Source organism: Pseudanabaena sp. CCNP1317 (assembly GCF_034931345.1).
Taxonomy (GTDB): Bacteria; Cyanobacteriota; Cyanobacteriia; order Pseudanabaenales; family Pseudanabaenaceae; genus Pseudanabaena; species Pseudanabaena galeata.
In genome coordinates, this window is record NZ_JAYGIF010000059.1 from 1 (window position 1) to 92,019 (window position 92,019).

Consider the following 92,019-nt stretch of genomic DNA (forward strand, 5'->3'; position numbering starts at 1 on the left):
TGGCTTTGTTCTCTGATTTCGCAATCCGATTCTCTAACCGCGTCATGGTTGACTGACTTGCCAGTAGTTCCTCTTCTTCATCTATTGGCAACCGATTGCAGGCAATTTTTAAAATTGGGTCTTTTCTCAGCTGATTGCTATCGATGGCATCTTCATAGCCACCGGCTATTTGCAATACCCTTTGCTGGATTAACTGTTCCATGCTGTGTCTGATTTTATTCTGGTCTCGCTTATCCTCGATTCTCTCTGCCATCTCTTCGATAATTTTAACTTTCTCTTCTGCTTGTCTCACCAGCAGTATTCCACCTTCACTACTCAATTGTTCGCCACTAAACTTTACTTCTAGTCGCTTTTTTTTATAAAATTCGATCTTTGCTTCTTGATTACACTCTGTCATGAGAAAATACATCTATTATTATTCTGAAGAGCCTAATTCTAATAGCTTTTAGGCTCTTTTTCTTGTTCTCGTTCCCCTTGTCATGCATAATTCAGGTTAAATACTGCATCTCGACCATAGAACCAACGCCATTCTCCATTTACATGTCTGATCCGATATTCAAATTCGAGAATTTCATCATCTTGAGCCGCATAGATTTGGGTATGGTAAGAAGCCAATTTCTTTAAATCATCAGGATGAATTAAATTAGTAAACAAATTGGAACCCATCGATTGAATTTCATCGGGGGTGTACCCAAGAATAATCCCAATCTCACGATTAACGTAAATATTACGCTGTTCTTGGAGGTCGTACAAATAGAGAATATTCGGTGATGCATCGGCAATTTGTTGGATAAAACGCTGGCTTTCTTGCAATGCTGCTGTGCGTTCTTTCACCCTAGTTTCCAGTTCTTGATTCAAATTCTCCAGTGCATTCATGGCTCGTTCGCGCTCCAACTCAGCCGCCGCACGGGATGCAAATATCCGCAGTAGGCTTTCAGCCCACAGGGGATCTTGAATTGGCTGCTTATCAAGGATACATAAAGTCCCGATCGCTCGATTATGGCTATCCCGTAAAGCAATACCCAAATAGCTATCTACCCCCATACCCACAAGATCGCGATCCTCTGGGAACTGCTGCTGAAGAAAGCGATCGCAAAAAAACATCCCATCCTGTAAAGTACGTTGGCAGGGAGACTTTGCAAAATCGTATAAAAAATCGGTTTGCAATGTATCAGTTGTCCAAATAGCAAGGGTATGCAGCCGATCGCCTTCTACTTCTGTAACAACTGCATAGGAAACATTGAGCGCTTTAGCTATGTGACTAACTAAAGCTGGGAAAAAATCTTCACCTGTAACCGCAGAAGTACTCTCAATCAGATTTTGGAGAGCAGTTTCCATTTTCTTGCGTTGGGAAATATTGGTGCTAGTTCCCACAATGCGACAAATACGCCCTAAGGCATCGTAGATAGGATTTAGAGTGGTAATCCACCAAGTTGGTTGCCCCTTAAAAACTAGGCATTCCTCATAGGTAATCGAAGTTCCTGCTTGGACACAAGCTATATAGTTTTGAAGGACTTCCTTGGTGGGTGATTTCCCAGATATTTCTGCTGTCGAACGCCCCGTTAATCTTTCGGCGGCTGGATTAAAAGCAACAAGCCGAAAATCTCCATCCTCTAATACATCAACTGTAAAAATAGCCTGTTCCACACCTTCGTAGATTGTGCGTAAAAACTGTTCTCTATTTTGTAAGGATTCTTTTACTTGCTTAAGTGTGGTCAAATCATGGAGGCTCGTAACACCTGCGGTAATGGTGCTGTCGATTTTTTCGCTAATATCTCGGCTATCTTCGATATGGTCAAGTATAGATAAATCCTGATCCTCAAATCCTCCCTGCAAAACATTCTGGGTCAACAGATCGATTAAAGCATCTTGAGATAACACCCCAACAAGGCGATCGCCATCTAGTACAGGTAAATGATGAATTCGATATTGTTGATATATTTTGAGGACAGATGGAAAATCGATTAGGGCTGATTCTTGAATGGTAACAACCGAATCATGCATTACCGACTGTATCGATAAATTATCTAAAAGAACATGCTGAGCAATGGACTGAAAAATATCATGTTTGGTCACAATACCAACTAAACTAATTGCCTCAGACTCATGGTTGTTCCTAACTACCAAAACACAACTTGAGCCTGTTTTCTCCATAGAGGCGATCGCCGTTATGACTCCTGTGTCTACAGCAACTATCAACGGATCAAGGGCGATCGCCGATAGTAATTGTTTACGGAGGAGGAGACTTTTAGCGTTCATCGCTTTCACTTAATTCTAGGGATATTTAATCACTCACCTTACGCAGTTATAGCGATCTTAAATGGGTTGTGAGAGTGCGGGCGCACTCTCACAACCCATTTAAGATCGGGGTTTGTATGGGGGCGCAGCCCCTACAGAACAAGAATTAGATAGTCGCGATTTCCCCGTGGTTACCCTGATTGGCTAGCTGTAAGAGATTCCGCGTCTGCATTCTGCGTAACATCAATTAATTAGTAATTAATTACTAATTAATTACTAAATTAATCAGCCAAAAACGTTTGCATCACTGCGTTGATATAATTCTTTTTCTAAGTTTGACAGATTATAGGAGAAGATTTATTTTCTTTAGTAATTTTGGTAATCAAAACACCAATCTGCATTACAAAAATTATTTTTGATGAAAGATATCGATAAGCCCTAAAAAGACTAAAAAAAGGAAGGTACTGTTTATCAGTACCTTCCTTTTTTTAGTCTTTTAGAACGGGTTCGACGGGGCTCGAACCCGCAACTTCCGCCGTGACAGGGCGGTGCTCTAACCAATTGAACTACGAACCCAAATTTTTATGCTTAAACTTATTTCTAGAATTGCTTTTTACTAGCTGGGTTGCAGCTCGTTTTTTGCGTTTCTTTATTTAAGCGCTCCTTATTATGTAGATTTAAAAGGCGTTTGTCAATACTCTCAGCATATTTTTTAAAAACTTCTTCATAACCACCCAAAGAGCTTCGCAGAGTAAAGCTTTTTGGGGTTGCGATTTTGCCATTCCATCACCAGCGATCGCTATAAAACCTCAAAACATCGTAAAAAGACTGAAAAAGTCATTGCATTTACGCCCGTCCGTGATATCCTTTCACCCATTATTTGCCAGCTAAATTTGTCTATATAGCAGTTTTCATTTTGCCGTAGGCAAAATGAAAACTGCTAAACCTTAATGTAGTTGCCTTTTTGATTTGTAAAACAAATTTGCAAATCAATATGCCCTCATTTGCAAAACGCAATCGGATTTAATTGGTGTAGAGGTTTCCCATGAATTGCTTTAAGAGCGCAAACATTAAAGGTGTAAATATCGCGATCGCAACCACACTTTTGATGCAGATCACCAGTATGGCTCTACCAACAACATGGCGTTCAGTCGTGCCATCAGCGATCGCCTTACCTGGACAAACGCCCGATCAGGTCATCGACTGGATTAGAACACATCCAGTATTACGTCCATCGGCTGGCGAGCGGCTACTCGTGCGAAAAAGTGACACCCCATCAAGACGATTTCAATTTCAAGCTAGTGTAGTGCTACCGGGGATTGCCGCTATCCAAAAGGGCGACGCAAATTTGATTAGAAGTGAGCGGATTAGCTTTTTTGACATCATTAATGGGGTCACGCGATCGCGTCTAGAAGAAGCCCTGCGTTCTATTTATGGACCAGAGATTATGCGTGATTATGCAACGGCTAAACGGGTTTATGCATATCCAACGACCGCTATGGTGCTGCGATCACAAGCAAAAAATGCTTCTCCAATTCTCAGGGCTTTACAAGGAGAATTACGTCAAGGCAAAAAATACGGCTACTGGATCGAGCTATTGCAAAATGGTAGAGGTAGCGCCAATTCTGGGCAAATCACCGTATTTGAGTTAGATAGTCTTCCTAAACTTGAAGAAGAGTTAAGTAAACGTTAAATCCTCAAAAGAAAAGCCTCGCTTAGCGAGGCTTTTCTTTTGAGATTAAAGGAACCATCCGTAACTGTGTAAACCCTTACCGAGTAAATTTACGCCTAGATAGCAAGTCCAGACTACTAAAAGCCCTACACTAGCCAAAATCGCAGGCTTACGACCCTGCCATCCTTTAGTAATACGTGTGTGTAAATAAGCTGCAAAGACCAACCATGTGATCAAAGACCATGTTTCCTTCGGGTCCCAACTCCAATAAGAACCCCATGCTTCGTTTGCCCATACTCCGCCTGCAATAATACCAATCGTTAGCAGGGGAAATCCTAGCCCGATCGCTCGATAACTGAGATTGTCTAAAGTTTCACCAATGGTGAGACGACGCAATGATAGGGGCTTAGTTTTAGGAGCGATCGCCTCGGCAGTGATTGTGCCAGTATTGGCAGTTTGGAGATTACCTGAATTTAAAATACTGCCCATACTCTCAACCGCAAACGCGGCAAATGTTTCAGGGTTAGGATTATTCGTATTATTGCCATCGGCAACACTGCGAAGATTAGTACCAAATGAACTACCCTGTAGCACCACCTCTTGACCACGAGTGACGATCAAAAAGGCGATCGCCAAAATGCTACCCGTCATTAAGGCGGCATAACTCAAGAGCATGACGCTAACATGCATCATCAACCAGTTAGACTTCAGCGCAGGTACAAGGGGTTCTGACATCTGCATTCCAGAAGGCAAAGCAAGAGCAGCAAAAGCGGTGATTCCCATCGCCATCGGTGAAGTGAAGGCTCCGACTAGACGCTTAGCATTGTCATTGGCGCTTTTGTTGCCGATCCGATTAACGACAATATGCATGGTGGTAATGCCCCATGCTAAGAAAAATAGCGATTCATAAAGATTGCTCAGTGGGAAATAGCCTGCATCAATCCAACGCGCTCCCAGTAATGTAGCAATACAGAGATTAGCGATCGCCATGCCTGCATTACCAAGCGATCGTAAATATGGCAAATTGGGAAATGCGACATGCACCCAGAAAACGAGCATGGTCGCAAAGAGGACGGCAAATGATGAGTTGTCCAGTAAGTTCTGAAGCGCGACGAGTTGCATTCAGGCAATTCTCCAGCAATTTTGAAAAGTTTATATGTTTTGTTTTTTAAAACTGCATTTAGCGTTTATCAGTCTAGTGAAGTACGGGTTTGTTTCCCCGCCGAAGGCGGGGAAACAAACCTTTGTACCTCGCTTGCTCGACAAACGCCATATTCTATGCAATTTCATTGTATAGCAATCCAAAACCCAAAAAGATAAAGGCGGCGCATCGCGCCGCCTTTATCTTTTTGGATGGCGACAGTTATAATTTTGTTCATGACCTTAAATTACCGATCTCTTCCCTCACAACTACCTAATCCCAATGCATTTGGTGTGATAGTCGCACTCCACGGCTGGGGCGCAAACTGTGATGATCTGATCTCCCTTGCGCCTATGGTTGGACTCCGCAATTATCAATGGATTTGTCCTGAGGCTCCCTTTAACCATCCGATGCCCAATGGCAAAATGTGGTACGACCTCCAAAGCCTTGATGCTGAAGGTTTAGCCAAAAGCTGCGAACTGCTCAGCCAGTTTCTCGAAGATTTACCAGCGATGACAGGGATACCTCTAGAGAAAACATTTTTACTAGGTTTTTCTCAAGGTGGAGCCATGACCTTAGATGTGGGCTTAGTATTTCCCTTAGCAGGATTAATTGCTCTAAGCGGTTACTTGCATATCACAGAAGAAGAATTACAAGAACTTACAGATGTATCATTTCCGCCTATTTTGATCGCTCATGGTACGCAAGATACAGTTGTCCCTATCAGTGTGGCTCGTAATACAAAAGAGGTCTTTGATCGTCTGGGTGTAACCGTAGAGTATGAAGAATACGAGATGTCCCACGAAATTCGTCCTGAAACCTGCGATCGCATTCAGCAATTTATCCTAGAGCACCAAGCCAACTAAAGCGATCCTAAATGAGTTGGAAGATTTGGAGTGTTGTGAGAGTGCGCCCCTTTGGGGCGCACTCTCACAACACATTTAGGGTTGCTATAGCAGCTAAGCAAGATAGGGCATGTCCTTTTTTGTTGCTATTTGTTTTTATTTGTTTTAACGTCTAGTCAATTTTTGATATGACAGTGTATTGTTAAGATCGAAATAAGAACTATATAAGGAGATATTGTATGAATCTTTCAGATGCTCAAGTTTTTACAGCATTGGTAGTTGCACTGTTCCCCGCAGTATTGGCAGCTCTATTGGGTTCTGCGCTTTCTAACTCGTAGTCCAATTCCCAGTCCTCATAATATCTCTCATAATATCTATTTTTACAGCCTAGAGGTTGCGAATGGTTGCCAAACGAGACTTATCTCCACATTTTTCAACACCTAAACAAGCCCCGCGATCGCAGGGTAAGTACAGGCGAAATGATGTTGTGAATATGTATTCACGCAGCAACCATTCTGCCTCTAGCAATCTTGCATCTTTTAATGGCGCTAGTGACTACAGTGAAGCAGTTGCTCAGAATGTCCAACGTAAAAGAGAAAAATATTGCCGAACTAAAGCAACTGAGTCAATCATTGTCATTGCCGTGAACTTAGCTTTGTCTCTTGCGGCGATCGCGGCGATTACTAAATTACTTCCCTATCAGTCCTCACAAAAAGATCGTCTCGACGAGATTACAACAGAGGTAAACTCGACCGAGCAAAGGGTTAAGGGTCTACGAGAAAAATTACCCCAAACTTTAAATTCTGGGAAGAATCAGGAAATGTTACTGAGAAAACAGGGTTGGATCAAAAATAATCAAGTGACGATTAAGCTACTCGATCCATCTGAAGTTGCCTCACCAAATAGTGATGGCGTAATGCCTAGTACTACCACAGCTCAAAAATACAACAACCGTCAAAAGCCATAAATAAAGAGCCGTGCAAAGCGCGGCTTTTTATTTATGGCTTTCTAACTCAATTAAACGAATTGCCAATAAAATTTCAGCTAACGTTCTTTGCCAAGCATAATACCAACCTGCCCAACCATCCAAAATTCCACCCTTGAGAATTAAGCAGTAAAACAAAATTACAATTGGCGCAATCACCTTTTGCTTGCGAAGGCGATCGCCAAAACTTAATTTGCTACTTGGTGTTGTTAATAATTTCTGAGCTTCAATTGATAAATACCGATCTTGAGACTGTAACCAGCGACTTAATGGCTTGCGATCGTCATGGCTTATATATCCAGCTAAATACCCAGATTCTCCAACAATTTGAACTCGATGAGCATGTCCATCTTCTATATAAATAGCTTTGTCTTTGCGGTATAAAACTTTGCGGGGAGGTAGTAGAGTTCCACGTAAAGGTTGACCAAACACACAATATTTAAATTTAGCAAAGTACGCATCTTTAGTTAGGCGATCAGTTAATAAACATAACTCTTCAATCAATTCAGCACTAAGAAGATAATCTGCATCTAATGAAAGTATCCATTCAGTCCTAACTTGTGATATTCCATAATTACATTGCTCTGCAAAATGATCAAATTGACGCTGAAAAACTTCCACTTGTGGATAATTATTCACAATCTCCAGAGTTTTATCATCACTAAAGCTATCGATTATAACTATTCTTTCTGCCCATGTTAATCGCTCTAATGTTCTGCCAATATTTAAAGATTCATTGTAAGTAAGAATTAATGGCGTGATTTGTTCTAGCATTTTAACGTTGCGATTTAATAGTTCTTGTGGCGTAGCGAAGCTATATCACAAAAATCTAACTCTCCATTTTTAACCAGCTAAATATAACTTCAACTGTTAGCTCTAAAGGAATTATTTCTAAACTTGGTAAGCGATCGCTATTTGCCATTAGTATAGGCTGTTGATTTGGCTGAAACACAAGAATACTGCGATCGCTAGGATCAAGAAACCATCCTAATTTGCTGCCATGCTGAAGACTATGCAAAATCTTACCGATAACTTTGTTAGCATTCTGATCAGGCGAGAGAATTTCAATGATCCAGTCTGGTGCAAGATTAAAGTTATCAGGAATTTCACCATCTGCAAGAAATGGAATATTCCGCCATTCAAAAACTGCGATATCTGGCACAATTGAACTACCATCAAAGGTACATCTTAGCTCTGGGAAAGCATAGGCAAGTTTTGGCAATTCAGAAACTTGATTAATTTCTTGGCAAAGTTTACCTTGTAATCTACTGTGCCGACCTTTTGGCATAATTTTTTGAGTAACCTTATTATTAATATATTCGCTAGCAGGTTTAGTCTCTGGCAATTGCAGAAACAGATCTAGAGTAAGAGTTTTAACAGGTGTTGCAATCATAGTTTAATCATAGTAATAAAATTCTAAAAGGATGCCAAAACTAACATAGACTTCCATAAATAGGGGAATCTACCAGCAAACTCAAATTGATAATTGTTAAATCCTTCTGTAATTAGCAACTTTGTTAGAGTCTTTACAGAAAAGAACTTGATATGTCCACCATCCCATAGCACAGTAAAATGATTATCCATTTTACCAGTTAGAGCAAGAGCTAGATTCTTAAAGTATCCATGATAAGGCGTTGTTAAAATCAATAATCCATTAGACTTTAAACATTTCTTAGCAGATTTAATTAGCTCTCTTGGATATGCTAAATGTTCAATGACTTCAGCAGAGATAACAATATCAAAATCTCCTCCTAAATCAGAGTATGGAATATCATATAAATTGGCATGAATAAATTTGCATTCTGGAAAGCTATTAATTGCAGTAGTAAATCCTGACAGGGATTCTTCAATTCCCACAACTTCATAGCCTTCTTTAGCAATTAAGTTACTTAAGCTTCCATTCCCACAACCTATATCTAATACTCGTAGCTGTCTATGCTCATTTGTCTTGATTTTACTCAATAGTTTTTTTAGAGCAGGAAAAATATAATGATGATGATGACCAGATTCAGCAGTTTTATAGAAGTATTCGCAAGTTGAGTTTGTATTCATCATTTGACATAGTTGATATATAGCGTTTATCAGTCTGGTGAAGTACGGGTTTGTTTCCCCGCCTTCGGCGGGGAAACAAACCTTTGTACCTCGCTTGCTTGAAAAATGCTATATGTGGTGATTAGCTTTTGAGCTATTTTATCCCAAGCATAATGATCAGCAATATATTGCTGGGCGCGATCGCCTTTTTGTTTAGCAATGTGGGGATGCTCGAAAAAATCTTGAATTGTAGAAGCGATCACATTAATCTCTAATTTAGTAACATAACCGATCGCCTGTTCTTGTACCATCGTCGCGATCGCGACTCCATCGGTAATCAACACAGGTGTACCAGATGCAAGAGACTCGATCGCCGCAATACCGAAATTCTCAGAATGAGAAGTAAGTGCAAATAAATCTGCACCTTGGAGATATAAATTTTTGGTTTCACCTTCCACAAAACCGACTAAATGCGTTCGCTCTCTTAGACCATGAGTTACTAACAAATCTTGAATCTGTTGTACATAGATAGGTTCGCCACTTCCTGCGATCACTAAGGCAAAATTGTATTCTTTTAATTTACTAAGTGCCGCAATCAAGTATTCCAATCCTTTTTTAGGATGGATGCGAGACATAAAGAGAAGAATAGGAAAGCGATCGGGGATTTGCAGAAGTTTGCGGACTCTCTCTTGAGCATCAGAAATTAGATCTGGAACCTTTACTCCATGAGGCAAGACAAAACTAGGAATATTGAGCTTCAATAGATTGAATTCTTCTAGTTCCTGTTGAGCCGTGAAATGGAGTGCTTGACTATGCAATAAATTAGAACGTTCAATCAACTTCAAATATATTTGTTTGCGTACCTTACTTTGCTGCATCGACCATGTACAGAGTTGTCCTAAAGGACGATTGATGTAAGGAACTTTTTTAATACGGGCGATCGCCATGACAATTGTCGAAGCATAGGAAAAAATTGCATGGACATGAACTAGATCATATTCAGTAATGTGTTGCCATAGCCAAGTTGTCAGCGATCGCGAAAAGGCAAACTCTCGCACCGCATGTATATTTGGCGAAAACCGAGGAAAGAAACGAATCGGTACATGCCCATACTCAGCTAACTGATTGGTAAGTTCATATAGAGGTACATCTAGTAAATCTTTGCCATTGTCATTAGTAGTTGCTATTTCCGCATCTACTCCTTGCGATCGCAAAGCGCTCACCATTTCAATCACCGCTTGGCTAGGACCACCGCGTACTGTTGCTACAGAGGGAATGATATGGAGAACTTTCAATTTATGCACTCGGTTGAATTGTAATTAGCCCGCGCATCCCTGCTTCCGAATGACCAGCGATCGCGCAATGTAACTCATAGGTCCCAGATTTGATGGGGATAAAAGTCCATGCAGCAGTGGTATTTGGGCGTAGTTCGAGTTCGCGAATATTGCCTTTAACTTCCACGTTACCCGCGACGACATTTTGTGTCCAGATCGCATCAGCAAAATCTTTGCTCGTGAAGTAATGTTTCAAGCCGCTAGAATTGTTCAGTAACAACTTGTAGCGTTTGCCCGACTCAAAGGTGAAGCGATCGGGAATAAATTTCAGTTCATTAGCAGTGTTACTCAGACTGACTTTCACCTCGATCGCCGTTTGTTTGGTGAAATCCACTGATGCAATTTTGATTGGTGTATTGGTTGGTGCTGCGATCGCCAAATTGGGACTAATAACCAAAAAGCTAATCACAAATATCCAAATACTCAAAACTTGGCTAAAAATTTTGAAACTGTGGCGCATATGGCTCTCTCTCAAAAAACTAACAGAATTTAGGACTCAGCAATTTAATTTTTGTATCGCGGCTTTGCCGCGATACAAAAATTAAGCCATGACCATGCCGCCATCGACATTAAAGACTTGTCCAGTAATATAAGCCGCCGCAGGGTCAGCCGCTAGGAATCTCACCATTCCTGCAATTTCTTCAGGTTGACCATAGCGACCAAGGGGAATAAATTTGAGAATATCGTCGATATTCTTGAGATCTGCGGTCATATCTGTAGCAATGAATCCGGGGGCTACTGCATTCACAGTAATGCCACGGCTTGCCATTTCCTTAGCAACGGTTTTAGTAAAGCCAATTACTCCAGCCTTAGCGGCACTGTAGTTTCCTTGTCCGGGGTTACCCATTTGCCCAGCGACGGAGGCAATATTAATAATGCGACCTGATTTTTGCTTGAGCATCACTTTGGAGACAGCACGGGTAGCAAGAAATACGCCTGTCAGGTTGAGGTCGATTACGGCTTGCCAGTCTTCTAGCTTCATCCGCAGCAAAAGGGTATCGCGAGTAATGCCAGCATTATTCACCAAAACATCTATGCGTCCCCATGCATCGATCGCGGATTTGAGTAAGCTCTCCACTTGTGCTTCGTGGGACACATCGGCATGAAAGGCGATCGCCTCACCACCTTTGCTCTTAATTTCGGCTACAACTTCTTCGGCGGCGCTAGCAGAACTGGCATAGTTAACCACGACTTTTGCACCTTCAGCCGCAAGTGCAACGGCGATCGCACGTCCAATGCCCCTAGATGCACCTGTAACGATCGCCACCTGACCTTCTAAAAATCCCATGCTTATATTAAAAACTCCATAATTAATTTTTGATGGTATGTACTGCGATTGGCTAGGTACATATCAAAACTTATGTAAGCTTATAACAATCTAAAGCCCTGTTCGTCACAGTCGCGCAGGGTACTTTTGTGGACACATCTATGAACTTTTAATGCTGGTGCGATTGCTATTCCCAGAAATCAACATTCAGCATCGTGTCAATGTCGTTTCCAAACTGCCATTGATCAGGAAATTGATACCCCTTTTTTGAATATTCCTTTTGTACATTTCGCAATGCAGCACGAAAAGCAACGTCAAAAGTATCATCCCACAAGGTTTTTAAACTCGGTGAGTCAGCAAGGACAAACTCGATCTCAGTTCTTTGCTCAGTGATAGTATTTTCCCAACCATTGAAACAGTCAGGCATATCGACATATATACGTTTGAGCAAATGTGCAAGCAAGGTTGTTAAGCGGCTTCTTATCTCCTTTTTCTCCGACTTACCCAAACTCTCAATCTCCTCTATTAAATTTTCTAAGTCCACATGAGCAAAGTCCCTAGTCTTTAGCTTCGCTACGGTGTCGTGAGTCCAGAGTAAATAGTCAGACTCATATAGAGATTTAGCAACGATTGTTAGTGTCATCTATTTTGCTCCCTTCTGCACAATCATTGAGTGCGATCACTTAATTGGCAATGTGTTCTATTTTATAGCAACGTCAAGTTTTGCTTAGTGCAAGAAGTGATAAGTGGCGCAAAGCGCCACTTATCACTTCTTGTGCACTAGCTATGCACTTTAGGTAATCCCTTGCAATGCTTGGATTGCTTGTTGTGTCCGCTTGATCCATTCGGCATCACGATTTTCTTCGTATAGCTTTAAAGCCTCTTGGTAAGAGCGAATTGCATTACTTACCTCACCCTTAAGCGTATACAAAGCGCCTAGCCCGAAATGTGCCTTCGCAAAGGTAGGATTTAAAGATAGAGCCTTGAAATAGGCAGCTTGAGCTTCGCCAAGGCGACCGCGATCAGCATAAGCTAACCCTAAACTGGTGTAGTCCACCCATAAATCTTCTTTACCAATCGCAATGGTTTTCTGAAAAGCATCAATCGCTTCGTCACTATTGCCCTGAGAGCGCAATAAATTGCCAAGATTGCTATAAGCCACAGCATTCTTTGTATCAATGGCGATCGCTTGACGAAATGCAGCAACTGCCTCAGAAGTACGATTTTGATCAGACAAAACCCGTCCAAGATTATTGTAAGCGGCTGCATATCTAGGGTTAATCGTGATCGATTTCTCATAGGCGGCGATCGCCCCTTCGAGATCGCCTTGACGACGTAGAGCCAGCCCTAGCCCGTTGAAGGTACTAGCAACTCTCGGATTTAGTTCAGTACTGCGTCTAAAGGCTTCGGCTGCTTCAGGAATATTTTCCTCACGCAATAGAGCGCTACCTAGAGCCGCATAAATATCGGCATTACGGGGATCTTGTTGGGCAGCTTTGCGGAATGTGGCGATCGCATTGGGGCGATCATTTGACTGGTTATAAGCCAAGCCAAGATTGTAATGAACATTCGGGAAATTCGGATCAAGCGTAGTTACCCGCTTATAAGCATCAATTGCGCCTGTATAGTCACGATCTTCATACAGCGAGATCCCTAGGGCAAAATGGGCAACCGCATACTGGGGCGCAAGCTCGATTGCCTTACGATAAGCAGCGATCGCCTCTTGGCGATTACCTTGCCGACGTAGTACTGTACCTAGACCATTGTGAGCAAGGGCATATTTCGGATCAAACTCTATAGCCTTGCGAAAAGAGGTAATTGCTCCCTGAAGATTATTTTTACGCTCGTGGGCTAACCCCAAATTGTAATAAACAGGGGCAAGATTCGTATCCGCTTTACTAAGCTGAATAAACTGGTCATAGGCTTCGATCGCCCCATTGGCATCACCCTTTTGATACAGGGCTATCCCCAGACCATAATAGGCAGGCGTATAACTTTTATCGATTAGAATCGCTTGGCGGTGAGCTTCGATTGCACCTTGAATATCCCCCTTTTGGCGCAACGTCACACCCAAACCATAGTAAGCAGGCACTAACTCTGGACTCGCAGCGATCGCTTGACGATAGAGTGTCAGGGCGCGATCAAGTTGATTTTGTTCCCTTAACGAGTTAGCTCTTTCTACCAACTTAAGTGGTGTGTTGGCTAGTGGATCGCTCTGGGAAATTTGAGTCGTTTGATTAGGTGATGTTTGAGCTAAGGCGATCGGGTCAAGAGCAGGAGCGAAACTACACATTAGCGGGAAAAAGCCCACTAATGCGATCTTCGTAATTGCGGTTTTGATCATAGTTAATATTGCTTATAGCTTGTTTCTGCCAAGAGAAGTTATGAGTTAGTAAGTAGCTAGGCATAAGTCAACTAAAAACCTAGAAAGCTGTCCCGCCCGCGTAGCGGGCGGGACAGCTTCTGGTTTTAGGTTTTAATTATGGTGAGCTACTTAAAAGCAGAAATGATCATGAGCAGTAGATTGAAAAATTAGAAAAACAAATTAAAAGAGCTGAGTCTTGATCCATCACACCACATCAATGACTTTAGCAAGGAAACTTATCAAATTGTGGATTTCAATTATTTATCGTATTTGCAATGTTGCCTTAAGCTGATGCGTCGAACGGCTTAAATTTCTTATAGGGAGCGCTTTGCGCTCCCTATAAGAAATTACTGATTAAACAAACCCTAAAATTTTGTGAAATGTCTGCAAAGTAAACATTTCACAAAATTTTGGGGCTTTTAAATTGCAGCGCGAAGCGCTGCAATTATTTATCTACCCATACGATGGTTCTCGCCTCTACACCATTATTTTTAAGAACACTCGCGATCGCCCCACTCACATCGCGATCTAAGCCCAAATTCCATCTTGCCTGAAAATCTTGATAGGACAGAGCATAGGTTTGACTATTGGTATCTGTGTAATAAATTTGTTGGCTTACTGGATCAGCCCCCGTCACAACGATCCAGTGCAAATAAGGGATTGAGCCGATATAGGGCATGGATAAACCGCCAACTCGCACCAAAGCGATCGCAGGTTTACCCGATCGCACTAAATTAATCAGCCGATTAAAACTAGTCTTTGGAGATTTTTTAACGCGATCACCTTCCCAACGCTGCATGACCTGTTGCAATGTCTGCGGCGGTGTGCCTGTTCGCACCTCAATCCATTGGTTATTCAAAGGATTGCGAAATTTTTGCGGCAAAAATAGTTTTTTGTCCGTCGCGGCTCGAACTGTTGCATAGTTAACATCATGCCCGTAATAACGTAATATCCGCGCCGCCGAATTAGGTCCACAACTCCAGCCGTCATTTTGTGCGCCTGTATCGGGCAGTTGAATTGGTTGAGATGAGCCACTGGTAGCAGCAACTAAATCCTGAGGTTGATCCTGAGTTTTTTTTGATGCGCCATGGGGACGATTGAGTGTGGTAATTGCTGACATTGCTGGCGTGACTGTTACGGCGATCGCGATAGTGGCGATCGCAAGTGTAGAATTTTTTAAAAAACCCATAAAACCTCGCATGGACTTTTCGGTATTTTTACAGCAGTTTTTAAATGGCTTGTCGATAGGCAGTGTTTACGCCATCTTTGCCCTCGGCTACACATTAGTATTCTCGATTTTAGGAATCATTAACTTTGCCCATGGTGCAGTGTTTACGCTCGGAGCCTATTTTACCTATGTACTGTGCGGCGGTGCGTTTGGATTTAATGGACTCCTTGCCAACTTATCTTTACCCAAAGAACTACATTTACCTTTTTTTGTTGCCATTTTCATCAGCAGCATCCTCGCAGGAGGAGTAAGTGTCCTAATCGAGCGCGTCGCCTTCCGACCTTTACGCGATCGCCACGCTGACCCCTTGCTTACCTTAGTTTCTAGCTTGGGCGTAGCCGTAGTCATCGTCAATACAATCCAATATCTGGTGGGAGCAGAAAGCTATAACTTCCCTGCCAATATTTACGGTAGCTTGCCCCCAGCGATAAATTTCGGCACAATCGATAAACCAATCAACATTCGCACCGTCCAAATTGTCATTTTTGGAGTGTCAGGACTAATTTTAGCAATTCTCACCTATGGGATTAATTTCACCAAGCTGGGCAAAGCTATGAAAGCCGTGGCTGAAGATGCAGTTACTGCTAGTCTTTTGGGCATAAACACCGACTTTTTTATTCTGCTTACCTTTTTCGTCTCAGGTTTTTTAGGTGGTCTCGCAGGAACTCTAGTTGGCTCCAGTGTCAGTATTTCTGGCCCCTATTTTGGGATTGGCTTTGGATTAAAAGGACTAGCCGTAATTGTCTTAGGTGGGCTAGGCAATATCCCTGGAGCCGTCGTTGGTGGCGTTATCTTAGGGCTAGCTGAGTCCTTTGTCCCCTCCGATCAGTCAGCCTATAAAGATGCTGTAGCTTTTGCTTTACTGTTTATCGTCTTACTTGTACGCCCCCAAGGACTGCTTGGCAAAACTTTTGTTCAGAAAGTGTAGAACCCATAGATGCGCTGTGGCGCATCTATGGGTTCTAACAAGAATGTGAGTTCGATATCGCCATTTGCGTCGTGCTTCGCACGACGCAAATGGCGAAAAATGGTAAGAATCGCTTAGCGATTCTTACCATTTTTCGCTTTTGTCGAACTGACGTTAACAAGAAATATTTTTTTCCTTTGAGTTTCATTTACTTTTATGTAGTAGCAAAAACTCCGTGCGAAGATAATTAAAGACTGTATTCTGCATCACAGACTTCAATTATTTTTTAAATAATACCAAATCTAAAAATGGCTACGCCTTTTTTAGATTTAAAAACCCTTGCTGGGTTTGTTTTTTGATTCACGAAAGCGTTGTAACACTTTCGTGAACAGGTATAAGTTCCAGCTTAAATAAGTTCAAGTCATTGGGCAGATCACTGAATTTATCAAACAAATTATTTAGCAAAAACCTATACAGAGAGTTTGGTTATGTTGCAATCACTGTACTACTCCATCGGCGCTATTCAAGACGAAGCAAGACATTTGCTCGAAAGCGGAAGACTTACACGGAGTCAACCAATTCATACTCTTTGTCGCTTCTTTCGCGATCGCGAATGGTGTCAGATCGAACGAGAATTAGAAGATCATCAATATCTGTTACGCGATCGCATTTGTGATTTAGTTAGCCGTGAGTGTTGGCAAAATGATTAAGTAAGTACAAAAGTAAGTTAGGTACTTTGCCCACCTTATTTTGTACGGATACTAAATTAAGAAATGGCATAGCCATTTCTTAATTTAAAAACCCTTACTGGGTTTGGTTTTTAATTCATAGAAGTGTGACAACACTTTCGTGAATTGGTATTACTTGATGAAATACTAGTCTTTAACAGCACAAAAGTTATACAATCTGACTAGGTTTAGCCATATTGCTAGCCATGTAAGCATCAATGGAGGTAATTCAAACCATTGGCGAGTCAGCAAGAGCAAAAACTGAGTCGAGGCGTGAACCTAATCAATCGCCTGAAAAAATTTGTTGACCAATCTGCTAATATGCTGAACTTAGATGAAGATGTGGCAATAGATAGGGGCATGACTCAAATTATTAAGTCGGCGGTAATGGTAATTGGTGGTGGAGAGGATAAAGTCCAAGACCGCAAAATTCTCAAAGCCTTTGTAGAAAATTCTGGTGGCTCCCAAGCTCGCATTGCTATAATTCCATGCGCCTCAAGAGAACCTGACATTATTGGACGAATTTACCACGATATTTTTACTGAACTCGGCGCAAGTGCAGTAGAAGTACTAGATATTCGTGAGCGTCCTCGTGATGATTATCCCGAAGCAGAGGCTTTAGTAGATCGGTTTACAGGCATATTTATGACTGGCGGCGACCAACTGCGTCTTTGCGGCTTGATTGCTGATACCCCCTTTGCGATCACGATCGCCAAGCGAATTGATGAAAAGCGTCTAGTTTTAGCTGGGACAAGTGCAGGTGCAGCCGCAATGGGCTATCACATGATTTCTGGAGGCAGTAGTGGCGAGTCTCCACATAAGGAACTGGTCAATATGAGTACTGGCTTAAGTATCCTGCCTGAAATCATCGTTGATCAGCACTTTCATAATCGTAATCGGATGGCTCGACTGATGACGGCGATCGCCGCACATCCTGACAAAATTGGCATTGGTATCGATGAAGATACGGTGGCTATTTTTGAGCCAAACAATACCATGCGTGTTTTGGGACGTGGCACTGTCACCGTAGTCGATCCAGGTGAAGTTTCCTATAGCAACCAACTATGGGTTAGTGGCACGGCTCCATTAACAATCCATAACTTGCGTGTGCATATTCTTGCCGCAGGATGCAAATATCATATGCTCAAGCGCATTCCTATAAGTCCATCGGTATAACAAAAAAGGCTCGCAAAGCGAGCCTTTTTTGTTTACTTAGTCCATTCTCCCGCTTCTGGGTTATCCACAATTGACTTTAAGCCTTCTAATGTCGAAGGCAGCGATCGCGGGTCCATAAACATCACTTTGCTACTGCCACTTGAGCCGATGGTTGTACCCATTGAGATATAGCTCTGGGCTAGCAAAAATTGCAGTGCTTCCTGAGATTGAGGATTGCCCTTCATCGACTGCAATAGTACTTGCATCGCCTGAGATGTACCTTGGGCTTTAAGAACCTGCTCTTGACGTTCCGCCTCAGCACGCAAAATACGTGACTGCTTCTGCCCCTCTGCCTCTAGAACCGCCGATTTCTGAGAAGCTTCAGCATTTAATAACTGTGCCTCAGCTAAGCCCTTTGCCTGATTAACGGCCGCTTCGCGTTCGCCTTCAGAGTTGAGAATCGCTGCCCTTTTTCTGCGCTCTGCGGTCATTTGCATTTCCATAGCTTCCTGCACAGCTTTAGCAGGTAAGATGTCGCGCAACTCCACCCTTGTTACTTTCACGCCCCAAGGATCGGTGGCATCATCGAGGTCTCGCAACAGAATTTCATTGATTTTGTTTCTGGCTGTGAATGTTTCATCAAGCTCTAATCGTCCCAACTCTGAACGAATTTGGGTCAATACAATATTTGCCATTGCTTGACGCAAGTTTTCTACACGATAAAAAGCTTTTTCCATATCCACAATTCGCCAATAAATCACAGCATCGGCGGTAATTGAGACGTTATCGCGGGTAATACATTGTTGTGGTGGAATATCTAGTACCTGCTCTTTGATTGAGCCTTTGTAGCTTACACTGTCAATAAAAGGCAAGATAAAGTGGGGGCCAGCAGGCAGTTTGCGTTTGTATTTACCAAAGGAGGCCACCAATGCTTCTTCACCTTGGTTGACTATTTTAAACGATGAACTGCCGAGCCCAAAGAAGACACCAGCACCGATTACAAAGCTAAAAAGTATGTCCATAATGTTTTTCCATCGTTGCTTGAAATCACTTTAATAATAGCGCGTTCAATCTACGAGAGGCGATCGCTTGTGTATCAAGAATAGTAAACTTGTAGAAATATCTGCATTTCAAAAAATCGATTTTTATAGTGTCAATTGCTGGCGGCTTATAGATATTTGACTAAACAAACAAGAGTTTTTTGAAAGTGATACTAAGCTACACTTTCAAAAAACTCTTGTTTTGGGGTAAGTGCAAAGCACTATAGAGGGGGCTTACAAAACGATATAGTAATTTAGACCAAACCATTGCCATAGCAAAAACATGGATGCAACATCAACAATCAAAACTATTTTGCAAGAAAAAATCGGCGCAACAATTGTCGAAATTGAAGATCGTAGTGATTTGCATAAACACCATCAAGGACGGATGAATGCCCCAGTTGGCAGTGGTCATTATGACGCGATCGTGGTTGCTGCTAGTTTTGCTGGCAAAACGATGATGCAACAGCATCGCATGGTCTATGAAGCCTTATCCGATCAGATGCAAACTACAATTCATGCACTATCGCTCAAAACTTATACGCCTGAACAATGGCAGCAAATTTAACTTTAATAGAAGAGTTCACGCTATTGCTTCTATTAGGATTTCAATTTGTTGGTCATAGAAATGTTGTAGGAACTTGTTAAATGGAAAATGCTAAAAGCTCTGAACTAAAAAAATCTGATCCAAACAATGCAACTAACATTGTCAAAGATAGGGGTGGAAATCCCTTGTTATATAAAATGTTCAAGTGGTTGGTAGTTAGACCACTGCTGTATTTGTTTTATCAAGAGCGAATTTATGGTGCTGAAAATGTGCCACTCACTGGTCATCTGATCGTCGTCAGTAATCATGCTAGTGACTTCGATCCTCTCATCGTTGGTAGTTGTATGGGTCGTCCTGTCGCTTTTATGGCAAAAGAAGAATTATTTGAAATACCTGTGCTAAGTCAAGCAATTCAAGCGTTTGGTGCTTATCCTGTGAAACGGGGGGCAGGCGATCGCGCCGCCATTAGAGCCGCGATCGCTTCCATTGAGAAGGGATGGGCAACGGGTATTTTTTTGCAGGGGACACGCACATTAGATGGAAGGGTGACAGAACCAAAATTAGGAGCGGCGATGATTGCGGCAAAGACTCAAGCTCCATTTTTACCGATTAGTATTTGGGGAACGGAAACAATTTTACCGAAGGGAGCAAAGTTCCCGAAGTTATTTCAACCTGTTACCGTCAGGATCGGGGAGCTAATTCCACCACCTGAGGCAAGCGATCGCCAGACTCTTGAGGCTTACACTCAAAAATGTGCGGATGCGATAAATGCTCTCCACGCATTAGGAAGATGAATAAAAAGGGTTCGCAAAGCGAACCCTTTTTAGGGCTTATAGAATATGTATTTTCAGGAAGTTGGTTCCTCCCTGTATGCCCATCGGGATACCACCAATAATCAAAATGCGATCGCCTTTTGCCGCAATATTTCGCTCTAATAAACAAGACTCTACCTGTTGCAGAACCATCTCGAAGGAACTCACCTCTTCATCGACTAGTAAAGGCTTTACCCCCCAAACTAAGTTCAGCCGATGATAAACATTAATATTGGGAGTGATGGCAATGATTGGGGTTTTGAGACGTTCTTTAGAAGCGAGAATTGCGGTATAACCAGTAGCTGTGAAGGCAACAATACAGCGAAAATCAATCACATCAGAAATCACATGCAGTGCTTCACTAATGGCATGAACTTCGTCGGTTCTGGATGCAGGATAGTTAGTGAAAACAGCGTCTTTCTCGACTTCCGCCGCGATTCTGGTCATCATTTCCACTGCTTGCACAGGATATGCGCCCACTGCCGACTCGCCTGAGAGCATTACTGCATCAGTACCATCCATAATTGCATTGGCGACATCGCTCGCCTCGGCTCTAGTGGGACGTGGATTCTGAATCATGCTCTCTAGCATTTGCGTAGCTGTGATTACAGGAATACCACTTTCGTTACAGCGTCGAATAATATGCTTTTGGATCATCGGAACTTGTTCTGGTGGCATTTCCACGCCCAAGTCACCCCGCGCCACCATAATCCCATCGACAACGGCAAGAATTTCTTCCAGATTGACGATCGCCTGAGGCTTTTCGATTTTGGCAATAATTGATACTGACTTTCCATATTCAGTAATCAGATCTTTAAGTAGTTTCACATCGGCTGCTTGTCTGACAAAGCTAAGTGAAATCCAATCCACGCCTTGCTCTAAACCAAATGCAAGATCTTGCCGATCCTTATCGGTCATGGATGGCAAGCGCAAATTTAAACTAGGAAAGTTTACGCCCTTGTGACTAGTGAGTATTCCACCTTTGACTACTTCACAATGGACAGCATTACCCGATAGTCCACTGACGCTCAGTTCAAAGATGCCATCAGCTAATAGAATCTGTGTGCCAATGGTAGCCTCTTCGGCAATATAGGCATAATCAATGGCGATCGCATCAGCATAAATAGGTTCTAACTGCTGAAACTGATCCATTGGTACGAGCGTGATAAATTTGCCTTCAATTAGCTCAATTCCTGTAGCAGGCAAATTACCAACCCGAATTTTTGGTCCTTGTAAATCTTGTAAAATCGTAATCGGAATATCTAATTCTTCTGATACTTCACGGATCATGGTGATGGTTTGGGCATGATCAGCATAACTACCGTGGGAAAAGTTCAGCCTTGCCACTCTGACACCTGTCTCGACCATCTTGCGGAAGACTTGAGGCGATCGGCTTGCGGGTCCAATGGTGGCAACGATCTTGGTCAAATGTTGAGGAATTGCCATACAACTCAAGGGTTAGAAATTTCTACGTTTCCAAATCTAGCTCTAGTTCTCTTTAATCGAAAGGTGAAATTGAACATATATAGCAATGTAAGTTTTGCAAACCTAAGAAGGGAGTGGCGGCGCTTCGCGCCGCCACTCCCTTCTTAGGTTTTATCTCCTAATAGCGCTTTGCGCTCAAACTCAAAGTAAGAAATTTTTTAAAAGTGTTGTTTAGTTTAATCTCGATAAAAAAAAGGTTGAAGTACTTTGTACTGCAACCTTTTTTATCGAGATTTTTATTTAATCTGGTGAATAGGCGAGTAATGTGCCATTCTGTCCGATGACAAAACCGCGATCGCTTGAGAAAAAGTAAATCTTGTAGAGGTTCGCGCCTGCATTAGCTGTTGACTCATCGCGTTTCCAAGTCTTGCCGCCATCTTCACTATGGATCAAGCGTGAACTACCACCAGAGATCCAAACATTATTTTCATCTTGATAGGCAAGATCCAGCAACCCAAAGCCACCCCCTTCTTTAGGAGTTTGCTTTTTCTCCCATGTATCAAATTCACCAACTTCACTAAATTGGACTTGTCCGCCACGGTTCAACATCCAGAGGCGATTGTCAGGGGTATAGCCCATGTTCTGGACACGGCGAGAGCTATTACGGTTATGTTGAATCCAAGTCATATCACCGGGTTGCCATGTGGAATAAAAGTTACCATTTGCTGATATCGCCACATAACGTCCATCTGCACTGCGGTTGAGGTTACGGGCATTACCAACAGCCTGAGTAACTAAGGCTCTCCAGTTTTGTCCAGCATCTTGAGTGCTATAGATTGCGCCCAAATCGGTGACCATTTCCGCCGAGTTACTACCTTGGGCAACGATCGCAAAGGGATCACCAGGGAGCTTTGAGCTAAGCCCAATGCGTGACCAAGATTTGCCGCTATCAGTGGTATGCAACAAGAGTGCTGGCTGTCCTGTAATCCAGCCTTCATTACCAGAGAAGCTAATTGACGAGAAGCGATAAATACTATCGCCAAGATCGAGTTTGCGCTCTTCCCATGTGTTACCGCCATCGGTAGATTCGAGCAAAGTTGCGTCAGTGCCAACTAGCCAGCCATGATTTGGGTCGTATTTGTCAAACCATAGATCGAGAGGCGTAATTGCCACGGGGAGATCAACTTTGTGCCAGCTACCAGTACTTGCCAAGGCGCTAGGGATATTGCCAAATAATGTTAGGCAAACAAGTAATACACAGATCGAAAAGGAGCTAAGGAATCGTTTTATGCTTTTTTTCATAAAAATTGGTCGAGAATAATGAAGGTTATAATGCTAAATAAAAGTGCTGATGAATAAACTAATCTAGGGCATAGAGACTAATAAAGAATGCTACTGCCAAGGCTAAAGAGCCAAATATGAGTAAGTTTTTTTGTCCTGGGGTGAGGACGTTTACGCCAAATCCATAGCCAAGGTTTTCGGTAAAGCCTGAGGGCTTGGCGGCGACACCAATATCTGAGAAAGCTTTTTTCTTGGTGTTGCAGACTGGGCAACGCCAATCGGCGCTAATGCTCTCAAAGGCAGTGCCAGCAGGGATATTTCGCTTAGCATCACCAATGGATGGTTCATATATATATCCACATACTCCACATTCGTGGCGGTGTAGTTCTTCCTCTATGGCTGGGGCAACTACTTCCGCGTTGATTGTTTCTATGTTTTCAGTTTCCGTACTTGTTATTTCGGGTTCCATAATTTTGATCGAGTTGATCGAGATATATGCGATCGCTTGTTAATTCTGTTACAAATTATTACATCTTTTTGACAGGGTTGCCTAGTTGCGAAAATCACAGAGGTTGCTACAGCGATCGCCAAAAGCCTTGAGAAGATTTGGTATAACTTTGGCATTGCTCTATTTGAGAAAAAAGAGAAATTTTGTAAGTAAATCGATTGGAGAACAAACAAAGTTTGTTCTCCAATCGTTAGATACTAGTTTTGTAGATGCTTTTTGAAAAAGTTGAGAGTGTAGCCAATCTCTAGGACTTGGTTACTGCGCTTGCTGGAGCCGTGACCTTCATCGGGGAAGATTACTAGTTGCGAAGGGATTTTTTTCTGTTCGAGGATTTTTTGGATTTGGATGGCTTCACCAACAGGGACGCGGGGATCGTTTGCCCCTTGAATGATGAGTAATGGGGCTTTGATGCGATCGCTATAGGTCACAGGGGATAACTTAATCAGAGCTTCGCGATCTTTGACAGGGTCACCATATTCACTAATTCTTAAAATGCGGCGATAGGGGGCAGTATTGTTTAAGAATGTGAGCAGATTGCTAATGCCAACAATCGATACACCTGCATCATAACTGCCTGCAAACTTAGACATACCCATCAACGCGGCATAACCGCCATAGCTACCGCCAACGATGCCGATTTTGGGAGTGATCCCGTTAATTTGCCAATTTTTGCGAATGTAAATCGATGCATCTTCGATATCGGTGATGACCTTGAGGCGATCGCGTCCATTATCAGCGTTCAGCCATGTTTTGCCATAGCCATCACTACCCCGCACATTTGGGTCTACAAATATAAACCCTGCATTCACAAATAACTGGGCGTACCGATTAAATCCAGCCGTACTCTGCCCTTCTGGCCCCCCATGAAAATGCACAACCACAGGACAAGGCTTTTCCAGAGGCTTTTGAGCAGTATTTTCACATTGCGGTGATTTATAGACAAACATGGGAATTGATATGCCATCCCGCGTTGTGTAGTTGTCGAGCTTAGCCTTGGCAAACTTGCTGGTGTCGATTTCGGGCGTACTAGGTAATACCCATTGAGTGAGTTTCTGAGTTTGCCAATCGTAAACATAGCTGAGGCGTGGGGCTTGGGCAGTTTCCACCCCGATAGTTGTAAAGCGACCATTGCGAGTGGTGGAGCCTGTATAAATATGATCGGCATTGGCAAATTCAGGTAATTTTATTTCCTCAAAGGTATTTGCCGCGATCGCTTTAAGGCGTGTGTAACCTCCATCGTTAATTGAGTAAAGAATGCGCTGACGCTGATCATCAATATCAAAGTTAGATACATCTGCTTTTAGTTCTGGCGTAATTGGCGTAAATTTTTTGTCTTTGTAATGATAAAGGCGACGAAATTCTCCAAATTTGGGAGTTAATACGAGATATTCGTCTTTGCTAACACCGTAACTAACTCCATACTCTTCCTGCTCATTTTGACCAAGCAGTGGTGTAGTTTGGCGGGTCTTGACATCATATTCGTAATATTCGCGGGATAGACTGCCCGTTGCTTTAGCAAAGAGAAACTTCTCGCGATCGCCTGTTTCTGGATTGACAAACACATCGGCAATCCACCAAATGCCATCGCCACCAGAAATTTGCACCTTCTTCTTAGTTTGCAAATCGTAGCGATAGATTACAACTGAGTCGGGCTTAATATCATTGGCACTGAAGTAAATCGTGCGCGAATCATTACCGATATATTGCAGTGAAGTCCTTACCCCTGCTAAATGTTGAATTTCCTCTAACTCGCCCCCCTTAGTGGATTGCAAATATAATCCCGGATTTTCCTCGCCTTGGCGATCGCGGGATAGTAAGAGATATTTACCATCGGGAGTCATCCCTGAAATGGTGGTGGCATCCTGTCCTCCTGTTACTTGTACAGGAAATTTTTGCGCTCCATCCAGTCGCCATACCTGCACCGTGCCTGTAATTCCCCAAGTAAAAAACATCTGTTTGCCATCGGGTGTCACCATGCCTAAACCCGGCGATCGCACATCCAAAATCGACTCAATCGGTCGCGTCACTGTTGGTGGTAATGCAGGGGGAGCATAGCGCTTGAGAATTGCAGGATCAACACTATCTTTACCTAGTCCCGTATATTGAGCCACCGCAGGTAAAGTTGTAAATGTAAGGCTAGCCAGAATAATCGGGAAAATTAGCGATCGCTTATTCATATATTTGGATTAGTTAAATTGATTAGATGCACAATGATTTAGATCAGCAATTTAGATTGGCGATCTCGTGTCCTGTTGATCGCGGAGAGTATGAAAGTCTTTATCAGGAGTCCACTGAATTGCGCCATCACGACCTGTCCAAAATACTCTAATTTTAGCTTCATAGAGTTGATTGACCATCGCTTCCACAACACTCGTTGCTGAGGCGATCGCAATTTTAGGATTGATGGCTTGCAAAATAGCTGGCTCAATTTGACTCCCTGTCCACCAGAGAATATTTGCTGATAGTTTAGGAAGTAGCTCTTTTTTTGCAGCGATCGCCTGTTGAGATTTGGGATCTGCATTTGGTAGTAGTAACCAAGATAGCTTCCCTGTTTTGATTTTAATCACATCAGGGGATTGGTTGAGTAGTTGAATTTCCACTTGATTGTTAATCGTCAGGGTTTCCCCAGCCTTAAGGGAAGCTAGGGGAGTTTTCGCATTGGCAAGGGCTTGTTGCAGATTTTGATAGGGTTTTGGGGTAACACCAAGACTGATATCACGAAACTGGGCGATCGCTACTGAGCCAGATACCAAAGTATTCCAGCCATCGCTAACATCGGGCTGAGTATCGGTGGATATCGCCCAATCAATGCGATTAACCCCCAACTTCTGCAAAAATGGTTGCAATGTAAAGCCAGCAAATTGTTGATCACCAGTGTTAATTAACACAGTTTGATTTTGATTTTTGATCAACATAATCGGCACATCATTAAATGCTGGTAATGTCACTTGAAATGCGCTAGCCTGAGCGACCGCATTGGGAATAAATAGCACTACGCAAGCTAAAACAAAGGCGATCGTCCAACGCTGCATCCTGCCAAACCAAGGCACTACCCAAATCGCGATGAATAAAGCATAGGCAACTAACATTTGCCAGAGTGCGATCGCCCCAACACTAGTACTTGCATTGGGTAAAGTATTTAGCCATTGAGCTAGATTAATCATCCAATGTAGTAATGGATAGAGGAACCAAGCGATCGCGGCTCCAATTGGCACAAAGATAATTCCTAAGACACCGCTAATAAGTCCGCCATAGGTGGATATAGAAACTAATGGTGTCGTCAGGACATTGGCGATCAAGCTGTAGGGAGAGAGTTTGCCAAATACTAATAGTTGTAAAGGCAATGTCCAGATATAGGCGGCGATCGGCACAGAAAGCAATTCAGTGATCGCGGGCGGTAGCCATTCTAAACGCTCGGAAATTGAACGTGAGGTAGTCAGTAGTCCGAATGTAGCGAGAAAACTAAACTGAAAACCTAAATCCCAAATCCAAAGCGGTTGATAAAGCAATAACAATACAGCCGTAACAATTAGCCCAATCACAGGACGGCTGCGGCGTTGCACCACTAGACCAATCAAACTGCCAAAGCCCATCACCACGGCTCGCAAAATCGACGGACTTGCACCAGTTAATAGTAAATATCCCACTAAGCACAGGCTACCAATCACAAATTGGAATTTGAGTGATTTATTGCGCGTTAAGGCGATCGCTGCACCTAGTACCAATGTCACCTGAAATCCTGAAGCTGCTAATACAGCCGCCAATCCTGCTTGAATAAAAGCATCCTTCAGATCGCTTGGCAAATCTACGGCTCGGCTACCCAATACCAATGAACTAAGCAATGCACCCTCTGGCACACCAGCCCCCATCACATGGGAGCGGACAATCCGACTCACAAACCACCATTCGCCAAAGCTTGGCGCATCACCTTGCTCTACTAGCGATCGCCCACTCATCCCCGCAAATACACCTTGACGAGCTAAATAGGATTTGAAATCAAAGGCTCCAAAATTATCAGCTCTATTGGGCAAATACAATCTTCCTAAAAGCTCAACGGCTTGACCTGAGCGTAACCCTGTCACCTCAATCAATGGCACTGTCACATACAATTTTCCAGAAGCCGCTACAAATTTATTAGCCTCATCGGGCTTAACTTCGGGACTATTGGGATTTGCCGCAGGATTCTGCGTAAGTTCTTTAAGGTCGAGTTTTCCAGAGGTATTAATCTCCTTTACCTCTAACAAAAACTTTGCCCTCTCGCTGCGCGTCAAGCTAGGTGCTTCGATTACCTGTCCGCGCACGATCGCATTGGACAACGGCGCATATTTAGAAATATCGTCAGTTTGGGGTTGGGGAGTGCGAATTTTTATATAAAAACAAGCAAAAACCGCTAACAATGTTGCTAGTAAATAAACCCAACGCTTTGGACCCAATCGCCAAATGACAGGAACCACCAAAGATAAGGCAAAACCTAGCCCAAAAACCGTATAAAAACCTGTCCAATCTGGTAAAAAGCTGGCATAGGCTCCCGCCACAAAAGATAAAGCTAGCACTAGGACAACTTGAGATTTCATTGGCTCAGATTAAATCGTCGTCAAAGGTGTTCCGAATAGCACGATCGCTAAATTCTGAAGGTGGGCGATCGTTGCTCCAAGCCCACCAAACTGCTTGGCAATCACATTTATAAAACTCTTGCCATTTGCGTTGATGGTTTTCGGTATAAACAGGCGATCGGCGGTTTATCCACACTGCTTCTGCTTTGCTAGGTGGAAGCCCACATTTAGGGCAACAAAACCCGTTAGCATGTGTAGCCTTTTCGACCCATTCTGGAGGTGTTGGATTGAAAGCATCCATAAAAAATTATAGGTTTGTAAGTAACGCGACTTTGCGATCGATATTTCTGGAGATTTTGCCGAACTTATGTTGCTTTAAGTTAACGCAAGATTACCAATAAATGTCTTACATTGCTATAGCTCTCCAATTCTGGGCTATGGCAATGTAAGTTTTTCTTACCCAAAAGATAAAGTGGTGGCACAAAGCACCACCACTTTATCTTTTGGGCTTTGATTTGTTCTATAGCAATGTAAGTTTTGCTTAGGACATAAAACCAAAAAGATGAGTGGCGGCGCTTCGCGCCGCCACTCATCTTTAATTATGCCTAGCTACTGATATAGCAATCCTAAATAGGTTAGTGCGCCCCGAAGGGGCGCACTAACCTATTTAGGATTGCTATATAACTTTCTGATAACTTTTTGGTAGTGACAACAGATCTGTGTCCGCGTTATCGTATTTGTGAAATTAGGTCAGTTAGCTATTAACTCAGTTAATTTATATACTTTTAATTTATATACTTTTTTTTGTCCATTGTCTTTTAAAGAATGATGTTGGGGGGGGGAATCCAACTTACGAATTTCTGGGGCAGGAAGGTAATGCGATTTAATTTTAGTTACGCACAAGACGTATCCCAGACTCAAATGGCTGCATTTGAGATGGCTGGCAAAATCTGGGCTTCATACTTGACCGACAATGTGACCATCAATGATTTAGGATTTGCTCAGCCTCTTCTAAATTTTCAGAACACTTTATTCTCAATCTTGGATCAACAACAAATCAGCCAAGGGCTTGAGTTTGGTACTGAGCTAACCAAGTCGAATGTTGTTCTTGGCAGCAATAAATCTCAAACATCTTCTACTTCTGATAGTTCTCAATTACTAGGTGACTCATTCACTCCATGGTGGTTAGGCGATTCATCTTCTTTGTGGGCTGTGCGCTAGATTGGTTCTTAACTTTAGCAGACTAAAAGAATCCCTCTAATCAATCCGTTTAAACGGGTTTAAGCTTTCAGACCACAATTTATTGCAGGGCTACTGCGTAAGTCCTAAAACTGTAACACCACTTAAAAAATTAGATAAATATTATGAATTACAACAAAGCAGAAGTTCGTCCAAACGCAAATATTGATATTTCTAACCGTATGATGGATCGCTCTACTAGCGAGGGATTTTTTCATTCACAACATGAAAATTCTCAGACGCTCATACAATCACCATCGCATCAAGCATTAATTGATGAATCAAAGTACTTGATTGCTGAAGCTAAAAAACTAATGAGTAACCGCAAAGTCACATACTCTCCTCAGGGATTGATTAATGACTCAAAATGTTTGATTGCTCATGCTGAAAAAATACTAAATAATTGCAGGGCAATGCATAGATGAGAAACTTTATCGCCAACAGAAAAAATCATAAGATTTTCCATTAAAAATCAATAATCCTCATTTTAACGTCAGTTCGACGAAAGCGAAAAATGGTAAGAATCGCTAAACGATTCTTACCATTTTTCGCCATTTGCGGCGTGCGAAGCACGCCGCAAATGGCTATATCGAACTCACGTTATTTTAAGCCGTGTAAGATGAGAATTTTCTATGAACTACTCTTAACGACAAAAAGTAGATTTAGACACTGATGTTACGTGGAAGGAATTCTTGCGATGGCGTAAGTCTAGGGCTTGCCCTGTGGCGTAGTCCCTACAATATCTGAAATTTACAGGTGGGTGCAAGCCCCCCGTGGTTGCCCTGTTATGCTAGCAGCAAGAGGTTCATCATCTGAGTTCCACGTAACCCTGAGTATTCATGAGCATTTTAGGCTAATTTATTTTAATATTCTGATTTGGCAATTACTAATAACTTTCTTATAACTTTTTAGTATAGACAATAACTATTTGAGTAGAATATAGTAATTTCGTAGTCAAGTTCTACTACAAGTTTCCGAGTTCTACTATTCTCTAAATCTATTAAAGAAATAGAGATTGGAACTGGATTTTCTAGATATGTGTCGGGTCGGGGGAGAATCAAAATAATTACTAAATTGATTCTAAGTTATGTTTCTTGCAATTAAATCGTAAAATTACTGGGGTTAATCATGAAAATATCTTCTCTACTATCAGCTTCTGCGATCGCAGCTTCTACTTTAATCGCTTTCAGCACTGCTGCTTTAGCAGTTTCTCAGCCTAAGAATATCAATACGAACATAGAATTACAGTCTATTCAAATCTCAGAGCATCCCCCACTGAAGATCGCTGAAAAAGGAGAGGAAGATGGCGAAGAATCAGAGGAATACTCCAGCAGGGGATGTCCTCCTGGACTTGAATGGTTGTGTGGATGGTGGTAAATTGATTCAACCTCATATTGATTTACAGATTTCATAACTCAAAACGAACCGCAAAAGACTTTTTGAAAATATTGCATCGCAATATTTTCAAAAAGTCTTTTAGTTTTGAGCTATAAGCTCTGTAATCAAACAACCTGAACTGAAACTAAAATAACGTGAGTTCGATATAGCCATTTGCGGCGTGCGAAGCACGCCGCAAATGGCTAAAAATGGTAAGAATCGCTTAGCGATTCTTACCATTTTTAGCTTTCATCGAACTGACGTTAAAATAGTTTGTATGACAGTGAAAAATAGATGCTACTGTCTTGACGATTATTCCTTATGGAAATTAGGGGTAACCCGTAATCTAGTTTTGCGGTAAGCCGATCACCCATCTGCCAACGCAGTCCTAATCCTGTTCCTAGTATCCAGTTGCTAGTAGAAGCAGAGCCTTCATTATTCCATACACTTCCTAAATCAATAAAAGGCACAAGTTGCAACAGTCCTTGTAATTCTGGAACACGCACAATCGGCAATCTTGCTTCTAAGGAAACATTCATACCCCCATCGCCAACTAGAACATCTTGTCGATAACCTCGACCATTTTGAGAACCTCCCAGACTAAATTTTTCTGCGGCTGGCAGAGGTCGATCGGCAAACTGGAGTCCGCCACTCACGATCAGCAAAGTGTCTTCGGCCAAAGCCCGAATGTATTGCAACTGTCCACGCCAAGCGACAAAACTGCTATCTGGTGATTTGAGATTAACCGTAGAATTTAGAAAACCACCTAGCCCCAAACTAATCTGCGATCGCAAGGCAATCACATCCTCACTACTACGCTGCGTATAGTCTTGGAAAAAACGTAAAGCTGAGAGCTTCGTTTTACCGAAATCATCCGAACCTGCGGAGAGGGGAATTGGCAACTTGAGCAAGGTTGTAAAGCTGTCGCTATGAGATGCGGTCAAACCGAGAGCAAATTCTTGGGCAGGAGTTTGAACGAGTGGTTGGCGAAAAGTTAATTCGTAATTTGTAGAGTTGGAGAAAATATCCAGAATTTTGAATTCGGATTCGACCACATTGCTGTTGGTATTACTAAACAAAAAGCTCAAGGTTCCGTTATAGGCATTAACTGGCAATGTATAGCTGAGATTATACTGATTTCGACCATCGGTATTGCCATAGGTGGCGATAATGCGATCTCCTAAGCCCAGTAAATTGCGATCGCTTATTTCAATCTGTCGCGATAACTGCCCAACACTAGGAGACGCATAATTATCAAGGCTTGCCCTGACATTAAAGGAATTTGCCTCGTCAACCTTAACCGCTAAGATACTTGTTCCTAGTTGTGAGCCAGTTTTGAGTTCTGAAGAAACAAACGAGAATAAAGGATCGAGCTGCAATAATTGCAAAGCATTGAGCAAGCGATCGCGGTTTAAAGGAGCGCCCGTTGCTATCTCTAGACGCGAGCGAATATAGCTTTGATTAACGCGATTTGTCCCTGTGATCTGAATTTCTTCGAGCTTACCTTCAACGACTTGAATTGTGATATTGCCATTATTCGTCTCTTGAGGAGGGATAAAAGCGCCTGATGTGATGTATCCGTTACGAATGTATAAATCAGCGATCGCCGCCCTTGCTTGCAATAATTCACTGAAACTGATGGGACGATTAGTAAAAGACTTTACAGCCGCAGCTAACTCATCTGCCGAGAACACAGTACTACCAATTACTCGAAACTCCTGCACAACAAAAGTATTGGTTGAGTCAGGTATTTCCCGATTTGGTTCGACTTGAGGACTGTTTGGAGTTAGTAGTTGGTCAACAGGAGGTAGTCGTCGTGGAGATTCTTCTGGTCGGACAGGCACAGATGGAACTAGATTTGACGGTATAGTAGATTGAGCTAAAATAGAATTATCTTCTAACAAACAACCAAATATAGCGATCAGTCCGCAAAAAAACATGCGTCTCCACAGTAACTGCATCTAGATATATCTCCTCACATATAAGTTTTGCTAGTGATTACAAAACTAATTTTCCAGCAATACAGCGATCCTTAGGGGATGTTTCTTCAAACCAAACTAGAGCCGCTATATAGCGATCCTAAATGATTTGTAAGATTTGGAGGGTTGTGAGAGTAAGCCCCTTTGGGGCGCACTCTCACAACACATTTAAGATTGCTATACAACATATAGCAATAATATTAAAAGCTAATGGCTTATTTCGTTGCAGTAAATTAAATTTAAGTTGATATAGAAGTACCAGAATAATAGATAAATTGCGTTACGTAATAAAGGTTTTATTAATATGAAGATTTTATGGCAAAACTTTTTTGGGAATATGACGATCTTGGGCTTTGCCATAGCTAATCTTTCTGTAATTAGCATTCCTGAACTTGTATTTGCACAAATTGTACCTGATACTACTTTGCCAACTAATTCTATTGTTGGTGGAGGACCACTTTTCACTATTACAGGAGGGACAGCAGCAAATACTAACTTGTTTCACAGTTTTAGCCAGTTTTCCTTAATTAATGGTGAGACAGCATTTTTTGATAATCCACTCGCTATTCAAAATATTCTAGTTCGGATAACTGGAGGTAATATATCTAGCATTGATGGGGTAATTAGAGCCAATAATGCCAACTTGTTTTTGATTAATCCTAATGGAATCGTTTTTGGGCAAAATGCGAGTTTGGACATAGGAGGCTCATTTTTAGCGACTACAGCTAATAGCGTTAGATTTCTAGATGGGAGTGAATTTAGAGCTAATGCAAGTACACAAACAACCTCACCTCTATTATTAGTAAGTACTCCCGTTGGCTTACAGTTTAACGGCACAACTAATGGCGCGATCGCCGCACAGGGTCTCGGCGTTGGGCTAGATTATAGACCCCCTGATTTTCTAGAAATTTTGCGATTTCCCAACCCACCTTTGGGTGTATCAAGTGGGCGTACTTTGGCTTTTGTTGGTGGAGATATAAATCTTCAAGGCGCAAAATTGACCGCAGATAGTGGACGCATCGAACTTGGCAGCGTTGTGGGGAGCGGATTTGTGGCGATCGCGCAAACTGCTAGTGGATGGCTATTAAATTACGATAATGCTCCTAATCTTGGCAATATTCGACTGGAGCAAGCTGCTTTAGTGGATGTAAGCGGGATCAATGGTGGAGGCAGCATTCAGGTGCAAGGTAGACAAGTAACCCTAAATAATGGTTCAGTTCTGCTATCTTCATCCCTAGGAAATGGCAATGGAGGAGAGATATTTGTCCGCGCTACCGAACTTCTCTCAGCAAGGGGAGAATCTAACCGCCCTTTCGCTAGTGGTATATTTACAGACACATCATCAACTTCTACGGGAAATGGCAGCAATATTACGATCGCTACAAAAAAATTAGAAGTGATAGACGGAGCGCAAATTAGTGCTGGGGTATTGGGTGCTGGGAATGCTGGTGAGATCAAAGTTAATGCTAGTGAAATAATTTTATCGGGGAGATCTGCTATTCTTCCAGCTTTCTATCCCAGTGGTATACTCTCTCAAGTTCTGCGCCGAACGGCGACGGGCAATAGTGGCAAAATTACAGTCACTACTGATAACCTGCAAATCTTGAATGGTGCGAGTCTCATAACTAGTACTTTTGGAAGGGGTAATGCAGGTGATCTAGAGGTTATCGCAAAAAACATCAGCCTATTCGGGACTAATAATTCTCCGACAGGTATCTCATCCGCAGCAGAAGCAGGCTCAACAGGAAATGGGGGCATACTGACAATTACATCAGACAATCTATCTATTAACAACGGAGCGCAGGTTTCTGTTGGGACTGCTGGTAGTGGCAACGCAGGGAACTTAGTGGTGAATGCGAAGTTAATCGATATCTCTGGACAGGTTGAGCGGGGACGCAGTGGTTTATTTGCCAATGCTATTTTTGGTACGGGAAATGGAGGCGATATTGTCGTTAATAGCGATCAATTGACTGTACGTGATGGTGGTCTTATCAGTGCAAGCAACTTTCGCAGTAATAGTACCACCTTCCCTGGAAGTGGTTCAGTGGGTAACATTACCATTACTTCGCCATCTATCTTGCTTAATGGTGGACGGATAAATATTGATTCGTTGAGTGGTTCTCGCGGCAACATTAACATAAACTCCACACTGACACTTTTGCGAAATGCGAGCAGTATCTCCACCAATGCCTTAGGTAATGCGACAGGTGGAAACATTCGGATTAACACCGACTTTTTGGTGGCAGTTCCCTTAGAAAATAGCAATATCACTGCTAACTCATTGAATAGCTTCGGTGGACAAGTGATTATCACCGCTAAAGGTGTGATCGGGTTTCAATCGTTGAATCGCTTGACTCCTTTCAGTGACATTACGGCAACCTCAGCTTTAGGCACACAATTTAATGGGCTGGTGGAAATTCGATCGCCTGATAACGATCTCAGCCGAGGTTTAGTCAAACTTCCTGATAACTTAACCGATACCAATAACCAAATTGTGGCGGCTTGCGATCGCTTTCGAGGTAATGAGCTAATCTCTACTGGACGTGGCGGCGCTCCAACTGATGCCACCCAAACAATCTCCAGTCAGGCGATTTGGCGAGATTTACGATTGTCCGAGATCCCCTCGACACAATCAAACCCCACGGCTCAAACCACTTCAAATCAAGTTGCCACTCAGTCCACTCAACCAGTTGCCACGCAACCTATCCCCCAAATCGAAGCCCAAGGATGGGAAAAAGATGCAAATGGAAACTTGAAACTATTAGCCTATGCGGACTCGCCATCAGAGCCAGTGTGGCGATCGCCCGTTATTTGTCCTACAAATCCAAATAAATAGATAGAGATAAAAAACATGAAATTTGCGATCGCTACTGCTCGAAAGTTCTGGCAAATAATTAATAAAAAGAAACTGACATTCCTGTTGATGTTGGCGATCGCTACCTACTGCTCAATCGCATTTATCCAACCTGCGATCGCTACCCGTAACCAAACTGCGGATAATCCCAACAACCTATCAACGCAATTATCCCAGTCCAATCAGCCTTCATTGCTAGAGCAAGGAAGCCGCCTCTATGCACAAGGCAACCTTACCGAAGCCGTAGCCACATGGCAAAAAGCTCTATTCACCTATCGTCTTCGCCAAAATACCGTAACTGAAAAATTACGCGCTCAATTAAATGAGGCGCTGTGCCTAAATTATCTCTCAATGGCTTATCAAGAACTTGGCGAGTGGGATCAAGCTCAAGAAACGATAGCCCAGAGTGCAAATTTACTGGATAGACAACTATTAGCGAGTAAAGAAGGACTAGCGATCGCGGCAAGAATCAGCAATACACAGGGTAGCCTGCGACTTGCTATGGGCAATCCCCAAGCTGCCCTAGACAATTGGAAAATAGCGGCGGAACGATACACCCAACTCGATGACGAAATTGGGCTATTAGGAAGTCAAACCAATCAAGCACAAGCACTGCAAGCTTTAGGGCTATTTCGTCTAGCGAGCGAACAATTAGAAGCGATCGAATTACGTCTCCAAAAGCAACCAGACTCACTCCTTAAATCTGTAGCACTGCATAGCCTCGGCACGACCCTACAGACCCTTGGAGATCTTGCCAAGTCTCAAAAAATCCTCGAACAAAGCTTAGCGATCGCTCAAAACCTAAACAATCCTGCCGAGAGCAGTGCCACATTAATCAGCATTGGCAATAACTTCAGGTTTATCAAAGATATAGATGGCGCTTTACAAAAATATGAACAAGCCGCAAAAACTTCGCCTGTAAGCATTCTGCGCTTAGAAGCACAGGCTTTAAATTTAAGTTTGCTCGTTGAAAGCGATCGTCTCCAACAAGTTCAACCACTATGGCAACAGATCGAACCAGAGCTGACGAAATTGCAGCCTAGCCGTCGCAGTGTTTATCTGAGCATCAATTTGAGCGAATGCTTGATGAAGATTAAAGATGCAAATGCTCGTCCAATTACCACATCAAGGATTGCCGAGTTATTAACTGTCGCGTTGCGGCAGGCTCAATCCATTCAAGACCGCAGAGCCGAGTCCTTTGCAATTGGTGCTTTAGGTGGACTTTACGAACAAAATCAACAACTTACGGAGGCTTATCAGCTTTCCCAACGGGCGCTATTGCTTGCTCAATCAATAAGCGCCGATGATTTACTCTATCGTTGGCAATGGCTCTCAGGTCGCATCTTAAACAAACAGGGCAAATCTGACCTCGCAATTGAGGCGTATCGCCAAGCTGTGCAGAATATCCAAAACCTGCGTCGAGAGCTAGTTGCGACATCTCCAGAAGTTCAGTTTGCCTTTCGCGATCGCATCGAGCCAATTTATCGTGAACTCGTCTCTCTATTACTAAAAAGCGATAAACCATCTCAAGAAAACCTGATCCAAGCGCGGCTTACCCTTGAGTCACTGCAAGTCGTAGAACTAGAAAATTTCTTTCGAGCAGCTTGTCTCGATATCCAACCACAGCAAATTGATGCTGTTGACTCCAATTCCGCAGTGATCTATTCAGCAATCTTAAGCGATCGCCTAGCATTGATCCTCTCATTACCTAAAGAGCCTCTACAGTATTTTTCCTCGAATATATCGCAGACAGAATTAGATGATAGTGCTGATCAATTTCTTCAAGCTCTGAACCCAGCATTTTCTGACCGTATTCGCTTAAAAATATCGCAAAAACTATACGACCTGATCATCCGCCCTTCAGAAACAGCCCTCGCCGAAAAGCAAATCAAAAATTTAGTATTTGTTCTGGATGGCTCATTGCGAAATCTGCCCATGGCAGCTTTGTATGATGGCAAGCAATATGCGATCGAAAAGTACAGTATGGCTTTAACCCCAGGACTCCAAATATTAGGAGCAAAGCCGCTAGATCGAGGACAACTGAAAGTTTGGCTAGGCGGACTTTCAGAAGCTAGGCAAGGTTTTACTGAGTTAAGAGGGGTAAAGTTTGAAGCTAACCAAATCTCCAAGCAAATTCCCACTGACTTAGAATTAAATAGCAATTTTACTAAAAACAACTTACAGAAAGGTCTATCGGAGGCAGGGACAGCTATAGTCCACCTAGCGACGCATGGACAGTTTAGCTCCGATCCAGACTCAACATTTATTCTGGCTTGGGATGATCGCGTCACTGTCCCAGATTTCTATAGTTTTTTGCGCGATCGCACCGACAATCGCAAACAACCTCTAGAGTTACTTGTACTCAGTGCTTGTAAAACTGCCGAAGGTGATGTGAAAGCCATCTTGGGACTTGCTGGTATTGCAATACGCTCTGGTGCGAGGAGTACGATTGGTAGCTTATGGGCAGTCAACGATGACTCAACCAGTCAGCTAATGTCAAATTTCTATGACATTCTCGTCAGCCAACCTACTATTTCTAAAGCAGAAGCATTACAAAAATCTCAACTTTCAATACTTAAAGATTCACAATACCGACATCCCTATTACTGGGCTGCTTTTGTACTAGTAGGTAGCTGGCTTTAAGTTTCAATACTTAATGACAAAATATGACAATGAAAGGCTTGCTTAATTCCTTTCTTAACGTCAGTTCGACGAAAGCGAAAAATGGGAAGAATCGCTTAGCGATTCTTCCCATTTTTCGCCATTTGCGGCGTGCTTTGCACGCCGCAAATGGCTATATCGAACTCAAGTTTTCTTACAGCGCAATAAAAAAGATAAGTGTACTTAAGCTGCTTGTTATAAGCTTTACCTTCTCTAGATTCATTTAGGATTGCTATAGTAAATAGTTCACTTTTATCTATAGCAAAAAAAGAGTTAGCTAGTACAAACCAAAACCCAAGAAGTGAGGGGTGGTAATCTGTGCCACCTCTCACTTCTTGGGTTTTATGGCCTAAGCAAAACTTGCTTTGCTATATCACTTATCTTACAAAAAACAATTATATAAAATAAATATATTATTAGGAAGAAAATTGTATCAAACAAACAATAGATATAGGGATTTTCAAGATTTATATATCTTTTGTATAACTTTTGGATATAGCTAAATTTTAATTGCTAGATTATGATTAATATTAGTTATTGTATCTAATACTACTTTTACTCCCACTAAAAAGCAAGGATAAAAATCATTATTTCTACCGATCTTTGTCTTTTGCCGTTAATCTTCTGCCGTTAAGTATAGCAATCCTAAATGGACATTAGTAAAGATAAAGCTAATAACACAGGACTTAATGCTCTTTTCTTTTCTTCAAATAATTTAGAATTCCTATATTAATTATAAATATTTTCTTTCGATTGAGGATACTAAAGATGTACTTAAATTTATCAATGATGTTATCAATGATGCCTAAGATTTGCCTTTCGACATTAACAGCTATTTTACTGCCTTTGGCTTTTACTCCTGAAGTAATGTTGGCTCAAACAGTTAATTTTAAGCCTCCCAGTGGTAGAGCGCCTAAAACTACAACTGGAGCAGCAACTCGTGACCAAAGTTGTTTGTTCGACTCAGCCCAACCTAACAAGAAAACATCACCAATATTGCCACAGACAAACTATGGTTTAACAACTTCTAGTCGCCCAGAAATTTTGATATTTAAAACAAAAAGCAGTGCAAGGCAAATATTTTTTAGTCTTGAAAGTGAAGATGGCGAACAAGTTTACCAAACTTTTTCACCTTTATCATCAGATGTTGGATTTGTTAAGATTAATTTCCCCAGTCAAGCTCCCGATCTTATTGCGAATAAAAAATATAAATGGACAATGACATTCATCTGTGGGAAAGCGCTCCGACCAGACAGCCCCGCGATCGCAGGTTGGGTGCAACGCACTACCCCAACTCAAGCCCTCACCACTAAGCTGCGAAATGCATCACCAATTGCTCGAGTAGCTATATATGGTGAAAATGGCATTTGGTATGACATGATCAATGAACTCTATCGATTGCAAAAGCAATCCCCAGACAATTCAACAATTTCTCAAGCTTGGGAAAAACTGCTCAAAGATCATGTCGTTCAATCATCTGAATCCGTTACGCTTGTTAAATAAAGCCATACCTAGAACCGTAAATAAACTTCAATCCAGTATATTTACGATTCCAGTTTTAATCGTGATTCTAATTTGCACGCTACAAGTATTAGGATTGTTTCAACTATTAGAGTTGAAATTTTTAGACAAACTTTTCCAACTAAGAACATCTGAAGGTTTAGACTCTCGCATAGTCATGGTCACTTTTGATGATCGTGATCTTGCAAGAGTTGGGAGATGGCCCTTCCCAGATAATGTAGTTGCAAAATTAATTACGCAAGTCAAGGCAGGAAATCCAAGAGTAATTGGTTTAGATGTATATCGAAATCTGCCAGTAGAGCCAGGTTTTGACGAATTAAAAAAGGTTTTTCAAGCTACTCCTAACCTAATTGTTGCTGAAAAATTTGTTAATCCGAGCGTTTTACCGCCGCCTTATATCGATTATAAAAATCAAGTTGGTTTTGTAGATACTGTAGTCGATCAGGATGGTACGGTAAGACGAGGACTACTGTCTATAGAGAAGCCTAATGGCGAGATAATTTATAGCTTCTCAATTAAAATCGCCCTAAATTATTTGGCTTCCAAAGGTATAACTCCTGACACATCTTCTGACAAAGATCACACAGTTGTTTTAGGAAAATCTAGATTTACCCCATTAGGTTCTCACCAAACTGGTTATGGTGCTACTGACAATGGTGGATACCAAATTTTGCTCAATTATCGTTGTCAGACGGAATGTTTTCAGGAAATTTCCATGACAAATGTTCTTGATGGTAAATATCCACAGAATCTGTTTGAAAATCGGATTGTATTAATCGGATCTACCGCAGAAAGTCTCCGAGATTTCTTCTTTTCTCCTTATGGATCAATTCCTGGTGTACATATCCATGCCAATTTGATATCACAAATTATTAATGGAGCCATAAATAACCGTCCATTTTTACAGACCTATCCAAAGTGGGTGGAAGGGATATGGGTTCTTATATGGGCTTCTATTGGTGTAGCTGGCATTTCAAGCTTTCTGAGAGGAGGCAGTTTTGTCAAAGCCCAATTTTTTGCAGGCATCCTAACCTTCCTTGTCATATCAATGATGGGATTAGTCTTAATTAGTTATATTTCTTTTTTGTTTAGTTTTTGGTTATCAATATTTCCTGCTTTGTCTTCATTTTTATTGAGTAGCGTAATTTCGATTATTCAACTTGGCGAAAAGTTTCGTTATGCATCAAATATTGATGAGTTAACGCAAATTGCCAATCGACGTTATTTTGATCGCTTTTTGATGAAAAACTTTCAGACAAAGCAAGACCTTTGCGTCCTCATTTGTGATGTTGACCACTTTAAGCTATATAACGACAGCTATGGCCATCAGGATGGAGATAAATGCTTACAATTAGTAGCACAAGCCATTAATAAATCTGTACGTAGTGGCGAACTTGCAGGTCGATATGGAGGAGAAGAATTTGCAGTGATTCTTCCCAATACTAGCTATGAATCAGCCTTAGCTGTAGCGGAAAGAATTGTTGTAAATGTGCGTAGCCTCAATATTCCTCATAAAAGTTCAATGACCAATAATGTTGTGACATTAAGCTGTGGGGTTGCGTGTATGGAGTCTGAGGATATTTCTAGTTTAGATCTATTGATTAAAGCAGATCGCGCTTTATATAAGGCTAAAGAGCAAGGCAGAAACAGAGCCATAGGATATAAACAGTAGTTGTTTGCAATACCCATATAGCGCAAAGCACTGTCTTATACCAAATGACAAAATGGATACGCCATTTTGTGGTTTTATAGCGACGAAAAAGATAGCTAGGACATAACCCCAAAAGATGAGTGGCGGCGCTTCGCACCGCCACTCATCTTTTGGGGTTATGTCCTAAGCAACGTGAGTTTTGGATAAGCTACAAAATTTTAAAAGCTAAAACAGTAAAAGCCTTGCTTCGCAAGGCTTTTACTGTTTTGGCACCTAGGGAGGGTTCGCAGCGCTAACTCTCCCTAGGTGCTAGTTTGAAATTAACTAGCAGCATCTCGGTTCGGGTTAATTTCAAGCGACTGAAGCAGCAATTCTCATTATAAAAATCGTTTTTTTGACAGCCCGCCAACGGCGGGCTGTTAAAAAAAATGAGAATTGCTACGACCGAAGCGACAGCATTAAAAATTTAAAGATTTGGGTTAAGATGTAAAGGTTTGTTACAGATTTTTGATAGCCCTACCTTTAGTCAGTGAACCGTGCCAGCCTTATCCTCTGAACCCAATTATCGCTGGAGTCGTGACAACTACTCTGAACTCGCCCGCACCATCGACATTTGGCGTACAGTCCTAACATTTTCGTGGATGGTTTGGATTGATGGCAAAAAATGGAGCTATGTTGGAGGAAAGACTGAAGCCAAGGTTAAAAAACGTACTCGCAAGAGAGCTATCTGGCTAAGGGAGTCCATGCTGCAATTGGGCCCCACATTTATTAAGGTTGGGCAATTGCTTTCGACTCGTGCTGATATTTTGCCAACTGAGTCCGTTGAGGAGCTATCAAAGTTGCAAGATAAAGTTCCAGCTTTTACAGCCGAAAAAGCTAGGCAAATCATTGAGGGGGATTTAGGTAAACCGATCGAGACTATGTTTGGGTACTTTGATCCAGTTCCCCTTGCAGCAGCTAGTCTGGGACAAGTGCATAAAGCTCAATTGCATACAGGCGAAGAAATCGTTGTCAAAGTTCAACGGCCAGGATTATTAAAATTATTTGCGATCGATTTAGGGATTCTCAAGCGCATTGCTCAATACTTTCAAAATCATCCTAAACATGGACGGGGGCGCGACTGGGTTGGTATTTATGAAGAATGTAGCAAGATCCTTTATGAAGAAGCGGATTATTTAAACGAAGGTAAGAATGCGGATACTTTTCGGCGTAATTTTCGGAGCGATCGCCGCATTATGGTTCCGCGTGTGTATTGGCGCTATGCGTCTCGACGAGTGCTGGCTCTGGAATATATGCCAGGGATCAAAGTTAGTAATTATGAAGCTCTAGAAGCGGCTGGAATAGATCGTAAAGCGATCGCCCGAATTGGAGCCGAGGCATATTTAGAACAATTACTCAATCATGGATTTTTTCACGCCGATCCCCACCCTGGCAATCTCGCAGTGACGGGTAAAGGCGAATTGATTTTCTATGATTTTGGAATGATGGGACAGATCCAATCGATCACCCGCGATAAGTTATTAAGAACGTTCTTTGGGATTGCCCAAAAAGATGCGGAGGCGGTGATTAACTCGTTAATCGAACTAGGCGCGTTGGAAGTTACTGGTGATACTGGTCCAATTAGGCGATCGGTGCAATATATGCTCGATAACTTCATGGGACAGTCGATGGAAAAACAATCGGTTGCCGCAATCAGTGATGATTTGTACGATATTGCCTATGACCAACCCTTTCGATTCCCCGCTACATTTACCTTTGTCCTGAGAGCAATCTCTACACTTGAAGGACTAGGTAAAGGACTCGATCCCAGTTTTAACTTTATGGAAGTCGCTAAACCCTACGCAACAAACCTTATGGAAAATGGTAGTGCTAAAGAATCAGGAAATTTATCCACAGCCTTTCTAGGTGAACTGGGTAGACAGGCTGCACAGGTCAGTAATACGGCGATCGCCTTGCCCCGTCGCATTGATGACACTCTTGCCAAACTCGATCGCGGTGATATTCGGGTCAGGGTCAAATCTCAAGAAACCGATCGCCTATTACGCCGCCTCAGTAATGTCGGGATCGGAGCGATTTATGCTTTGTTGGGAGCAACTTGCTTATTGTGCGCCACGCTTTTATTTATTAACAGCTTGCAGATCCCAGCCATAATTGCGGCGATCGTCGCAGGGCTTTTTATATTAAGTCTATTACGATTGCTATCAAAAATTGATCGTCCTGAACGATAAGTACCTGTGCAAAATAAATTACCAAACCCGTAAAGTTGCGCCCCTCAGGGGCGTAACTTTACGGGTTTGGCTTTTTGCCTAGGGAGTCACTTGCATGAGGACAAACCAAAACCCAAGAAGCGATTTGCGGCGCGAAGCGCCGCAAATCGCTTCTTGGGTTTTGTGTTCTAACAAGAGCAACGCAAGAAATAGCTAAGACAAATCAAAAACCAGAAGATGAGTGGCGGCGCGAAGCGCCGCCACTCATCTTCTGGTTTTGATGTCCAAAGCAAAACTTACATTGCTATAAGCCTAAATTGAAGAAAAACAAAAGATTAGGATTGCTATAGTTTTTGCCCGTGAGCGTTAAACTAAAGATTGCTATAGCAGAACTGGTCAATTTAATACGTCGAGCTGAACCACCTAACATGAAGCGTCTATTTGCGGGAGCAACCGATACTGGCTGCGTCAGATCAGCCAACCAAGATTCTTACTATATCGACCCTGAGGGACGATTTTTTGTAGTTGCTGATGGGATGGGAGGACATGCAGGTGGCGAGGTGGCAAGTCAGATTGCCGTCGATTCCATTCGTTCATGTTTAGAAGCACTGTGGGATGTCGAGGCAACTCCTCAGAAGCTCATGCAAGATGCGATCGACAAAGCTAACCAAGCAATCATTAATGATCAAGCGGCTAATCCTGTGCGATCGGATATGGGAACAACGATTGTGGTTTTGCTATTTAGAGATGAACAGCCGTGGTTCTGCCATATTGGTGATTCGCGGTTGTATCGTTTGCGCGGCAGTAAACTAGAACAGATCAGCGATGATCACACATGGATTGCCAGGGCTATTCAAACTGGTGTAGTTAACCCCGAAGAAGCTAAAAGCCATCCTTGGCGACATATGTTATTGCAATGCCTAGGGCGGGAAGATGTTAAATCAATTACGGCGCGTGAAATCGAATGGCAACCGGGCGATCGCTTCTTGATCTGTAGTGATGGTTTGACTGAAGAATTAAGCGATGATCGGATTACCCATCATCTCAAGGGCATTCGTAACTGTCAGCAAGCGGCTCAATCCCTAATTGAGTCGGCCAAGTTGCGCGGTGGTCGCGATAACATTACTGTAGTGATTGTTGCTAACGAATTAAACCAAAACAACAACTAGCTTAACTAAGTTTCATCACAAGCAAGGCTCTCTAGTTGCGCTTAAAAGCTCTGTAAAGCATCATGAATAGCATTCGGAGAATATTTTTTTTAATTTTGCTGACTCTCGCTTTAGTCGCAACCATAGGGATGTCAGACGCGAGTTTTTTTGCTGACTCAGAAACAAAATCTAGCCTTGCTGAGGAAGCTTGGGGGCAAGCAGGCTCGATCGCCTATCAAGCAGCCGCAAAAACCATGCGCTCTAAAAATGGCGAAGGACAGGCTTTAGATAATGTCCAAAAGCGTTATCTAAGAAGATATTTCATCGACTATATTGATCGTGTGCATGTCATTTACAACTCGCAAATGATGGATCGTTGGGTATTTGGTAATGTGGCTGTGCATTTAGGTCAAGTCGAGACGATCGCCCAAACCTATTGCGATCGCATTTATCTCCGCGATGCTTACAAGCCCGAAGATATCAAGCAGTTATCAGTTTTAGCTCACGAAATGGTGCATGTGCGCCAATGTTTTCAAAATGGAGGGTTAGATCAATTTGGCTATCAATATTTTGTGGAATATAAGCGCGGCAAACAAAAATACGAAGATAATCTAATGGAACGAGAAGCCTACGATTTGCAAAATCGCTTCGCTAAAACCAACCAATAGGGGCATTGCAAAGCCCTAGGTGAGACAAGGGGCTTAAGCCCCTTGTCTCTGAATAAAAAAGTAAAGGAGAAGCTTTGCTCCTCCTTTACTTTTTTTAATGAAGGCATGAAGTAACGTTAAAATCGTTAACGTTACTTCATGTCTTCGCTGTTTTGTATACTCGACCTCTAGCTAATCTGATTGAACAATTGCAGCGCCTACCTGGGGTGGGGGCAAAAACTGCTCAACGCCTATCACTGCATATTCTCAAACGTCCGACTGAAGAGGTTGAAGCCCTTGCTCAAGCATTAATTCAGGCAAAACAACAGGTGGGGCTTTGCACTATATGTGGGCATCTTTCGGCAGAGCCAATTTGTGAAATTTGCGCCCATCCTAGTCGCGATAATTCTGTAATCTGTGTAGTTGCTGACTCTCGCGATTTGATAGCCCTTGAAAAAACTCGTGAATATCGCGGTAAATATCATGTCCTTGGTGGTCTGATTTCGCCCATGGATGGCATTAGCCCTGATCAACTAAATATCCAAAGCCTAGTGAGGCGGGTCAGTGGCAACAAAGTCTTAGAGGTAATTATGGCGATCGCACCTAGTGTTGAAGGGGAGACTACCACTCTATATGTCGGCGGATTATTAAAACCATTTACAAAAGTTACGCGAATTGCCTTTGGTATTCCGATGGGTGGTGATTTAGAATATGCAGATGAGGTAACACTCGCCAAAGCGATCGAGGGGCGACGCGAAATAGATTTATAGTCTATTAAGTCTATTAACAGTCTCACCCAAAGAGTGAGACTGTTAACAAAAACTTGTTGCATATTGTTCCATCATGCAGATAATATTTTGCTGATTCGCAACGCATTAGTAATGATGATTAACCCATTCCCTAGCAGAAGTACTATGACAGCTTTATCTGGGTTAATTGGCTCTGGATGTATGATTTTTGGTGTACCATGCTTTCCACCAATCAGTAGCAGTCCTTCGCCTAGAGAGCCACAGGCGATCTTAGTCTTGGGCGGCTCTCCCACCCGTGAACAGTTTGCTGCTCAGTTTGCTTTACAACATCCACGGTTGCCAATTTTTGTTTCGTCAGGCAGTCCAGAGGAATATGCTGAATATGTGTTTGACCGTGCAGGCGTTGAGCGCGAGCGAATTCATTTAGACTATCGTGCTGTTGATACAGTCACTAATTTTACGATTATGGTGACAGAGCTTCAGCAACGTAAAATTACAGATGTATATGTGCTGACTTCCGATTTTCATATGCCTCGCGCTCTCGTTATTGGCAAAATCGTTTTAGGCAGTCGTGGTATTGAAATGCATCCTGTGACCATTCCTTCTAGCATCAAATCGGAGAATCCTACTAAAGCTTTGCGAGATGGTTTGCGATCAGTTTTCTGGCTAGTTACAGGTTTATAGGTGAACCTTTACAGCGTATTGCGCTCAAGCTAAACCAAAAAACTTTGTGAAAGTGTTAATTTGCAACACTTTCACAAAGTTTTTTTGGTTAATTGTCCAGAAATTTGGATTAACGTGACGTGAGTTCGATATTGCCATTTGCGTCGTGCTTCGCACGCAGCAAATGGCGAAAAATGGTAAGAATCGTTTAGCGATTCTTACCATTTTTCGCTTTTGTCGAACTGGTGTTAAGTTAGAAAGAGGGCTTGGAGACCAAGCCCCTACATATGTGTAAATGTAGGGGCTTGGTCTCCAAGCCCCAATCTCAGCGTTCCACTTTTGTCGAACTCACGTTGGATTACTTGTATGGAGACGCAAGAGATATCTAGGACATAAAATCCGAAAGATAAGTGGCGGCGCTTCGCGCCGCCACTTATCTTTCGGATTTTATGTCCTAAGCAAAACTTACATGGCTATAATTTCTGGAAATTTTTTAAAATTCTATTGATCGAAAATCCCATTCAGTGTTATCTTAGTAAAGCGCAAAAAAACGCACAGCGCCGGGATAGCTCAGTTGGTAGAGCAGTGGACTGAAAATCCACGTGTCACGAGTTCAAATCTCGTTCCTGGCATGTTAAACAAAAAAAGAGTTCGCTCAGCGAACTCTTTTTTTTGTTTTTTGCGTAAATGAAGTGTAGCCGCACTTTACTTATACCAATTCCCGCAAGTGTAGCCATTTTGTGATTTGGTATTAATTGGTATAAGATTCCAAAAGCTAAGTCATCACGTAATTGATTGGAGAATATAGCCTTGAAAGGAATTTTGATTAGCTTTGGCATTATGGCAGTTGCTGTACTAGTCATTGTAGTTGCCCAAATTACAGGCGGACAGCCAGCAGTTGCTAGCACTGGTGCGCCATCAACAGGTGTACCAAATCAAACAGAAGTAAAAATAGCAGCAGCACCTTTAATTAGTATGAGTGATTCTGAAATCAAAGAAACTGGCACTGGTCTCAAATATAAAGTGATCACGGCTGGTACAGGTGCAACTCCTAAGAAGGGCGATACTGTCATCGTTCATTACATAGGTACGCTCGAAGATGGAACTAAGTTCGATAGCTCTCGCGATCGCAATAGTCCTTTTTCGTTCAAGCTTGGCGTTGGTCAAGTGATCAAGGGCTGGGATGAAGGTTTATCGATTATGCGTGTTGGCGATCGCTACACCTTGATTATTCCTCCTGATCTCGGTTATGGCGCTCGTGGAGCAGGTGGGGTGATTCCTCCTAATGCGACATTGATTTTTGATGTTGAGCTATTGCGTATTTCTTAGAAATATCCTGACGGCGATCGCTGATTAATTTTTTCGATAGTTCCAAAAAGAAAAGGATAGGCGGCGCATTGCGCCGCCTATCCTTTTCTTTTTGTTTTGCTGGTTCTAGGTTTAGGAATAACTGATTCAATGGGCAAGTCTTCACTGAGCAGATAAGTAGCTGCTTTCTCACTAAGTAGCATCGCTTTAGCAAGAAGCGATCGCGCTGTGCTATTTTCAGGCAAATAAAGCTGAATAATTTTGCGTTTGATCAATGGCGATGTTGCCGAGATCGTATTGCGAGCTTTGCGCCATTCCCCATCGGAGCGACAAAAGAGACGCAGAGCCAAATCAACCGTAGGTTGTTTACAATTACTTTCATCGTTATTGAGAAAAGCGTAGAGTTTTTCATAACGGCGGCTAATTTCAGGGGCAAGGCAGAGAATCAGTAAATCTCGCTCGAATTGACCTAGCTCTAGGCGATCGCATAAAGTTGGAATTGCTAGACGAATATTATTTTCACGACTCGCAGCAAGGCGATCGCCATAACGCCCAAGAGGATGTATAGCCTGAGGTAACTGTTTGGGGGCGAGACTGCCACCCTTAGATGGATCAATCGCAATGAATCCCTTCCACCAATGACTAGTGGAGCGATCAACGGCTGATTTTGCTACGCGATCAACTTCTTGATTAGTTTGACGCTGTTTAGCTAGCGATCGCATCAATACTCGATCAAGCCAAGCTAATTCTGCTTTAAGATATGACCAGTTATCGGCAAAGGGTTGGACTTCAGGCAAAGCGGGAACTTCACCCATTTCCGCAATCATGCTACGCCTCGCCGTAAAGTCCCTCGAATGAAAATACCGACAAATACACCAAAACTGAGTAGGGCGATCGCCGCATTAGCGATCGTCATATTTCCCCAAGGAGCCGTAAATACCACGCTATCCCATGCCCATGTGCTGTGGCTGTAAACATAACGAATTGGCTCGATCGCCCAAGATAGAGGGTTAAGGCTAGCGATCCATTGCAACCAAGTTGGCATAAAAGCAAGAGGTGCAAGAGCTGTGCTAGAAAACATTAATGGTAAATTCACCAAGAAAATAAAAGCTAACATCTCTTGATGTCCTGGCATGGCAAAGGCAAGTCCCAAGCTCAACATCGTGAAATCGACGATTAGCAGCATCAAGATTAATGACATTATGGCTAAACCACTCAGACTGGGTAAGCTCGCACCCATCAAGCCACTGACTGCGACGATCGCCACGGTTTGCACCATACTCAACACAATGATAAAAATCGCGGAAGCCACAATAATCGAAAATCGTGATACTAAGGGCGCAACCAAGATGCGATTGAGAAAACCAAATTCGCGATCGAACAGCATCGGTAATCCCGAATTCAGCGCACTGCTAAAGGCTGTAAAGACAATGATCCCCGCCGCTAAAAACTGTACATAGGTCTGACCATCACCAACTAAACCTTTAGGCAAACCACTAAATAACGCACCAAATAAGAGCAACCACATCAAAGGCTGTAACACCCCTGCAATCAGGGTTGTCGGGCGGCGACGCAATTGGATAAACAGTCTCGTCGTCAAAGCTGTCACTTCTTGCTGAAAATCCGATGCCCAAAAATTGGATGTAGGTATTTCAGGGAGGGATATTTGCTGAGGTTGTGTTTCCTGAATTGGTAAAGGCGGGGGGGAGGTTTGAGTCATAGTTTTTCTTTGGACAAATTAGCCACAATATCAATCATAACCTTAACGATAATTCAGACTGTAATCTCCTATTCAGCAAACATTTCTGCCAAAATTCCCAGAACTAGTTTTTGCTCATCCTGACTGATTTGCCCAAGCCGCTTTACTAATCTTGTTTTATCAACTGTGCGAATTTGATCGATAACTATTTGCCCTGCTTTTTCTTGAAACTGACAAATGACGCGGGTAGGATATACGCGCCCTCTAGTCGTCATAGGCGCAATAATCACCGTCGAAATATAGCGATTCATCTCATCGGGGGAAATCACAACACATGGGCGTGTTTTTTGAATTTCGTTGCCAATAGTGGGATCGAGATTAACCAGAAAAACATCAAAGCGTTTGACATTTAATCCCACGCCCAATCAACTCTCTCCCAATCAGTTGGGCTAATATCATCTAGTAAAATATCGTCTCCTTGCTCTGCCATCGTCGCAAAGGCTTGATTCCATCCCATGCGTAATTGTGGAAATGGGCGCACAGTCAGATGGCTGCCCTGCACTTCAATTTCCACTTCTGCATGAATACCACTTTGCTCAAGGAGTAACTTGGGAATACGAATACCTTGAGAGTTACCGATTTTAATGATGCGGGTTCTAATAGCTGCGCCCATAGTTAAATAACCCTTAAAATCAATAGTATAGCTATAGCCACCTGTATCAAGACAAATAAAAACCCAAATAGTGTGAGGCGGCGCGAAGCGCCGCCTCACACTATTTGGGTTTTATGTCCTAACAAGAATGGCGACAGCTATAGTTGCATTGTAGCTACTGACTAAAAGGTTAGCAAGCAAAAAAAAGAGACTCGAAAAACGAGTCTCTTTTTTTTGCTTGCTAAATTTGTTTTAGCTCGTTGGCAAGCTTGCCAACCATGTCTTTAGCACCACCAAATAACATCATCGTTTTTTGTTGATAGAACAAGTCATTTTCGACACCTGCAAAACCAGCACTCATTCCGCGCTTAATCACGATCGCATTTTTGGCTTTATCCACTTCTAAAATCGGCATTCCATAAATCGGGCTAGCTTGATTAGTTCGCGCCGCAGGGTTGACCACATCATTCGCACCGATAATCAACACCACATCAGTATTTTCAAACTGGGTATTGATATCGTCCATGTCATAGAGTTGCGAATAAGGCACATTTGCCTCAGCAAGCAATACATTCATATGCCCAGGCATCCGACCTGCGACAGGGTGAATGGCAAACTTCACTTCCACACCTTTGCGTTCGAGCATGTCCGATAACTCACGGACAGCGTGCTGTGCTTGAGCGACTGCCATACCATAACCAGGGACGATTACTACCGATCGCGCATAGCCCAACATCATCGCGCATTCTTCGGGATCTATAGTTTTCACAGTTTTGTTGCTACTGTCCCCTGCGTCACCTTCTACAACTAAGGCTTCACCAAAGCCACTAAACAAGACGTTGGGAAGAGTACGGTTCATGGCTTTACACATGATCTGGGTGAGGATCAAGCCTGAAGCACCAACTAATGCTCCAGCAATAATCAATACATTATTCATCACCACAAAACCTGCGGCGCTAGCGGCAACACCTGACAAGGAGTTCAGCAGCGAGATCACCACAGGCATGTCGCCGCCACCAATGGGAATCACGAATAATACGCCCACTAAAAGGGAAATGATATTAATGCCAATGAATCCCACAACATCAGTAGGATTAGCAATTAGCATGGCTGCACCAACGGCAAAGGTAACTAACAGCAGGATATTAACGGTTTGCTGATAGGCAAAGCGAATCGGTGCGCCTTTCATGATCCCTTGCAATTTTGCAAAGGCGATCATGCTGCCCGTAAAGGTGATATTGCCAATCAGCACGCTAGCAATAATTGAGAGATTATCGACTAGGGGCAATGTTAAACCATGACTAGTCACGCGCCAATATTCGCCCACAGCAACTAACGAAGAAGCCAAACCGCCTAAACCATTGAGTAAGCCCACCATTTGGGGCATATCGGTCATGGCGACTTTGTAAGCAATCAGAGAACCGATCGCCGATCCAATTGCGATCGCCACTAAAATCAATCCATAACTCAATACTTGCTTGTCGAGCAATGTTGCCACAACTGCTAATAACATGGCGATCGCGCCGAGCAAATTCCCCTTACGCGCCGTAGCAGGTGATCCCATCTGTTTGAGACCAATCATAAAGAGGGTCGCTGCTACCAAATAGGTAAGCTGAATCCCTGTCGGCACATAGCCCAAGATATTTTCTAGCATGGTGCTTTACGCCTCTTTCTTTTTGAACATTTGCAACATGCGATCGGTGACGAGAAAGCCACCAACAACGTTAATTGTGGCGCAGACAACCGAGATTAGTCCCAGAATTACTGAGAGATTGGGATTGACATCGCTACCCGCCACAATCAAAGCCCCAATTACCGATATTCCTGAAATGGCATTGGAGCCAGACATTAGTGGTGTGTGTAATGTCGGGGGAACTTTATTAATTACTTCAAACCCTGCAAATGAAGCCAGTACAAAGACAAATAGAGCGCTAATTAATGATTCGTTCATAGTTAATTTCTGTCGGCACTAAGTACCGACAATGCAATTGAATGTGGACTAAGGAACGGATTTTTTGTGGCGTGGCTTCGCCGCGCCACAAAAAATCTGGTTCTTTAAACGGTGACTGCTAATTGAGAAAGTGCATCTTTAACTCGCTGATTGCGAATCTCACCAGCATGAGTGATACAGGTGCTGCTGATAATATCATCGTCAAAATCAAGGTTTAGTTCACCCTTCTTGATCAGGTGATTGAGTAAATTGAGTAGATTTTTGGCATATTTTTGCGAAGCATGGATTGGCATAGATGACGGTAAATTAATTGGCGAAATAATTGTTGCCCCGTGACAAAGCACATCTTTACCAGCAATAGTTCCTTCACAATTACCTCCTTGTTCACCTGCCATATCGACAATGATTGACCCACGTTTCATTTGGGCGATCATGTCATCAGTAACCATCACAGGTGCTTTACGCCCAGGCACTTGGGCGGTGGTAATCACAATGTCTGCATCTTTAATATGCTTAGCGAGGATCACTTGAGCATGTTGTTTGGCGGCTTCCGAAATCTCTTTTGCATAGCCACCTGCGGCTGTTGTATCTTCTTCCAAAGTGACATTAATGAATTTCGCGCCAAGGCTCTGCACTTCTTCGCGTACCGCAGGACGGATATCATAGGCTTCCACCTGTGCGCCCAGACGACGCGCCGTGGCGATCGCCTGAAGCCCTGCGACACCAGCACCGAGTACCACCACTTTTGCTGGCGGGATCGTGCCTGCGGCCGTGGTCAACATCGGCAAATACTTAGGCAAAGCTGCTGCTGCGATTAGTACGGCTTTGTAACCAGCGATCGAAGCTTGTGAAGAGAGCGCATCCATACTTTGCGCCCGACTACTGCGCGGGATCATCTCCATGCTCATCGCCGTTACACCCTGATGGGCAAGACGGCGAATTAGTTCTGGTCTCCCCAAGGGATTAAGAAAACCGATGGTAATCTGTCCTTGCTTGAACATACTCACTTCCTCTTCACGGGGCGCACCGACCTTGAGCAAAATTTCTGCTTCATTAATCAGAGCGCTTTTGTCAGTGATAATTTTGGCTCCTGCTTCCACATAAGTGGAGTCTGCAAAAAAGGACAACTCACCCGCATGACTTTCAATTAAGACTTCCAATCCACTTTTAGTTAAGCGGCTAACAACTTCAGGAATTAGCGCTACTCTACGTTCACCAAATTCTATTTCCTTGATAACGCCTATCTTCATTCATGCACCTTATTCAATTATCTTCACTTACCCAAATTTGTGATCTCGCAACCATTAATTAACTGATGTTACGTGGAAGGAATTCCTGTTATAGCAAAGGTCTAGGGCTGGCACGGGGGCACAGCCCCTACAGTAACCTCTAAATTTTGAGGTAGGGGCAATGCCCCCGTGCTTGCCCTGCTTCGCTAGCAGCAAGAGGTCTAACATCTAAGTTCCACGTAACATCAGTAATTAAGGGCAATTCATCACTGCTCTTATAGCGCTTTTCAAGCAAGCGAGGTACATAGGTTTGTTTCCCCGCCTTCGGCGGGGAAACAAACCCGTACTTCACTAGACTGATAAACGCTATATTCCACAAATCAAATAAGTAGGAAGGTTCAATTACTTGTAGGATGCGCCAGTTCAAGGATGAACTGCGACGTAACGCATCAATTAGTTATCAATTATGGGTTACGCTATCGCTAACCCATCCTACATTTAATTCAACAACTTACTTAGGATTGCTGTATGGGTTACGTTCATTGTAAGAACCTAAATGTGACCTTTTGGCTACTTCTTCAGATAATCTTTAACTGTCTTAACGAAAGCACCGCAGAAATATTTACTTTCAATAACTTTTGCAAATAAGTTTAATGATCACGACCTACACACAACGTAAAAAAGCGAAAGCTTGGCTCAAAAACTATCGTGGTAAACGTCCAGTATTTGCCTGTGTGTTGGGCTTTACGGAAACAGGACTAATTCCTAATATCTCTGCTGCGGGAGCAACGCCTGAAGATCGCAAATATACCGCGATCGCCGATGCCGAATTTCTTGCCACGGGATTAAATATCAACTTCCCTTTGCCGCCTCTTGTTGCAGGCGCTTCCCCCGTCTTAATTTCCCGCGCCGTTGTTGCCGCGCAAGAGTTACCGCTTTTTATTTTTGATGCAGGCTTAGCGATCGCACCGACAGTTGAAACCAAGGCGATCGCCCTCGGTGGATCACCAGCCAAGTGTCTGAGTACAGGGAAAGCTTTACCCATTGAAACAGTGCTGCAATTATTTGTACAGGGCTTAGTGTGGGGAGAGAAGTTAGCCCAAGCGGAAGCCTATGTAATCTTGAGTGAATGTGTAGTTGGTGGGACGACTACAGCTCTTGCCGTGCTGACTGCGTTAGGAATAGATGCAAAAGATAAAGTCAATAGCTCTCATCCCACCTGTAACCATGCTCAAAAATGGGGAATCGTCCAAGCAGGATTGCAGCATCTGGAGCAACCAGCCACGCCCTTTGAAATCGTTTCAGCAGTAGGCGATCCCATGCAAATTGCAGTGGCAGGAATGGCGATCGCTGCAAGTCGTCATGGAGGTGTATTGCTGGCGGGCGGAACCCAAATGTTAGCTGTTTATGCTCTCGCAAGGGCGATCGCTAATGAGCAACATTTAGTCTGGAATCCTGAGGCGATCGCGATCGGCACAACCCGATGGGTTGCTGAAGATCCCACAGGTCACACCGTTGAGCTGGCTTTAGCGGTGCGCGATGTACCATTGCTCGCTACACAGCTAAGTTTTGCCAAATCTAAGTTTCTACAGCTACGCGCCTATGAACAAGGCTTTGTTAAAGAAGGTGTTGGCGCTGGTGCGGCGGCGATCGCTGCTCATTTGTACCAAAATTGGACGCAAGAGAAGTTGCTGAGCGCGATCGAATCGCAGTTATAGCTGAGGTTCAATCCCCGCCGCACGCAGTTGGGCAATCAAGATCTCATTTTTTTGACGCTCTTGCTCGGCAATTAACCTTTCCTGTTGCGCGATTAACTTTTCTTGTTCAGAAGTTTCCCAGCCTGTTAACAGCAAATTGCCGTTAGCATCCCACCAACGCAGCCAAGGCAGTTCCAAATTTTGGTAAACACCTTGCCAAATGCCAATCTCCACACCTAGCTCCTCAATGGGAAAATGCCCTCTCTCATTTGCAGGAACCAATTCAAAGTGATTTGTCACATGGCGATATAATTCAATGCTGGATTTCTGCACCTCATAAATGCCATAAAAAGCAGGACGAATCACCTGCTCATAAATAAAAAATTTACCTGTCCAAGGTGTGCGATCGCGTTCTTCTTTGCCAGTACCAGACACAAATTCTAAAATGATCAGCGGTGCAATAAATTCTTGCCACAGCACATAGGATCGGCGAGACTGACCATCTAATGTCGGTGGGACATTCGGCACATAAAACCAATCAGGAGCCTCTGCACCTTTCTCAGGGGGGGCTGTCATCCGCCAATATATTCCCGAATCTTGCCCGATCGCATATTGTCCATCGGGATGACATTGTTGCAAAATCGGCTCAATCGAATCTGTGAGCAGGATACTTTGCGGATGCTCTTGAAAATTTTTCTCAAAAGTACCATCAGATTCGGGAAGTTGCGTATGGTCGGGAAGTGTGACGCGATCGCTAGATGGATCTAAGGTAAAAGTCATGTTTTTTCCTTCTGCACAAATGTACGCATTGAGTCTGCACAAACTCAATAATTTTAGCTCATTATCAAAAATCCCAAAGTGTTTGCGGCGTTTCTATCTTTCAGAGAACCGCGTAATTCTTGGGTAGTTTGGGAAGAAGATGGACGCTATCCTGATCTAATTATTGAGCTACTATCTGACTCAACCGCCAACGTTGATCGCACAATCAAGCGTAACTTGTATGCTGAGAGATTTCACACGCCAGAATATTTTTATTTTTCACCTGACACCTTAGAATTTGCTGGATTTCGGTTAGATATTAATCAATACAAACCGATTACTGCTAATGCTCAAGGCTGGTTATGGAGTGAGGTAATCGGTGCATTTTTAGGAATTCATGAGCGGCAACTGCGCTATTTTTCTCTAGAGGGAGCATTATTACCGACACCTCAAGAAACAGCCCAAAGAGAAATTCAAAAAGCTAATCAAGAGCGTATTAAAGCCGAGCAACAAATACATCGAGCGGAGTTAGCTGAGTCGAAGTTACAAGAGTTACAAGAGAAAATGCGATCGCTGGGTATTGCTGATGAGTAAGTAAAAAAATAATAGATGGAGCGAAGCGCTGCCTATTATTTGGTAGCTATGGATAAAACAGAATCATAGATTTTCATCAATTGATGATAGTTAGCAGAACGGGTATAGCTTTCTTTGTAAGTTTTATAGGCATTGTTGCCCATAATTTGCATAGCTTCAGGATTTGTGCCACACCAATATAATTTTTCTGTCCAATCGTTAATGCGATCGCTAGGAACTAAAAATCCGTTATATTCCGAGGTGATTAATTCCGATAAAGCTCCTAAATCTGAGGCTATTACAGGTTTACTGCACACAAAAGCTTCAACTACAACCCGCCCAAAGGTTTCATACCATTGTGAAGGAACTACAATCGCAGTGGCAGACTGCATGACGGATGTAATTTGCAATGGTGGTAAATATCCAAGAAAATGTACATTTCTTAAGCTCATTTCATCAACAAAGCGTTGTAAATTTGCTTTCTCGGAACCATCACCAACAATATTTAGTTGCCATTCTGCTTTATTCAGTTCAGCCCATGCTTTCAGAAGGGTAATTACTCCTTTTTCTGGAGATAATCTTCCAACAAATAAAAAATTGGGATGAATCAAGGAAGAAGAGAAATCTCCTGTACTGTTTGGAGGATTAATCACATAGGGTTTCACATACAGGCGATCTCCGCTAACGCCTATTTCTTGGAGTTTCTTCGCAGCAAAGTGACTGGGTGTAATAAATGCATCCACATCTTGCCACCAAGTGCGTCGCCACCGATTGAATGAGATCATTGCCCACACTGCTAAAGACGCAATAGGAGAATCTCGATAACAGCCATAGCCAACGCCGCGCCAAGGATTTCGCCCCACACAAGCTTCACAAATTTTGCCATCTTTTAATAAATATCCATTCAGACAGCCCAGACGAAAATTATGCAGGTGTTGTATGGTCGGAATGTTTAGCGATCGCGCAGCAGCATGGACAGATGGTGAGAATAATGGAAAGAAATTTTGGACATGGACGAGATCGGGCTTGAGTTTTTGAAATTGCGATCGCATCTGGTGATAGACCTTAAAATTCCAAGCTGTCTCTACAAAAAGCTTGAGTTTATCGAACTGGGAATAGCCCTTAATCAGATCATTATGAGTCTCGATCAAAGTGACCCGATGACCATATTCGCGTAATAGTTCTACATCCGCATCGGTTGAGACATCTTCACCTCCCGCATATTGATAACGATTATGAAGCATCACAATATGTAGTGGCTTAAACATAAAAGCGACCTAACCAAGAAAATAACTTAGTGATAAACATTGGAAAGCCAATTAAAGCACCATATTTATAAGTATGGTAATAAAATTGAGTTGGTAAATGATAGGGAGATTTATAATCCCAGAATATTGATTGGAAGGTGCGATATTTTGCTTTCTGGACGTAGTTAGTAAAGTTATGAATGGGGTCTTTTTCTTCAACTAAAGTCACCTTTGCTTTGCCTAAAATATATACTTTAAAACCTGCTCTAGTCGCCTTTAAAGTATACATTCCATCACCAGCATATTGTCGAAATTTATTAGCATCAGGAGCGCTAATCTGCTTAAATACTGATGCTGATATTGCAACACAATAACCACTCAAGCCATCCACTTCGACAACTTCATGCTCTAATGCTTTTACTCGTCTTTTACCCTTAAATCCAGTTTCTACTAATAGTCCTGATTCTGCCTCATTGCAAGCAGCCCCCACAATTGAATTAGGATGTTCTTGTAGGAAATCTACTAATAGCTCTAGAGTGTTTAACTCAGTAAGACAATCATCATTTAACCAAATAAAATGTGTTGCTCCTTGTTGATTAGCATATTCCATTCCTAATGCGATCGCCCCAGTCCACCAAAGATTCCCGTCACCTTGTAAGACAATGACTTCAGGGTAGTTTTCTTTTACTTCTGTAGCAGTGAGATCGCTAGAGCCATCATCGACAACAATCACATGATATTTTTGCAAGTCGCCATTAGCTTTTAAGTTGTCTAGACAAGCTAAAGTAAGCACCTTGCGATTATGAACAGGAATAATAATGTAGATGGGTTGCATAACTAAACTACATGATGAACAATTTCTAAAAAGCGTCTTCCATATGCTCTGACTCGTTCTTGGTTGTCTTGTCGCGCCAAAGCTTCTAATTGGGGATTTACACCTGCTTCTAAAGTTGTTAGTGCTTGAGAGATTAATTCAGCAAGTTCTTCAGGATTACTTCGCTCAAAGAAATAGGAATTAGGGGGATTTTGCTCAAGATGCACAGGAAAATCAGAGGCAATTACTGGCTTACCTAAACTCCGAGCATCCTCGATTACGGAACTCCATCCTTCAAACAAAGAAGGTTGAATTACAGCTAAACATCTTCGCATCAATTGAACTTGATCGTTGCGAGGAATAGATCCTAAAACAATAAATTGCTGTTTAAGTTCTAGTCTTTCAACTTTTGCTAATAATTGGTTGAAATAATCAGGATTTCGATAATCAGATAAAGTACCAGTACATACGATGGTGGCATCAATATGTCTTTGTTTAAGAATTGCTAAAGCATCGATAATGACACCATAATCTTTATGCTTCCAAAACTGATTACTGACTAAAAAAAAGCGATCTGGTAGTTGATATTTGGCTTGCGTAATTTGGGGATCTGGTTTATACCATTGAGGATCAATAAAACTAGCAAAATGCATCACCATTGTGCGATCTCGTGATTGAGGATAGCGATCTCTAAAATCAGCACCAGCCATCTCACTACTAACAACGATCACAGGTGCATTATCCGCTATCCTTTGTAGCTCAGCATTACGAGCATCTAGTTGCTTTTGCGAGAATAAATGTGGTAAATGGCAATGTTGCAGATCGGCGACCCATGCGCCCCATTTATAAGCTGATCTTACACCTAATAAATCTGGATATACAAAATCACAGGAGCGTGGATTGAGTATCTTTAATGGCACAAATGGGACATATTCCGCTAATAGTTTACAAGCTTTTAAATAAATATATTCCGCAGTAGTACCTGCGTATACTTGAGATACCAAATCCCTGACTGGCTCTGCTAACCCTTCATTTCTTTTAAATAAAGCCAAGCTTAATCGGATATGTTCAGTTTCTTCAGATGGTAATTGCGCGATCGCCTTAATCAAATTTTGAATATATAAAACCCCACCTAACCAAGTCGGATCATGCACCATATTCAAGCAAATATGTAATTTATCTTGTGATTTATTCAGTGACTTATTTACCATCCGATAATTTCTCCACGACACCATTGCATAAAAGAATCTAAACCCTTCTCTAAATCAACTTTTGGCTCAAAACCGAGTTGTTGAATTTTGGTAATATTCGCTTGCCAATTACAAGGAACTCCTGATGGTAGATTTCCCACAAATTCAATCTCTATTTCAGGATTTAGTTTCGCAACAATTAATCTTACTAAATCTTCAATTTTGGTTTCCATACCAGTTGAAAGATTGAAAATATCTGCTTGACCAATACTATTTTCTGCTAAAACTAGCATTGCCGTAGCCACATCGATACCATGAATAAAATCACGGCTTTCTTGCCCAGTTCCATATAATTTAATCCTATTTTGGGTCAAGACTTTTTGGCAAATATCCCAAACCACTTGTCGTCGTAAACCTGCGCCATAGGCTGAAAAAATTCGTGCGATCGTGGTTGGCAATTGATAAACCCGAGAGAACTCTAGACAAAGTTGTTCTCCCATCAATTTATGAAATCCATAGGGAGATATGGGCGCAGTGACCTGTGATTCAGAGATGGGAATGGAGTTGGGGTTGCCATATACAGCCGCACTAGAGAGATAAATAAGATGACATTTAGGTACATATAGCCGCAGCGTATCTAAAAGATGAAATGTCATCGCCACACTAGCCTGAAAGTCAGAAGCAGGATCGCTGACCGAAAGCTCTACCGAAGCTCTACCCGCACAATGTACGCAAACAGTTGGTTGTAATTGCTGGGCGATCGCGACTAGATCTGGTGAAGGCAGAATAATTTGGTAATAATGCGATAAGTCTTGTCGAGGTGCATTTTCGGGAGGACGAGTGCCAATACCTGCTACTAACCATCCTGCTTGACTAAACTGGCGAGCAATATATCGACCAAGAAACCCTGTAACACCTGTAATTAAGACTATTTTCATAAATCCTTCACTTGGATTAATGCACCCAGTTCTAGATCATACAAAGGCATTTCTGAAATTTGTGTTAATCGAGCATCAAAATCCAGATAGGATAAATTTCCACTTATGTCACGCGATTCTCTAAATTGCGGTTTTCTATAAGCTGTTTCAGGTGAACAGATAGAACGATCACCAACTAAGTCTTTCCTGAGAAAGAACAGATTATTCCCAGCACTATTAGAGCCAAGCAGCACATAACCTTTGGATGCTGCTAAATGGCTTAAAGCAGCTATAGAAGCACCATAATAAAGACAGGAAAAATGAGCTTTGTCTCTAGAAAATGATTTGTCATAGGGAATTGTTACTTTTCTATAATTGCCAAATAAACCGTTGTATTCACATATCACAATTCTTGGAGTAATGCAGTTAATTGCTTCCCAAACCCAGTAGTCATTGCCATCAATATCGACAGATAGCAAGCCAATATCACCTATCATGCCACAGTCAATTAGCAATTTGTTGATATTATCTTTATCAATAAAAGCACATTCTGCTTTGAGGTTATACTTCCAATATATTTGATCTTGCTTGATATAATGAATATTATCTGGAGAGTTATCTATAACTAGCCCTGACCAATTATTATTAATCAATAAAAACCTAGTATTAGATTCGGTGTAGTTCTGCACTCCAAATTCTACAAATATTTTATTTTCAATCTCTATTGAATTAATTAATGATTGAATAATGCCATCTTCTCCCCACTGAGAAAAGACTCTAAATTCGTTATATTGAAAATCAGTTTGATGGAAAATATCAAGCAAACTATAATGTGTTCTATAGTTTTGCCTGCTCTCAATCCTTCCCAAAGATTCGCGTATTTTAATCAAATCAGATCTAATTTCTTTAATACCCTCAAAAAAATTTAATTTAAGCTTTAACTTATACCAAAGAGTAAAAATATAATCTGGAATTTTTTTTAACATACTATAAATCACTTATATCTAACTATTAATTATGATTATATTTGATCAAGAGTTTATAGGAACAAAAAAATTTACTAAGTTTTTAAGTAATCGTCTGATTAATTTATAGAAATAATATTTACTGAATAAACATCTATACAATATTATATTCATGTCACGTGGGGAAAGAAGAAAATCTTGTCCTAACTCACTAAATGCAAATTGTTTTTGCTGTTGAGAATTACAATCGTTAAATTGAAAGTACTGAGATGCGTTATCTTCCCAAGCTCTTAAATTTCCTAGAAATTCCAATGTTTTACATTCTGGATCTTCTTCTGCAATTACAAGTTGTGTTTCATAAAAAAAAGAAGTAAGTCCCATTGCAGAAGCAAATACCAAAGCTGATGTAACTTGATTTGAGAATGCATATTTCTTCCCATGTGCGTTTGCAACAAAATTTTTCAGAAAATTGTTGTCGTATAAACTATTTCCATTATTAACAATTTCAAATCCTCTTTTCAGAAATGGAGTTTCTTTTTTTAGATCCATATCTAAGTGATACATACATACAGTAATAGGTTTATACTCATCTGGAAGAGAGTCTAGCATAAGAGCATATTCTTCATAATCATACTCTACCCTGCATAATTTAGAGGAATGGGCTGGAAAAACAATAGAACCTTGTTTTTCAATTGGCTCAACATAGCGTAAATTCTTTAGTAAATATAGAAATGGTGATCCTACGGTACGAGTATTTAAGCCTTTAAATTTAATTTGATATTTTATCTCCAAATCTCGTGTCCAAAACCAGTTTTCCGCAGCATCATAACGGACATCATGAGTATGAATTAGGCTAGTCCATCCATGTTGAATGCCTACAGGTAAGGGTAAAAACTTAGGAAAATTTGCATATTCTTTAATAATTTCTCCTAGACCATAATAATCTATGCCAGAATAAAGTTCTTTCATTTAATTCAATTAAAATATTGATAAAATTTGTGATAGAAATCCATTTTAGTGGTAATTATGAATTTAGAACATCTTCAAACTTGATTCGCTCAAATCCAGATTCGTCTCCCTTTAAAGTGGCATTAAATATTTTGACATCATCTTTACTAAAAGTTCTAGTTATACAATCAATAGACTTTTCATAAAGTCCTACTCTAGAAGATTGATGGTTCTGATTGACAAAATATTGATTATAAAAATCAATATGTTCCTCCATAGAAAAGAGTGGATCTAATCCATAAAAATTGTAATTTAAGTAGTCTTCTAAAGAATTAATAGTACCTCCGTCCATTCCCAAGAGATAAATTTCTTTAATACCCATATAGAAAGCTGACAAAAGTGCAATATCTATAAAAACAAGCCCGTGATTAGATAAAGGCTTACTTAGATCAGTTGGACAATACTTTAAACTAGATAGTGGCTTTAGAAATGGGACAGGAGTGTGAAGATAGTATACTGAATGTTCCTGAAAAAGTTTATTCTCACGATCGACTAGTTGTGCAGATTTTGAGAACAACTTAATAGTATTTTTTGTTTTGTCTTTCTGTAACTCATACCAATTTTTTCTAAAATCAATATTATTAGCTACTGGATCACAGTTGCATAAATAAGTAGGATTAATTTGTTCATATTGAGGATGATGAAAAAAACTATTTAGAACAAAAGTAACTTCATTTGAAAGCCTCGTCAAATCTTGCTTAAGAATAGAGGGGCCATTACCAATAATGAAAGCCCTCTTGCCTATGTGTTTATCTTTGAGTTCTAAGTTCTTAATCTCTTCTAAACCAAACTTTTTCCAGTAAAAGTAACGATTAGCCAGTCTGCGAAATGATTTAGGAGTAATAATCCTACAAACATCCTTTATGGATTTTACAAAGTTATATTTGTCTCTGGTATTCATATATTTATCTGTCTAAACTCTAAATTTTCTTGAATTAGCTCTTCATAAGTTCCTGAGTCAACAACTTTTCCTTCTTTCACCAAATAAAGCCGATCACAGTTCTTTACAGTACTTAAGCGATGAGCAATCATAATCATAGTTTTGTGTCCACTCATGGCTTCTAAAGCCTGCATAAACTCTCGTTCGGTGGTATTGTCTAGTGCGGCAGTTGCCTCGTCCATGATAATTATTTCAGGATTATGATACAAAGCCCGTGCAATACCAATGCGCTGACGCTGACCTCCTGATAGACGAATTCCATGCTCACCCACCAGAGTATTTAGCTGTTCTGGCAAGCTATTTACCAACTCTTCTAACTGAGCCGCTCTAATTGCATCCCATACTTGCTCTTCTTTGATTTCGTCAGCGACCAGACCAAAGGCGATATTATTGCGAATCGTGTCGTCAGAAAGATAGATGCTTTGAGGAATATACCCAATTTTTTGCTGCCAGCTTTCAAGATTAGATAGGATATTTTTACCGTCTACAAGTACTTCACCTTGGCTAGGGATTAGTAACCCTAAAAGAACATCAATAAGTGTAGTTTTACCAGATCCTGAGGCTCCCACAAAGGCGATCGATTGACCCTTAGTTATTGATAGAGAAATCCCTAGTAACGAAAGTTTAGAAGCATTGGGATACTTGTAATTGATATCTTTTAGCTCAATTGAGTTTTGGAATAGATGTGACGGGGCTTGAGTAGATTTAATTAATGATGTTTGAGTTGATGTGGTCTCTAAAGACACAAGATCATAATGAATCACATCAACGGAGTCTTTTGAATAACGAATAGTTGTAATTGTAGAAATAATACGCTTAGCAGAAGGCATCAAACGTACAGCCGCTATCGCAAATAAAGACAGCATTGGTAAAATCGACTGAATTTGTCTACCTTGAATTAAGCTAAAAATGACAATTAATAATACAGATGCAATCAAAACTGTATCTATAAATAGGTTAGGTAATTGAGTTGCTAATCCTACAATTAGATTGGCTTTACTATAAGCTTGTGTACTTTTTGCAAAAGTATCAATAAAGAACATTTCTCTACCCAATACTTTAGTTTCTTTAATTCCACCTAAGCCTTGATTGACCCATTTAATCATTTGACTGCTTTGCTCTTGGCGAATTAATCCCTGTCCATTCATTTGATTGCGGATGGTTTTATTGAGCCAAAATATCGATACACATAGAAATATGGCAGCGATCGCTGATGATAATGGTTCCGCGATCAGAAGTAAAACTGTGATACAGACCATCACCATCATTTCCGTAATTAAAATCAGCATTGGTATTAGTACCCCTGAAAAAATCAATGGGACTTCAGAGGTAACATTACGAACCAACTCTGCTGAATTACGTTGAAGGTGAAATGTATAAGGACTATTTAAATATAGTTTTAAAAGACGAGCAGAAAGAGACATCTGCTTTTGATACAAAAATCGATACTGAAAATAGGTAAGAATAGCTAGGTATGTATTTTTAAATAGGTAAACAATTAAAAGAATGAGACTCATTAATAATAAGAATAACTGATGAGAATTTGCTCCTAGTTGGGTATAAAGCCAACTTAGTATTTCTTGCTGTTCAATAATTTCAGGATTTCCTAATAAGGATACAAAAGGAGGAATCAATCCAACTCCTATTGTTTCTAATCCTGCCCCCACCAGCATAAGCAAAAAAATTGTAGCAATCTGCCACTTCTCTTGGGAATTAAATATGTAAAGTAACTTACGAAGCAATTTATTCATATTAAATCCCAAGTCATTGGCTGACCTGCTTTTGCATTCCTTACAATCTTCTTACCAAGCAAAATATTATAGTATTTAGTTGGCAAACCTAACCCTGGACGAACTGATCTTAAGTTCTCTTTCGTGAAGACATCACCAACTTTCATGTCTTGTGAAATGTAAAGCGATCGCCTAAATACTAGTGATTTTTTTTCCGCTTCCGTTGCGCCGTAACTAATCTTCCCTAGAGCTTGCCAAGCTCGTTTCGATTCAATTACCAACTGCCGCATTTCTTCTGACTCCATAGAAAAAGCAGAATCTACGCCACCATCAGCACGGGCTAGGGTGAAGTGCTTCTCGATTACCGTTGCGCCTAATGCAACACTCGCCACAGCCACCCCAATTCCCATTGTGTGATCTGACAGTCCCACCTGCACATCAAACAAGTCTCGCAAGTGGGGAATTGTCAAAATATTGGTATTTTCTGGTGTTGCTGGGTAAGTGCTAGTACACTTGAGCAAAATTAGATCCTCACAACCTGCTTCCCGTGCAGTTCTGACTGTTTCATCTAATTCGGCGATCGTTGCCATCCCCGTCGATATAATTAACGGCTTACCAGTACTTGCAACCTTTCGGATTAACGGTAAATCTGTATTCTCAAAGGAAGCGATTTTATAGCAAGGCATATCTAGGGATTCGAGGAAGTCAACTGCAGTAGCATCAAAGGGGGTACTAAAGCCGACAATACCGAGTTCTTTACAACGTTTAAAGATCGGTTCATGCCATTCCCAAGGTGTATAAGCCTGTTGATATAGTTTATAAAGAGAAGTACCTTGCCAAAGGCTTTGAGAATCATTAATGAAAAATTCTCCTTCGCTAAGATCAAGGGTCATCGTGTCAGCGGTGTAGGTCTGAATTTTTAAGCCTTGCGCTCCTGATCGTGCCGCTGCCTCCACAATTTCTAATGCTCTTTCTAAGGATTGATTATGATTGCCCGACATCTCCGCAATTACAAAGGGTACGTAATCCACCCCAATTTTTTGACCCTGAATTTCAATTGTTTTCATATATGTACTCTAGTGCTGAATGAGTTGGGATACAATTTACCTTTTTAAATCCCCCACTCTCAAAAAGCTTTATTGATGAAACATTACCTGATTTTATTAACGCTCGAATTTTAATGACTGAGATATGCTGAAAAAGCTTACTGATCGCCATTTGCAGAATTAATTTCCCATAACCTTGACCACGGTATTTATGATCAACACTAATGCTTACCAAAGCCTGCAGTTCCTTATCAATATCAAATCTAATTTGACCTACTGGCTGTTTTAGTTTATTAACAGCTATAAAATAATAACAGTCAACAGAATTCAGTTTCTCATTAAACCATTTAAGATGGTCTTCCCATAAAATATAATCAGAACTAAAAGATGCTGCTCTTGATATCGGATCGTTAGCCCATTTCCATAAGAGTTCGCAATCCTCATACTTAGCGTCTCTTAACTTTAATTGTTTGTCAGTTAAATTCATGACTAGCTAAACCGGTTTTCATCTAATACTTGCTCAAGACTAGCGATCGCCTTTTCGGGGAAATTGCTGAAGGAAAGTTGCGAGCGTTTTAGATAAAAAATTCTCTTGAGTTAACATTTTCATGACCTCTCTATTACATATTGATATAGTTTACTGAAGTTCCTTAATAAAATCAGTGATCGCCTCATACTGATCATAGTAAATAATATACTTTGCGAAAGTATTTAGACTTAAATCAGGAAAAAATTGACTTGAGTTTAAATTTTCATAGATTTGTTTTTCCTTGACTAAACAATAGACATTCAATAATCCATCTTCCCAATACCAAACCTCGGAAATTCCAAGACGCAAATATAAATCTAATACATTAATATTTCCACTAGTTAAAATGACTTCTACGACCAAATCAGGAATATTTTTTTTAATATCAAAATTGTAAGACTCATCAGGTTCTTTACGCCCCCCTAATTCCTTATTACCTAAAGTGGCACTCCCGCGTTTATAAAAGCGAATCCCCAAATGGCGCATATAAGCTTCTAGTAGCAATCCAATTGTACTTTTAACATCCTCATGTTCCGAACTCAAGGTCATGATTTCTAATATGCCATCTAAATAAACAAACCTTACACCTTCAATATCAGAAAAGGATGCTTCTATACTTTCAAATTGCACCCAGCTAACGCCTTGAATAGTGCAGTTTGTGTCGTTTATTTTGCTTTTTTCTATAGTTGTAGTCATTGTATATCAATCACTAATATCATCAATCTGGTGTGAATACGGATCTTTACTCAGCTTGATATTGAGCTTGTTCAGATTGTAACCAAAAGGCTGCATACAACCCGATACAAGACTAGGCTAACATATTTAACATTTTTGCGACGCAACGCGACTCGCGCCGTTTCCATCAACTAACTTGCGTCCTTTTTTGCTCATGTCTTCGCGCTTATGGCGATCGCCGATCAATTCCCGCAATACCAAACTAATCTGCTCAATGGTCACATCCTGATGCCAACCCAGATTAATGATCACGCCTTGTCGATCTAGCTCTACGGCGATCGCTTGTTGATTATCAGCAATAGTGATTACCAGACTGGGCAAGCCCATAAAAGCGAGTTCCCAATTTGTCGAGCCACCTGCGGCGATCGCCAGATCAGCCCAAGCCATCAACTCAGGCATATTACTAACATTACGTTGTAAAGAGATTGCTAGGCTTGCATCGGTGACTTCTCTCTGTAAACATTCATAATGGGGATTGCTGCCGCCAATTACCACAATGGTTTCTAATTTATCTTTATTTAAGAGATTCAAAGCTTGAATTACTTTAAGCGTTACATTGTCTGGATCACTGCCTCCTAAAGTTATTAATATTTTAGAAGCGATCGGGTTTACTTCTCTTTGCCAATCTCGCCATTGCCAAAACTCGCGCCTGAGCAAAGTATATTCTGTACCCAATAACAATTTTGTATATGGTTCTCGATTGATATATAGCTCTTGATTTGCCGAAATATTTTGATTTAAGACTAGATCGGCATAGTAATGATCTGCATGACCGAAATCATCAATAAATAGCAACCTAGTCCCAGAATCCTTGATAATTTTTTGATATTCTGTTCCAAAATGGTAGCCATCCACAACCACCCATTGCGCTGCAAATTGTCGAATAAAGTCTACTGTCTGATAAGCATCCTCATCGCTGCCAGCCTCAACTGATAAATAACTAACCTCTATTCCCTGCGATCGTAATTTATTTTCTAGGACAGAAGGTTTATGGGCTAATAAAAATACAACTTTGCCTCCTTGATCTTGCCACGCTTGCGCTAACGCTATGCACCGCATAATATGCCCTGTCCCTATAGTCGCGGAGGCATCGGCACGAATAATTAGATTTGTACTTTGCATATTTTGATTGTCATAGACGTTTTGACTCTGCAAGAAATAGATTTACCATTGCGAACCTTTCCAGAAATTTGTCCCTACGAGTTTGAACAGTTCATTGCTAATAGTTTTGTCTGTGATATAAGCCAAGCTTGGAGATTTATTTTAAGTTGCACTTTTTTAGCTTAAATTCTGACGCACGGGAATTCCCTCATCTCTCATGGCTACTTTTGCGCCAGATGGTGTTTGCTCAGTAAAGTGAAAAATGCTAGCTGCGGCTACAGATGAAGCTCCTGCCTGTTTGACAGCATCGATCATATGTTGATAATTACCAGCACCACCTGAAGCGATAACTGGAATATTAACCGCAGATACTACTTTCTCTATTAATTCTAAGTCATATCCCTGCATTGTTCCGTCGCGATCAATTGAGGTTAAAAGTATTTCGCCCGCTCCGCGATCGGCTAATTCTCTAGCCCAAGAAACAGTTTCACGTTGAGTATTTTGCGTCCCTGCATGACTAAAGCAAATAAAGCGATCACCTAATCGACGTACATCTATACTCACAACAATACACTGTACCCCAAACTGATATGATGCTTTATCAACTAAGCAGGGATTATCAAAAAGCGCTGAATTTAGGGATATTTTATCAGCCCCAGAATTAAGTAATGAGATAATTTGAGATAGATTGGTAATTCCACCACCAACTGTCAATGGAATAAAGCATTCATCTGCAAAATCATCTAAGGATTCATAATCTGGGATATTTCCTTCTCTTGAAGCCATAATATCTACCAATATTAATTCATCGACTTCACGAGAGTTATACACCTTAATAGCTGGCAGTAACGGTCCAATTCTGCGCCAACTATCAAAACTGACCCCTTTGACTAAACCGAAGTCTTTCCATAGTAATGTAGGAATCACACGGACTTTCAGCATGATGCAAACTCAATAAAATTTTTCAAGATTTGCTGTCCAGCTTTTGAACTTTTTTCTGGATGAAATTGCGTTCCGAATATATGATTTTTGCTAACCGAAGATGTAATAGAGATATCATAATTTGAAGTAGCAATTACATTAGATGTATCATCTGCTATCAAAGCATAACTATGAACAAAATAGAAGTCTATTGATTGAGGTATATTTTTAAATAGAGGTGTACTTTCCTGATGATTTACTTCATTCCAACCAACATGGGGTATACGAAGCCTACAACCCAATTTATCAAGACGGAGAACTTTACCTGAAATAAAGTTGAGTCCTTCATTAAGCCCATTTTCTTCACTCGAGCTAGAGAGCATTTGCATACCAAGACAAATTCCAAGAAGAGGCTTACCTTCTTCTATAACTTGCTTTTGCAAAGACTCAATCCAGCCTTTGGTAGATAATTTTTTCATTCCTTCGCCAAAAGATCCAACACCAGGAAGAATGATGCGGTTAACGTCTAATAGTTGTATGGGGTGTTCAGCAACAATAACATCTGCACCAAGATTTTCTAGAGAGCGTCGAACTGAACCCAAGTTTCCCATACCATAGTTAATGACGGCAACTTTCATACATGTATAGACTTTAGAACTCTATAAAAGCAATTACAAATTATCATTATTCAATTTCTCAAGGTTGCCGTGTTTATCTTTAATTAGCATTCCTGCTGTGTTGCGTTTAAATATTTTTTTATTAGTGAAGCGATCGCAGATTTTAATAAATTCATCAATAGATAGATCTAGTGGATCGAGAATATCTTTCAAGGGCTTTCCTAGATAAGTCCAAGGAAATTTTCCATCTCTTGCTAAGACTATATCCAAAGCATCTTGACGGGTGATTCTTCCTCTACGTACATGTAGGCAAGCAATATCAGTAGAGCGAGCGAATCCAAATTTTAAGAACTTAAAGTAGTCATGAATTCCAGTTTGATGGTTGTCAAGGTTTTCATAATTTACCATCGATCCCTCAACTGCTTGAGCAAAAGTTGTCAATCCATTAGCTTGAGCAATTAGCGCGTTTGAAAGTCCATCCCAAGGAATATAATGACCAAGAAACAAGCCAGTGACTCCTACCCTCTGTAATTCTTCATCAGTTGGATATTGGTATGGTAACAAATGCTTTTGCTCAATAGCATATGTAGTTGATAGATCGCTAACACGTAAACCTAATAGTCCACCAAACTCTTCGAGCCACCTGCGGGTAAGAATATTATTTTCAGCAGCACCAGCAGGACCGCCATATTCATTTTGAGAATTTTCCCCCCAAATGATTAGAGGGACATTAAACTGCACAGCAGCACGAACAGGAATTGTAAATATACCAACATGCTCTGGCCATGAAATATCACCTACCTCTGTTAGTCCAATACGGTTAAGTTTTACTCGGACTAATGGATTTGGGGAAAACTCCATATAGTCAACACCGAGACGCTTAACGTTATCAATATTTTTTCTACCAATCGCAGAAAGATCGCATGTGGTAGATGTTACACACAGAGGATTCATCCCAAGCTGTAGCATTCTAACCACCTGATATGTACTATCCTTTCCTCCACTTACAGGTACAATACAATCCCAATTACTTCCATTGCTTTGATATCGGTCTAAAATTGTTAGTAATTCTTGACGACGTAAGTCCCAATTTACTAATTTTCTACTTTCATAAGACCGACAAGCATTACATACGCCTTCTTCGTCTAAATGAAGATCTGGTCTTGTGTAAGGCATTACACATCGGGTACAGTATTTAAGCATTTTTATCTCTCTTTTCCATTAGAAACCAGTTGATGTCGTCTTGAGGAAATGCAGGATCTCGATGATAAGCAAATCCGTAATCAATCAACTTTAAATCTTTGTACATATCCAACATCTCGCCTGCAAAGTCACGTTTGAATAGGCGATCGCTATGACCACGATAGGGGATAGCAACTGGTGAAGGATTGTAATATTCACAAATGAGAATATTCCGACTTGATGCATCATATATTTTCTTGTAAGTAGCTTCTAACTTATCTGGATTGATATGAATCAGAACACCTTTAATTAGAACTATATCCGATTGTTTCTCAACATGATAGTCAAATATTGAACCCGTGAATACTGAATTATCACCAATAAAGTTACTGAGTTCTCTTGCTGCATCTTGATTAATCTCTACCGCACTCAACTTGATATTTGGGTAGAGCAACTTAATAGCCCTTAAGTTCATGCCAATATTCGCCCCAAATTCAATACAAGATGTTAAAGTCCCAGCTTTTGATAAAGTACGACTAAAAAAAGCTAAATTTGATGCGAGCAATTCTTGACTATTATTTCGCTTAATATAGTCAGTACCAAAAATTCCTGCCCAAAAGTTTTCTTGTTCTGTTGTGTATTCTTCCATCTTAATCTCCATACTATTTTTGCTTGATATGTTTATTAATCATATTCCACTCAGGATTTTGGAATAGTAGAGCAAGGCAATCTTCTAGTGTGAAATCTGGTTTGAATGGATATAAATTTTCAATTATCTTCTTTATTAATTCAAAATCTTCTGGCATATCTACTGTCCATCGATAATCACCTTGATTCTCGAGGTACTTAACTTTTCCTAGTTTATACCGATTATGCTGCCGATAAATAAAGGGGGTGACATGTTCTCTGTCTGACTGAGCAGTTGATTGATAAAAGGCTTCATCTAAGACCTTGAAAGCAAATATCTCAGTATCCATGCCGCGAGGATAAGTCCTTTCTAGACCGTTAGAAACATAGTCGTATTTAGGATATTCATCTGAATAAAACTGGATAACTTGATCGATTACTTGAGGATCAATTATGGGGCAATCGGAAGTAACTCGAACTACAGCATCAGCTTGATGGGCGATCGCTGCTCCATGATAACGAGCTAAAACATCATCTTCAGAGCCACGATAGCTAGTAATAGATAGGCGATCGCATAGGTCAATAATTGGTTGATCAGTATCATTGATGGTAGTCGCTACGACAATTTGATCAGCTAATTTAACTCGTTTTAATCTCTCAATTTGATATTCCAGCAAAGGCTTTCCCAACACTTGCTTCATTACTTTGGCAGGTAGACGAGTAGAGGTCATTCTTGCTTGGTTTATAATTATAACTTTCATTAAATTATCAGTATTAAAGCGCTAATTTTTAGGTTCTGGACAGAAATCTTGATTGATGATCTCTTCTAAAATAAAGGGGCAAATCTCAGGGACGTTCTCGTCGGGTAAATCAGTCTCCGCTTGATCAAACTGCCCCTGACGCAGTAAATCTGATTGTTGATGCGCCCAGCTATAAAAGTCAAATTCATATAATGTGTCACTCAATATTTGCTCTCCATTAAGTCAAACTCTTTCGTAAATTGTCAACCACACGATTTTGATTTTCTTTGTTCAGTCCATAATACAAAGGAATACTAATAGCGCTGGCATAGTATGTCTCTGATTTAGGAAAATCCCCCCACCTAAATCCAATACTTTGATAATAAGGCTGAGTATGGACTGGAATATAGTGCAAATTTACACCAATACCAACTTGACGCAACTCTTCAAATACCTGTCTATGAGTTTTATGAATTTTGTCAAGATGCAAGCGAATTACATATAAGTGCCAACTAGATTCGGTGTCAGGATGTTGATAGGGCAAAGTAATCGGTAAATCTTTTAATAGATGATTATAGCGTTGTGCTAAAAACTGCCTTCTAGCAATAAATTCATCCAAACGTTTCATCTGACTTAAGCCCAAAGCAGCTTGGATATCAGTCATGCGGTAATTAAAACCTAGCTCTAGTTGCTGGTAATACCATGCGCCATGAGATTCCCCTTGCATTAAATCAGGATTGCGAGTGATGCCATGCGATCTCAGTCTGATTAATTTTTCATACAAATCATCACGATTAGTTAACACCATTCCCCCCTCACCTGTAGTAATTATTTTCACAGGATGAAAACTAAATACGGCTAAATCAGAAAATTCACAACAGCCGATCGCTTTGCCTTGATATTTCCCCCCAATCGCATGGGAAGCATCTTCTAGTACCTGAAATCCATATTGTTGAGATAAAGCCGAGATTTTCTGCATCTCGCAGGATTGTCCCGCAAAATGTACAGGTACTAAAACTTTAGGCAACCGTCCTTGCTGTTCAGCCCCATTTAACTTGTGCGTCAATTCGTCAATACTCAAGTTATAGGTATGGGGATCAATATCCACAAAATCGACTTTAGCACCGCAATATAACCCACAATTTGCTGAAGCTACAAAGGTATTTGGTGAAGTCCAGAGATGATCTTGCTTGCCTAATCCAATGGCTAAGCAAGCAATATGCAAGGCTGCTGTAGCACTAGAAACAGCGATCGCATACTTAACTCCACAATAATCAGCAACGGTCTGTTCAAAACGTTCAACAGCTTTGCCTTGAGTTAACCAATCAGAATGCAATATCTCTACTACTGCATCAATATCTTGTTGGTTGATATCTTGCCTACCGTAAGGGATATAAGAGGTCATACTGCAAAGCTCTGATCGACATGGACTTTAATCAATTCCCTCAATTCATCAACATTCAAAAATTGCTTATTCTGACCAGAATTATAGCTAAAGCCAGCCTCAACCATTTTTGCGCCACTCTCACAATAGCGATCAATCAGATCGCCATTCACTGGCAAGATCGCGAAATATTCACCGCAATCAACGGTTGTAAAAGAATCTGAAGTCGTAATCATTTCTTCATGCACTTTTTCTCCCGCTCTAATGCCCACAATGCGCTGCTCACAATCAGGGGCGATCGCCGTGGCAACATCGGTAATTCGATAGGACGGAATTCGTGGCACAAAAATCTCGCCACCCCAAGCATTCTCAATCGCCCAGATCACCATGTTTACACCTTCTTCTAGGGTGATATTAAAGCGCGTCATTTGTGGATCAGTAATTGGTAAAACTCCTTCATGACGCTTTTGCAAGAAAAAGGGAATCACCGATCCTCTTGAACCCATCACATTGCCGTAACGCACCACACTAAAACGTAGATCCCGTGAACCCTTGATATTGTTAGCTGCAACGAACAACTTGTCAGCACATAACTTTGTCGCCCCATACAAATTAATCGGAGCCGCCGCCTTATCGGTAGACAAAGCCACAACTCTCTTTACCCCGCAGTCTAGAGCAGCTTCAATGACATTCTCAGAACCCAAGATATTGGTACGAATAAACTCGATTGGATTGTACTCAGCAGCAGGGACTTGTTTGAGGGCCGCTGCATGAACCACAATATCAATTCCTTCACAGGCGCGAGTTAAGCGTCGTACATCGCGAATATCACCGATGAAATAACGCAATCCTAAATGTTTTGTTTCAGAAAACTGTTGAGACATTTCAAACTGTTTTAATTCATCTCGCGAATAAATGACTAGACGCTGAATATTAGGGAATTTTTGGAGAAGCAGTTCTACAAACTTTTTACCAAAAGAACCAGTACCACCCGTAACTAGGATTGAGCTTTTTTCATTAATTGGCATAGGAATTATTACTCGTGAAAACCATACTTCAGCAAATAGTTTTGCAAATAGTTTACTTATTAAAACTCTAACCCATACGCTCAAGCGTTAAGATATTGATTGGTTCGTAGATGCGGTTTCGGGGTATCCCAAATCAATGGCTGTTAAACTTGCGCTGGATGATAAACAAGAAATACTTCGCCTCTATCGTGAGTCCGATGCGACCACGACCCAGTTGGCGAAGCAGTTTGGCATTAGTACGAGTACGGTCTTGCGACTGCTACAAGAGCTAATACCTGCTGACGAGTATCGACAATTGGTAGGTCAAAAAAAGGCTGAAGGAAAAAGAGGATCGCGGATCAATTATGATATTGGCGGTTTTCAGGTAAATCAGCTTGCTTTGATTCCTGACGATTTGCCACTAACTCCTGAAGCTAGTAACCCTGATTGTGAAACAAATTTTGACCAAGGTGATGAAACGGCGATCGCGATGGATGACAATCTAGATGAAACTCTGAATATTGAAGAAAGCGACCTCGATGACGAAGATCTAGAGGACGATGAAGACGAAGATGAAGATGACTTGGTTGATGAAGATAATCTTGATCTAGATGAGGATGAGCTAGATCAAGACTTCACCGATGAAGATGATGCTGATTCTGGCTTACCAATGTTTGCTGACCTCAGTGGTGGTCATAGTATCGGCGATCGCCTTGAAATCTTGCCCCTAGACAGAGCTGATTTACCTTTAATTTGCTATATCGTTGTCGATCGCATTGCCGAAATTATTACTCGCCCCCTTAAGGACTTTAAAGATCTCGGTGCAATTCCACCTGAGGAGTCACTGTCAAAAACAATTCCAATTTTTGATAATCATCGGGTAGCAAGACGGTTTTCCCATCACAATCAGCGTGTGATTAAGTTTCCTAGCGATTTGATTCATATCACCCGTCCTAAACTTGTTCAAAAGGGCATTACGCGCATCCTATTTAGTGGTCAGGTGTATACGTTAAGTTAAGTAAAAAGGCAAAAGGCAAAAGGCAAAAGTAAAAATAAAGTAAAAAAGAAAAGGCGAATCTAGTGTTGACTCTTTCCCCAGCGCGGCAAAAGTTTTGGCAAATTGCCCATACACCTGATCAAGACATGTCGATTGACCATTTGCTCGAAGGAGCATTGGCGATCGCATGGGAAGAATATCCTCGTATGGATCTCGGTTATTATCGAGAAATTTTTGATCGCATGGTTGATGATTTGCAACCACGAATTGCCAAAATGCATTACCCGCTCAAGGTGGTGCAGGAAATTAATCAATATTTATTTGCCGAACAAGGTTTTCGTGGCAATGACGGCGATTATTACGATCCCCGCAATAGTTTCATCACGGATGTTTTAGAGCGTCGTTTAGGTATTCCCCTGTCGCTATCACTGGTTTATATGGTGATTTGCGATCGCCTTGGATTTCCGATGGATGGAATTAGTTTCCCAGCCCATTTTATTATTCGTCCTCGGCATCCTGATCTGGAGATTTTCATTGATCCCTACAATAAGGGCGAAATTTTATTTCCTGAAGACTGTGCTGCCAAGTTGACACAGCTATATGGCTATGAGATCCCGCTTCAGCCCGAATATCTCGAACCTGTTAGTATTCGCCGCATTTTAGATCGGTTACTCACTAATCTCAAACTGATCTATCTCCGCCGCCGTGAGCCAGACAAAGCCTTAGCCGCTATCGAGCGATCGCTGATGCTCAATCCTGATGTGCCAACCCAATGGCGCGATCGTGGTTTAATTTGCTATCAGTTAGATCGCTTTACCGAAGCAAGGATTGATCTGGAAAACTATTTGCAAAGTGTCCCCTATGCAGAGGATGGTCGGGTGATTTTACAATTAATCGAAGAAATCAAACCTAAGACTTTGTGATGTGAACAAAGCTCGCCTCATACAGTTTTGAGCATTAAAGTTTTGAGCATTATGGCAAGTTTTTCTTTGGCTTGCCAACTAGCGTAAGCGCTATAAACACAGCGATCGCCCACACTGACAAATACATGCATAACCTGCAAAGCATTTGTCCAAATCCAGATTTTTGTCCCTTCTAAACCAGTTTGAATTAACTTCGCCTTGGCAAAATTTTGATTATCAGTCTCGGTGAGATCAAGCGATCGCAGTTTAGAGATTAACTGTGATGTAGGGTCAGTTGGGAGCGGTGCAATTATAGGATTTCCCCAAAACTGACGCACAGCATCAGCAACTCTCGGATGATTTTTAAGAGGGGCATGGCGAATATTTTCTAAACGCACAAAGCTAGCATGGGCAAACTGGGAACAACCCACAGGCACTGTGCCATCGGTATGATGACCAATATCACCAACAACAGAAAGCGTGGGAATTTTTGAGGCGATCACTTCGGCAATGGGGCGGCGATTTGTGCCAAGGTCACGCGCCATCAAGGGAAACCAACGGAATGGATCAAATAATCTGCCGAGATCGGAGCCGCCGACGGGTGACGCGACTAAACAGAGGCTATGGATCTTCGGCAACCATTCAGGATGGCGATTTAAAACCTCTAGCCAGATTAGCCCACCCATCGAATGGGCAACAATTCGCCACGGTAATTGAGGATGTGTGGCGATCGCTTCTAGGGCGACTTTTTCAACTTTATTAATTAATGGGGCGATCTCTAGCCAAGTATTGATCCAGCCTAGATCTGGGGTATAGGTAACGGTGTTTGAGTTTGCAAGCGATCGGGCTAATTGAGCAATATCATGGTACGTATCCGCCCAGCCATGCTGTGCAAACAAAATAAAGTCTTGAGCTTCCTGTGAGTTTTGCGGCGGTAAATTGTTAGGCATAGGTAGATCAACATAGTCAATTACAAAACCCAAAACCGTAAAGTTGCACCCCGCAGGGGCGCAACTTTACGGTTTTGGGTAATTTTTGCACAAGCACTTATGATAATTCTATCGCCTAATTCTTACTCCCCGATACATAACTACTTCCCCAGCATTCGACTTTTGGTTAGCTTTAGAATTATTTTTAGTTTCAGATTTTGAACTTGGTTTGAGAGCATCAACTTCTGACTTAACTGCTAACTCACTCGCTCTAGGTTGTGTAGCTCCAGTTTTAGCTCCTATGCTTTTAGCAATTTTTTCTAAGGGCTGGGAAATCAAGGAACAGCCAATCAAAGCTGTTACTCTGGCAACTTCAGCCATTAAATTTTCAGGCGATAGTCGTGGTAACACATCAGAGGCTCCTCGTCTCAAAGCCCAACTATGTTCGATATCTTTGATTTTTTCTTGTCTAGGATTAAATAACACAACTTTGGTCGGAGCTTGTTGCTTAGATATCCATTGACAAACCGATGATGATTGCAATGTCTCGGAAGTAGGGCTTTTGATTGCCATGTCCATAATCAATAGATCTGGTAACTGTTGGCGATCGCATTTTTCTAAATACTGCACTAAATCTAAGGAAATATTTTCCCAAATTACTTCTAATTGCTGAGTTGCCAAAGCTGTCTGCCACAATTCCCCTTGTGCTTGATCGGTGTGCATCATTAAAACAGCTTTTTTTTGTTCAGCCATTGCTTATTCGGTTCCCCCATGGAGATGAGTTGTGCAATTTAAGTTTTGATTAAGAAAAACTTAACCGATTTTACAAGGATATTTTGTACTGTAGTTAACCAAAGTCAAATAATAGAGATAGCGCTCTGCGCTATCTCTATAGCAATGCAAGAGATAGTTCGGACAAAAATCAAAACCCAAAAGAAGAGTGGCGGCGCGAAGCGCCGCCACTCTTCTTTTGGGTTTGATGTCCTAAGCAAAACTTACATTGCTATATTATTTGACTTTGATGGTCGCCATACCTTGCTGCCAATCCACAGGACAAACTTCATCATCATGGATCTGAGTATGCTGAATCGCTTTAAGAGTACGCAGGGTTTCGTCAATACTACGTCCAAAGGCAAGATTATTAATGGTGGCATGTTGCACAATACCTGCTTTATCAATGATAAATAAACCGCGTAAAGCTATACCTGCAATAGGATCAAGCACATTAAAAGAGGTGGCGATCGCCTTGGTCAAATCCGAAACAAGCGGACACTTAATGTCACCACCCAGTCCACCATCCGCAAGCGGTGTTTGAATCCAAGCTAGATGCGCGTATTGACTATCTACAGAAATGCCAATTACTTCAGTGTTTAGTTTGGCAAACTCTTCATAGCGATCGCTAAAGGCGATTACTTCTGTAGGACAAACAAAAGTAAAGTCTAGGGGATAAAAGAAGAGAACAACATATTTGTTTTTTTGATTTTTTTGGTAACTAGAAAGCTTAATTTTTGTAAATTCCTGATCAACTACAGCATCAGCCTCAAAATCTGGAGCAGGACAACCCACGCGCAAGAATTCTGACATAACTTATCTAACCTAATAAAATTCAATCGCGATTCTTGGGCTTAATGTTATCCTAATAACCAACCAGCTTTCTAAATTGCAGTTATGTCACCAGTAAAAGAAGCTCCTTCGGCGATCGCCAGCATTGCGTTAAATGGGGAATCAATCCATGGACACCATGGCCCAACTGTAGAACGTCCTTGGGGTTCTTTTACCACACTCGAAGAAGGACGAGGTTACAAAATCAAGCGCATCGAAGTGAAATCAGGGCATCGTCTGAGTTTGCAAATGCACCACCATCGCAGCGAACATTGGATTGTAGTTTCAGGTACGGCAAAAGTGACCTGTGGCGACCAAGAAACGATGATTAGCACCAATCAATCGACCTATGTACCTAAATGTACAGCACACCGCCTAGAAAATCCGGGGGTCATCCCTTTGATCCTGATCGAGGTACAGAATGGCGAGTACTTGGGTGAAGATGACATTATTCGCTTCCAAGATGACTACGCACGTCACGAAAAGAAATAATTACAACAAGGGGCTTAAGCCCCTTGTCTTTTTTTTGATAACAAGCAATGGCGATCGCGTTTAAAATAGTTGAGGCAATCTAGAATCGTTTCAACGTGAATAAAATTCCTCCCTTTGATGTATCGCAGCAGTATCAACAAATTGGCGATCGCCTCAACAAAGCTGCCTTAGAAGTACTAGCATCAGGGCAATACATTGGCGGACAGACTGTAAGTCAGTTTGAGAATGAGTTTGCCAATTATATTGGCTCTGATTATGGTATTGCTTGCAACTCAGGTACTGATGCTCTGTATTTAGCAATGCGAGCCTTGGATATTGGGGAGGGCGATGAAGTAATTACTTCACCATTTACTTTTTTTGCGAGTGCGGAAACGATCAGCATGACTGGGGCAAAACCAGTATTTGTGGATATAGAAGCACATAGTTTCAATATCAATATGGATCTCATCGAAGCCGCCATCACTGATCGCACCAGAGCAATCATGCCTGTACATTTGTTTGGACGATCGGTTGATATGACGAGTTTGATGGCGATCGCCCAAAAGCATAATCTTTATGTGATCGAAGACTGCGCTCAAGCAACAGGTGCAACTTTCAACGGCCAGAAAGTAGGAAATATTGGGGATATCGGTTGTTTTAGTTTTTATCCAACCAAAAATCTCGGTGGCTGTGGTGATGGTGGCATGATGACAACCAAAAGTGCTGAAGTTGCTGAGAAATTAAAAATTTTGCGTGAACATGGTAGTCCTAAGCGCTATTACCACGAATATATCGGCATGAACTCTCGTCTGGATTCATTACAGGCGGCTCTCTTGCAAGTGAAATTACCCTATCTCGACAAGTGGAACGATCAACGTCGCGAAATTAGCGATCGCTATACAGATTTGCTCAAGGAGGCAAATATTCCTCATCTTGTAACTCCTCACCATTGCACAGGCAGTGTCTGGAATCAATATACAGTTTGTATTGGATCAGGCAAGCGAGATTATGTACAGACACAACTGCGAGAGCAAAATATCATTACGATGATTTACTACCCTTTGCCCTTACATTTGCAATCGGTCTACAAGCATCTTGGCTATAAAAAAGGTGATTTCCCTGTTACCGAAGATATCTGCGATCGCGTACTATCTTTACCAATGTTTCCTGAACTAAGCGCAGAGCAACAGGAGCGAGTCGTCAGTACGTTAAAAGACATTCTCAAATAATCTCAATAAAAAAGCGGTGTATTGCACCGCTTTTTTATGCTCCAAACGCTAAAACTTGCTCGACAGTTAGAGCAAAGCCCTCAACTACTGTTGATGAAATTTGCATTTCACCTGTATAAATCTTGTCCTCATATTGCCCTTCCACCCATAGGCATATGGTAATTTGGCGCATTTCAGGATCGATAATCCAATATTCGTTAATGCCTCTAGCTGCATACTCTGTACGCTTATAGCGATAGTCGCGATCGCGATTCTCCTGCCCAGGGGAAACAACTTCGACCACCAAAACAGGTGCTGGCATTTCTTGGGTGATCGTATTACTGCGTTGACCAGTTATCGCCACATAACCATCTTCACTGAGTACAACTAAATCAGGGAGTCTGACCTTTGCCCTTCTACCACTAACTACAAGCTCTATGTCTTTATGGCAAATTAGTGAAATTGGAAAATATTTTGCCAATTCAAACATTAGCAATTTCGCAATCTGGCAATTTAGAGGCGATTCGGTGGGCATTTTGACTAATTCTCCGTTGACTAGCTCATAGCGTGTATCTGTCCCATCGTTATAGTTGAGATACCCTTCTATGGTCATTAAGGTAGAGGGGCTAGCTGTAGCTAAAGTCATAATTTAAGTCCTCTATTACGCATGACAGAATTGTAGCAAAGTCTAATGGTGGAAAGATGTTTATCGCATTTGCCATCTACAGAGCTTTTCGCTGATTTAAAAAACTAGAAATAATTTTGAAAGCGGCACGAATCCGTGCCGCTTTCAAAATTATTTCTGTACTACTTAAAACCTCAATAAACTGTAAGTATTGTGTAATTCTAGTATTACTAAAGATGGTGGAATTTTAAGTTTAGGATGGGTGGCGCTTCACGCTACACATCCTAAACTCCATAAGCGATATATCGTGATTGCTAGCAAATTTTAAAAACTCAAATCTCCACTCTATAATAGCCACATCTAGATTAAGGAAGCCCCAAAATCAAACTATGACAAAATTTGACTTTCTATCGGATATTCAAAAACCTTGGCACTACATGGACGTAGAGCAAGTATTGGCAGCTTTGGAATCTTCGATGGGAGGTTTATCATATGTAAATGCGCGGCAAAGATTGCGGTATTTGGGAGCCAATAAACTACCGCGATCGCGTCCCATCGGCAAGGTTCTCTTACAACCTTTAATCAATCCTTTAACTTATCTTTTATTAGGATCGGCAATTTATTTGCAATGGAATAGAGCTGAAGGATGGGCGCTAATTTCCGTAGGGATATTGCATAGCGTAACAGGGCTTATTATTTCCATATGGTCTATTAAAACCAAAGAGAAGGTCAGTCGCGATCGCCCCCAACGCCGTCAAAATGCTCCATCCAATTCAGTGATTGTATTGCGCGATTGTGAAGAGATGGAACTGCCATCGCGGGATTTGGTATTAGGTGATATTTTAGTGCTGCGAGAAGGCGATCGCCCGAATGTGGATTTGCGTGTACTAGAGACATCAGAAGATTTACTGGTAAATCAGACAAATTTAGGCGGTGAAGCAATTTGTGCTAAGCGAGCTGAGCTTACCTTTGAGGAAAAAACTCCACCCCTTGAATGCAGCAATATGATCTATGCGGGAACAGAAATTTCCACAGGAACCGTGAAAGGTATTGTGATTGCAACAAGTCGTTTCACCCAAGAACAAGCAGCTTTAATCAAAGAGAAGCCATTTTCAGTTATCCATTCTGAATTACGTCAACTACGCCAAGTCTGGATTGGGATGTTGCTGTTAGTTACAACTACGGCGGTCGGCTTTGCATGGCAACGCGGAATTACGATCAATGCGATGACTGCTGCCGCTTTAATTGTTAGCACCTATCCTCAAAATTTATTACGCATTGCTACACAAGTCCAATTATTGGGGATGTGCGATCTTGCCAAACAGAGAATATGGGTGCGGTTTCCTTCTGTCTTAGATGCGATCGCGAGAGTAACTAAAATTGTGCCAATAGTTGAGTCGGATGTGGTGTTGAGCTTTGACAATTTAAGTCGGGCTGGCATTGAGTGGAGAGGACTGATCAGAGCTTCTGAAGATGATGCAGCCGCATTTAGTGAAGTGATTGGTATTGAAACCCATAGTTATTTTGATGCACCTCAAGAGCGGATTCGCCAATGGCAAAGAGAAGCCTCCAAATCTAGCCAAAAGCCTTTAAAGGCAGTTGCCGTAATTGGCAATGATATTGAAGATATTCCTCTGCTCAGAGCCGCTGATGTCGGAATCTGCGATCGCACCTGTCGCAAAGAATTACAAGATAGTTCAGCACTAATTTTGCCGAAGGAAGACTTCCATTATTTACCGATCGCGATTCTTGAAGGAAGAGCTACCTTTGATCGGCTGCAACGCATAGCCTTACTTACGGCTACAAGTTCCTTTACGTTGGCAGTCCTAACTTTGATGGATACCGCCGCAGGATTCTCCATACCGCCATTGCAATTAATCTGGGTCGGGGCGATCGCGACACCACTTGTGGCTTTTCCTCTCGCTCTTGAGCCTACCCATGAGAGTCTGCTATCTCAACCAGCACATCGTTTTCAAACCATGTTGCGTCCTAGTAATTACCTCCGCATTTTGCTCACTGTCACCGCCACGATTACCGCCATTTCCCTAGTCTTTTGGCTAAAGTATCAAGGTCAACCTTCGCTATTTTCCCAAGCGCGATCTATGGCTTTTGTCAGCCTTGGTTTCAGTCAGGTTTTTCATGCCTGTGCGATCGCTCGTCAAAGTGTATTTAGCAACTTGCCACTGATTCTTGGCATATCCTTTATTACTATTTGTCAAATAGCCTTTGTGCAAGTTCCTTGGTTTGGCGATCTGATGTCAACTGTTCCTTTAAATGGCATTGAATGGATGATCTCAATTCTCAGTGCTACTGCTGTATTTTGGGTACAAGAGCTAATTAAAACGAGTTAACACATAGCAAGCACAAAGCAAGTTTTTCTTACAGCGCTTTGCGCTTAAACCCAAAAGATGAGTGGCGGCGCGAAGCGCCGCCACTCATCTTTTGGGTTTTGATTTGTCCTAGCTAATGCCAATTTACGAAAGTGTGACAACACTTTTGTGTATTAAAGACCAAACCCAGTAATGGTTTTAAAATCACGTGAATTCGATATAGCCATTTGCGGCGTGCAAAGCACGCCACAAATGGCGAAAAATGGTGAGAATCGCTTAGGGATTCTTACCATTTTTCGCTTTCGTTGAACTGATGTTAAAATCACAAAATGGCTACGCTATTTTGTGATTTGGTTTAATAACTGATGTTACGTGGAACTCAGATGATGAATCTCTTGTTTCTAGCACGACAGGGCAACCACGGGGGGATTGCCCCTACTCCAATAATTTAGATTTTTGTAGGGGCTGTGCCACAGGGCAAGCTCTAGACTTAGATGATCGTAGGAATTCTATCCGCGTAACATCAATAATAAATTGTTTTAATCTGGGGAGTGAGGGTGTAACATCAATTATTAAAGTTTGCTAGGAAGATTTGAATCAACTACCTTAATTCTTCCTGATTGAATTGCGTCAAATACAGAGTGAATTTGATAGACTTCTTGATCGGTTAACCCCGCATTCTCAAATAAAGAATTAAAAATCGCCTTGCTAAAATATAAATAACCTTTACGACTAATCATCCCTGTCTGCATAATGCGATGGACAACATCATCAAGACTAATTGAATTAGTGGATGTGCCACGGGTTGTATCTTCAGGTAATTTGAACTCGGATATTTGTTTACTAGAATCTGAAAAACTTGGACTAGATAATCCAGAAACTTGACTATTGGGAACTTTTGGCGCATTTAACTGTTGCCCCTCATTAGGCAGACAACGATTAACGGCTGCTTTCAACATCTCAGGATCAAATGGCTTGGTAAGATAGTCATCAGCACCAATTTCCATACATTTCATGACGCTATCCATTTCTTCGAGAGCCGAAATCATGATTACAGGAATACCGCGCAATCGTGAGTCCTGTTTCAAGAATTTGAGAACTGCATATCCATCTAATTCAGGCATCATGATGTCCAGTAAAATCAAATCATAGAGATTAGCCTGAATCATTGACAAAGCTTCTCGCCCATTTGTAGCCATTGATAAATTGAAATCTCTTCTATGCAAGCGTCGGGCAAGCATATCGCGATTTATTTCGTTATCATCGACGATCAATACTTGAAAATTTTGACTTCCCATTTTTGCCACCCGTTGTTGATTATCCGTTTGTTGACCATACTTTAACGCGATTTCTACCCTCGTGCTTTGCCTGATACAGTGCTAAATCAGCTTCTTTAATTAGTTGTTGAGATGAGGAGATCTGGGTGTGAGGGCTGATAGTTGTAAGTCCTAAACTAGCCGTTACATAGGAATTGATTTGAGAAGAGATATGGTTTATATGAAGACTTTCAATAGCAAAACGAATTTGGTTTGCACAAAACTCCGCTCCTTGCACATCAGTATCAGGCAAAATTACCGCAAACTCTTCACCTCCATACCTTGCTAATGTATCTCTTGGTCGCTTGATCGCCACTGAAGCAGCGATCGCCACCTGACATAGACAGTCATCTCCCGCTAGATGCCCATAGGTATCATTATATTTCTTAAAATAGTCTATATCAAATAATATGAGTGAGAGACATTTCTTTTCTCTATAGGCTGCATTCCATTCTCTTTCTAGCACTGTATCAAAGTAGCGACGATTGGCTATACCCGTTAATCCATCTCGATGGGACAATGCTTCCAACTCATTTTTAACAACTTCTAGTTCGTGATAAGCAATTGCTAGCTCTTTATACGCAGCTTCTAGTTTCTGGTTATTTAAGATTTCGCGATCGTGTAATATTTTCTTCTCCAGACAAGCGCTTACTCTGGCTTTGAGTAGAACTCGATCATAGGGCTTGATTAAATAATCTTCGGCTCCCTTTTGAATACAAGCTAACATCATTTCTTTTTCATCTAATGCCGAAATAATGATGACGGGAATTACACGCCATTGATAATTTTCTTTAAGATGATTCAGCATTTCTAACCCATTCATGACTGGCATCATCATATCCAGCAGGATCAAATCAATTGGCTGTGAAGCAACTATTTCTAGCCCGACTTGTCCACTTTCCGCCAAAGTTATATTTGTATATCCTAAATTCTTTAAATGACGACAAAGAATTTCGCGATTCATTTGATCATCGTCAACAATTAATACATTAGATTCATTAGGTTCTGGCATATATTTTCAACAGATTTTCAATTTTCCCCAATAATCTTGCAAATTCAATCGGCTTAGTATCGTAATCATCGCAACCTGCTTCGAGCCCTCTTTCGCGATCGCCTACCATTGCATGGGCTGAACAACCAATAATCGGAATATTTTGAGTTGTAGCTATTTGCTTCAAGCGTTTTGTTGCTTCCCATCCATCTAGAATTGGTAAACTCATATCCATTACGATCAAGTCAGGCAGCTCTGTTGCTGCTATCTTTACCCCCTCAACACCATCGATAGCCACTATAACTTCAAAACCTCGACGCACTAGTCTTCGCGACAACATATCGCGATTCATTTCATTATCCTCTACCAGTAAGATTTTTGGCATATAGGTTTTTTGATAGTACCTAAATTATAGTAATTTGCTAAATAATAAAAGGCTCGCAAAGCGAGCCTTTTATTATTTTTTTTATTTTTTATTTACCCATACCAAGCTGTTGTGCTTTTTGGTAAACCTTGCCTTCAGTTAATAGCGAAGGTGCGATAACGACTTCAACCTGTTGCATTTCTCGAATCGTTGCGGCTCCCAGAGTTCCCATGCTGGTTTTGAGAGCGCCCAAAAGGTTATGAGTCCCATCATCTAGTCCCGCAGGTCCGCGCAAAATTTGCTCTAGGGAGCCTGTTGTACCGACGCGGATTCTGGTTCCACGAGGTAGGACGGGGCTAGGTGTTGCCATTCCCCAGTGAAAGCCACGACCAGGAGCTTCTTTGGCTCTTGCAAAGGGTGAGCCGATCATTACGGCATCAGCACCACAGGCGATCGATTTACAGATGTCACCGCCTGTAATCAAGCCACCATCGGCAATGATTGGCACATATTTGCCAGTTTCTTTAAAAAATTCTTCACGGGCGGCGGCGCAGTCAGCAACGGCTGTGGCTTGAGGAATACCCACACCAAGTACACCTCTGGATGTACAGGCGGCTCCAGGACCAATACCGACAAGTACACCTGCGGCTCCTGCTCTTAAAAGTTCGAGGGTGACATCGTAAGTAACGCAATTACCCATGAGGACAGGAATCGGCATCTCTTGGCAGAATTTTGCAAGGTCGAGGGAGACTAGTCCTTCGGCGGCGATGTGAGTGGTGGAAACTACTGTGGACTGCAAAAAGAAGAGGTCACAACCAGCTTCGGCAGCGATCGCCCCATATTTAAAGGCATTTACAGGAATGCTGCTAGCGCAAGCAATACCACCTTTTTCTTTGATTTCACGGATGCGTTTTTGGATAAGTTCTGGCTTTACAGGTTCGGCGTAAAGCTCTTGCATTAGTGAGACAAATTCAGTCACACCCACAGAGGCAATTTTTTCTAAGATTGGTGTGGGATCGTCATAGCGGGTTTGGATACCATCAAGGTTGATGACACCCAATGCACCTAAATCTGAAAGTTTCACAGCCATATCTACATCGACAACCCCATCCATTGCACTAGCAATGATCGGAATTTCACGACGAATTCCCCCAACTTCCCAAAATGTATCGGCAACGTTGGGATCGAGGGTTTTCCCTCCTGGTACTAATGCAATTTCGTCGATGCCATAGGCTCTGCGTGCAGTTTTACCGCGCCCAATTTGAATGTCCACTGTTTGTACTCTCTAGAATTTGATAGTGAAAAAGATGTGCGTAAAAATCTTGTATTGAAGATCTACGTTAAGGGTTAATGTTTTAAGCGACGATCACACGATCATTGCTGTTTGAGTTGTGATTATGTTTACAGACAATCTTAATAATCTCTTAAGATACTGTTACTTATTGACTAATGATAGCTAATTAGTGTGATAGGAAGTTATTTTTTCAGAGTTGAGCCAAGCTCTGATCTTCAAAAACAATCAAAAAAAGTAATCAAAGTCTAAATAATGGCTGAATTTTTTAATACCTATGGCTTCTTGATTGTCTCGGCAGTTTTTGGGGCAATTCTAGGAATATCCGTATATTTGCCCTTAATGGCGGGACAGCTATCCTTGGCAACCCCAGGATTTTATGCCTTAGGTGGATATATTGCCGCGATCGCCTCTACCAAGATTTTAACGACAACGACGGGATCTGTACCAGTCTGGTGGGTATTGCTGGAAATGTTAGCGGGGGGGGTGATATCAGGTTTATTGGCAGTAGTTTTAGGGATTCCTGTATTGAGGTTACGGGGAATTTATTTGGCGATCGCGACCATTGCCTTTGTAGAGATTCTGCGAGTGGTTGCGCTTAATCTCGATATTACAGGCGGTGCAGTTGGTATTTTTGGCATTCCACAGCCGTTTCAGTCACCTTTGGAATATCTGTGGATTGCTTTGCCTTTGCTAGGCTTGAGTATGGCTTTTATGTATCGTCTAGAAAAGATTCGGGTGGGACGAGCGTTGATTGCCATTCGTGAAGATGAGTTAGCTGCCGATTCGATGGGAATTAATCCCACTTATTACAAGGTGTTAGCCTTTGTCTTAGCGGCGATTTTGGCGGGTATGGTGGGAGCAGTAAGCGCTCATTTTTTGAATACATGGAATGCTCGTCAGGGAACCTTTGATGCCAGTATTATCTTCTTGGCTTTTGTCTTAATCGGTGGTTCGCGTACATTTTGGGGCCCAGTCGTAGGGGGGATTTTGCTAACGGCTTTGCCTGAGGTACTGCGGGGGCTTTCCAGTGTTAATGGTGTGCCTCTATGGTTGGGACAATTTCTTAAGGATGGACGCTTAATTATCTTTGGTATTTTGATTGTGGTTGGAACAATTTTTTATCCTAAAGGGATCATTACTCCAGAGTTTTTAAAATGGTGTAGCCAGACTACGCAAAAAGCATTTGCCAAAACTAAATAGTTAAAGAAATGGCTTCGCAATTTTTTTAACTTAAGAACCCATTTAAGAATTACTTTCTGCGGTTAAAAGCTCTAAAAGATCCCCCTCAATCCCCCTTAAAAAGGCGGAAGAATTTAATTCTCCCCCCTTTTTAAGGGGGCTGGGGGGATCTAGATAATTCTTAAATGGTTTCTAAGATTCTGGAGTCAATATGTCACAACAAAAAACAGATGATCGCCGATCGCTAAAATTACTAAAAATTTCGATTTATCTGACTTTGATTGCGAGTTCATTAGGAATTTATGCGATCGCTAATCCTAATCTTGCTAACCATTTGCCATGCTTTACCGACTGTGCCGCGAGAGCCGCCAATGAGTTACTTAACCAAGATAAGGCGATCGCGGATTTAATTAATCTCAAAAAGCTCGATAAAAAGGCGATCGCGATCGTTGTAGAAAAGTCTAAATATAAGCTAACGGTTTATTATCAAAACAAGCCAATCAAGTCCTATGCGATCGTTTTGGGTGGCAATCCTAAGGATGACAAATTACGTCAAGGCGATAAGCGCACACCAGAGGGGCTATTTCGTGTAAAGGAGCTTTATTACCATTCGGAATGGTCAAAGTTTATATTGTTGGACTATCCCACTCAAGATTCTTGGCGCAAATTTTCGCAGGCGAAGATTAGAGGCGAAGTAACCGCTAAGGATAGCATTGGTGGCGAGATCGGCATTCATGGAGTGGAGAAGGGACAAGATTGGTTAATCGATCGCAAAATCAATTGGACTTTGGGTTGTGTCTCTTTAAAAAATAAGGATGTTGAAGAAATTTATTCGTTATTACAGCGAGGTACAACTATCAAGATTCTGCACTAGCATTAATCCTATGTAAGTAGCTAGACATTTAATGAATAAAGGTTTGAGCGCGATCGCCTTGACAACTCTTTCATTGCAGGGTTTGATCATTTCACAAGAATTAAGTAGCTAGGCATAAGAAAACTTAAAAAGCTTAGGTTGAGATCCCCGACTTTTTTTGTGAATTTGCAAATAGCCTTTGCTAGCTTAGAAAAAGTCGGGGATCTGTACATTTACAGGTTTCTTTTGACGATCTACTTATATCACTTAGTAGATAGTTTCGATTTTGGGTTGGTTGTGTTTTTTGTAACGAATACCTATTTCTGGGAATATCGCTTTATGCTGGCTGGTGTAATACCAATTCACGAAAGTGAAACAACACTTTTGTGAATTAAAAACCAAACTCCATAAGGGTTTTAAATACACAAAATAGCTACGCCATTTTGTGTGTTGGAGAAGTACTGCGGGCTTGGATATAGCTTGGATATAAATGTGAGGATGTAAGCAATGAATAATAAGTTTGTTGGTCTTGCAATGTTGACTTTTTTGGCTTGTGGGCAAGTGCAGATAGTAATGAGTGAAAGCGTCCAAGCACGAACAATTGAACAACGCGCAGCAGAAGCAGATTGGCGCTATAACTTAGGAATTAGGGCGATACGGGATAGCCAATATCAAAAGGCAGTACAGTTTGCTCTGATGGCTCTTGATATTTGTCTCGAAATAAAAGACCGTGAATGTGAGGCTCGTGCTCACAATGGACTAGGACTGGCATACTTTTATTTAGGGCAGTATAACAAAGCGAACGATTCCTATCTGCAAAGATTGGCGATCGCAAGGGAAATTAAAGACCTTCATGGTGAGGGCATTGCGTTGGGAAATCTGGGTAGCACTTACCTTTTTCTCGGTAAATATGACAAGGCAATCGAGTTTCAATTGCAAAGCTTAGCAATCAATCGGAAAACTAAAGACCGTCTCGGTGAGGGAAAGTCTCTGGGAAATCTGGGAGCCACTTATGATTCCCTCGGTAAACATGACAAAGCGATTGAGTTCCATCTACAAGCTCTAGAAATCTTTCGGGAAAGAAAAGACCGTCTCAGTGAAGGACAGTCACTGGGGAATCTGGGAAACGCTTACGATTCCCTCGGCAAATATGACCAAGCGATCAAGTTCCATCTGCAATATTTAGCGATCGCACGGGAAATCAAAGACCGTCTTGGAGAGGGTCAGTCACTGGGGAATCTGGGAGCCACTTACGATTCCCTCGGCAAATATGACCAAGCGATCGATTACCATCTGCAATATTTAGCGATCGCACGGGAAATCAAAGATCGTCAAGGGGAGGGGATCTCGCTCAATAATCTAGGAGAATCTTTTAATAACCTTAATCAACCCGAACTCGCAATTCTCTTTTACAAGCAATCAATCAACGTCCGTGAGGCAATTCGCAAAGACATCAAAAGACTCGATAAAGATATTCAAAAATCTTATTTAGACACTATTGAAAAGGGTGCGACCTTGACATAATACGAAGATTGTAGAACAATGAAAGAATAACGAAGGAGATCAAGAAAGAAAATGTCGGCAAAGTTAATAAGTGTAGAAGGCACAAAAGTAAAAATCGAACTTACAATT

The 92,019-nt window shown here is 41.6% G+C and carries 88 protein-coding genes, 2 tRNA genes and 1 pseudogene; 33 read left to right on the plus strand and 58 right to left on the minus strand.

The features are described 5' to 3' along the window. The 3 genes from VB775_RS12510 to VB775_RS12520 all read right to left on the minus strand — a co-directional run. Window positions 1-397: transposase (locus VB775_RS12510; RefSeq protein WP_323216810.1), on the minus strand; the 397-nt coding region annotated here is incomplete at its 3' end. Window positions 398-477: 80 nt separating this feature from the next. Beyond that, window positions 478-2,259: a PAS domain S-box protein gene (locus tag VB775_RS12515; RefSeq protein WP_281005893.1), complete on the minus strand. Its 1,782-nt coding sequence runs from the start codon at window positions 2,257-2,259 to the stop codon at window positions 478-480. A gap of 481 nt (window positions 2,260-2,740) precedes the next feature. Further along, window positions 2,741-2,814: transfer RNA gene (locus tag VB775_RS12520), tRNA-Asp, on the minus strand. Window positions 2,815-3,283: 469 nt separating this feature from the next. On the opposite strand from VB775_RS12520, the gene VB775_RS12525 reads away from it, so the two are divergent. Beyond that, window positions 3,284-3,931, plus strand: coding sequence for a hypothetical protein (locus tag VB775_RS12525; RefSeq protein ID WP_281005892.1), 648 nt, complete (start codon window positions 3,284-3,286; stop codon window positions 3,929-3,931). Window positions 3,932-3,976: 45 nt separating this feature from the next. Here the strand turns inward: VB775_RS12525 and ccsB are convergent, their stop codons facing one another. Continuing rightward, a complete protein-coding gene (gene ccsB / locus VB775_RS12530) occupies window positions 3,977-5,032 on the minus strand; it encodes a c-type cytochrome biogenesis protein CcsB (RefSeq protein WP_281005891.1) in 1,056 nt (351 codons plus the stop codon). 255 nt (window positions 5,033-5,287) lie between these two features. Between ccsB and VB775_RS12535 the strand changes: the two genes are divergently transcribed. From VB775_RS12535 to VB775_RS12545, 3 genes are all read left to right on the plus strand, one after another. Then, the gene (locus VB775_RS12535; protein ID WP_281005890.1) at window positions 5,288-5,917 is read left to right on the plus strand and encodes an alpha/beta hydrolase; all 630 of its coding nucleotides are present in this window, start codon (window positions 5,288-5,290) and stop codon (window positions 5,915-5,917) included. A gap of 218 nt (window positions 5,918-6,135) precedes the next feature. Beyond that, a complete protein-coding gene (gene psaM / locus VB775_RS12540; protein WP_009628308.1) occupies window positions 6,136-6,234 on the plus strand; it encodes a photosystem I reaction center subunit XII in 99 nt (32 codons plus the stop codon). Window positions 6,235-6,296: 62 nt separating this feature from the next. Then, complete coding sequence (locus VB775_RS12545; protein WP_281005889.1) at window positions 6,297-6,863, plus strand: hypothetical protein; 567 nt, start codon at window positions 6,297-6,299, stop codon at window positions 6,861-6,863. 27 nt (window positions 6,864-6,890) lie between these two features. Here VB775_RS12545 and VB775_RS12550 read toward each other — a convergent pair whose 3' ends face one another. From VB775_RS12550 to VB775_RS12590, 9 genes are all read right to left on the minus strand, one after another. Next, window positions 6,891-7,655, minus strand: coding sequence for a glycosyltransferase family 2 protein (locus VB775_RS12550; RefSeq protein ID WP_281005888.1), 765 nt, complete (start codon window positions 7,653-7,655; stop codon window positions 6,891-6,893). A gap of 55 nt (window positions 7,656-7,710) precedes the next feature. Beyond that, window positions 7,711-8,274, minus strand: a complete 564-nt coding sequence (locus VB775_RS12555; RefSeq protein ID WP_281005887.1) for a Uma2 family endonuclease — start codon at window positions 8,272-8,274, stop codon at window positions 7,711-7,713. A 23-nt stretch (window positions 8,275-8,297) separates the two neighbouring features. After that, a complete protein-coding gene (locus VB775_RS12560; protein ID WP_281009420.1) occupies window positions 8,298-8,954 on the minus strand; it encodes a class I SAM-dependent methyltransferase in 657 nt (218 codons plus the stop codon). 8 nt (window positions 8,955-8,962) lie between these two features. Continuing rightward, window positions 8,963-10,207, minus strand: a complete 1,245-nt coding sequence (locus tag VB775_RS12565; RefSeq protein ID WP_281005886.1) for a glycosyltransferase — start codon at window positions 10,205-10,207, stop codon at window positions 8,963-8,965. 1 nt (window position 10,208) lies between these two features. Further along, entirely contained in the window at window positions 10,209-10,706 is a 498-nt protein-coding gene (locus VB775_RS12570) for a copper-binding protein (protein WP_281005885.1), read from the minus strand. 81 nt (window positions 10,707-10,787) lie between these two features. Then, window positions 10,788-11,534 (minus strand): 3-oxoacyl-[acyl-carrier-protein] reductase, encoded by a 747-nt coding sequence (gene fabG, locus VB775_RS12575; protein ID WP_281005884.1) that lies wholly within the window; start codon window positions 11,532-11,534, stop codon window positions 10,788-10,790. A gap of 166 nt (window positions 11,535-11,700) precedes the next feature. After that, the gene (locus VB775_RS12580; RefSeq protein ID WP_281005883.1) at window positions 11,701-12,156 is read right to left on the minus strand and encodes a DUF29 domain-containing protein; all 456 of its coding nucleotides are present in this window, start codon (window positions 12,154-12,156) and stop codon (window positions 11,701-11,703) included. 150 nt (window positions 12,157-12,306) lie between these two features. Further along, the gene (locus tag VB775_RS12585; RefSeq protein WP_281005882.1) at window positions 12,307-13,857 is read right to left on the minus strand and encodes a tetratricopeptide repeat protein; all 1,551 of its coding nucleotides are present in this window, start codon (window positions 13,855-13,857) and stop codon (window positions 12,307-12,309) included. Between the two features lie 466 nt (window positions 13,858-14,323). Beyond that, window positions 14,324-14,998 carry a C39 family peptidase gene (locus VB775_RS12590; RefSeq protein ID WP_281005881.1) on the minus strand — a complete coding sequence of 225 codons (675 nt, stop codon included), beginning with the start codon at window positions 14,996-14,998 and terminating at the stop codon, window positions 14,324-14,326. A gap of 79 nt (window positions 14,999-15,077) precedes the next feature. Between VB775_RS12590 and VB775_RS12595 the strand changes: the two genes are divergently transcribed. The 3 genes from VB775_RS12595 (at window position 15,078) to VB775_RS12605 (ending at window position 17,917) form a co-directional block, all read left to right on the plus strand. Then, entirely contained in the window at window positions 15,078-16,034 is a 957-nt protein-coding gene (locus tag VB775_RS12595; RefSeq protein ID WP_281009419.1) for a branched-chain amino acid ABC transporter permease, read from the plus strand. 467 nt (window positions 16,035-16,501) lie between these two features. After that, window positions 16,502-16,723 (plus strand): DUF4327 family protein, encoded by a 222-nt coding sequence (locus VB775_RS12600; protein WP_281005880.1) that lies wholly within the window; start codon window positions 16,502-16,504, stop codon window positions 16,721-16,723. Between the two features lie 255 nt (window positions 16,724-16,978). After that, window positions 16,979-17,917 carry a cyanophycinase gene (locus VB775_RS12605; RefSeq protein ID WP_281005879.1) on the plus strand — a complete coding sequence of 313 codons (939 nt, stop codon included), beginning with the start codon at window positions 16,979-16,981 and terminating at the stop codon, window positions 17,915-17,917. 32 nt (window positions 17,918-17,949) lie between these two features. Here VB775_RS12605 and VB775_RS12610 read toward each other — a convergent pair whose 3' ends face one another. Next, window positions 17,950-18,918 carry an SPFH domain-containing protein gene (locus tag VB775_RS12610; protein WP_281005878.1) on the minus strand — a complete coding sequence of 323 codons (969 nt, stop codon included), beginning with the start codon at window positions 18,916-18,918 and terminating at the stop codon, window positions 17,950-17,952. A 301-nt stretch (window positions 18,919-19,219) separates the two neighbouring features. Here VB775_RS12610 and VB775_RS12615 point away from each other — a divergent pair, with 301 nt between their 5' ends. Together VB775_RS12615 and VB775_RS12620 are read left to right on the plus strand one after the other, a co-directional pair. Beyond that, window positions 19,220-19,504: a BolA family protein gene (locus VB775_RS12615; protein ID WP_281005877.1), complete on the plus strand. Its 285-nt coding sequence runs from the start codon at window positions 19,220-19,222 to the stop codon at window positions 19,502-19,504. 176 nt (window positions 19,505-19,680) lie between these two features. Beyond that, on the plus strand, window positions 19,681-20,277 hold the full coding sequence (locus VB775_RS12620) for a lysophospholipid acyltransferase family protein (RefSeq protein ID WP_281009418.1): 597 nt from the start codon (window positions 19,681-19,683) through the stop codon (window positions 20,275-20,277). A 36-nt stretch (window positions 20,278-20,313) separates the two neighbouring features. Here VB775_RS12620 and pyk read toward each other — a convergent pair whose 3' ends face one another. The 6 genes from pyk to VB775_RS12650 form a co-directional block, all read right to left on the minus strand. Then, on the minus strand, window positions 20,314-21,741 hold the full coding sequence (gene pyk, locus VB775_RS12625; protein WP_281005876.1) for a pyruvate kinase: 1,428 nt from the start codon (window positions 21,739-21,741) through the stop codon (window positions 20,314-20,316). 279 nt (window positions 21,742-22,020) lie between these two features. Next, window positions 22,021-23,022: a photosynthesis system II assembly factor Ycf48 gene (locus tag VB775_RS12630; RefSeq protein ID WP_281005875.1), complete on the minus strand. Its 1,002-nt coding sequence runs from the start codon at window positions 23,020-23,022 to the stop codon at window positions 22,021-22,023. A 58-nt stretch (window positions 23,023-23,080) separates the two neighbouring features. Next, a complete protein-coding gene (locus tag VB775_RS12635; RefSeq protein WP_190582044.1) occupies window positions 23,081-23,470 on the minus strand; it encodes a rubredoxin in 390 nt (129 codons plus the stop codon). Between the two features lie 236 nt (window positions 23,471-23,706). Further along, on the minus strand, window positions 23,707-25,686 hold the full coding sequence (locus tag VB775_RS12640; RefSeq protein WP_281005874.1) for a prolyl oligopeptidase family serine peptidase: 1,980 nt from the start codon (window positions 25,684-25,686) through the stop codon (window positions 23,707-23,709). Window positions 25,687-25,737: 51 nt separating this feature from the next. After that, window positions 25,738-28,083: a ComEC/Rec2 family competence protein gene (locus tag VB775_RS12645; protein WP_281005873.1), complete on the minus strand. Its 2,346-nt coding sequence runs from the start codon at window positions 28,081-28,083 to the stop codon at window positions 25,738-25,740. A gap of 4 nt (window positions 28,084-28,087) precedes the next feature. Beyond that, entirely contained in the window at window positions 28,088-28,363 is a 276-nt protein-coding gene (locus VB775_RS12650) for a hypothetical protein (RefSeq protein WP_281005872.1), read from the minus strand. A 620-nt stretch (window positions 28,364-28,983) separates the two neighbouring features. Here VB775_RS12650 and VB775_RS12655 point away from each other — a divergent pair. The 3 genes from VB775_RS12655 (at window position 28,984) to VB775_RS12665 (ending at window position 30,678) form a co-directional block, all read left to right on the plus strand. Continuing rightward, window positions 28,984-29,283, plus strand: coding sequence for a hypothetical protein (locus tag VB775_RS12655; RefSeq protein WP_281005871.1), 300 nt, complete (start codon window positions 28,984-28,986; stop codon window positions 29,281-29,283). Between the two features lie 143 nt (window positions 29,284-29,426). Beyond that, window positions 29,427-29,726 carry a hypothetical protein gene (locus tag VB775_RS12660; RefSeq protein WP_281005870.1) on the plus strand — a complete coding sequence of 100 codons (300 nt, stop codon included), beginning with the start codon at window positions 29,427-29,429 and terminating at the stop codon, window positions 29,724-29,726. Window positions 29,727-30,429: 703 nt separating this feature from the next. Next, entirely contained in the window at window positions 30,430-30,678 is a 249-nt protein-coding gene (locus tag VB775_RS12665) for a hypothetical protein (RefSeq protein ID WP_281005869.1), read from the plus strand. 263 nt (window positions 30,679-30,941) lie between these two features. Here VB775_RS12665 and VB775_RS12670 read toward each other — a convergent pair whose 3' ends face one another. Next, window positions 30,942-32,639 (minus strand): ShlB/FhaC/HecB family hemolysin secretion/activation protein, encoded by a 1,698-nt coding sequence (locus VB775_RS12670; RefSeq protein WP_281005868.1) that lies wholly within the window; start codon window positions 32,637-32,639, stop codon window positions 30,942-30,944. Window positions 32,640-32,961: 322 nt separating this feature from the next. On the opposite strand from VB775_RS12670, the gene VB775_RS12675 reads away from it, so the two are divergent. The 11 genes from VB775_RS12675 (at window position 32,962) to VB775_RS12725 (ending at window position 48,087) form a co-directional block, all read left to right on the plus strand. Beyond that, entirely contained in the window at window positions 32,962-35,493 is a 2,532-nt protein-coding gene (locus VB775_RS12675) for a filamentous hemagglutinin N-terminal domain-containing protein (RefSeq protein WP_281005867.1), read from the plus strand. Between the two features lie 15 nt (window positions 35,494-35,508). Continuing rightward, window positions 35,509-38,154, plus strand: coding sequence for a CHAT domain-containing protein (locus VB775_RS12680; RefSeq protein WP_281005866.1), 2,646 nt, complete (start codon window positions 35,509-35,511; stop codon window positions 38,152-38,154). A 786-nt stretch (window positions 38,155-38,940) separates the two neighbouring features. After that, window positions 38,941-39,675 (plus strand): DUF928 domain-containing protein, encoded by a 735-nt coding sequence (locus VB775_RS12685; RefSeq protein WP_281005865.1) that lies wholly within the window; start codon window positions 38,941-38,943, stop codon window positions 39,673-39,675. Next, window positions 39,635-41,365, plus strand: coding sequence for a CHASE2 domain-containing protein (locus VB775_RS12690; RefSeq protein WP_281005864.1), 1,731 nt, complete (start codon window positions 39,635-39,637; stop codon window positions 41,363-41,365). Before VB775_RS12685 ends, VB775_RS12690 begins: the two co-directional genes overlap by 41 nt. A gap of 515 nt (window positions 41,366-41,880) precedes the next feature. After that, the gene (locus tag VB775_RS12695; RefSeq protein WP_281005863.1) at window positions 41,881-43,572 is read left to right on the plus strand and encodes an ABC1 kinase family protein; all 1,692 of its coding nucleotides are present in this window, start codon (window positions 41,881-41,883) and stop codon (window positions 43,570-43,572) included. A 407-nt stretch (window positions 43,573-43,979) separates the two neighbouring features. Continuing rightward, window positions 43,980-44,720, plus strand: coding sequence for a Stp1/IreP family PP2C-type Ser/Thr phosphatase (locus VB775_RS12700; protein WP_281009417.1), 741 nt, complete (start codon window positions 43,980-43,982; stop codon window positions 44,718-44,720). Window positions 44,721-44,782: 62 nt separating this feature from the next. After that, window positions 44,783-45,367, plus strand: a complete 585-nt coding sequence (locus tag VB775_RS12705) for an eCIS core domain-containing protein (RefSeq protein WP_281005862.1) — start codon at window positions 44,783-44,785, stop codon at window positions 45,365-45,367. A 152-nt stretch (window positions 45,368-45,519) separates the two neighbouring features. Then, a complete protein-coding gene (recR, locus tag VB775_RS12710; RefSeq protein WP_281005861.1) occupies window positions 45,520-46,116 on the plus strand; it encodes a recombination mediator RecR in 597 nt (198 codons plus the stop codon). 144 nt (window positions 46,117-46,260) lie between these two features. Further along, window positions 46,261-46,779 (plus strand): YdcF family protein, encoded by a 519-nt coding sequence (locus tag VB775_RS12715; protein ID WP_281005860.1) that lies wholly within the window; start codon window positions 46,261-46,263, stop codon window positions 46,777-46,779. 538 nt (window positions 46,780-47,317) lie between these two features. Beyond that, a tRNA-Phe gene (locus VB775_RS12720) sits at window positions 47,318-47,390 on the plus strand. Between the two features lie 178 nt (window positions 47,391-47,568). Further along, entirely contained in the window at window positions 47,569-48,087 is a 519-nt protein-coding gene (locus VB775_RS12725) for an FKBP-type peptidyl-prolyl cis-trans isomerase (RefSeq protein ID WP_281005859.1), read from the plus strand. Window positions 48,088-48,164: 77 nt separating this feature from the next. Here VB775_RS12725 and VB775_RS12730 read toward each other — a convergent pair whose 3' ends face one another. The 8 genes from VB775_RS12730 to VB775_RS12765 form a co-directional block, all read right to left on the minus strand. Beyond that, entirely contained in the window at window positions 48,165-48,893 is a 729-nt protein-coding gene (locus VB775_RS12730; RefSeq protein WP_281005858.1) for a hypothetical protein, read from the minus strand. Further along, window positions 48,890-49,786, minus strand: coding sequence for an ABC transporter permease (locus VB775_RS12735; protein ID WP_281005857.1), 897 nt, complete (start codon window positions 49,784-49,786; stop codon window positions 48,890-48,892). Before VB775_RS12735 ends, VB775_RS12730 begins: the two co-directional genes overlap by 4 nt. Before the next feature lie 68 nt (window positions 49,787-49,854). After that, complete coding sequence (locus tag VB775_RS12740) at window positions 49,855-50,184, minus strand: type II toxin-antitoxin system PemK/MazF family toxin (protein WP_281009416.1); 330 nt, start codon at window positions 50,182-50,184, stop codon at window positions 49,855-49,857. Then, window positions 50,175-50,438 (minus strand): AbrB/MazE/SpoVT family DNA-binding domain-containing protein, encoded by a 264-nt coding sequence (locus VB775_RS12745; protein WP_281005856.1) that lies wholly within the window; start codon window positions 50,436-50,438, stop codon window positions 50,175-50,177. The genes VB775_RS12740 and VB775_RS12745 overlap by 10 nt, the downstream gene beginning before the upstream one ends. A gap of 220 nt (window positions 50,439-50,658) precedes the next feature. Beyond that, window positions 50,659-52,059, minus strand: coding sequence for an NAD(P)(+) transhydrogenase (Re/Si-specific) subunit beta (locus VB775_RS12750; RefSeq protein ID WP_407072992.1), 1,401 nt, complete (start codon window positions 52,057-52,059; stop codon window positions 50,659-50,661). Between the two features lie 18 nt (window positions 52,060-52,077). After that, on the minus strand, window positions 52,078-52,368 hold the full coding sequence (locus VB775_RS12755; RefSeq protein ID WP_094533598.1) for an NAD(P) transhydrogenase subunit alpha: 291 nt from the start codon (window positions 52,366-52,368) through the stop codon (window positions 52,078-52,080). Window positions 52,369-52,472: 104 nt separating this feature from the next. Continuing rightward, complete coding sequence (locus VB775_RS12760; RefSeq protein ID WP_281005854.1) at window positions 52,473-53,618, minus strand: Re/Si-specific NAD(P)(+) transhydrogenase subunit alpha; 1,146 nt, start codon at window positions 53,616-53,618, stop codon at window positions 52,473-52,475. Between the two features lie 139 nt (window positions 53,619-53,757). After that, on the minus strand, window positions 53,758-54,024 hold the full coding sequence (locus VB775_RS12765) for a hypothetical protein (RefSeq protein WP_281005853.1): 267 nt from the start codon (window positions 54,022-54,024) through the stop codon (window positions 53,758-53,760). A 226-nt stretch (window positions 54,025-54,250) separates the two neighbouring features. Between VB775_RS12765 and cobT the strand changes: the two genes are divergently transcribed. Further along, window positions 54,251-55,315, plus strand: a complete 1,065-nt coding sequence (gene cobT, locus VB775_RS12770; RefSeq protein ID WP_281005852.1) for a nicotinate mononucleotide-dependent phosphoribosyltransferase CobT — start codon at window positions 54,251-54,253, stop codon at window positions 55,313-55,315. Here the strand turns inward: cobT and VB775_RS12775 are convergent. Further along, window positions 55,310-56,074, minus strand: coding sequence for a Uma2 family endonuclease (locus VB775_RS12775; RefSeq protein WP_281005851.1), 765 nt, complete (start codon window positions 56,072-56,074; stop codon window positions 55,310-55,312). The two genes, cobT and VB775_RS12775, sit on opposite strands and share 6 nt — an antisense overlap. Window positions 56,075-56,140: 66 nt before the next feature. Between VB775_RS12775 and VB775_RS12780 the strand changes: the two are divergent. After that, a pseudogene (locus VB775_RS12780) lies at window positions 56,141-56,647 on the plus strand (Uma2 family endonuclease); the annotation flags it as partial. 35 nt (window positions 56,648-56,682) lie between these two features. On the opposite strand, the gene VB775_RS12785 reads toward VB775_RS12780, so the two are convergent. From VB775_RS12785 to pseB, 20 genes are all read right to left on the minus strand, one after another. After that, the gene (locus tag VB775_RS12785; RefSeq protein ID WP_281005849.1) at window positions 56,683-57,894 is read right to left on the minus strand and encodes a glycosyltransferase family 4 protein; all 1,212 of its coding nucleotides are present in this window, start codon (window positions 57,892-57,894) and stop codon (window positions 56,683-56,685) included. After that, window positions 57,887-58,708, minus strand: coding sequence for a glycosyltransferase family 2 protein (locus tag VB775_RS12790; RefSeq protein ID WP_281005848.1), 822 nt, complete (start codon window positions 58,706-58,708; stop codon window positions 57,887-57,889). The genes VB775_RS12785 and VB775_RS12790 overlap by 8 nt, the downstream gene beginning before the upstream one ends. Before the next feature lie 2 nt (window positions 58,709-58,710). Continuing rightward, window positions 58,711-59,898 (minus strand): glycosyltransferase family 4 protein, encoded by a 1,188-nt coding sequence (locus VB775_RS12795; RefSeq protein ID WP_281005847.1) that lies wholly within the window; start codon window positions 59,896-59,898, stop codon window positions 58,711-58,713. After that, entirely contained in the window at window positions 59,892-60,815 is a 924-nt protein-coding gene (locus VB775_RS12800; RefSeq protein WP_281005846.1) for an NAD-dependent epimerase/dehydratase family protein, read from the minus strand. Before VB775_RS12800 ends, VB775_RS12795 begins: the two co-directional genes overlap by 7 nt. After that, entirely contained in the window at window positions 60,812-61,780 is a 969-nt protein-coding gene (locus VB775_RS12805) for a hypothetical protein (RefSeq protein ID WP_281005844.1), read from the minus strand. The genes VB775_RS12800 and VB775_RS12805 overlap by 4 nt, the downstream gene beginning before the upstream one ends. 45 nt (window positions 61,781-61,825) lie before the next feature. Continuing rightward, complete coding sequence (locus VB775_RS12810) at window positions 61,826-62,728, minus strand: hypothetical protein (RefSeq protein WP_281005843.1); 903 nt, start codon at window positions 62,726-62,728, stop codon at window positions 61,826-61,828. A 55-nt stretch (window positions 62,729-62,783) separates the two neighbouring features. After that, window positions 62,784-63,668, minus strand: coding sequence for a 6-hydroxymethylpterin diphosphokinase MptE-like protein (locus VB775_RS12815; RefSeq protein ID WP_281005842.1), 885 nt, complete (start codon window positions 63,666-63,668; stop codon window positions 62,784-62,786). Continuing rightward, a complete protein-coding gene (locus tag VB775_RS12820) occupies window positions 63,665-65,458 on the minus strand; it encodes an ABC transporter ATP-binding protein (protein ID WP_281005841.1) in 1,794 nt (597 codons plus the stop codon). Before VB775_RS12820 ends, VB775_RS12815 begins: the two co-directional genes overlap by 4 nt. Continuing rightward, the gene (pseI, locus tag VB775_RS12825; protein WP_281005840.1) at window positions 65,455-66,504 is read right to left on the minus strand and encodes a pseudaminic acid synthase; all 1,050 of its coding nucleotides are present in this window, start codon (window positions 66,502-66,504) and stop codon (window positions 65,455-65,457) included. Before pseI ends, VB775_RS12820 begins: the two co-directional genes overlap by 4 nt. Continuing rightward, a complete protein-coding gene (locus VB775_RS12830; protein WP_281005839.1) occupies window positions 66,491-66,970 on the minus strand; it encodes a GNAT family N-acetyltransferase in 480 nt (159 codons plus the stop codon). The genes pseI and VB775_RS12830 overlap by 14 nt, the downstream gene beginning before the upstream one ends. A 150-nt stretch (window positions 66,971-67,120) precedes the next feature. After that, window positions 67,121-67,708: a Uma2 family endonuclease gene (locus tag VB775_RS12835; RefSeq protein ID WP_281005838.1), complete on the minus strand. Its 588-nt coding sequence runs from the start codon at window positions 67,706-67,708 to the stop codon at window positions 67,121-67,123. A 126-nt stretch (window positions 67,709-67,834) separates the two neighbouring features. Beyond that, window positions 67,835-68,869, minus strand: coding sequence for a UDP-2,4-diacetamido-2,4,6-trideoxy-beta-L-altropyranose hydrolase (pseG, locus tag VB775_RS12840; protein WP_281005837.1), 1,035 nt, complete (start codon window positions 68,867-68,869; stop codon window positions 67,835-67,837). A 156-nt stretch (window positions 68,870-69,025) separates the two neighbouring features. Beyond that, window positions 69,026-69,790 (minus strand): imidazole glycerol phosphate synthase subunit HisF, encoded by a 765-nt coding sequence (hisF, locus tag VB775_RS12845; RefSeq protein WP_281005836.1) that lies wholly within the window; start codon window positions 69,788-69,790, stop codon window positions 69,026-69,028. Continuing rightward, the gene (gene hisH / locus VB775_RS12850; protein WP_281005835.1) at window positions 69,784-70,407 is read right to left on the minus strand and encodes an imidazole glycerol phosphate synthase subunit HisH; all 624 of its coding nucleotides are present in this window, start codon (window positions 70,405-70,407) and stop codon (window positions 69,784-69,786) included. The genes hisF and hisH overlap by 7 nt, the downstream gene beginning before the upstream one ends. 33 nt (window positions 70,408-70,440) lie before the next feature. Beyond that, window positions 70,441-71,589 carry an N-acetyl sugar amidotransferase gene (locus tag VB775_RS12855; protein ID WP_281005834.1) on the minus strand — a complete coding sequence of 383 codons (1,149 nt, stop codon included), beginning with the start codon at window positions 71,587-71,589 and terminating at the stop codon, window positions 70,441-70,443. Then, window positions 71,582-72,217, minus strand: coding sequence for a pseudaminic acid biosynthesis-associated methylase (locus VB775_RS12860; protein WP_281005833.1), 636 nt, complete (start codon window positions 72,215-72,217; stop codon window positions 71,582-71,584). Before VB775_RS12860 ends, VB775_RS12855 begins: the two co-directional genes overlap by 8 nt. 13 nt (window positions 72,218-72,230) lie before the next feature. Then, window positions 72,231-72,956 (minus strand): glycosyltransferase family protein, encoded by a 726-nt coding sequence (locus tag VB775_RS12865; RefSeq protein WP_281005832.1) that lies wholly within the window; start codon window positions 72,954-72,956, stop codon window positions 72,231-72,233. Window positions 72,957-72,977: 21 nt separating this feature from the next. After that, window positions 72,978-73,160, minus strand: coding sequence for a hypothetical protein (locus VB775_RS12870; protein ID WP_281005831.1), 183 nt, complete (start codon window positions 73,158-73,160; stop codon window positions 72,978-72,980). 13 nt (window positions 73,161-73,173) lie between these two features. Then, window positions 73,174-74,340, minus strand: a complete 1,167-nt coding sequence (gene pseC / locus VB775_RS12875) for a UDP-4-amino-4,6-dideoxy-N-acetyl-beta-L-altrosamine transaminase (RefSeq protein ID WP_281005830.1) — start codon at window positions 74,338-74,340, stop codon at window positions 73,174-73,176. Continuing rightward, window positions 74,337-75,347, minus strand: coding sequence for a UDP-N-acetylglucosamine 4,6-dehydratase (inverting) (pseB, locus tag VB775_RS12880; RefSeq protein WP_281005829.1), 1,011 nt, complete (start codon window positions 75,345-75,347; stop codon window positions 74,337-74,339). Before pseB ends, pseC begins: the two co-directional genes overlap by 4 nt. Window positions 75,348-75,483: 136 nt before the next feature. On the opposite strand from pseB, the gene VB775_RS12885 reads away from it, so the two are divergent. Together VB775_RS12885 and VB775_RS12890 are read left to right on the plus strand one after the other, a co-directional pair. Beyond that, the gene (locus tag VB775_RS12885; protein WP_281005828.1) at window positions 75,484-76,344 is read left to right on the plus strand and encodes a helix-turn-helix domain-containing protein; all 861 of its coding nucleotides are present in this window, start codon (window positions 75,484-75,486) and stop codon (window positions 76,342-76,344) included. A 62-nt stretch (window positions 76,345-76,406) separates the two neighbouring features. Continuing rightward, a complete protein-coding gene (locus VB775_RS12890) occupies window positions 76,407-77,246 on the plus strand; it encodes a SirB1 family protein (protein ID WP_281005827.1) in 840 nt (279 codons plus the stop codon). Window positions 77,247-77,263: 17 nt separating this feature from the next. On the opposite strand, the gene VB775_RS12895 is transcribed toward VB775_RS12890, so the two are convergent. The 3 genes from VB775_RS12895 to VB775_RS12905 form a co-directional block, all read right to left on the minus strand. After that, window positions 77,264-78,175, minus strand: a complete 912-nt coding sequence (locus VB775_RS12895) for an alpha/beta hydrolase (RefSeq protein ID WP_281005826.1) — start codon at window positions 78,173-78,175, stop codon at window positions 77,264-77,266. Between the two features lie 108 nt (window positions 78,176-78,283). Then, entirely contained in the window at window positions 78,284-78,907 is a 624-nt protein-coding gene (locus tag VB775_RS12900) for a response regulator (RefSeq protein WP_281005825.1), read from the minus strand. A 255-nt stretch (window positions 78,908-79,162) separates the two neighbouring features. After that, entirely contained in the window at window positions 79,163-79,738 is a 576-nt protein-coding gene (locus VB775_RS12905; protein ID WP_281005824.1) for a peroxiredoxin, read from the minus strand. Window positions 79,739-79,822: 84 nt separating this feature from the next. Between VB775_RS12905 and VB775_RS12910 the strand changes: the two genes are divergently transcribed. Then, window positions 79,823-80,248 carry a cupin domain-containing protein gene (locus VB775_RS12910; protein ID WP_281005823.1) on the plus strand — a complete coding sequence of 142 codons (426 nt, stop codon included), beginning with the start codon at window positions 79,823-79,825 and terminating at the stop codon, window positions 80,246-80,248. 95 nt (window positions 80,249-80,343) lie between these two features. Beyond that, the gene (locus VB775_RS12915) at window positions 80,344-81,456 is read left to right on the plus strand and encodes a DegT/DnrJ/EryC1/StrS family aminotransferase (protein ID WP_281005822.1); all 1,113 of its coding nucleotides are present in this window, start codon (window positions 80,344-80,346) and stop codon (window positions 81,454-81,456) included. A 34-nt stretch (window positions 81,457-81,490) separates the two neighbouring features. On the opposite strand, the gene VB775_RS12920 is transcribed toward VB775_RS12915, so the two are convergent. Beyond that, entirely contained in the window at window positions 81,491-82,081 is a 591-nt protein-coding gene (locus tag VB775_RS12920) for a Uma2 family endonuclease (protein ID WP_281005821.1), read from the minus strand. Window positions 82,082-82,449: 368 nt separating this feature from the next. Here VB775_RS12920 and VB775_RS12925 point away from each other — a divergent pair, with 368 nt between their 5' ends. Next, a complete protein-coding gene (locus VB775_RS12925) occupies window positions 82,450-84,411 on the plus strand; it encodes a cation transporting ATPase C-terminal domain-containing protein (protein WP_281005820.1) in 1,962 nt (653 codons plus the stop codon). A 551-nt stretch (window positions 84,412-84,962) separates the two neighbouring features. Here VB775_RS12925 and VB775_RS12930 read toward each other — a convergent pair. From VB775_RS12930 to VB775_RS12945, 4 genes are all read right to left on the minus strand, one after another. Continuing rightward, window positions 84,963-85,688, minus strand: a complete 726-nt coding sequence (locus tag VB775_RS12930; protein ID WP_281005819.1) for a response regulator — start codon at window positions 85,686-85,688, stop codon at window positions 84,963-84,965. A 19-nt stretch (window positions 85,689-85,707) separates the two neighbouring features. Further along, the gene (locus VB775_RS12935; protein WP_281005818.1) at window positions 85,708-86,718 is read right to left on the minus strand and encodes a diguanylate cyclase; all 1,011 of its coding nucleotides are present in this window, start codon (window positions 86,716-86,718) and stop codon (window positions 85,708-85,710) included. Beyond that, a complete protein-coding gene (locus VB775_RS12940) occupies window positions 86,705-87,082 on the minus strand; it encodes a response regulator (protein ID WP_281005817.1) in 378 nt (125 codons plus the stop codon). Before VB775_RS12940 ends, VB775_RS12935 begins: the two co-directional genes overlap by 14 nt. A gap of 88 nt (window positions 87,083-87,170) precedes the next feature. Continuing rightward, window positions 87,171-88,334 (minus strand): GuaB3 family IMP dehydrogenase-related protein, encoded by a 1,164-nt coding sequence (locus VB775_RS12945; protein WP_281005816.1) that lies wholly within the window; start codon window positions 88,332-88,334, stop codon window positions 87,171-87,173. A gap of 273 nt (window positions 88,335-88,607) precedes the next feature. On the opposite strand from VB775_RS12945, the gene VB775_RS12950 reads away from it, so the two are divergent. The 3 genes from VB775_RS12950 (at window position 88,608) to VB775_RS12960 (ending at window position 91,911) form a co-directional block, all read left to right on the plus strand. Continuing rightward, window positions 88,608-89,555 carry a branched-chain amino acid ABC transporter permease gene (locus VB775_RS12950; RefSeq protein WP_281005815.1) on the plus strand — a complete coding sequence of 316 codons (948 nt, stop codon included), beginning with the start codon at window positions 88,608-88,610 and terminating at the stop codon, window positions 89,553-89,555. Between the two features lie 190 nt (window positions 89,556-89,745). Beyond that, window positions 89,746-90,408 carry a L,D-transpeptidase family protein gene (locus VB775_RS12955; RefSeq protein ID WP_281005814.1) on the plus strand — a complete coding sequence of 221 codons (663 nt, stop codon included), beginning with the start codon at window positions 89,746-89,748 and terminating at the stop codon, window positions 90,406-90,408. 486 nt (window positions 90,409-90,894) lie between these two features. Next, window positions 90,895-91,911, plus strand: coding sequence for a tetratricopeptide repeat protein (locus VB775_RS12960; RefSeq protein WP_281005813.1), 1,017 nt, complete (start codon window positions 90,895-90,897; stop codon window positions 91,909-91,911). The last annotated feature ends 108 nt before the right edge of the window (window positions 91,912-92,019 follow it).

Bases quoted from the DNA above. Each gene is read 5' to 3' on its own strand.
- pyk (WP_281005876.1), bottom strand. From the start codon at position 21,741: ATGGCAATTCCTCAACATTTGACCAAGATCGTTGCCACCATTGGACCC.
- VB775_RS12935 (WP_281005818.1), bottom strand. From the start codon at position 86,718: ATGCCAGAACCTAATGAATCTAATGTATTAATTGTTGACGATGATCAA.
- pseI (WP_281005840.1), bottom strand. From the start codon at position 66,504: ATGAAAACAATTGAAATTCAGGGTCAAAAAATTGGGGTGGATTACGTA.
- VB775_RS12640 (WP_281005874.1), bottom strand. From the start codon at position 25,686: ATGAATAAGCGATCGCTAATTTTCCCGATTATTCTGGCTAGCCTTACA.
- VB775_RS12675 (WP_281005867.1), top strand. From the start codon at position 32,962: ATGAAGATTTTATGGCAAAACTTTTTTGGGAATATGACGATCTTGGGC.
- VB775_RS12815 (WP_281005842.1), bottom strand. From the start codon at position 63,668: ATGAATACCAGAGACAAATATAACTTTGTAAAATCCATAAAGGATGTT.
- VB775_RS12730 (WP_281005858.1), bottom strand. From the start codon at position 48,893: ATGATTGCGGAAATGGGTGAAGTTCCCGCTTTGCCTGAAGTCCAACCC.
- VB775_RS12655 (WP_281005871.1), top strand. From the start codon at position 28,984: ATGGCTGCATTTGAGATGGCTGGCAAAATCTGGGCTTCATACTTGACC.
- cobT (WP_281005852.1), top strand. From the start codon at position 54,251: ATGATCACGACCTACACACAACGTAAAAAAGCGAAAGCTTGGCTCAAA.
- VB775_RS12515 (WP_281005893.1), bottom strand. From the start codon at position 2,259: ATGAACGCTAAAAGTCTCCTCCTCCGTAAACAATTACTATCGGCGATC.
- VB775_RS12795 (WP_281005847.1), bottom strand. From the start codon at position 59,898: ATGGTAAATAAGTCACTGAATAAATCACAAGATAAATTACATATTTGC.
- VB775_RS12940 (WP_281005817.1), bottom strand. From the start codon at position 87,082: ATGCCAAAAATCTTACTGGTAGAGGATAATGAAATGAATCGCGATATG.
- pseC (WP_281005830.1), bottom strand. From the start codon at position 74,340: ATGACCTCTTATATCCCTTACGGTAGGCAAGATATCAACCAACAAGAT.
- VB775_RS12685 (WP_281005865.1), top strand. From the start codon at position 38,941: ATGTACTTAAATTTATCAATGATGTTATCAATGATGCCTAAGATTTGC.
- VB775_RS12670 (WP_281005868.1), bottom strand. From the start codon at position 32,639: ATGCAGTTACTGTGGAGACGCATGTTTTTTTGCGGACTGATCGCTATA.
- VB775_RS12865 (WP_281005832.1), bottom strand. From the start codon at position 72,956: ATGAAAGTTATAATTATAAACCAAGCAAGAATGACCTCTACTCGTCTA.
- VB775_RS12705 (WP_281005862.1), top strand. From the start codon at position 44,783: ATGAATAGCATTCGGAGAATATTTTTTTTAATTTTGCTGACTCTCGCT.
- VB775_RS12920 (WP_281005821.1), bottom strand. From the start codon at position 82,081: ATGACTTTAGCTACAGCTAGCCCCTCTACCTTAATGACCATAGAAGGG.
- psaM (WP_009628308.1), top strand. From the start codon at position 6,136: ATGAATCTTTCAGATGCTCAAGTTTTTACAGCATTGGTAGTTGCACTG.
- VB775_RS12610 (WP_281005878.1), bottom strand. From the start codon at position 18,918: ATGGACATACTTTTTAGCTTTGTAATCGGTGCTGGTGTCTTCTTTGGG.
- VB775_RS12645 (WP_281005873.1), bottom strand. From the start codon at position 28,083: ATGAAATCTCAAGTTGTCCTAGTGCTAGCTTTATCTTTTGTGGCGGGA.
- VB775_RS12960 (WP_281005813.1), top strand. From the start codon at position 90,895: ATGAATAATAAGTTTGTTGGTCTTGCAATGTTGACTTTTTTGGCTTGT.
- VB775_RS12830 (WP_281005839.1), bottom strand. From the start codon at position 66,970: ATGAATTTAACTGACAAACAATTAAAGTTAAGAGACGCTAAGTATGAG.
- VB775_RS12690 (WP_281005864.1), top strand. From the start codon at position 39,635: ATGTCGTTCAATCATCTGAATCCGTTACGCTTGTTAAATAAAGCCATA.
- VB775_RS12800 (WP_281005846.1), bottom strand. From the start codon at position 60,815: ATGAAAATAGTCTTAATTACAGGTGTTACAGGGTTTCTTGGTCGATAT.
- VB775_RS12930 (WP_281005819.1), bottom strand. From the start codon at position 85,688: ATGGGAAGTCAAAATTTTCAAGTATTGATCGTCGATGATAACGAAATA.
- ccsB (WP_281005891.1), bottom strand. From the start codon at position 5,032: ATGCAACTCGTCGCGCTTCAGAACTTACTGGACAACTCATCATTTGCC.
- VB775_RS12925 (WP_281005820.1), top strand. From the start codon at position 82,450: ATGACAAAATTTGACTTTCTATCGGATATTCAAAAACCTTGGCACTAC.
- pseB (WP_281005829.1), bottom strand. From the start codon at position 75,347: ATGCCAATTAATGAAAAAAGCTCAATCCTAGTTACGGGTGGTACTGGT.
- VB775_RS12885 (WP_281005828.1), top strand. From the start codon at position 75,484: ATGGCTGTTAAACTTGCGCTGGATGATAAACAAGAAATACTTCGCCTC.
- VB775_RS12570 (WP_281005885.1), bottom strand. From the start codon at position 10,706: ATGCGCCACAGTTTCAAAATTTTTAGCCAAGTTTTGAGTATTTGGATA.
- VB775_RS12555 (WP_281005887.1), bottom strand. From the start codon at position 8,274: ATGATTGCAACACCTGTTAAAACTCTTACTCTAGATCTGTTTCTGCAA.
- VB775_RS12650 (WP_281005872.1), bottom strand. From the start codon at position 28,363: ATGGATGCTTTCAATCCAACACCTCCAGAATGGGTCGAAAAGGCTACA.
- VB775_RS12810 (WP_281005843.1), bottom strand. From the start codon at position 62,728: ATGAAAGAACTTTATTCTGGCATAGATTATTATGGTCTAGGAGAAATT.
- VB775_RS12820 (WP_281005841.1), bottom strand. From the start codon at position 65,458: ATGAATAAATTGCTTCGTAAGTTACTTTACATATTTAATTCCCAAGAG.
- hisH (WP_281005835.1), bottom strand. From the start codon at position 70,407: ATGAAAGTTGCCGTCATTAACTATGGTATGGGAAACTTGGGTTCAGTT.
- VB775_RS12755 (WP_094533598.1), bottom strand. From the start codon at position 52,368: ATGAACGAATCATTAATTAGCGCTCTATTTGTCTTTGTACTGGCTTCA.
- VB775_RS12585 (WP_281005882.1), bottom strand. From the start codon at position 13,857: ATGATCAAAACCGCAATTACGAAGATCGCATTAGTGGGCTTTTTCCCG.
- VB775_RS12590 (WP_281005881.1), bottom strand. From the start codon at position 14,998: ATGTCAGCAATTACCACACTCAATCGTCCCCATGGCGCATCAAAAAAA.
- VB775_RS12910 (WP_281005823.1), top strand. From the start codon at position 79,823: ATGTCACCAGTAAAAGAAGCTCCTTCGGCGATCGCCAGCATTGCGTTA.
- VB775_RS12790 (WP_281005848.1), bottom strand. From the start codon at position 58,708: ATGCAACCCATCTACATTATTATTCCTGTTCATAATCGCAAGGTGCTT.
- VB775_RS12950 (WP_281005815.1), top strand. From the start codon at position 88,608: ATGGCTGAATTTTTTAATACCTATGGCTTCTTGATTGTCTCGGCAGTT.
- VB775_RS12895 (WP_281005826.1), bottom strand. From the start codon at position 78,175: ATGCCTAACAATTTACCGCCGCAAAACTCACAGGAAGCTCAAGACTTT.
- hisF (WP_281005836.1), bottom strand. From the start codon at position 69,790: ATGCTGAAAGTCCGTGTGATTCCTACATTACTATGGAAAGACTTCGGT.
- VB775_RS12665 (WP_281005869.1), top strand. From the start codon at position 30,430: ATGAAAATATCTTCTCTACTATCAGCTTCTGCGATCGCAGCTTCTACT.
- VB775_RS12550 (WP_281005888.1), bottom strand. From the start codon at position 7,655: ATGCTAGAACAAATCACGCCATTAATTCTTACTTACAATGAATCTTTA.
- VB775_RS12545 (WP_281005889.1), top strand. From the start codon at position 6,297: ATGGTTGCCAAACGAGACTTATCTCCACATTTTTCAACACCTAAACAA.
- VB775_RS12525 (WP_281005892.1), top strand. From the start codon at position 3,284: ATGAATTGCTTTAAGAGCGCAAACATTAAAGGTGTAAATATCGCGATC.
- VB775_RS12660 (WP_281005870.1), top strand. From the start codon at position 29,427: ATGAATTACAACAAAGCAGAAGTTCGTCCAAACGCAAATATTGATATT.
- VB775_RS12615 (WP_281005877.1), top strand. From the start codon at position 19,220: ATGGATGCAACATCAACAATCAAAACTATTTTGCAAGAAAAAATCGGC.
- VB775_RS12855 (WP_281005834.1), bottom strand. From the start codon at position 71,589: ATGCTTAAATACTGTACCCGATGTGTAATGCCTTACACAAGACCAGAT.
- VB775_RS12635 (WP_190582044.1), bottom strand. From the start codon at position 23,470: ATGGAACCCGAAATAACAAGTACGGAAACTGAAAACATAGAAACAATC.
- VB775_RS12535 (WP_281005890.1), top strand. From the start codon at position 5,288: ATGACCTTAAATTACCGATCTCTTCCCTCACAACTACCTAATCCCAAT.
- VB775_RS12805 (WP_281005844.1), bottom strand. From the start codon at position 61,780: ATGTTAAAAAAAATTCCAGATTATATTTTTACTCTTTGGTATAAGTTA.
- VB775_RS12630 (WP_281005875.1), bottom strand. From the start codon at position 23,022: ATGAAAAAAAGCATAAAACGATTCCTTAGCTCCTTTTCGATCTGTGTA.
- pseG (WP_281005837.1), bottom strand. From the start codon at position 68,869: ATGCAAAGTACAAATCTAATTATTCGTGCCGATGCCTCCGCGACTATA.
- VB775_RS12785 (WP_281005849.1), bottom strand. From the start codon at position 57,894: ATGTTTAAGCCACTACATATTGTGATGCTTCATAATCGTTATCAATAT.
- VB775_RS12680 (WP_281005866.1), top strand. From the start codon at position 35,509: ATGAAATTTGCGATCGCTACTGCTCGAAAGTTCTGGCAAATAATTAAT.
- VB775_RS12745 (WP_281005856.1), bottom strand. From the start codon at position 50,438: ATGGGCGCAGCTATTAGAACCCGCATCATTAAAATCGGTAACTCTCAA.
- VB775_RS12760 (WP_281005854.1), bottom strand. From the start codon at position 53,618: ATGAAGATAGGCGTTATCAAGGAAATAGAATTTGGTGAACGTAGAGTA.
- VB775_RS12955 (WP_281005814.1), top strand. From the start codon at position 89,746: ATGTCACAACAAAAAACAGATGATCGCCGATCGCTAAAATTACTAAAA.
- VB775_RS12835 (WP_281005838.1), bottom strand. From the start codon at position 67,708: ATGACTACAACTATAGAAAAAAGCAAAATAAACGACACAAACTGCACT.
- VB775_RS12860 (WP_281005833.1), bottom strand. From the start codon at position 72,217: ATGGAAGAATACACAACAGAACAAGAAAACTTTTGGGCAGGAATTTTT.
- VB775_RS12735 (WP_281005857.1), bottom strand. From the start codon at position 49,786: ATGACTCAAACCTCCCCCCCGCCTTTACCAATTCAGGAAACACAACCT.
- fabG (WP_281005884.1), bottom strand. From the start codon at position 11,534: ATGGGATTTTTAGAAGGTCAGGTGGCGATCGTTACAGGTGCATCTAGG.
- VB775_RS12595 (WP_281009419.1), top strand. From the start codon at position 15,078: ATGGACTTTTCGGTATTTTTACAGCAGTTTTTAAATGGCTTGTCGATA.
- VB775_RS12600 (WP_281005880.1), top strand. From the start codon at position 16,502: ATGTTGCAATCACTGTACTACTCCATCGGCGCTATTCAAGACGAAGCA.
- VB775_RS12905 (WP_281005824.1), bottom strand. From the start codon at position 79,738: ATGTCAGAATTCTTGCGCGTGGGTTGTCCTGCTCCAGATTTTGAGGCT.
- VB775_RS12715 (WP_281005860.1), top strand. From the start codon at position 46,261: ATGACAGCTTTATCTGGGTTAATTGGCTCTGGATGTATGATTTTTGGT.
- VB775_RS12900 (WP_281005825.1), bottom strand. From the start codon at position 78,907: ATGGCTGAACAAAAAAAAGCTGTTTTAATGATGCACACCGATCAAGCA.
- VB775_RS12775 (WP_281005851.1), bottom strand. From the start codon at position 56,074: ATGACTTTTACCTTAGATCCATCTAGCGATCGCGTCACACTTCCCGAC.
- VB775_RS12620 (WP_281009418.1), top strand. From the start codon at position 19,681: ATGTTCAAGTGGTTGGTAGTTAGACCACTGCTGTATTTGTTTTATCAA.
- VB775_RS12580 (WP_281005883.1), bottom strand. From the start codon at position 12,156: ATGACACTAACAATCGTTGCTAAATCTCTATATGAGTCTGACTATTTA.
- VB775_RS12700 (WP_281009417.1), top strand. From the start codon at position 43,980: ATGAAGCGTCTATTTGCGGGAGCAACCGATACTGGCTGCGTCAGATCA.